This window comes from Bacillus sp. ISL-18 (assembly GCF_018613415.1).
Lineage (GTDB): Bacteria > Bacillota > Bacilli > Bacillales > Cytobacillaceae > Neobacillus.
This window is the reverse complement of the sequence record NZ_JAGGQG010000019.1, coordinates 1-115343: the sequence shown is the minus strand read 5'-3', so window position 1 is coordinate 115343 and position 115343 is coordinate 1. Positions and strand designations below refer to the sequence as shown.

121 protein-coding genes, 2 pseudogenes and 4 riboswitches (1 of these 127 running past the window's edge) are annotated in these 115343 nt (G+C 41.8%); of the genes and pseudogenes, 93 read left to right on the top strand and 30 right to left on the bottom strand.

The window, feature by feature from the left end; genetic code table 11:
• The 14 genes and pseudogenes from J7E81_RS23745 to J7E81_RS23680 form a co-directional block, all read left to right on the top strand.
• On the top strand, window positions 1-217 hold the 3' portion of the coding sequence (locus J7E81_RS23745) for an iron-sulfur cluster assembly accessory protein (RefSeq protein WP_215046164.1). 86 nt of this gene lie to the left of the window's left edge; the window shows 217 of its 303 coding nt (coding positions 87-303); the start codon falls outside the window, past its left edge; it ends in the stop codon at window positions 215-217.
• A gap of 152 nt (window positions 218-369) precedes the next feature.
• Window positions 370-1125 carry a Cof-type HAD-IIB family hydrolase gene (locus J7E81_RS23740; RefSeq protein WP_215046400.1) on the top strand — a complete coding sequence of 252 codons (756 nt, stop codon included), beginning with the start codon at window positions 370-372 and terminating at the stop codon, window positions 1123-1125.
• Between the two features lie 102 nt (window positions 1126-1227).
• Complete coding sequence (locus tag J7E81_RS23735) at window positions 1228-1428, top strand: cold-shock protein (RefSeq protein WP_215046162.1); 201 nt, start codon at window positions 1228-1230, stop codon at window positions 1426-1428.
• A gap of 286 nt (window positions 1429-1714) precedes the next feature.
• A complete protein-coding gene (gene katA, locus J7E81_RS23730) occupies window positions 1715-3175 on the top strand; it encodes a catalase KatA (protein WP_215046160.1) in 1461 nt (486 codons plus the stop codon).
• A gap of 129 nt (window positions 3176-3304) precedes the next feature.
• Window positions 3305-3664, top strand: a complete 360-nt coding sequence (locus J7E81_RS30980; RefSeq protein ID WP_215046399.1) for a CapA family protein — start codon at window positions 3305-3307, stop codon at window positions 3662-3664.
• Window positions 3665-3776: 112 nt separating this feature from the next.
• The gene (locus J7E81_RS23720; protein ID WP_215046158.1) at window positions 3777-4247 is read left to right on the top strand and encodes a GyrI-like domain-containing protein; all 471 of its coding nucleotides are present in this window, start codon (window positions 3777-3779) and stop codon (window positions 4245-4247) included.
• Window positions 4248-4368: 121 nt separating this feature from the next.
• Window positions 4369-4515, top strand: a riboswitch (FMN riboswitch).
• A 182-nt stretch (window positions 4516-4697) separates the two neighbouring features.
• Window positions 4698-5357 carry a riboflavin synthase gene (ribE, locus tag J7E81_RS23715; RefSeq protein ID WP_215046157.1) on the top strand — a complete coding sequence of 220 codons (660 nt, stop codon included), beginning with the start codon at window positions 4698-4700 and terminating at the stop codon, window positions 5355-5357.
• 27 nt (window positions 5358-5384) lie between these two features.
• A pseudogene (gene ribB, locus J7E81_RS23710) lies at window positions 5385-6011 on the top strand (3,4-dihydroxy-2-butanone-4-phosphate synthase); the annotation flags it as partial.
• Between the two features lie 31 nt (window positions 6012-6042).
• A complete protein-coding gene (ribH, locus tag J7E81_RS23705; RefSeq protein WP_215046153.1) occupies window positions 6043-6513 on the top strand; it encodes a 6,7-dimethyl-8-ribityllumazine synthase in 471 nt (156 codons plus the stop codon).
• Between the two features lie 124 nt (window positions 6514-6637).
• Window positions 6638-6825, top strand: a riboswitch (cobalamin riboswitch).
• Between the two features lie 127 nt (window positions 6826-6952).
• Complete coding sequence (locus J7E81_RS23700; RefSeq protein WP_215046151.1) at window positions 6953-8782, top strand: DUF4430 domain-containing protein; 1830 nt, start codon at window positions 6953-6955, stop codon at window positions 8780-8782.
• A 54-nt stretch (window positions 8783-8836) separates the two neighbouring features.
• The gene (locus J7E81_RS23695) at window positions 8837-9637 is read left to right on the top strand and encodes a DUF4430 domain-containing protein (RefSeq protein ID WP_215046142.1); all 801 of its coding nucleotides are present in this window, start codon (window positions 8837-8839) and stop codon (window positions 9635-9637) included.
• Window positions 9638-9658: 21 nt separating this feature from the next.
• Window positions 9659-10537 carry an energy-coupling factor transporter transmembrane component T gene (locus J7E81_RS23690; RefSeq protein ID WP_215046140.1) on the top strand — a complete coding sequence of 293 codons (879 nt, stop codon included), beginning with the start codon at window positions 9659-9661 and terminating at the stop codon, window positions 10535-10537.
• Complete coding sequence (locus J7E81_RS23685; RefSeq protein ID WP_215046138.1) at window positions 10519-12141, top strand: ABC transporter ATP-binding protein; 1623 nt, start codon at window positions 10519-10521, stop codon at window positions 12139-12141. Before J7E81_RS23690 ends, J7E81_RS23685 begins: the two co-directional genes overlap by 19 nt.
• On the top strand, window positions 12141-12833 hold the full coding sequence (locus J7E81_RS23680; protein ID WP_215046136.1) for an ECF transporter S component: 693 nt from the start codon (window positions 12141-12143) through the stop codon (window positions 12831-12833). The genes J7E81_RS23685 and J7E81_RS23680 overlap by 1 nt, the downstream gene beginning before the upstream one ends.
• Before the next feature lie 32 nt (window positions 12834-12865).
• Here J7E81_RS23680 and J7E81_RS23675 read toward each other — a convergent pair whose 3' ends face one another.
• Window positions 12866-14968 (bottom strand): transglycosylase domain-containing protein, encoded by a 2103-nt coding sequence (locus J7E81_RS23675; protein ID WP_215046134.1) that lies wholly within the window; start codon window positions 14966-14968, stop codon window positions 12866-12868.
• 168 nt (window positions 14969-15136) lie between these two features.
• Between J7E81_RS23675 and J7E81_RS23670 the strand changes: the two genes are divergently transcribed.
• Together J7E81_RS23670 and J7E81_RS23665 are read left to right on the top strand one after the other, a co-directional pair.
• Window positions 15137-15403: a phage holin gene (locus tag J7E81_RS23670; protein ID WP_251028836.1), complete on the top strand. Its 267-nt coding sequence runs from the start codon at window positions 15137-15139 to the stop codon at window positions 15401-15403.
• 130 nt (window positions 15404-15533) lie between these two features.
• The gene (locus tag J7E81_RS23665) at window positions 15534-16757 is read left to right on the top strand and encodes an MDR family MFS transporter (protein WP_215046130.1); all 1224 of its coding nucleotides are present in this window, start codon (window positions 15534-15536) and stop codon (window positions 16755-16757) included.
• 39 nt (window positions 16758-16796) lie between these two features.
• On the opposite strand, the gene J7E81_RS23660 is transcribed toward J7E81_RS23665, so the two are convergent.
• Window positions 16797-17741: an aldo/keto reductase family protein gene (locus J7E81_RS23660; protein ID WP_215046122.1), complete on the bottom strand. Its 945-nt coding sequence runs from the start codon at window positions 17739-17741 to the stop codon at window positions 16797-16799.
• A gap of 195 nt (window positions 17742-17936) precedes the next feature.
• On the opposite strand from J7E81_RS23660, the gene J7E81_RS23655 reads away from it, so the two are divergent.
• A complete protein-coding gene (locus J7E81_RS23655; RefSeq protein WP_215046120.1) occupies window positions 17937-18149 on the top strand; it encodes a hypothetical protein in 213 nt (70 codons plus the stop codon).
• A 30-nt stretch (window positions 18150-18179) separates the two neighbouring features.
• Here the strand turns inward: J7E81_RS23655 and J7E81_RS23650 are convergent, their stop codons facing one another.
• Entirely contained in the window at window positions 18180-18419 is a 240-nt protein-coding gene (locus tag J7E81_RS23650) for a YczF family membrane protein (RefSeq protein ID WP_215046119.1), read from the bottom strand.
• Window positions 18420-18576: 157 nt separating this feature from the next.
• Here J7E81_RS23650 and J7E81_RS23645 point away from each other — a divergent pair, with 157 nt between their 5' ends.
• Genes J7E81_RS23645 through J7E81_RS23635 form a run of 3 tightly spaced genes read left to right on the top strand, consistent with a single transcriptional unit; the run spans window position 18577 to window position 22533 of the window.
• Window positions 18577-20178, top strand: a complete 1602-nt coding sequence (locus tag J7E81_RS23645; protein WP_374104087.1) for a spore germination protein — start codon at window positions 18577-18579, stop codon at window positions 20176-20178.
• The gene (locus J7E81_RS23640; RefSeq protein WP_215046115.1) at window positions 20175-21386 is read left to right on the top strand and encodes a Ger(x)C family spore germination protein; all 1212 of its coding nucleotides are present in this window, start codon (window positions 20175-20177) and stop codon (window positions 21384-21386) included. The genes J7E81_RS23645 and J7E81_RS23640 overlap by 4 nt, the downstream gene beginning before the upstream one ends.
• A 22-nt stretch (window positions 21387-21408) precedes the next feature.
• A complete protein-coding gene (locus J7E81_RS23635) occupies window positions 21409-22533 on the top strand; it encodes a GerAB/ArcD/ProY family transporter (protein ID WP_215046113.1) in 1125 nt (374 codons plus the stop codon).
• A 28-nt stretch (window positions 22534-22561) separates the two neighbouring features.
• On the opposite strand, the gene J7E81_RS23630 is transcribed toward J7E81_RS23635, so the two are convergent.
• From J7E81_RS23630 to J7E81_RS23620, 3 genes are all read right to left on the bottom strand, one after another.
• Window positions 22562-24220 carry a PAS domain-containing sensor histidine kinase gene (locus J7E81_RS23630; protein WP_215046111.1) on the bottom strand — a complete coding sequence of 553 codons (1659 nt, stop codon included), beginning with the start codon at window positions 24218-24220 and terminating at the stop codon, window positions 22562-22564.
• 145 nt (window positions 24221-24365) lie between these two features.
• On the bottom strand, window positions 24366-24869 hold the full coding sequence (locus J7E81_RS23625; protein WP_215046109.1) for a GNAT family N-acetyltransferase: 504 nt from the start codon (window positions 24867-24869) through the stop codon (window positions 24366-24368).
• Between the two features lie 240 nt (window positions 24870-25109).
• Complete coding sequence (locus J7E81_RS23620; protein ID WP_098531610.1) at window positions 25110-25262, bottom strand: YpzG family protein; 153 nt, start codon at window positions 25260-25262, stop codon at window positions 25110-25112.
• A gap of 163 nt (window positions 25263-25425) precedes the next feature.
• Here J7E81_RS23620 and J7E81_RS23615 point away from each other — a divergent pair, with 163 nt between their 5' ends.
• From J7E81_RS23615 to J7E81_RS23495, 25 genes are all read left to right on the top strand, one after another.
• Window positions 25426-26193: an SDR family oxidoreductase gene (locus tag J7E81_RS23615; protein ID WP_215046107.1), complete on the top strand. Its 768-nt coding sequence runs from the start codon at window positions 25426-25428 to the stop codon at window positions 26191-26193.
• 235 nt (window positions 26194-26428) lie between these two features.
• A complete protein-coding gene (locus J7E81_RS23610) occupies window positions 26429-27607 on the top strand; it encodes an acyl-CoA dehydrogenase family protein (protein WP_215046105.1) in 1179 nt (392 codons plus the stop codon).
• Between the two features lie 49 nt (window positions 27608-27656).
• Window positions 27657-28421: a 3-oxoacyl-ACP reductase FabG gene (fabG, locus tag J7E81_RS23605; protein WP_215046103.1), complete on the top strand. Its 765-nt coding sequence runs from the start codon at window positions 27657-27659 to the stop codon at window positions 28419-28421.
• A 19-nt stretch (window positions 28422-28440) separates the two neighbouring features.
• On the top strand, window positions 28441-28890 hold the full coding sequence (locus J7E81_RS23600) for a MaoC family dehydratase N-terminal domain-containing protein (RefSeq protein WP_215046101.1): 450 nt from the start codon (window positions 28441-28443) through the stop codon (window positions 28888-28890).
• A complete protein-coding gene (locus J7E81_RS23595) occupies window positions 28887-29294 on the top strand; it encodes a MaoC/PaaZ C-terminal domain-containing protein (protein ID WP_215046099.1) in 408 nt (135 codons plus the stop codon). Before J7E81_RS23600 ends, J7E81_RS23595 begins: the two co-directional genes overlap by 4 nt.
• A 128-nt stretch (window positions 29295-29422) precedes the next feature.
• Window positions 29423-30190: a class II aldolase/adducin family protein gene (locus J7E81_RS23590; protein WP_215046097.1), complete on the top strand. Its 768-nt coding sequence runs from the start codon at window positions 29423-29425 to the stop codon at window positions 30188-30190.
• Between the two features lie 65 nt (window positions 30191-30255).
• A complete protein-coding gene (locus J7E81_RS23585) occupies window positions 30256-31167 on the top strand; it encodes a ketopantoate reductase family protein (RefSeq protein WP_215046095.1) in 912 nt (303 codons plus the stop codon).
• A gap of 114 nt (window positions 31168-31281) precedes the next feature.
• Window positions 31282-32430 (top strand): acyl-CoA dehydrogenase family protein, encoded by a 1149-nt coding sequence (locus J7E81_RS23580; protein ID WP_215046093.1) that lies wholly within the window; start codon window positions 31282-31284, stop codon window positions 32428-32430.
• Between the two features lie 23 nt (window positions 32431-32453).
• Window positions 32454-33635: a thiolase family protein gene (locus J7E81_RS23575; RefSeq protein ID WP_215046091.1), complete on the top strand. Its 1182-nt coding sequence runs from the start codon at window positions 32454-32456 to the stop codon at window positions 33633-33635.
• A gap of 112 nt (window positions 33636-33747) precedes the next feature.
• Window positions 33748-34953 carry an acyl-CoA dehydrogenase family protein gene (locus tag J7E81_RS23570; RefSeq protein WP_215046089.1) on the top strand — a complete coding sequence of 402 codons (1206 nt, stop codon included), beginning with the start codon at window positions 33748-33750 and terminating at the stop codon, window positions 34951-34953.
• 22 nt (window positions 34954-34975) lie between these two features.
• The gene (locus tag J7E81_RS23565) at window positions 34976-35749 is read left to right on the top strand and encodes an SDR family oxidoreductase (RefSeq protein WP_215046087.1); all 774 of its coding nucleotides are present in this window, start codon (window positions 34976-34978) and stop codon (window positions 35747-35749) included.
• Between the two features lie 203 nt (window positions 35750-35952).
• Window positions 35953-37125, top strand: a complete 1173-nt coding sequence (locus J7E81_RS23560; protein ID WP_215046085.1) for a thiolase family protein — start codon at window positions 35953-35955, stop codon at window positions 37123-37125.
• 87 nt (window positions 37126-37212) lie between these two features.
• Complete coding sequence (locus J7E81_RS23555) at window positions 37213-37797, top strand: TetR/AcrR family transcriptional regulator (protein WP_215046083.1); 585 nt, start codon at window positions 37213-37215, stop codon at window positions 37795-37797.
• A gap of 17 nt (window positions 37798-37814) precedes the next feature.
• Window positions 37815-39482, top strand: a complete 1668-nt coding sequence (locus J7E81_RS23550; RefSeq protein ID WP_215046081.1) for a long-chain fatty acid--CoA ligase — start codon at window positions 37815-37817, stop codon at window positions 39480-39482.
• 86 nt (window positions 39483-39568) lie between these two features.
• The gene (locus J7E81_RS23545; protein ID WP_215046079.1) at window positions 39569-40435 is read left to right on the top strand and encodes a branched-chain amino acid ABC transporter permease; all 867 of its coding nucleotides are present in this window, start codon (window positions 39569-39571) and stop codon (window positions 40433-40435) included.
• Window positions 40432-41451, top strand: a complete 1020-nt coding sequence (locus J7E81_RS23540) for a branched-chain amino acid ABC transporter permease (RefSeq protein WP_215046077.1) — start codon at window positions 40432-40434, stop codon at window positions 41449-41451. Before J7E81_RS23545 ends, J7E81_RS23540 begins: the two co-directional genes overlap by 4 nt.
• A 1-nt stretch (window position 41452) precedes the next feature.
• Complete coding sequence (locus J7E81_RS23535; protein WP_215046075.1) at window positions 41453-42220, top strand: ABC transporter ATP-binding protein; 768 nt, start codon at window positions 41453-41455, stop codon at window positions 42218-42220.
• Complete coding sequence (locus J7E81_RS23530) at window positions 42213-42920, top strand: ABC transporter ATP-binding protein (RefSeq protein ID WP_215046073.1); 708 nt, start codon at window positions 42213-42215, stop codon at window positions 42918-42920. The genes J7E81_RS23535 and J7E81_RS23530 overlap by 8 nt, the downstream gene beginning before the upstream one ends.
• 112 nt (window positions 42921-43032) lie before the next feature.
• Window positions 43033-44247 carry an ABC transporter substrate-binding protein gene (locus tag J7E81_RS23525; protein WP_215046071.1) on the top strand — a complete coding sequence of 405 codons (1215 nt, stop codon included), beginning with the start codon at window positions 43033-43035 and terminating at the stop codon, window positions 44245-44247.
• Between the two features lie 173 nt (window positions 44248-44420).
• Complete coding sequence (locus tag J7E81_RS23520; RefSeq protein ID WP_215046069.1) at window positions 44421-45365, top strand: MBL fold metallo-hydrolase; 945 nt, start codon at window positions 44421-44423, stop codon at window positions 45363-45365.
• A gap of 34 nt (window positions 45366-45399) precedes the next feature.
• Window positions 45400-46917, top strand: coding sequence for a long-chain-fatty-acid--CoA ligase (locus J7E81_RS23515; RefSeq protein WP_215046067.1), 1518 nt, complete (start codon window positions 45400-45402; stop codon window positions 46915-46917).
• Between the two features lie 25 nt (window positions 46918-46942).
• Window positions 46943-47836, top strand: a complete 894-nt coding sequence (locus tag J7E81_RS23510) for a R2-like ligand-binding oxidase (protein ID WP_215046065.1) — start codon at window positions 46943-46945, stop codon at window positions 47834-47836.
• A 282-nt stretch (window positions 47837-48118) separates the two neighbouring features.
• On the top strand, window positions 48119-49642 hold the full coding sequence (locus tag J7E81_RS23505; protein ID WP_215046063.1) for an aldehyde dehydrogenase family protein: 1524 nt from the start codon (window positions 48119-48121) through the stop codon (window positions 49640-49642).
• 19 nt (window positions 49643-49661) lie between these two features.
• Window positions 49662-50870, top strand: a complete 1209-nt coding sequence (locus tag J7E81_RS23500) for an iron-containing alcohol dehydrogenase (RefSeq protein WP_215046061.1) — start codon at window positions 49662-49664, stop codon at window positions 50868-50870.
• Window positions 50871-51029: 159 nt separating this feature from the next.
• Window positions 51030-51965, top strand: coding sequence for a manganese-dependent inorganic pyrophosphatase (locus J7E81_RS23495; protein WP_215046059.1), 936 nt, complete (start codon window positions 51030-51032; stop codon window positions 51963-51965).
• A gap of 250 nt (window positions 51966-52215) precedes the next feature.
• Here the strand turns inward: J7E81_RS23495 and J7E81_RS23490 are convergent, their stop codons facing one another.
• A complete protein-coding gene (locus J7E81_RS23490) occupies window positions 52216-52971 on the bottom strand; it encodes a hypothetical protein (RefSeq protein ID WP_215046057.1) in 756 nt (251 codons plus the stop codon).
• 124 nt (window positions 52972-53095) lie between these two features.
• Window positions 53096-53917 carry a Cof-type HAD-IIB family hydrolase gene (locus J7E81_RS23485; RefSeq protein ID WP_215046056.1) on the bottom strand — a complete coding sequence of 274 codons (822 nt, stop codon included), beginning with the start codon at window positions 53915-53917 and terminating at the stop codon, window positions 53096-53098.
• A gap of 403 nt (window positions 53918-54320) precedes the next feature.
• Here J7E81_RS23485 and J7E81_RS23480 point away from each other — a divergent pair, with 403 nt between their 5' ends.
• Complete coding sequence (locus J7E81_RS23480; RefSeq protein WP_215046054.1) at window positions 54321-55004, top strand: Dph6-related ATP pyrophosphatase; 684 nt, start codon at window positions 54321-54323, stop codon at window positions 55002-55004.
• Window positions 55005-55052: 48 nt separating this feature from the next.
• On the opposite strand, the gene J7E81_RS23475 is transcribed toward J7E81_RS23480, so the two are convergent.
• On the bottom strand, window positions 55053-55988 hold the full coding sequence (locus tag J7E81_RS23475) for an amidohydrolase family protein (RefSeq protein ID WP_215046052.1): 936 nt from the start codon (window positions 55986-55988) through the stop codon (window positions 55053-55055).
• A gap of 36 nt (window positions 55989-56024) precedes the next feature.
• A complete protein-coding gene (locus J7E81_RS23470) occupies window positions 56025-56804 on the bottom strand; it encodes an IclR family transcriptional regulator (RefSeq protein WP_308162269.1) in 780 nt (259 codons plus the stop codon).
• A gap of 245 nt (window positions 56805-57049) precedes the next feature.
• On the opposite strand from J7E81_RS23470, the gene J7E81_RS23465 reads away from it, so the two are divergent.
• The 6 genes from J7E81_RS23465 (at window position 57050) to J7E81_RS23440 (ending at window position 62120) form a co-directional block, all read left to right on the top strand.
• The gene (locus J7E81_RS23465) at window positions 57050-58513 is read left to right on the top strand and encodes an aldehyde dehydrogenase (protein WP_215046050.1); all 1464 of its coding nucleotides are present in this window, start codon (window positions 57050-57052) and stop codon (window positions 58511-58513) included.
• Window positions 58494-59306 carry a 2-keto-4-pentenoate hydratase gene (locus J7E81_RS23460; protein ID WP_374104084.1) on the top strand — a complete coding sequence of 271 codons (813 nt, stop codon included), beginning with the start codon at window positions 58494-58496 and terminating at the stop codon, window positions 59304-59306. The genes J7E81_RS23465 and J7E81_RS23460 overlap by 20 nt, the downstream gene beginning before the upstream one ends.
• Before the next feature lie 24 nt (window positions 59307-59330).
• A complete protein-coding gene (locus tag J7E81_RS23455; protein ID WP_215046047.1) occupies window positions 59331-60113 on the top strand; it encodes a 2-keto-4-pentenoate hydratase in 783 nt (260 codons plus the stop codon).
• A gap of 167 nt (window positions 60114-60280) precedes the next feature.
• Window positions 60281-60466 carry a 4-oxalocrotonate tautomerase gene (locus J7E81_RS23450; protein WP_215046045.1) on the top strand — a complete coding sequence of 62 codons (186 nt, stop codon included), beginning with the start codon at window positions 60281-60283 and terminating at the stop codon, window positions 60464-60466.
• A 97-nt stretch (window positions 60467-60563) separates the two neighbouring features.
• The gene (locus J7E81_RS23445) at window positions 60564-61412 is read left to right on the top strand and encodes a DODA-type extradiol aromatic ring-opening family dioxygenase (RefSeq protein ID WP_215046043.1); all 849 of its coding nucleotides are present in this window, start codon (window positions 60564-60566) and stop codon (window positions 61410-61412) included.
• A 126-nt stretch (window positions 61413-61538) separates the two neighbouring features.
• Entirely contained in the window at window positions 61539-62120 is a 582-nt protein-coding gene (locus J7E81_RS23440) for a DNA-3-methyladenine glycosylase I (protein ID WP_215046041.1), read from the top strand.
• A 49-nt stretch (window positions 62121-62169) separates the two neighbouring features.
• On the opposite strand, the gene J7E81_RS23435 is transcribed toward J7E81_RS23440, so the two are convergent.
• Window positions 62170-62331, bottom strand: a complete 162-nt coding sequence (locus tag J7E81_RS23435) for a hypothetical protein (protein ID WP_215046039.1) — start codon at window positions 62329-62331, stop codon at window positions 62170-62172.
• 246 nt (window positions 62332-62577) lie between these two features.
• Between J7E81_RS23435 and J7E81_RS23430 the strand changes: the two genes are divergently transcribed.
• The 4 genes from J7E81_RS23430 (at window position 62578) to copZ (ending at window position 64559) form a co-directional block, all read left to right on the top strand.
• On the top strand, window positions 62578-63228 hold the full coding sequence (locus tag J7E81_RS23430) for a TetR/AcrR family transcriptional regulator (protein WP_215046037.1): 651 nt from the start codon (window positions 62578-62580) through the stop codon (window positions 63226-63228).
• A 147-nt stretch (window positions 63229-63375) separates the two neighbouring features.
• Window positions 63376-63843: a CBS domain-containing protein gene (locus tag J7E81_RS23425; RefSeq protein ID WP_251028835.1), complete on the top strand. Its 468-nt coding sequence runs from the start codon at window positions 63376-63378 to the stop codon at window positions 63841-63843.
• Between the two features lie 150 nt (window positions 63844-63993).
• Entirely contained in the window at window positions 63994-64341 is a 348-nt protein-coding gene (locus tag J7E81_RS23420; protein ID WP_215046035.1) for a metal-sensitive transcriptional regulator, read from the top strand.
• Window positions 64342-64352: 11 nt separating this feature from the next.
• Window positions 64353-64559 carry a copper chaperone CopZ gene (gene copZ, locus J7E81_RS23415; RefSeq protein ID WP_215046033.1) on the top strand — a complete coding sequence of 69 codons (207 nt, stop codon included), beginning with the start codon at window positions 64353-64355 and terminating at the stop codon, window positions 64557-64559.
• A 78-nt stretch (window positions 64560-64637) separates the two neighbouring features.
• Here the strand turns inward: copZ and J7E81_RS23410 are convergent, their stop codons facing one another.
• The 3 genes and pseudogenes from J7E81_RS23410 to J7E81_RS23400 form a co-directional block, all read right to left on the bottom strand.
• Window positions 64638-65042: a VOC family protein gene (locus J7E81_RS23410; protein ID WP_215046032.1), complete on the bottom strand. Its 405-nt coding sequence runs from the start codon at window positions 65040-65042 to the stop codon at window positions 64638-64640.
• A gap of 164 nt (window positions 65043-65206) precedes the next feature.
• Window positions 65207-66481 carry an MFS transporter gene (locus J7E81_RS23405; protein WP_215046030.1) on the bottom strand — a complete coding sequence of 425 codons (1275 nt, stop codon included), beginning with the start codon at window positions 66479-66481 and terminating at the stop codon, window positions 65207-65209.
• Window positions 66478-67800, bottom strand: a pseudogene (locus J7E81_RS23400) (alkaline phosphatase family protein). Before J7E81_RS23400 ends, J7E81_RS23405 begins: the two are co-directional and overlap by 4 nt.
• Window positions 67801-67965: 165 nt before the next feature.
• On the opposite strand from J7E81_RS23400, the gene J7E81_RS23395 reads away from it, so the two are divergent.
• Complete coding sequence (locus J7E81_RS23395) at window positions 67966-68880, top strand: alpha/beta hydrolase (protein WP_215046028.1); 915 nt, start codon at window positions 67966-67968, stop codon at window positions 68878-68880.
• 23 nt (window positions 68881-68903) lie between these two features.
• On the opposite strand, the gene J7E81_RS23390 is transcribed toward J7E81_RS23395, so the two are convergent.
• The 3 genes from J7E81_RS23390 to J7E81_RS23380 all read right to left on the bottom strand — a co-directional run bounded on the left by J7E81_RS23390 (window position 68904) and on the right by J7E81_RS23380 (window position 70990).
• Window positions 68904-69143: a hypothetical protein gene (locus J7E81_RS23390; RefSeq protein ID WP_215046026.1), complete on the bottom strand. Its 240-nt coding sequence runs from the start codon at window positions 69141-69143 to the stop codon at window positions 68904-68906.
• 290 nt (window positions 69144-69433) lie between these two features.
• A complete protein-coding gene (locus J7E81_RS23385; RefSeq protein WP_215046024.1) occupies window positions 69434-70438 on the bottom strand; it encodes a metallophosphoesterase family protein in 1005 nt (334 codons plus the stop codon).
• Window positions 70439-70660: 222 nt separating this feature from the next.
• On the bottom strand, window positions 70661-70990 hold the full coding sequence (locus tag J7E81_RS23380) for a hypothetical protein (RefSeq protein WP_215046022.1): 330 nt from the start codon (window positions 70988-70990) through the stop codon (window positions 70661-70663).
• Window positions 70991-71180: 190 nt separating this feature from the next.
• Here J7E81_RS23380 and J7E81_RS23375 point away from each other — a divergent pair, with 190 nt between their 5' ends.
• Both J7E81_RS23375 and J7E81_RS23370 read left to right on the top strand, forming a co-directional pair.
• Window positions 71181-71675, top strand: coding sequence for a flavodoxin domain-containing protein (locus J7E81_RS23375; RefSeq protein ID WP_215046020.1), 495 nt, complete (start codon window positions 71181-71183; stop codon window positions 71673-71675).
• A gap of 139 nt (window positions 71676-71814) precedes the next feature.
• Entirely contained in the window at window positions 71815-72843 is a 1029-nt protein-coding gene (locus tag J7E81_RS23370) for an ATP-grasp domain-containing protein (RefSeq protein ID WP_215046018.1), read from the top strand.
• A 49-nt stretch (window positions 72844-72892) separates the two neighbouring features.
• Here the strand turns inward: J7E81_RS23370 and J7E81_RS23365 are convergent, their stop codons facing one another.
• A complete protein-coding gene (locus tag J7E81_RS23365; RefSeq protein WP_215046016.1) occupies window positions 72893-73267 on the bottom strand; it encodes a nucleotide excision repair endonuclease in 375 nt (124 codons plus the stop codon).
• 254 nt (window positions 73268-73521) lie between these two features.
• Here J7E81_RS23365 and J7E81_RS23360 point away from each other — a divergent pair, with 254 nt between their 5' ends.
• The 13 genes from J7E81_RS23360 to J7E81_RS23300 all read left to right on the top strand — a co-directional run bounded on the left by J7E81_RS23360 (window position 73522) and on the right by J7E81_RS23300 (window position 83199).
• Window positions 73522-74103: a TerD family protein gene (locus tag J7E81_RS23360; RefSeq protein ID WP_215046014.1), complete on the top strand. Its 582-nt coding sequence runs from the start codon at window positions 73522-73524 to the stop codon at window positions 74101-74103.
• A 183-nt stretch (window positions 74104-74286) separates the two neighbouring features.
• Window positions 74287-74676, top strand: coding sequence for a hypothetical protein (locus J7E81_RS23355; protein WP_215046012.1), 390 nt, complete (start codon window positions 74287-74289; stop codon window positions 74674-74676).
• Window positions 74677-74898: 222 nt separating this feature from the next.
• Complete coding sequence (locus tag J7E81_RS23350) at window positions 74899-75408, top strand: metallophosphoesterase family protein (RefSeq protein WP_215046010.1); 510 nt, start codon at window positions 74899-74901, stop codon at window positions 75406-75408.
• Window positions 75401-75640: a glutaredoxin family protein gene (locus J7E81_RS23345; RefSeq protein ID WP_215046008.1), complete on the top strand. Its 240-nt coding sequence runs from the start codon at window positions 75401-75403 to the stop codon at window positions 75638-75640. Before J7E81_RS23350 ends, J7E81_RS23345 begins: the two co-directional genes overlap by 8 nt.
• A 71-nt stretch (window positions 75641-75711) precedes the next feature.
• A riboswitch (TPP riboswitch) is annotated at window positions 75712-75822 on the top strand.
• A gap of 84 nt (window positions 75823-75906) precedes the next feature.
• Window positions 75907-76713, top strand: a complete 807-nt coding sequence (gene thiM / locus J7E81_RS23340; RefSeq protein WP_251028834.1) for a hydroxyethylthiazole kinase — start codon at window positions 75907-75909, stop codon at window positions 76711-76713.
• Window positions 76714-76727: 14 nt separating this feature from the next.
• Window positions 76728-77537, top strand: coding sequence for a bifunctional hydroxymethylpyrimidine kinase/phosphomethylpyrimidine kinase (gene thiD / locus J7E81_RS23335; RefSeq protein WP_215046004.1), 810 nt, complete (start codon window positions 76728-76730; stop codon window positions 77535-77537).
• The gene (gene thiE, locus J7E81_RS23330) at window positions 77534-78175 is read left to right on the top strand and encodes a thiamine phosphate synthase (RefSeq protein ID WP_215046002.1); all 642 of its coding nucleotides are present in this window, start codon (window positions 77534-77536) and stop codon (window positions 78173-78175) included. Before thiD ends, thiE begins: the two co-directional genes overlap by 4 nt.
• A 4-nt stretch (window positions 78176-78179) precedes the next feature.
• On the top strand, window positions 78180-78695 hold the full coding sequence (gene thiW, locus J7E81_RS23325) for an energy coupling factor transporter S component ThiW (protein ID WP_215046000.1): 516 nt from the start codon (window positions 78180-78182) through the stop codon (window positions 78693-78695).
• Window positions 78696-78707: 12 nt separating this feature from the next.
• Window positions 78708-79991 (top strand): acetylornithine deacetylase, encoded by a 1284-nt coding sequence (locus J7E81_RS23320; protein WP_285292044.1) that lies wholly within the window; start codon window positions 78708-78710, stop codon window positions 79989-79991.
• A 4-nt stretch (window positions 79992-79995) separates the two neighbouring features.
• On the top strand, window positions 79996-80667 hold the full coding sequence (gene tenA, locus J7E81_RS23315) for a thiaminase II (RefSeq protein ID WP_215045998.1): 672 nt from the start codon (window positions 79996-79998) through the stop codon (window positions 80665-80667).
• A gap of 7 nt (window positions 80668-80674) precedes the next feature.
• Window positions 80675-81412: an ABC transporter ATP-binding protein gene (locus J7E81_RS23310; RefSeq protein WP_215045996.1), complete on the top strand. Its 738-nt coding sequence runs from the start codon at window positions 80675-80677 to the stop codon at window positions 81410-81412.
• Window positions 81402-82172, top strand: a complete 771-nt coding sequence (locus tag J7E81_RS23305) for an ABC transporter permease (protein WP_215045994.1) — start codon at window positions 81402-81404, stop codon at window positions 82170-82172. The genes J7E81_RS23310 and J7E81_RS23305 overlap by 11 nt, the downstream gene beginning before the upstream one ends.
• A 19-nt stretch (window positions 82173-82191) precedes the next feature.
• Window positions 82192-83199 (top strand): ABC transporter substrate-binding protein, encoded by a 1008-nt coding sequence (locus J7E81_RS23300; RefSeq protein WP_215045993.1) that lies wholly within the window; start codon window positions 82192-82194, stop codon window positions 83197-83199.
• Window positions 83200-83266: 67 nt separating this feature from the next.
• Here J7E81_RS23300 and J7E81_RS23295 read toward each other — a convergent pair whose 3' ends face one another.
• Window positions 83267-83998: a protein-glutamine gamma-glutamyltransferase gene (locus J7E81_RS23295; protein WP_215045991.1), complete on the bottom strand. Its 732-nt coding sequence runs from the start codon at window positions 83996-83998 to the stop codon at window positions 83267-83269.
• 79 nt (window positions 83999-84077) lie between these two features.
• Window positions 84078-85529, bottom strand: coding sequence for an MFS transporter (locus J7E81_RS23290; protein WP_215045989.1), 1452 nt, complete (start codon window positions 85527-85529; stop codon window positions 84078-84080).
• A 133-nt stretch (window positions 85530-85662) separates the two neighbouring features.
• Here J7E81_RS23290 and J7E81_RS23285 point away from each other — a divergent pair, with 133 nt between their 5' ends.
• Complete coding sequence (locus tag J7E81_RS23285) at window positions 85663-86085, top strand: MarR family winged helix-turn-helix transcriptional regulator (RefSeq protein WP_215045987.1); 423 nt, start codon at window positions 85663-85665, stop codon at window positions 86083-86085.
• A 54-nt stretch (window positions 86086-86139) separates the two neighbouring features.
• Here the strand turns inward: J7E81_RS23285 and J7E81_RS23280 are convergent, their stop codons facing one another.
• Window positions 86140-87360, bottom strand: coding sequence for an MFS transporter (locus J7E81_RS23280; protein WP_215045985.1), 1221 nt, complete (start codon window positions 87358-87360; stop codon window positions 86140-86142).
• Between the two features lie 345 nt (window positions 87361-87705).
• Here J7E81_RS23280 and J7E81_RS23275 point away from each other — a divergent pair, with 345 nt between their 5' ends.
• From J7E81_RS23275 to J7E81_RS23265, 3 genes are all read left to right on the top strand, one after another.
• Window positions 87706-87906: a cold-shock protein gene (locus J7E81_RS23275; protein ID WP_215045983.1), complete on the top strand. Its 201-nt coding sequence runs from the start codon at window positions 87706-87708 to the stop codon at window positions 87904-87906.
• A gap of 100 nt (window positions 87907-88006) precedes the next feature.
• Window positions 88007-88855 (top strand): hypothetical protein, encoded by an 849-nt coding sequence (locus tag J7E81_RS23270; protein ID WP_251028833.1) that lies wholly within the window; start codon window positions 88007-88009, stop codon window positions 88853-88855.
• 126 nt (window positions 88856-88981) lie between these two features.
• Window positions 88982-90343 carry an MATE family efflux transporter gene (locus J7E81_RS23265; protein ID WP_215045981.1) on the top strand — a complete coding sequence of 454 codons (1362 nt, stop codon included), beginning with the start codon at window positions 88982-88984 and terminating at the stop codon, window positions 90341-90343.
• 142 nt (window positions 90344-90485) lie between these two features.
• Here the strand turns inward: J7E81_RS23265 and J7E81_RS23260 are convergent, their stop codons facing one another.
• Complete coding sequence (locus J7E81_RS23260) at window positions 90486-90683, bottom strand: hypothetical protein (RefSeq protein ID WP_215045979.1); 198 nt, start codon at window positions 90681-90683, stop codon at window positions 90486-90488.
• 346 nt (window positions 90684-91029) lie between these two features.
• Here J7E81_RS23260 and J7E81_RS23255 point away from each other — a divergent pair, with 346 nt between their 5' ends.
• On the top strand, window positions 91030-91728 hold the full coding sequence (locus J7E81_RS23255) for a sigma factor-like helix-turn-helix DNA-binding protein (protein ID WP_215045977.1): 699 nt from the start codon (window positions 91030-91032) through the stop codon (window positions 91726-91728).
• A 29-nt stretch (window positions 91729-91757) separates the two neighbouring features.
• Window positions 91758-92339 carry an ATP-dependent Clp endopeptidase proteolytic subunit ClpP gene (clpP, locus tag J7E81_RS23250; protein WP_215045975.1) on the top strand — a complete coding sequence of 194 codons (582 nt, stop codon included), beginning with the start codon at window positions 91758-91760 and terminating at the stop codon, window positions 92337-92339.
• A 54-nt stretch (window positions 92340-92393) separates the two neighbouring features.
• Here clpP and J7E81_RS23245 read toward each other — a convergent pair whose 3' ends face one another.
• Window positions 92394-93500 carry an AbrB family transcriptional regulator gene (locus J7E81_RS23245; protein ID WP_251028832.1) on the bottom strand — a complete coding sequence of 369 codons (1107 nt, stop codon included), beginning with the start codon at window positions 93498-93500 and terminating at the stop codon, window positions 92394-92396.
• A gap of 230 nt (window positions 93501-93730) precedes the next feature.
• Window positions 93731-94015 carry a DUF2642 domain-containing protein gene (locus tag J7E81_RS23240; protein ID WP_215045973.1) on the bottom strand — a complete coding sequence of 95 codons (285 nt, stop codon included), beginning with the start codon at window positions 94013-94015 and terminating at the stop codon, window positions 93731-93733.
• 182 nt (window positions 94016-94197) lie between these two features.
• Window positions 94198-94299, top strand: a riboswitch (SAM riboswitch).
• A gap of 98 nt (window positions 94300-94397) precedes the next feature.
• On the opposite strand from J7E81_RS23240, the gene J7E81_RS23235 reads away from it, so the two are divergent.
• The 9 genes from J7E81_RS23235 (at window position 94398) to cysI (ending at window position 103900) form a co-directional block, all read left to right on the top strand.
• The gene (locus J7E81_RS23235; protein WP_374104086.1) at window positions 94398-94526 is read left to right on the top strand and encodes a YezD family protein; all 129 of its coding nucleotides are present in this window, start codon (window positions 94398-94400) and stop codon (window positions 94524-94526) included.
• A 75-nt stretch (window positions 94527-94601) separates the two neighbouring features.
• A complete protein-coding gene (locus J7E81_RS23230; protein ID WP_215045969.1) occupies window positions 94602-95318 on the top strand; it encodes a phosphoadenylyl-sulfate reductase in 717 nt (238 codons plus the stop codon).
• A gap of 152 nt (window positions 95319-95470) precedes the next feature.
• Complete coding sequence (locus tag J7E81_RS23225) at window positions 95471-96538, top strand: sulfate permease (RefSeq protein ID WP_215045967.1); 1068 nt, start codon at window positions 95471-95473, stop codon at window positions 96536-96538.
• Between the two features lie 64 nt (window positions 96539-96602).
• Window positions 96603-97754, top strand: a complete 1152-nt coding sequence (gene sat / locus J7E81_RS23220; protein WP_215045965.1) for a sulfate adenylyltransferase — start codon at window positions 96603-96605, stop codon at window positions 97752-97754.
• Between the two features lie 15 nt (window positions 97755-97769).
• Window positions 97770-98369: an adenylyl-sulfate kinase gene (gene cysC, locus J7E81_RS23215; RefSeq protein ID WP_215045963.1), complete on the top strand. Its 600-nt coding sequence runs from the start codon at window positions 97770-97772 to the stop codon at window positions 98367-98369.
• Window positions 98370-98392: 23 nt separating this feature from the next.
• On the top strand, window positions 98393-99172 hold the full coding sequence (gene cobA / locus J7E81_RS23210) for a uroporphyrinogen-III C-methyltransferase (protein ID WP_215045961.1): 780 nt from the start codon (window positions 98393-98395) through the stop codon (window positions 99170-99172).
• An 18-nt stretch (window positions 99173-99190) separates the two neighbouring features.
• Complete coding sequence (locus tag J7E81_RS23205) at window positions 99191-99916, top strand: sirohydrochlorin chelatase (RefSeq protein ID WP_215045959.1); 726 nt, start codon at window positions 99191-99193, stop codon at window positions 99914-99916.
• Window positions 99917-100353: 437 nt separating this feature from the next.
• Complete coding sequence (locus J7E81_RS23200) at window positions 100354-102153, top strand: assimilatory sulfite reductase (NADPH) flavoprotein subunit (protein WP_215045957.1); 1800 nt, start codon at window positions 100354-100356, stop codon at window positions 102151-102153.
• 28 nt (window positions 102154-102181) lie between these two features.
• Complete coding sequence (cysI, locus tag J7E81_RS23195) at window positions 102182-103900, top strand: assimilatory sulfite reductase (NADPH) hemoprotein subunit (RefSeq protein ID WP_215045955.1); 1719 nt, start codon at window positions 102182-102184, stop codon at window positions 103898-103900.
• 68 nt (window positions 103901-103968) lie between these two features.
• On the opposite strand, the gene J7E81_RS23190 is transcribed toward cysI, so the two are convergent.
• Together J7E81_RS23190 and J7E81_RS23185 are read right to left on the bottom strand one after the other, a co-directional pair.
• Complete coding sequence (locus J7E81_RS23190; protein WP_215045953.1) at window positions 103969-104691, bottom strand: 4Fe-4S binding protein; 723 nt, start codon at window positions 104689-104691, stop codon at window positions 103969-103971.
• Between the two features lie 60 nt (window positions 104692-104751).
• Entirely contained in the window at window positions 104752-105228 is a 477-nt protein-coding gene (locus J7E81_RS23185; protein ID WP_215045951.1) for a hypothetical protein, read from the bottom strand.
• A gap of 430 nt (window positions 105229-105658) precedes the next feature.
• Here J7E81_RS23185 and J7E81_RS23180 point away from each other — a divergent pair, with 430 nt between their 5' ends.
• Window positions 105659-106366, top strand: coding sequence for a rhamnogalacturonan acetylesterase (locus tag J7E81_RS23180; protein ID WP_215046383.1), 708 nt, complete (start codon window positions 105659-105661; stop codon window positions 106364-106366).
• Window positions 106367-106421: 55 nt separating this feature from the next.
• On the opposite strand, the gene J7E81_RS23175 is transcribed toward J7E81_RS23180, so the two are convergent.
• Entirely contained in the window at window positions 106422-107417 is a 996-nt protein-coding gene (locus tag J7E81_RS23175) for an NADPH:quinone oxidoreductase family protein (protein WP_215045949.1), read from the bottom strand.
• A 352-nt stretch (window positions 107418-107769) separates the two neighbouring features.
• Between J7E81_RS23175 and J7E81_RS23170 the strand changes: the two genes are divergently transcribed.
• On the top strand, window positions 107770-108333 hold the full coding sequence (locus J7E81_RS23170; RefSeq protein WP_215045947.1) for a DUF2062 domain-containing protein: 564 nt from the start codon (window positions 107770-107772) through the stop codon (window positions 108331-108333).
• A gap of 59 nt (window positions 108334-108392) precedes the next feature.
• On the opposite strand, the gene J7E81_RS23165 is transcribed toward J7E81_RS23170, so the two are convergent.
• Window positions 108393-109211 (bottom strand): GDSL-type esterase/lipase family protein, encoded by an 819-nt coding sequence (locus J7E81_RS23165; protein ID WP_215045945.1) that lies wholly within the window; start codon window positions 109209-109211, stop codon window positions 108393-108395.
• 298 nt (window positions 109212-109509) lie between these two features.
• Between J7E81_RS23165 and J7E81_RS23160 the strand changes: the two genes are divergently transcribed.
• Window positions 109510-109839, top strand: a complete 330-nt coding sequence (locus tag J7E81_RS23160) for a YuzD family protein (RefSeq protein ID WP_215045943.1) — start codon at window positions 109510-109512, stop codon at window positions 109837-109839.
• A gap of 86 nt (window positions 109840-109925) precedes the next feature.
• On the opposite strand, the gene J7E81_RS23155 is transcribed toward J7E81_RS23160, so the two are convergent.
• Window positions 109926-110993, bottom strand: coding sequence for an NAD(P)/FAD-dependent oxidoreductase (locus J7E81_RS23155; RefSeq protein WP_215045941.1), 1068 nt, complete (start codon window positions 110991-110993; stop codon window positions 109926-109928).
• Window positions 110994-111215: 222 nt separating this feature from the next.
• Here J7E81_RS23155 and J7E81_RS23150 point away from each other — a divergent pair, with 222 nt between their 5' ends.
• Together J7E81_RS23150 and J7E81_RS23145 are read left to right on the top strand one after the other, a co-directional pair.
• Window positions 111216-111455, top strand: a complete 240-nt coding sequence (locus tag J7E81_RS23150; protein WP_215045939.1) for a YuzB family protein — start codon at window positions 111216-111218, stop codon at window positions 111453-111455.
• A 127-nt stretch (window positions 111456-111582) separates the two neighbouring features.
• Complete coding sequence (locus J7E81_RS23145; protein WP_215045938.1) at window positions 111583-111948, top strand: HesB/IscA family protein; 366 nt, start codon at window positions 111583-111585, stop codon at window positions 111946-111948.
• 39 nt (window positions 111949-111987) lie between these two features.
• On the opposite strand, the gene J7E81_RS23140 is transcribed toward J7E81_RS23145, so the two are convergent.
• On the bottom strand, window positions 111988-112986 hold the full coding sequence (locus tag J7E81_RS23140) for an NAD(P)/FAD-dependent oxidoreductase (RefSeq protein WP_215045936.1): 999 nt from the start codon (window positions 112984-112986) through the stop codon (window positions 111988-111990).
• 469 nt (window positions 112987-113455) lie between these two features.
• Between J7E81_RS23140 and J7E81_RS23135 the strand changes: the two genes are divergently transcribed.
• Window positions 113456-114673 carry an NAD(P)/FAD-dependent oxidoreductase gene (locus J7E81_RS23135; protein ID WP_215045934.1) on the top strand — a complete coding sequence of 406 codons (1218 nt, stop codon included), beginning with the start codon at window positions 113456-113458 and terminating at the stop codon, window positions 114671-114673.
• Window positions 114674-115343: the final 670 nt, after the last annotated feature.

Here is a 115343-nt window from a genome sequence, read left to right as displayed (position 1 = left end):
TTTTGTGACAAGTGTGCACGGAGATCATGCCCATTATGATTTGAAGCTTGATACTCCAACTGAAAATGACGAAGTAGTCAAATCGGATAAGGATATAGATTTCATCCTCGATAAAAATGATGAATACCTAGACGATATCTGGATCCAATTTTTCCATGTTCCAAATGAAGAGTGGCTGATTACGAACCCATCAAAAGGACATCATCACCATCATTAAGTTTATTTATAATCCAATTCCTGCTGGGACAGCAGGAATTTTTTTGTAACGATAATTATATTATGTAAACTGATGAGGGATCATTTTTGAAATCAAGCTAGTAATAGTGGTATCTTATATAAGAACATGGGAGAAGGGAGTTTATGACAGTAATGGAAAACTTCAAAAGCGATGTTGAGATTAAATTAGTTGCGCTCGATATGGATGGGACCTTATTAAACAACAAAGGTTGTATTTCACAAGCCAATCGTCAAGCCATTAAATACGCAAAAGATAAAGGGGTTATCGTTGTTTTAAGTACCGGACGTTCATTGTTAACCTGTCGTGAACATGCAGATGACTTAGAGCTCAGCTCTTATTTGGTAACTGTAAATGGCAGTGAGATTTGGGATGAAAATCGGGAATTAGTCGAGAGAAACCTCGTAAAACCTGAGCATATCCAGTGGATGTGGGATCTTTCACATCAGCATAAAGCCAAGTTCTGGGCTATTAATACAGTGCGGACCTTGCATAATGAATTACCAGAGGATCTTCACAATTTTGAATGGTTGAAGTTTGGTTTTTCGATTGATGATGACGCAACAAGGGAATTAGTATTAAATGAACTCACCGCAAAGGGGGAATTTGAATTAACTAATTCGACTTTAAAAAACATAGAAGTCAATGCGGCCGGAATAAACAAGGCCCGTGGGCTGGCGGTTGTCTGCGAGAGGTTAGGAATTGACATGAAAAATGTGATGGCGGTTGGCGACAGCCGGAATGATTTAATGATGATTAAGGAGGCAGGTCTTGGGGTAGCAATGGGAAATGCCCAAGAAGTGGTGAAGGAAGAAGCCGACTGGATTACGTCCTCAAATGAAGAAGATGGGGTCGCTAAAGCGATACAAAAATGGGTTCTAGATAATTAAAATTTTACTGGTATAAAGAGTTATCACCTTGGTAAAACTAGTTGTGCAAGTTTATTTTGCAAAATTTATGATATGGCTACATGCTAGGAGGCTACAACGAAAATGGAACATGGTAAAGTAAAATGGTTTAACAGTGAAAAAGGATTTGGATTCATTGAGCGTGAAGGCGGAGAGGATGTATTTGTTCATTTCTCAGCTATTCAAGGAGATGGGTACAAAACTTTAGATGAAGGTCAAGAGGTTACATTTGAAATCGAAAATGGCCAACGTGGACCGCAAGCAGTCAACGTTCAAAAACAATAGACCTATCAGCAAAACAGACTCTCTCCCATGAGGGTCTGTTTTTTTTCTCCAATTAACTTCCTACATGAATGTTTTCATCATCTAACCTAAACAAATAAAATTTTTGGACGTTATTTCTTATTTTTGGGAATAACGTCCTTCTTTTTTTAATACGAATGTAATAGTGAGTACAAGTTAGACTTAATATTATTTATTAGATTATAATAATTATTATTTAGTATTGATTTCTACTGAATTTATATTATAATCTAGTAAAAGTTTTAAAAAAAGTTTACGAGGTGATTGAATGAGTAAGACAAACAAGCAGTTAACAACAGGAACAGGTGCCCCTGTAGGAGATAATCAAAATTCCATGACAGCTGGTTCACGAGGGCCAACCTTAATTCAAGATGTTCACTTACTGGAGAAATTAGCTCATTTTAACCGTGAACGGGTCCCTGAGCGCGTGGTTCATGCTAAGGGTGCCGGTGCACATGGTTATTTTGAAGTGACAAGGGATATGTCGAAATTTACAAAAGCAAAATTGTTTAATGGGGTCGGCAAACGCACGCCAATGTTTATCCGCTTCTCTACGGTTGCTGGTGAACTGGGTTCAGCTGACACGGTCCGTGACCCGCGTGGTTTTGCCGTAAAGTTTTACACAGAGGAAGGGAACTATGACTTGGTAGGAAATAATACACCTATCTTCTTTATTCGTGATGCGATCAAGTTTCCTGACTTCATTCATACGCAAAAAAGAGATCCAAAAACGCATTTGAAAAATCCGAATGCGGTTTGGGATTTCTGGTCACTATCGCCTGAATCCTTACACCAAGTAACATATCTAATGGGTGACCGTGGTCTTCCGGCAACATTGCGTCATATGAATGGTTACGGCAGCCATACATTTAAATGGGTAAATGAGAATGGTGAAGCGGTCTGGGTGAAATACCACTTTAAGAGTGAACAAGGTGTTAAAAATATGTCTGCGGACGTGGCGGCAAAATTAGCTGGAGAAAATCCGGATTATCATACGGAGGATTTATTTAATGCTATTGAGAATGGTGACTTTCCAGCATGGAGGCTTCATGTTCAAATTATGCCATTTGAAGATGCCAATACGTATCGATTTGATCCATTTGATGTCACAAAAGTCTGGTCTCATAAAGATTATCCTTTAATTGAGGTCGGCAGAATGGTTCTAAACCGCAACCCGGAGAACTATTTTGCCGAGGTTGAGCAGGCAACCTTCTCGCCTGGAACAATGGTACCCGGAGTAGAGGCTTCACCTGATAAAATGCTTCAAGGCCGATTATTTGCCTACTCTGATGCTCATCGTTACCGTGTAGGTCCTAACCATAACCTCCTGCCTATCAACCGTCCAAAGGCAGAAGTGAATAACTATCAGCGTGATGGTGCGATGCGGTTCGACAATAATGGCGGCGGCTCCGTTTATTATGAGCCTAACAGTTATGGCGGTCCTAAAGAAGCTGCCCAACATCGTCAAACTGCATTTGAGGTGACAGGTGCTGCAGCACAAGTTGCCTACGACCATGATGACCATTATACGCAAACTGGTGATCTATACCGCTTAATGTCTGAAGAGGAAAGAACTCGATTAGTCGATACAATTGTCGGGGCGATGAAACCGGTCGAGCGAGAGGATATCAAATTGCTTCAAATTCAGCATTTCTATAAAGCAGATCCAGAATATGGCGAGCGAATTGCCAAAGGATTGGGATTGGCTATACCGCAGGAAGTAAAGTAAATCGAATGCAGGCTGTTCTTTAGGGGAACAGCCTGTTTTTTATTTTTTCAACAAATTCTGACAGCATTTTTACGTCCTCCTGATTACAATAGTTCTCAGATAGGAGGAAATTGCTTTCATGTCTAAGCAATATACCTTTCGATCAAACCCAAGTGCCCAGACGGGGTAATTGGCAGTCATCCCCATGTGCTCCAAGGATTTGAATACTACAAAGGGAAGCCAATTGCCTATTCGCTAGGAAACTTTTTATTCCCCAATTATATAAAAGGGAACGCAGCTCAAACAGGAATTCTTCATGTTGATATTGATAATGAAGAAATGAAGATGTCCTATGTTCCATATAAGATATCATACGACCAAATTGTAAACCAAAGTGATCAAGAAAAACGAACAGTTTGGAAGGAACTTCAAGGATTGTCCTATGCGGGATTAACAATCGAAAATGGAGATATATCTGAAAAAACAATTGTAGGAAAAACAAATCTATAAAAAAGAATTTTTGTAGAAAAATTTTTTGTGAAGGTCGAATGATTTAAGAAGGAATTCATGGATATTATTCGAATTATAGAAATAGGATGAGTAAAAAAAGGGGGTCTTCAAAGTGAGTATTAAGGTGATAGAGAAAGAAGAACTAAAAGTAGTTGGTATACCTTGGACAGGTACCTTCTCTGAAGCAAAATCAATCCCAAATCTTTTTCTTAAAATGGAGGATCGGAAAGAGGAAGTCTCATGCCTGACCAATGAACCGGTGGTGATTGCACCGTTTCATAGCAGGGAGACAGAGTTAACTTATTATGTTACAAAACCTGTTGGGGAAATTGAGAATGTACCGGATGGTATGGTGGGATTCTCCATTCCGAGAAAAAACTATGTGTGTACAACCCATAAAGGAAGCTTGAATGAGGTAGCAAATACATATCGACAGCTGATCACTTGGATGAAAGAATATGGTTATGAACAGGATCACCATGCCTTAGGGTTAGAAATTTTTAAAGAAGAACATAAGCAGCAAAATAGCTCTGGGGACTTGTATTTTGAGATCTGTTTACCGGTTAAAACCTATAAGTTATAGTGATGAAGGAGTTTTTAAACAAGGTTACTAAAATCAAGTGTGTCATGACTTTAATTTTTAAATCGGAGCATTTCCCTTTACTATTTCCATTTAGTATAATAACATAACAAACAAAGCTAAATATTTCCTTCGGGGTCAGGTGAAATTCCTAACCGGCGGTGATGAAGCGATTGCTTCTTAGTCCGTGACCCGTTTAACCATAAGTTAAACGGTGGATCTGGTGAAACTCCAGGGCCGACAGTTAAAGTCTGGATGGGAGAAGGATAAAATGGTGGGTAATGGATAGAGCAGAAAATAGGCCTATCAATACCCTTTATTTCCTATTGTCATTTTTAAGACCCTAAAGAAATTCGTTTCTTTAGGGTCTTTTTTATACTCTGAAGGAGTTTAGATTTTATAGTCGTGTTAAAAGATAGTAGAAAACGGCAAGCAAAAGTAAGGAGAAGAATAATGTTTACTGGAATCATTGAGGAAATAGGTAAAGTGGCAAAGATCCAGCGAGCGGCAAATTCGTATGTATTAACAATAGAAGCGGAAAAGATACTACAGGATATACATCTTGGTGACAGCATCTCTGTAAATGGTGTTTGCCTGACGGTTACTTCTTTTTCTAATAGGCAGTTTACAGTGGATGTCATGCCGGAAACAGTCAAAGCAACCAGCCTAAATCATGTCCAAAGTGGTACAAGGGTCAATCTTGAGAGAGCAATGGCAGCTGGCGGCCGATTTGGAGGGCATTTTGTCTCGGGTCATATCGATGGTACTGGAATGATCAAAAGAAAACAAGCCCTGGAAAATGCAGTTTATTATGAAATTGAGGCTGATCCTGAAGTGCTGAGATATGTGATTGTACGCGGATCTGTCGCGGTAGACGGGACAAGCTTAACGGTATTTGAAGTGTCAGACACAAGTTTTACCCTTTCGCTGATTCCACATACTTTATCCGAATCTGTAATTGGCTTAAAGGGCTCAGGTGATATCGTCAATTTAGAATGCGATATGATTGGCAAATATGTCGGCAATTTTATCAATAACATTGGCAATCAGTCAAAGGAGCAGAAAAAAACTGGGCTTACTCAAAGCTTCTTAGAAGAAAACGGATTTTATTAATGATTGAAAAAGAAAAGGAGTGATAAGATGTTCGATTCAATAGAGGAAGCCCTAACGGATTTAAAAGAAGGAAAAGTCATTATCGTTTGTGATGATGAAGACAGGGAAAATGAAGGGGATTTTATTGCCTTGGCTGAAAAAGCAACACCAGCTGTTATTAACCTTATGGTTACGCATGGCAGAGGGTTAGTCTGTGTACCTATAGAGGAAGAATTAGCGAAGAAACTGGAGTTACAGCCAATGGTTGAACACAATACAGACTATCATGGAACGGCTTTTACTGTCAGTATTGATCATAAATTTTCAACGACCGGAATATCGGCTTATGAACGTTCGGCCACGGTGTTAAGTTTACTCGACCCAGATGCAAAAGCGGAGGATTTTAAAAGGCCTGGACATATGTTTCCGCTTATGGCGAAAAAAGGCGGTGTCTTAGTGAGAAACGGACATACAGAAGCTGCCGTCGACCTAGCCAGATTATGTGGAGCCAAACCTGCCGGAGTAATTTGTGAAATCATGAATGAAGATGGCACAATGGCACGGGTACCACAGCTTCGCAAATTAGCTGATCAATTGAATCTAAAAATGATTACCATTGAAGCATTGATTGAGTATCGAACCAAAAAAGAAAGCCCGTCAAAAACGAAGGCTGAAAAATAAATAACGAATCTTGGAGGAAATCAACATGACAAATATTTTTGAAGGTAATTTAGTAGGGACTGGGTTAAAAGTTGGAATTGTAGTCGGGAGATTTAATGAGTTTATTACTGGTAAATTATTAGATGGGGCGCAGGATGCGTTAAAACGTCATGGTGTAAGCGAATCTGACGTAGATATCGCTTGGGTTCCGGGCGCATTTGAACTACCGCTGATTGCTCAAAAAATGGCATTCAGTAAAAAGTATGATGCGGTTATCACCCTTGGAACGGTAATCCGCGGTGCCACACCACATTTTGATTATGTTTGTAACGAAGCGGCTAAGGGAATAAATGCAACTGCATTAGCAAGCGGGATTCCTGTCATATTTGGCGTTCTTACTACAGATTCAATCGAGCAGGCAATTGAACGTGCCGGAACGAAAGCTGGAAATAAGGGTTGGGATTCGGCAGTATCAGCCATTGAAATGGCGAATTTGTGCAGAAATATTGAACAGTAATGCTCGGGCAGTAAAGGATAAGAACAGGCTGAATAAGGCCTGTTCTTATTTTAAACTATTAATGATTTTAAGATAGGTGTATACAAAGGAAGCCATATGTCGATATAATAGTCCTATCATAAAAAAATAGCACGGTAAAATAGGTGCTTAAGTCTTTACTAGACTCTAAGCTTAATAGGGAAGTTGGTTTAAAGCCAACGCGGTCCCGCCACTGTAAATGGGAGCAGCCTGCAGATGTCACTGTCGAAAGATGGGAAGACGCAGGAAGTGATGATCATGAGCCAGGAAACCTGCCTGTTTTCGACACCAACAGCCTGCGCGGATAGGAGAGTGTTAAGAATAGAAACGTACTGTGGTTTCTAGCTTAACGTACATAACACTCCTCCTATATAGGGGGATTTTTTTATGTCTATTTTCTAGTGAAAGGGATGCAAGTAGAATGTTAAAAAGAAAGAATCTATGGATGGCTTTGCTGTTAGTCATGATGGTACTGACAAGCGGCTTCCAAACATCAGTACTAGCGGCAGAGGGAAACCAAGGAAGTGTAACAGTATTGGGGCTGGACTCGAAAGCTGTAGTGCCAGAAAAAACACTCCAATATAGGGAGAAAGAAACAGCTGCTGAGGCACTGATTGATGCGGTTGGTAAAGAAAATCTTGAATACACAGATAGCAGTTTTGGACCGATGCTAACTGGAATTAATGGAGTAAAAGCAGGGGATAAACAATTTTGGGCCTTTTTTATTAATGGTATTTCTGCTCAGGTTGGACCGGATTCTTATCTAGTTCAAAATGGTGATAAAATAACATTTAGGTTAACTAATTATTCAAACCCGGATGCCAAAACAGTATCTCTTCAAGTGGTCGATGGAAATAAAAAAGTCATTTCAAGTCCATATCTTACAGATATAGAAGTGATTGGGAATCCTAATGCTTTTCAGTTATTACAAGTAGCGTTAGGAAATGATCAGGTTGGGTCTGAGGAAACACAGTATGGAAAGATGATAACCACAATAAAAGGTATTAAAGCCGAAGGATCTAACTTCTGGGGATTCTATGTGGATGGAAAAATGGCTCCTGTTGGTGCAGAAAGTTACCAGCTTCAGAATGGAAACCAAATCAGTTTTCAACTTGAATCCTATACACCTGCTCCAGGAGATGGAGGTAATGGAGAAACAACAACACCAACAACACCAGCAACACCGGAAACACCGGCCACCCCAACCACTGGAACTATTTCAGCTCAAGATTTACAAACAGCTGTAAACTCTACGAGTGCTTATGTGCTGAAAAACGAAGTGGGCGAATGGCAGGTCATTGCCTTAAAGCAAGCGGGAAAAGCCATTCCGAAGGACTATCTTGCTGGAGTAAAGGCAATAGTGAAAGAAAAACAAGGAAAGTTTTCAAGAATTACCGATACCGAACGATATGCATTAGGGATTTTAGCTGCGGGTGGTAATCCTACCAATGTAGAAGGATATAATCTAATCGAAGCAATCTATAATGGAAATGTGACAAAACAAGGCTTAAATGGGGTTGCCTATGCATTAGTTGCCTTAGACAGCGCGGATTTCACAATACCGAATTCGGCCCTATGGACAAAAGAAAAACTAATCAGTTATTTAACAGATAGACAAAACAGTGATGGCGGCTGGGCATGGGACGAAAGTTCAACAAGTGATATTGATACAACAGCAATGATTGTAACTGCTCTAGCACCATTCAAGAACCAGGCTGATGTGAAGGACAAGGTTGAGGCAGCCGTCAAGTACCTGTCTACTCAGTACGAAGCATCCAAAATTGATAATAGTTCAACAGCTGCCCAAGTGATTATCGCATTATCGGCACTAGGTATGGATGCCAATAGCGGTGCTTTTTCGAAAGACAATAACGGGCTTGTACAATATATGCTCTCATTCCAAAATAAAGATGGCGGTTTTGACTGGCAGGGCGGAGATGTGAGTGATCCTTTTACAACCTCACAAGCGGTTCAAGCATTAGTTGCTTATAAACTGTTTACAGATGGAAAAGGTTCTTTATTCCATCTGACCCTTTCTGCGGATAACCCAGCCGTCGAGACCCCGGCAGTTGTCACTCCGCCGCAAACGGAACAGCCTGCTCCGACAGCTACCGTTGTGAAAACCAACAGTCAGACAGGACACGCACTTCCAAATACAGCGACGAATATGTATAACCTTTTGGCTTTGGGACTTTTACTCATCATCGCGGGTAGCATTTTTTATATCAAACAAAGAAAACAAAACGTATAAAAATCAATAATCCCCTCTTAGAATGGTAAGAGGGGATTGATTGGAGGTAACACAATGAAAAGAAGGTTTAACTTTGCCGTTCTTTTTGCCTTTTTAGTAGTCATCCTTAGTTTAACCGGATGCGGTTCAAGTACCGCCAGTAACCAGGAAACGCAGAAAGAAACAAAAACGGTTGCAGTAACCGCAAAAGCAGACAATAAAACTGAGCAAGACTCAAAGCAACAGAATGCTGTTGACCAAACGAAATCTTCAGCTGCTCCGGCAGTAAAAGAGGAAAAACAGCAGGCAGCTTCAAAACCGGCTCCGCAAACGGAAAGCCGACAAAGTGCACAGCCGGTTCAAAAAAGTTCTGCTCAGGCTGAGCCAACTACTCCAGCTACAACTAGTAAAAAAAGTATAACATCTACAGCAAAGCCGGCTGGAACAACGGCAAGCACTACGACTACTCCAGCTGCAAAGGCAACAACCAGCACAGCAGCAAAAACAACAACTACACCCCAGACAACCACTACCGCTCCAGTAGTGAAGCCGGCAGTACCCGCACCAAAACCGGTGACGACAGTTACGTTATCAATTGTTGGACCAAAAGACAAAGGGACCATTCTTGCTCCTACTAAGGTAAAAATAAATGATGGTAATACAATTTTTGACGTTTTAAAACGAACAAATATTGATATAGATTCCAGCGGCAGCGGTGCAACAGCTTATATAGAGGGTATTAATAACATATATGAATTTGATTATGGAGCAAAAAGCGGTTGGGTTTTTAAGTTAAATGGTGCTAGTATCACCAAGAGTATCGGAGTCATAAAAGTAAAAGCTGGTGATCGGATTGAATGCTACTATACCGAATAATACCTTTAGGAAGAACAAGCGATGAGACTACGGTTTGATCGCTTTCATCCGTTGGTACCTTTTCTTTTTTATGCTGGGGCGGTTTCCTTGGTTATATTAATGCTGCATCCCCTTTTTTTAGTCATCTCGATTGCAGTTGTTTTTTTGATTAATATCCTCCATGATCGCCTAAACGGATTACGGCGCTGGTCGTTCTTCATTCTTACCACCTTCGTGCTTATGGTGATGATGAATCCTCTGTTCAATGAGCGGGGGCGGCATTTGATAGTTGAAATCAATCAACACCGTGTCACGGTTGAAGCGGTTGTCTATGGTGGAATGAACGCCCTCTCGATTATTGGGATACTCGCCATATTCGTGTCCTATAATGTCATCATGACACCGAACAAACTTTTATATTTATTTGCCAAAATTTTACCGCAATTTGCTGTCCTTCTCATGTTAACTCTAAGATTTATTCCGTTAATGAGAAGAAGGCTGGAAGAGATTGCGGTGGTTCAAAGAAGTAAAGGTCTCTCAGTAACGCATGGCAGCTGGAGGGAGAGAGCCAAGCTTGGTATGCTCTATGTTCAAACGTTATTAACCTTTTCGTTAGAAGAAGCAATTCAGACTGCTGACTCAATGAAAGCGCGGGGTTACGGGCGCGGACCACGTTCCTCCTATGAATATTTTAAAATGAACCAAGCAGATGGGATTGCAATAATCTATCTACTTGGTCTGCTTTCCTTTATCTTAGTTGAACGAGTTTCAGGATATGGTTTTCTTACAATCTACCCCCTGATGGAAACTTGGCATCTTTCGTTGATGGATACAGCAGTACTCATTTCTTACACATTATTTTTAAGTTTCCCATTATTAGTTGAGACAGGTGGAATGTTCCGATGGCGCTTATCGAATTAACAGATGTCAGTTTTACCTATCCAGACAGTAAGGAACCTGCCATTCGGAATCTTTCTCTAAACATCGATAAGGGGCAATTTGTTGTCCTTTTTGGGGCATCAGGTTCTGGAAAAAGCACGCTGTTACGGTTATTAAAAAAAGAAATCCAGCCGCATGGTACGCTGTCCGGGAGGATTTCCATTAATGGTCAGGCTGTCTCAGAGACATCAGGGCTAAGCCAGGATGTTGGTTTTGTGTTTCAAGATCCGGAAAACCAGTTAGTTGCGGATGATGTTTTACATGAAATTGTCTTTGGTTTGGAAAATATCGGCCTAGATCCAAACGAAATGAGAAACCGAGTGGCGGAAATGGTTCATTTTTTCGGGGCGGAATCCTTGCTGAATCGAAAATCACAAGAGCTTTCCGGAGGGAAAAAGCAGCAAATAAACGTAGCTTCTGTCTTATTAATGCAACCAAGTATTTTACTATTGGATGAACCTACTGCCCAGCTTGATCCTGTCAGTGCAAGGGAATTTATCGATTTACTTAAAAGATTGAACGAGGAATTTGGAATGACCATTATTATGGCGGAGCACAGGCTTGAAGAAGTTTTTACCCTGTCCGACAAAATCGTCATGATGGAAAACGGTCAAGTGAAAATTTCAGGGGAGCCAAGACGTGTCCTTCATGAGCTGTGGAATACAGAGTATAAGGCTTATATTCCGAAGATTCCTGCCCTATTTTTAAGTATGGACGGGCAAGGCAGTCTCCCGTTAACCGTAAAAGAGGGCAGGGACTGGGTGCAAAAACAAAAGGTAGTGCCTAATATATCAAGAGCCTTTAGGGTCTCTCCCAAACCGACAGAACGGATCAAGCTAAAAAATATTTCCTTTCATTATGAAAAAAAAGGGGACTATATTTTAGATGAACTTAACCTGAGCGTAAGACATGGCGAGTTTTATGCCCTGCTGGGAGGAAATGGTTCAGGGAAATCTACCTTGCTAAAGTTGATGGCAGGCTTGTTAAAACCTGATAACGGCACTGTATTTTTTGATGAGAAACCTTTGAAAAAATATAAACGGGTCGAAATTGCGGCGAAGATTGGCTATTTACCGCAAAATCCTAAACTTTATTTCATGCAGGACACCGTTGAAAAAGAGCTCCAGATGACGTTAACACAGTGGGACGCATCAAAAGCTACCGATGCACAACAGTTGTTCGACCAATTAGGGATTGCCCATTTGCTGTCAAGTCATCCCTATGATCTTAGCGGCGGAGAACTACAAAAGGCTGCCTTGGCATGTATTCTAGTCAGGAAGCCTGAGGTTCTTTTATTGGACGAACCGACCAAAGGATTGGACCCGATTTCAAAAAAGAATTTGGCAAAAATCCTTTTGTCTCTTCATGCAACCGGAATGACAATCCTGATGTCCACTCATGATGTTGAGTTTGCAGCACAGTATACGACAAAATGCGGTATGATGTTTCAAGGAAAGATCACTTCTGAAGATGTACCGGAGAAGTTTTTCAAAGGTAACTTCTTTTATACGACGATGATCCAAAGGGTATTTCGCGGGCTGTCTGAGAAGGAAATTCCAATGACTCTTAAGGGGGTCACGCAGTAATGCGTAAAAATAGGGCCTTAATTAGCGGCTTCCTTTTTATCATGATGTTTGTGTTATTAGGACTAAATTATATCTGGGAAGCTTCCTATTTATGGTTAAGCTTTGGCTTAGTTATAGTAGCGATAATTCTTTTTCTAGTTCGTTTTGAGACAAAAAAGGTAGAACCACGGGAGTTGGTGCTGTTAGCAGTCCTTGCTGCGATTGCAGCGGTAGGGAGGATTCCATTCGCTAGTCTGCCAAGTGTTCAGCCCACGACCTTCGTCATTATCATGTCTGGGTATGTGTTTGGCGCGGAAAGCGGTTTTGTCATTGGGGCTGTAGCTGCACTCGCTTCGAATATGATTATGGGGCAGGGGCCATGGACGCCATGGCAGATGGTCTCATGGGGCTTAGTGGGTCTAACAGCTGGTCTGTTAAGAAATACTGCGTTCATGAAAAGAAGATGGGGGCAGATCCTCTTTGGTGTGATCTGGGGTTACCTGTTTGGCTGGATAATGAATTTGTGGGGATTTATTGCATTGATTCAGTCCAGCGGTGCGCAGTCCTGGAAAGCGTTTGTTGTGTATATGGCAGGTAGTGCCATCTTTGATACCTTTCATGCCATCTCCAATGTCTTTTTTTTAGTCGTGTTTGGCGGGATCTGGGTGAAGATATTAAGTCGTTTTAAACGGAAGTATGGATTACTAGAATAAAAAAAACTCCAGTTTTTGCTGGAGTTTTTTCGTTATTTACTGAGCCCTTTTGCTTTATCGATTAAGGCATTGATCCCTTCCCCAATCGTATATAAGGCCTTTTGAAGACCATTTTTCAACTCAGGTGCATGCTCTTTTATGGTTGAGCCAATTTTCTTTGCATTATCATTCAATTCTGCCCCAATGGCCTTCGCTTGATCATTGATGCTCTTTTTAACTGCCGATTCACCTGCCAGCTGGTCATTGATCGAGCTCACTTCAAAACTCTCATGTGGGAGATGGGTGATAGATTCCCGCATAATCTCTTTAAAGATCGGTACGACATTGGATGAACTTGCACTTGGCAGATAGTGCTGTCTGTCCGTTTGATCATAGCCAATCCAAATTGCCCCGACAAGGTTCGGTGTATATCCCACCATCCACTGATCCTTCGTCCCGTTTACCCCGTTGAAAGGCAGCTGGGTCGAGCCTGTCTTACCGGCAATCTGGACACCTTGGATATGGGCTTTTCTTCCCGTCCCCGTCTCAACTACATTCAATAACATCGAAGTCATGTCATTTGCAACCTTTTTAGTGGTTACTTTAGTAGTCTTTTCCTGGCGCTCGGCGATCACATTTCCTGTCGGACCGACAATTTTCGTAATTAAGTGACTGTCCTCCCGCTTGCCCTCATTAGCAAACACTGAAAAGGCATTGGCCATTTGCAGCGGAGATACACCTTTACTCATACCTCCCAATGCAACCGCAAGATTTTCGTCTTCTTTTTCTACAGGAATACCAAACCGCTTTAAGGAATCCAAGCCCTTGTTCAAGCCAATTTTATTTAATAGCCACACGGCGGGAACATTTAATGATTCCTCCAGGGCCTTGTACATGGGAACTTCGCCAGAGAATGTCTTGGAAAAATTCTCTGGTTTATAGTTTCCAAATGTGATTGGTTTGTCCTCAAGCTCGGAAGAATATTGATAGCCATTTTCTAAGGCAGGAGTATAGACTGCCAAAGGCTTAATGGAGGACCCTGGCTGAGCTTGTAATTGGGTGGCCCTGTTAAAACCACGGAAAACGTGCTCACCGCGGCCGCCGACGAGGGCGCGCACACCGCCAGAGGCAGGATCCATTAGAACCGAACCACTCTGGACCAATTTCCCGCCCATTCCGCTGGGGAACAGATAATTTTTGCTATAAACATTTTCAAGTCCAGCTTGCAGATTTTGATCCATCTCCGTATAAATCCGATAGCCTCTTGTTAGAATTTCATCCTGGGTTAACCCGTATTTAGAGATGGCCTCATTTAAAACAGCATCGACATAATATGGGTATTTCCGTTCTATCGTGCTGCCGCCGCCATCGTGCAGCTTAATCTTTTCATTCTTTGCTGTATTGTACTGAGCGGCCGTAATCATGCCTTGTTCTTTCATCTTTGCTAAGACAACATTTCGGCGCTTCATCGCTAAATCATAGTTATTATAAGGATTAAGATAGTTCGGCGAGTGTAAGAGGCCTGCCATCATCGCTGCTTCGCTGATAGTCACATCCTTAATATCTTTATTGAAATATTTTTTCGAGGCATTGCTGATCCCCCAAGCACCGCCGCCAAAATAAACCTGATTTAAATACATTTGTAGAATTTCATCTTTCGTATAAACCTTTTCGATTTTTACAGCTAAAAACAGTTCTTCTGCCTTTCGTTTATAGGTCCTTTCAGGGGAAAGCAGGGCATTTTTTGCTAGCTGCTGGGTTAAGGTACTGCCGCCGGCGGTAACCCTTCCAGCAAATATGTTCCCGAAAAGGGCACGGGCGATTCCTTTTATATCAAAGCCGCCATGCTCATAGAAGCGTTCATCCTCAATCGCCACCACCGCGTTAGGGACATATTTGGGTACTTCACTAATCGTAATACCCTTCGTTCGATTGGTTGCCACATTGCTGGCCACTTCGCCATCTTTATCATAGATAACCGTTGGCTGGCTTAAGCCTTGTTTTAATTGATCAACGTTTGCCCGCGATGCCAGCCAGCCAAAATAGGCAATCGTAATTAAGAAGACAACTAGAAGCAGTAATAATAAAATTTGGGTAAGATGTGTCTTTCTCCAGAAACGGACCATCATTCCCCAAAGGGGCTGTAATTTTTCCATTTTATCTCCTAACTTTCAAAAAGGAATTTTCGATTTCTTTATTATAGAATTTCTCAACTAAAAAGACCAATATTTAGACATATTGCACGAAACACGTGATAACCGTGGACAACCTTTCCATTTCGTCAGCATATAGTAGTAGAAAAAGATATGGAAGGGGTGGGGATATTGATTAACTGGAAAGTCCGATTTAAAAATCGGAATTGGGTCATTGCATTTATTTCTCAAGTTATGATTATAGCAGAAATGGTCATTGCCGGCTTGAACTCGATGGGACTCATTCATTTTCAATTAACTGATGCAGTACAAAACTCGATTTTAACGTTTGTTAATGCAGTGTTTGTGTTGTTGTCTATGGTTGGTATTATCCAAGATCCTACAACTAAAGGAGTAAGAGACAGCGATCAAGCGTTACAATACAAAGAGCCTAAATAATCTGGATTGACAGTCAGTATCTATATGGTACTGGCTTCGTTGTTGTAAAAAGTGTAAAAAATAGTCTTTACATCGCTTCCACAAATTGGTTTACTAGAAAATGAACCTTTAAGATTGTGAGGCTTACATAATGGTTAAAGTAAAAAACTATATTGGTCAGTTTCATCCTATTGTATGGGTATTATTAATTGGTACGGTCTTATCAAGGGGATCGGCCTTTATGACCTTACCGTTTCTTTCCATCTATTTATCAAGAACGATGGATCTTTCGCCAATTATCATTGGGCTAACGGTGGGGATGAGTCCTTTAATGGGGACAGTCGGGGGATTTATCGGCGGACATTTGTCGGACCGGTTTGGCCGCAAACCAGTGATGCTGATCTCACTATTTGCTGTCGCGTTTGTTTATTATGGATTTACAATTGCGACGGGACAAGGTTGGTTTATTCTGCTAAACGCCATAAATGGACTGAGCAACTCGTTTTTCGAACCGACTTCTCAAGCATTGATGGCGGATTTAACGGATAAGGAGCGGAGGATGAAGGTTTATTCTTTACGGTATACGGCCATGAACATCGGTGCTTCAGTTGGCCCTTTAATCGGTGCTTATTTAGCGACTACCTCTGCAAAGCTATCGTTTGCGATTACAGGAACGACTTATTTACTTTATGCAATCGTTTTGGTGTACTTTTTAAATAAACTAGTTATACAAAACCACCAAGGTCAACACGTTAAGAAGAACGTTTCCTTTGGCGATGCTTTTAGAATTATTCGAACGGATAAAGCCTTAAGATATCTTATTATTGGAATTACCCTCATTAATATGGGCTACGCGCAGATTGATTCTAATTTGCCGCAAGTGTTAGAAGGGAAATTTGAAAATGGAGTTCTTATTTTTTCGAGTCTATTATCGATTAATGCTATTATGGTCGTGTTCCTGCAAATGCCGATTAGTCATCTAGCCGAAAAATTTAGATTAATGCAAGTTATGTTTGTTGGATCGTTTTTTATAGGAGCAGGGTTAATCGGTTTTAGTTTTGTGAATGGCTGGGTCACAGCAATCCTTGCTATGGTTCTAGTAACATTGGGTGAAATCTTAATTTTTCCCTCTAATAGTTTAATGATCGATCAACTGGCACCGGAGCATCTAAGGGGAACCTACTTCGGAGCAGGGCAATTTCGAAAAATAGGGAACTTTCTCGGACCCATTTTTGGCGGTTTTCTTCTCAGTCATTTCCAGGGGCAAATCATGTTTTTAGCCATCGCAATTATTACACTTTTCAGTATCGTCTTCTTTTTAAGAGGTAACAGGTTATTCCTAAAAATGAAATCAATCGATAGTAAAGCTATTTAAAAAAATGCCTCCATAGAACCTGGGAGGCATTTCTTACGATTATCTTAGGATATCTTCAATTCTTGCTACTGTTTCGGAACTTAGTTTAACACCAGAGGCTTTGACGTTTTCCTCCATTTGCTCAGGACGGCTTGCACCCACTAATGCACTTGCAACATTACTTTGCCGTAAAATCCAGGCTAGTGCAAGATTAGCTAAGGAAAGCTCATTGTCGGCGGCTACCTCTTTTAAAAGTTCGACACGATTAAGATTCTCGTCTGTCAACAATCCAAACAGACCCTTATAATTTTCTTGGGCTGCCCGGCTGCCTGCAGGGGCTTTTTCCCCTTTTTTATATTTTCCAGTCAATACTCCTTGAGCAAGCGGAGACCATACGACTTGGCCGATTCCATGCTTTTCGGAAACAGGGATAACCTCTTTTTCAATATACCGTTGCAGCATGCTATATTGTGGTTGATTTACGACAATCCGGTCAAGTAATTTTTTATCTGCAAGATGAACGGCCTCGGTAATTTGCTCGGCGGTCCACTCACTAACACCTACATATAATACCTTTCCCTGACGGACAAGGTCATCTAATGCCCGCAGGGTTTCTTCGAGCGGGGTTTCTGGATCATAACGGTGGCAATAATAAATATCCACATAATCAGTGTTTAAACGTTTCAAGCTGGCGTGACATTGTTCGATGACATGCTTTCGTGAAAGACCACGGTCATTTGGTCCATCACCCATTGGCCAGAAAACCTTGGTTGCCAGTACATAGGAATCACGAACATATTTTTTTAGCGCTTTACCCACAACAATCTCCGCTTCCCCGCGCATATAAACATTGGCCGTATCGAAAAAGTTAATTCCTAAGTCATATGCCTTGTCAATCGAGGCGGCGGCGTTTTGCTCCTCGACATATCCCCCATATGTAAGCCAGCTTCCCAAACTAATTTCACTTACTTTCAAGCCTGTGTTACCCAAACGACGGTATTCCATAACATCCACTCCTCCCAAAAATTTCGATGCACAAAATAAAAATACTATCTAAATGACCAAATTGTCTACAAATTGGAAAAACTTTGATAAGATAAACTATAGAGCTTGATAGGAAAAAATTAACAGAATGAATCATGCACCTTTGAATAAGTGGCAAATGAACAAATTATGAACCGATAGAAAAGGGGCCTGGATATGTCAGTCTGGTTAATCATGACAGCGGCATTCTTCCTGTTTGTCGTTTTAGAGGAATCGATTTATTATAGTTGGAATCGGTATGTGTATGGAAAAAACGTCGAGATGGGAGGGAAATGGAAAAATCGCTGGCTGGTTGTGTTACGACTCTTTAAACGAGACAAACCAATTGTGATCGAAACAAGTAATCAGGAAAAGAGCTCCAACTCATAATGGAGTTCTTTTCTTTTTGTAAAAAACTTGTCAGTTTGTTTCTGATTCACGCTGTTTTCTCATCTTTTTAAGAAAAGATTGAACCAATCGAATGCCAAAGAACAGGGCAAATAAAAACACAATCACGAATTCCGCGGGTTCCATTACTCTGAAAGGGTTTAAGGCCTTCCAGATAAGCAATCTAGGCTCGGTCCCCATGATGAAATCTAGGAGAATAATCAAGCCGAGCATCCCGCCGGCTAAGATAAAAACAACCATTATGGCTTTCATTTTGTTCACCCTCATTCATGTTACCGATAGTATTCAGATTTATAAAACTCCTTATACTGTGTTTCCTGAAGTATTTTTGCTTGAATGGATATTGGTGTGTTTTTTGGGGAAAATAGCCATTATCAATCTCTAGGAAATGGGGTGGAGGCTTGTGTCAATCCTGTCACAAATATTGAAAAAGAAACAACAGAATCGACAGAATGATAATTATCGGCAAAAACAAGATCCACTTAAGCCAGAGGAATTGCCCATCCTGCGTGATATGAAAGAAAATTTAGAAAGAATAAAAGGGGAATTAGGAAATAGTTCAGACGTTACCATTCGCAATATCACTGTCAGCAGTTATAAGGCTGCATTGGTTTATATTGATGGACTGGTAGATACCGTAAGCATTAGTGATTTTCTAATAGAGCCCTTTATGGAGAAAACGGTCATTCCAGAAAATCAGGATATATTTCAATATATCGTCGATAAAGCTGTTGCCATGGGAAGTGTACAATCGATTGATAATTGGAATCAGGTATATGATTCTTTGCTATCTGGAAATACTGTCATTTTTATAAATGGCTGCACGAAAGCGATTAGTGCGGAAACAAAGGGTTGGGAAAAGCGTTCCATCACGGAACCTACTACACAGCTATCGATCCGCGGCCCAAAGGATTCATTTACAGAAACCCTAAGAACCAATACAGCGTTAATCAGAAGGCGGATTAAAAGCCCTAATTTATGGTTAGAAGCGATGAAAATAGGGACCGTTACCCAAACGGATATTGCGATTATGTATATAAAGGGAATTAGTAACGATAAAATTGTGAAGGAAGTTAAAGAAAGATTACAACGAATTGATATAGACTCGATTCTTTCATCAGGATATATTGAGCAATTAATTGAAGACCAAGCATGGACAACATTCCCAACAACTTTTCATACGGAAAGACCGGATGTGGTCTCATCACAGCTGCTTGAAGGCAGAGTTGCCATTGTAATTGATGGGTCACCATTTGTCCTTACAGCACCAGCCTTATTTGTACAATTTTTTCAGGCGCCAGATGATTATTATTCCCGGTTTGATATCTCAACAGGGATTAGACTACTTAGGATTATTGCTTTCTTAATTGCCCTGGTAGGACCAGCCACCTATATTGCTGCTACCACGTTTCACCAAGAAATGATTCCAACCACAATGGCCATTGCGATCGCAGCTCAACGTGAAAATGTTCCTTTTCCAGCCTTTGTTGAAGCTCTAATTATGGAAATTACCTTTGAAATCTTACGGGAGGCTGGTTTAAGACTTCCACGTGCCGTTGGCCAGGCTGTTTCGATTGTGGGTGCGTTAGTTATTGGGCAGGCCGCGGTACAAGCTGGATTTGTTTCACCTGTTATGGTTATCGTCGTTTCGGTCACAGCCATCGCTAACTTCTCCACCCCTATATTTGCCATGGCCATTGCTGCGAGATTACTTCGCTTTGTCTTAATGGGACTGGCGACGATGTTAGGTTTTTATGGGATGATGCTCGGTCTCATGTTCATGGCGATTCATTTATGCTCACTACGCTCGTTTGGGATCCCTTACATGATGCCGCTCGCGCCTTTTAACTTAAAGAATCAACAAGATGCCTTTGTACGCTTTCCACTATGGGCAATGAAAAATAGACCACCATTTATTGCGAAAGGAAATATAATTAGGACGGGAAAGGATCAAAAGCCAGGTCCTCCTAGTCCTGATGATGGAAATAGTAATCAAGGTGAAAAGTCATGAAAAAAAGTCTAATCATCGTAACGATCATGCTAATGCTTTTGCCTCTGCTTAGTGCATGCTGGAATCAGAAGGAACTAACTGATTTGGCGTTTGTCATGGCAATGGGAATTGATAAGGGAAAAGATAAGAAATTTAAGGTATCTTTTCAACTTGTCAATCCCGGTAACGTAACAACCGGACAAAATGGAGGCGGTGGAGGTCAAGGACTCCCAATTGCTGTTTATCGAAGTACCGGGGACACGATCACAGAGGCTGCTAGAAACGCTACCAGAAAAGTTTCACGGCGCCTTTATTATGCACACACCAATATTGTTGTGATCAGTGAAGAGATTGCCAAAAAAGAATTGCTTTATATTATAGATGCACTAGATCGAGATCCCGAATTTCGAACCACGACTGAGATGGTTGTCGCAAGAGACTGTACTGCAGAAGAAATTGTCACAACCCTTACCATTCTCGACAGGCTGCCGGTAAACAAGATTACTAAACAGATTAAAGCATCAGAAGCGATGCTCGGTGAAAATGCATCGGTAAATATTGATGAATTTCTTACCGGTTTAATAAGTAAGGGAAAACAGCCTTTTTTAAATGGATACAGCCTAGTCGGCATTAAATCAAAAGCCAGAAAAAAAGAAAATCTGGAAAAAACGACAACCGATGCGTTTCTGTCTTCAAATGGGTTAGCGATTTTTCATGATGGGAAATTACGGGGCTGGGTTAATCGTGATAAAGCTCGTGGAATTATCTGGGTTCAGGATAAACTCAAAAGTACGGATATAAGTATCGCGTGGAAAAAGAAGAAAAAGGCACTTGTTGTGGCACCGATCCGCTCAAAAACAAAGGTTTCGGTTCAGTTTATTCATCAAAAGCCGCAAATAAATATTAAAATTGATAGTGAGGGCTGGATTAGTGAAGCCAACACAGACATCGATTTAACGAACCCCGAAATTATAGGTCAAATAGATACACTGGTTGAAAAGGAAATAAGCAGGCAAATTCTAGATTCGGTTAAAGCCGCACAAAAATTAAAATGTGATATTTTTGGATTCGGAGATAAAGTGCATATTGCAAATCCTACTGTATGGGAGCAGCTCGCAAAGAATTGGGATGAAGAATTTGCCGCTTTAAAGGTCAATGTGAAAACCGACTTTTATATTCGCCGTGAAGGAATTCGAACGAAGTCGTTTTGGTCCTCAATGAACGAATAATCTATGGCATGGGGGGGTGTGTATGGAAAACGCAAAAATTAATGCCTATCAACTATTTGTCGTGATTGTTCTTTTTGAGATGGGGAGTGCAATCCTCGTAGGTCTTGGGGCCGAGGCCAAGCAGGATGCCTGGATCGCGATTTTATTAGGACTAGGAGGAGGGTTAGCAGTCTTTCTTATTTATTATCAATTGTATAAATATTATCAAGACATCCCCCTTACAAGTTATGTACAAAAAATTGCAGGTAAATGGATTGGTCGAATGATAGGGGTTTCGTATATCATCTATTTCCTCTATTGTGCTGCCAGGGTCCTTCGAGACTTTGGTGAATTACTAACCTCTACCATATACACCGCGACCCCTCTAATTGTCATTAATTGTTTAATGATTTTTACGATCATTTATGGGATCCATAAAGGATTTGAAGTAATAGTAAGGGTGGGCGAGCTGTTTTTTATTGTGATTTATATGATGGCGTTTGTAGGGTTCGGATTAATCATGTTTTCAGGATTAATTCATTTGGAAAATCTTCGACCTGTCTTAGAGAATGGCTGGAAACCCGTTCTGAGCACTTTTCTAACGGAAACCATTAACTTTCCGTTTGGGGAGATGGTGGTCTTCACGATGTTACTTCCTTATTTAAATGATTCTAAAAAAGCAAAATGGGTATGTCTGGGCGGCATGATTCTCGCTGGCATAAATATTACTATTACTGCGGTCATTAATGTGGCTGCATTGGGTTCATCTTTATTTACACGAGCTAATTTTCCGCTATTATCCACAATCAGCAGGATCCAATTGGCCAACTTTATTGAACGGCTGGATGTCCTTTTTATGCTATATCTGGTCATTGGCGGTTTCTTTAAAATATCCATCTTTTTCTATGCAGCTGTTGCAGGGGCCTCTGATATTTTTGGATTTAAAAATTATACAAAGTTAAGCTTTCCAATGGGGGCACTTGTTTTATTTGCATCAATTACGATTGCATCCAATTATGCTGAACATATCAAAGAGGGGCTTGAAGTGGTCCCTGTCTATCTACATTGGCCATTTCAAATTTTGATTCCTTCATTTTTGTTAATGATTGCCTTTTTTCGAAACAGGAAACAGAAGGCGGAAAAATCAAAAAAACTGCCTATGGAATAATGAGACCAGATGGCAGTTTTTTTGATTTTTATCTATTCCTACTGACCGCATTTGCCATTCTCTGCTTAATAGGCAGGGAGATATCAACGGATGTTCCTTGATTCTTTTGACTATTAAAACGAATGGTTCCATTGTGAGTTTGAACAATTTTAAAGCTGACGGTTAATCCAAGACCAGTTCCTTTTTCCTTCGAAGAATAGAACGGCTCACCGAGCTTTGCTAACCGTTCCTTAGAAATACCTGAGCCATTATCCTTTACCGTAATCATCACATGTTCACCTTGTGCAGGATGAAGGGCAATTTCAACCGATCCCCCTTTGCTAGAAGCCTCGATTGCATTTTTAATAATATTAATAAACAATTGTTTAAGCTGATTAGGTTCACATTCAATAAAGACTTCCTTTTCCGGAAAAGAAGAGACGATTTGCACATTATAGTAAATGGCTTCCGTATTTAATAGCGAGAGAACATCACTTAAAAGTTTATGAATGTCGGCTGTAGAAAATTTAAGATGCTGCGGCTTGGCTAAAAGTAATAGTTCGCCGACAATATGATTAATCCGATCTAATTCATCAAGCATGATTCGATAATAGAACTGGTGTTTTTCGTCTTCCATTTGCAAAAGCTGGACAAATCCCTTTAAAGAGGTAAGCGGATTACGAATCTCATGTGCCACACTAGCTGATAGCTCTCCTACGACGGAAAGCTTTTCTGTTCTCCTAAGCCGTTCCTCCGTTTTTCTCAGAGTCGTGACATCACGGCCATAGCCGATTATGCCGGATATTTTTCCATTTACAATAATCGGGACTGAAGTGCATTGCAAGGTAATAGGATTCCCATTCCGATGGGGGATCTTAATTTCATACATAATCGGTTTTACTTCTTCAACAACGGATTGAATAAAGGCTGGCAGGAATTTTTTATATTTTTTAGGTAAAAAAGTTGTTACGGATTGACCAAGCCATTCTTCCCGTTTAAATCCTGTAATCAAGTCAAAATAAGGGTTTAAATTGGTAATGGTTCCTTCTAAATCAAGCATATAGACAATATCCGGGCTATATTCAAATAAAGATTTATATTGCTGTTGGCTTTCTGCTAAACGTTTGGCCATTTCTTTTTTTTCAGTAATATCTCGCCCAATAACTACTAACCCTTGTCTGCTGCTATCAGGATTGAATAACGGGACCTTTATGGTATCAAACGTTCTAGATGTCCCGTCAGGCATTTGCAGAACCTCTTCAATTCGGGTAATATTTCCATTCATCCATGCATGCTCATCCGATTCTTCACAATATCGGAGCGCATCTCCATGATATTCGGAATACTCAGCAAGCTCGGAGTCCTTTTTTCCACGATAGTCGACATCTTCAAGACCGAACAATTGCAGACCAAATTCATTTGATTCAATCCATCTGCCTTCACCATCCTTAAAGTTAACAAAGTCAACCATTGAATTGATAAGGGTGGAAAGTTTCTTTTGATCTTCTTTGGAATCAGTTAATTCCTGTTGTTTACTGTAGGAAAAATAAATAAATGCCCCTGTCACAACGATATATAGGATTTCTTTTGACCTCTCAACAATCCAAATATGTGGTGATGGGACAAATTCTTCAATTAGATAGTTTGATCCATAAATCCAGATTACACTACTTATAATATACAGGAAAACCAGCTTTTTTTTATCCATGTCCTTCTCCAGTTCTTTCTAGGAACTAGTTTCCCAGAATAATAGAAAACATTCTACTATATAGTACTAGAAAATGTTGATTTTTGGAATAATAAAAAGCAATCTGCTATTTTATGGAAGCTTTAGCCGTTTTCATTGCGTAATTTTAGGAGACTCTTTTCCCTAGAATCAGTAGATCTCTTTCGATTCCATCCAGTTCTGCCACATTCGGAAGGTGAGCCCATTTTTCAAATCCAAAGCTTGTAAACAGCTTGATGCTTGGCTGATTATGTCCGAAAATGAACCCAAGTAAGGTCTTAATCCCAAGCGTAGGACAAGCATCTAGTGCTTTTTGGATCAGGTACTTGCCGAGCTTTTTCCCGCGAAAGTCATGGTGAATATAAATACTTACCTCGGCGGTCGCGTTATAGGCAGGTCTGCCATAAAAAGATTGAAAGCTGACCCAGGCACAAATTTCTCCATTTGTTTCGACCACCCATAAGGGACGAAACTCGGCTGAGTGTTCGTTGAACCACGGCATTCTGCTTTCAACCGAAACCGGTTCTAAATCGGCTGTAACCATTCGTCCTGAAATGGTGGAGTTATAGATCTCAATGATGGTTGACATGTCATTTTGTTCTGCATCTCTAATTACGAATTCTTCATACATAAGAAAGTTTCACTCCGTTTTAATTAAGATAGTTTTTATAATATCCCGGTATACCTTTTATTACAAGAAGAATTCGCAAGAAAGGCGCAAGCTCCTTGGTGAGCAGTGTATGTCCTGCAGTTGGACAATTCTTAATCGTTAATTTTCCAAAGAAAGACCCTTTCCAAAAAGGAAAAGGGTCTTTTCTTTAACGAGCGCCTGATGGGCAGCCGTTGGTCGTTTCGATACTAAGACGCTCACTTACCAGCGATGGGCCTTAGCATTGCTCCTTAAGATGATCTGATTTTGCGACACTCTTGTTTGACCATTCACCTGTGCTTTGGTGTGTTTAGGTCTCGTAAAAGTGTAGTGAAAAAGCTCCGATTGGGAATCTAATTGATCTCTGTAGCTCATCAACTATCACCTCATCATAGGATTTGAAACGGATATTCCAAAGAATATCATCCTTATCATTTGTAAAAAGGAAGGAAAATAGTCAATAATCTTAAATGAATCAAAAAATAACTAAACGTTAAAATAAAAAGGCAGTCAAAAACAAGAAAAGGATGATTTTTAAATGAAAATGTCTGGAAATACGATTTTAATTACCGGCGGGGCATCAGGTATTGGGTTAGCATTTGCCGAGCGTTTTTTGGAAAGAGGCAATCAAGTCATTATTGTCGGCCGCCGCGAAGAAAAATTACGGGAGGTTAAGGAGAGATTTCCAAATATACATACGAAGGTTTGCGATGTATCAAAGCAAGACGAGAGAATAAGTTTATTTGAATGGGTAACGAAAGAGTTTCCTCAAGTAAATGTACTGGTTAATAATGCCGGTATTCAGCAGAGAGTCAACCTTTTGAATCCACAAGAGAATTGGGACTATTACCGGAATGAAATTTCGATAAATGTCGACGGTCCGATTCATTTAACCATGCTGTTTACACCGCACCTTCAAAAACAAGCGCAGGCAGCCATCTTAAATGTAACCTCTGGATTAGCGGTTATGACCGGTGTGTGGGTGCCCGTTTATAGTGCAACCAAAGCAGCGCTTCATTCATTTACCACATCACTGCGACATCAGCTCGCCGAAACAAACATCGAGGTCATTGAAATCCTACCTCCTGCTGTCAACACTGATTTAGGAGGAGCGGGTTTACATACATTTGGTGCTCCTTTAACCGATTTTGCCGACACGATTTTTGCCGGACTTGAAAAAGGTGAAATTGAAATTGGTTATGGCGGCACAAAAGAGAGACTTCATGCGACAAGAGAAGAAATTATGCAAGGAATTAAAGGAGCATGGCAGAACTTTTTAAAAAATAACCCTGGCTTTCGCAGCTAAAGGACTGGACCGATAAGAAAAGCGGTTCCGTTAATCTTAATAAAGTATAAATTCTCTGGCGTTCATTTGCGGAGGATTTTTTTTTCTAAAAAGCCAATTAATACTTGTATTATCTGAAAGTTGCGAATAAAATTAAAGGTGACATACTAACCGGTAGGTATGTATCTGCTTGTTCCTGCATACTCTTTTATAGAAGAAAAAACTAGATTTCAAGAATAAGAATGGAGTGAAAAAAATGCATTTACGCCTAACGGATGAACAAAAAATGGTGCAAAAGACAATTAGAAGATTTGTAGAAAAAGAACTCATTCCACTTGAAAACGATGTATTGAGAAATGAACGAGAAGGCAGGCCAAGTCTATCTCCCGGCAAATTAAAAGAGCTGCAGTTAAAGGCTAAGGAAGCTGGTTTTTGGGGAATTAATACGCCAGAGGAATATGGCGGTGCTGATCTTGGACAAATGATGATGGCCATCGTTTTAATGGAAGTATCAAAAACCTTTGTTCCATTTTCATTTGGCGGCTCTGCAGATAATATTCTTTATTATGGAAATGAAGAACAAAAACAAAAGTATTTACTTCCAACCATTAATGGCGAGAAAAAATCCTGCTTTGCCATGACTGAGCCAGGTGCAGGCTCTGATACAAGGAATATAAAAATGACAGCTGTGAAAGACGGAAATGACTGGGTTTTAAATGGTGAAAAAACGTTTATTACCGGTGGGAATGAAGCTGATTTTGTCATGGTTATTGCAATTACCGATAAACAAAGGCATCAAGAAACACAAGGCCGTGAAGGTGTGACGTGCTTTATTGCCGACCGTGAGATGGGCTGGAAATCCGAGTATATACATACGATGGGGGAATGGGGTCCAGCCGGCTTAGTTTTTGATAATGTTCGTGTTCCAGAGGAAAATATCCTCGGCGAATTACACAAGGGGTACAACCTCGGACTGGAATGGATTGGCTTTGCCAGATGGATTGTAGGGGCAAGAGCTGTTGGATCTGCTGAACGGTTATTGCAAATGGCAATTGATTATTCGCGGGAACGGGTTACTTTTGGAAAGCCGATTGCTGAACGACAAGCCATCCAATGGCAAATTGCCGATTCTGCAGTTGAAATCGAAGCGGCCAGATGGCTTGTATTAAACGCGGCGTTTACGCTCGATCAAGGTGAAGATAATCGTCATCTTGCCTCGATGGCTAAACTTTATGGCTCTAATATGGGCAATCGAGTAGTCGACCGTGTTCTGCAAATTCATGGCGGGATGGGATATACAAAGGAATTGCCAATTGAACGCTGGTACCGTGAAGCAAGACTATGGAGAATATACGACGGAACGGATGAGATCCAGCGCATGATTATCGCCCGCAATTTAATAAAAGGTCATGTGAAGGTGGGCCAATACGTTTAGAAAAAGTGTAAGCGTTATCTACTATATTTACTAATCAGGAGGAAGAGAAATGGCTGGAAGATTTACAGGAAGAGTAGCCTTTGTAACAGGTGGAAGCCAGGGGATTGGCAAAGGAATTGTGGAGCTTTTCGCCAAAGAGGGAGCAAAAGTAGCGTTAATTGATTTAAATGAAGAGGCATTAAATGCCACTACCAGTGAATTAAGAGAAAAAGGCTATGAAGTCTATTCAAAAGTAGCAAATGTAGTGGATGCTAACCAAGTAGAAGATGCTTTTAAAGAGGTTTATGAGACGTTTGGATCGGTTGATATATTAGTCAATAATGCCGGGGTCATCCGAGACAATCTATTATTTAAAATGTCGGATTCCGATTGGCAAACCGTCATGGATGTACATTTAAAAGGCTCATTTAATGCCGCAAGAGCCGCACAAAAATATATGGTCGAGCAAAAATATGGACGAATTATCAATATTTCGTCTACTTCCGCGCTGGGCAATCGCGGCCAGGCCAATTATGCTGCGGCAAAAGCCGGCTTGCAAGGCTTTACTAAAACACTGGCAATTGAATTAGGAAGGTACGGCATCACCGCTAACTCTGTAGCACCAGGTTTTATTGAAACAGAAATGACCAAAGAAACGGCGGCCCGAATAGGGATTACCTTTAATCAGTTAATCCAGGCTAGTGTCGCTCAGATTCCAGTGGGCAGAAGCGGAAAACCGGCTGATATTGCTAATGCCGTTGCCTTCTTTGCGGATGAAAAATCCTCGTTTGTCAATGGCCAGGTCATTTATGTGGCCGGCGGGCCAAAATGCTAATAAGGTGAGGTGAAGATCATTGTTTAACGACCAAATCGGTAAACAATCAAACAAGGTGAAAAATACGGTGGAAAGAGGAGCCGTCAAGAAATTTGCCGAAGCCATCGGCGACCTTCATCCAATCTATTTTGATGAAGATACAGGCAGACTTTCAAGATACAAAAACAACCTTGCCCCGCCAACCTTTCCACGGATTTTTGATTATGGTGTGATTGCAGGGCTAAATCTTCCGAACAAAGGTTTAATCCATGGGGAACAAACCTTTCATTACAACCGGCCTTTAGTAGTCGGTGAAGAAGTTTACTGCTATTCCAAAGTAAAAAATTACTTCGAGAAAAAAGGGAACTTTGGTCAGATGGGATTCTTGGTAGTAGAAAGCTTCGGGGAAGATGAAGCCGGAAATATTATTTTCAGTTCTACCTCTACCATTGTCATCTCGGAAGCAGTGAGGAAGGTGTTGGTTAAATGAGTACGTTAACCCAATTGCAAGTGGGCGAGTCTCTTCCGGAAGTACAGCTTGAACCTGTCTCACGGATGGATCTCATAAAATATTCAGGTGCCTCTGGGGATTTTAACCCTATTCATACCATTGATGATGAAGCGAAAAAAGCAGGACTGCCAGGAATTATTGCCCATGGGATGTGGACAATGGGCAATTTGGCAAAACTGTTTACTGCTTCTTATGAGGAAGGGTTTGCTCAAGATTACTCGATTCGTTTTAAAGGGATGGTATTTTTAAATGATGTGGTGACCCTGAAAGCAACATTGAAGGAAAAACAGGATCAAAATCTGCGTTTTAACGTTCAGGCGGTGAATCAGCAGGGAAATGTAGTCTTAAAAGGTGAGGTAGTCTATCACCAATATGGTCATTAACAATTGAGATATGCCCGGCGTGTAGGAAGATTCCGTTCTTCATGCTGGGTTTATTTCTTTCAGTATGGGAGATACCACTGCAATGAAGTTCGATATAAAAACGATAAACATTAAAGAAGGGTGATGCCATGTTCACGAAATTAAAAACCAGCTATAATCCGCCCATTTTTTCTTCATTTGAGGAGGAAAGGCGCCATTTAAATCAAAAATTAGCTGCAGCCTTTCGCTTGTTTTCTAAGTTTGGTTTTGATGAAGGAGTGGCAGGTCATATCACTGTACGTGATCCAGAGCTGAAGGACCACTTCTGGGTGAACCCGTTTGGCGTTCACTTCAGTCAAATTTCTGCCTCCGATTTAATTCTTTGTAACCATGACGGGATGGTCGTGGAAGGGAAGTATCCAGTTAACCGAGCTGCCTTTGCCATCCATTCTCAAGTTCACGCTGCACGTCCTGATGTGATCGCAGCAGCTCATTCACATTCTGTTTATGGAAAATCATGGTCTGCCCTTGGCCGCCTCCTTGACCCCATCACCCAAGATGCTTGTGCGTTTTATCAAGATCATTCCCTGTATGATGATTTTACTGGTGTTGTTTTAGAAATTGAGGAAGGAAAACGGATAGGTAAAGCTCTCGGGAACAATAAAGCATGTATCCTAAGAAATCATGGCTTGTTGACAGTTGGAAAGTCTGTGGACGAAGCAGCTTGGTGGTTTATTACGATGGAGCGTTCGTGTCAGGCACAGCTTCTGGCTGAAGCAGCAGGGAAGCCTATTTTAATCGATGTTGAAAATGCACGAGCAACCTATGAAACCGTGGGAGTTTCAAATGCGGGCTGGTTTCAATTCCAGCCATTATGGAATCGGATTGTGAAAGAACAGCCGGACCTTTTGGAGTAATTGAGCAATCTGGAAGGATGAAGGATTCCTCTTATCAGATTCATACATAACCGGGAGGAAAGGGAATGAAAATTGGTGTCGCAGGTACCGGGGCAGTTGGCGGTTATTTTGGTGCCTTATTGAAAAAGGCAGGAAATGAGGTCACGTTTCTAGCACGGGGAAAGAGGCTGGAAAGAATGCGGGCAGAAGGTCTTACAGTTGAAAGTGAGGCAGGGACGTTCACAGTAAATGGGACGTTCACAGAATATTACGAGTCATTTCAAGATATTGACCTGCTCTTATTTTGTGTGAAATCGACCGATACAACCGAGGTGGCAGATAGATTTGCACCATTTCTAAAAGAATCATGTCTAGTAATGACGCTTCAAAACGGTGTAGATAATGAAGAAGTACTCAGAAAAATTTTTGGCAAAGAACGGATTTTATCTTCGGCGACATATATACAAGCAATTTTGACGGAAACTGGTGTGGTGAGACAAATTGGCGTCCCGCCAAGACTAGTTATTGGAGCTTTAGACACTCGTCTATCAGAAAAAGTCATCGAACTTTCAACATTATTTAATACTGCATATATCCTTACTAATCCTTCTAGCAATATCCTAATGGTTAAGTGGAAAAAGTTACTTTGGAATGTCACGTTTAATCCGTTAACCGCTTTGATTGAGGCAAAGGTCGCCGCGATATTTGATGATCAAGGCTTGCATGAGACTGCTTTAAAGATTTGTAATGAAGCGATCGCTGTTGGCAGAGCCACAGGCATCGAAATAGAGGAGAATTTTTACGAAACCATTTTTGCTCAAGGAAGTCTAGCCAGAGAACACCACCCCTCCATGCTCCAAGATAAGCTTAACGGAAAAACATTGGAGCTCGAATCCATCTGTGGGTATATCGTAAACAAAGGAGAAGAATATAAGATTGCCACTCCTGTTCTTAAAACAATCTATCATCTTTTAAGTTACCAGACTAGAAAAGAGTAGGAACAAACCGTTTCTAATGCTGAAATAAATAGTTTGAAAATACCATACGAGCATCCCTGATGGAACAAGAAGACGGCTCCGTTAGAAAATGTAATGTAAATCGGAGGTGTAGAGATGAACTTTGAACTAGATGAAGACATACTCTTTTTAAAAAAGAATGTAAGAGATTTTATTCAAACAGAGGTTGAAGCTGTTGCCAGCCAAATTGAAGAAGAGAACAATATTCCGGAGCGGATTATTCATCTTTCGAAGGCAATGGGGCTCTTTGGACTTAGCATTCCAGAAGAATATGGCGGTCTGGGGATTGGTATGGTAGGAAAGTGTGCCTTATATGAGGAAATAGGGCAAACACATAACGGCTATACTACTTTAATTGGTGCTCACACCGGAATCGGGTCTGTTGGGATTGTTGAAATGGGGAATGAACAGCAAAAGCGAAAATATCTACCTGAAATGGCAAGCGGGGATAAAATCGGTGCATTTGCCTTAACGGAGCCGGATGCCGGTTCAAATGCCGCCAATTTAAAAACAACAGCTGTAAAAAAAGGGGATAAATACATTTTAAACGGTCTGAAGCATTATATTACCAATGCAACAGAAGCGAGTGTTTTTACCGTTATGGCTGTAACTGACCCGGACAAAGGAGCTAAAGGGATTACCTCGTTTATTATCGAAAAAGATTTCTCAGGCTTTCAAGTAGGTGCTGTCGAGAAAAAAATGGGCTTAAAGGGATCACATTCCGCAGAATTAATCTTTGAAGGCTGTGAAGTTCCCGTGGAAAATGTGCTGGGAGTAGAAGGACAAGGATACGTGAATGCATTAAAGATTTTAGCGAACGGCCGCGCAGGATTGGCCTCTCGTAATCTCGGATCCTCTCAAAAGCTCTTGGATATGTCAACAAGATATGCGAAAGAACGGATTCAGTTTGGTAAGCCGATCATAACCAATCAAGCTGTAAGTCATATGCTGGCTGAAATGGCAGTTGAAATTGAGGCATTACGTTCATTCACCTACCGTGTAGCATGGATGGTTGACCAAGGTATGAAGGTTATTAAGGAAGCGGCCATGCTTAAGCTTTATGGGTCAGAGGTTTACAACAGAGTAGCTGACAAGGCGGTTCAAATTCACGGAGGATTAGGCTATATTGCAGACTATCCAATTGAACGCTTTTATCGGGACGCTAGAATTACAAGAATCTATGAGGGTACTTCGGAGATTCAGAAGAATATTATTGCGGCACAGCTCGAACAAGAGTACTGCTAATCTTGTAAATTAGGGGGATGTGTATGAAGGATATTGTCATTTTAAGTGCCGTTCGTACCCCGGTCGGGAGGTATGGCGGTGCGTTAAAAGATATGAACTCCAGCTCACTTGCTTCCATTGTCATCAAAGAAGCTGTTACCAGGGCCGGACTTACTCCTGACCAGGTAGATGAGGTGATATTAGGCGAGGTCAGGCAATCAACAGAATCTTCTAACGTAGCAAGGGTGGCTTCCTTAAGGGCTGGGGTTCGAGAATCTGCGCCGGCCTTTACCATCAACCGATTATGTGCGTCGGGAATGCAGGCCGTTGCCTCAGCCGCACAACAGATTATCTGTGGGCAGGCAGAAATCGTTGTTGCTGGTGGAACAGAGAGCATGAGCAATGCTCCTATTTATCTAAGAAACGCCCGCTTTGGCGGCGATTCTGCCAAACTCGTAGACTCAAACACAGAAGCGGGGCAGCAGCCGCGTGAAATTTACGGGTATGAGCTCGGGATGGGGGTAACGGCTGAAAATGTGGCCGAAAGATTCGCGATTTCTAGAAGAAATCAGGATGCATTTGCCTTTGAAAGTCAGCAACGAGCAGCGAGAGCCCTTCAAGAAAATCGGTTTGAAGATGAGATTGTTCCTGTTGTGGTGAAAGGGAAAAAAAGTTCGTTTTCTTTTACGATTGATGAACATCCACGGCCAGGAACAACCCTGGATGCACTAAGTAAACTTCGACCTGTCTTTAAAGAAAACGGCACCGTCACCGCAGGGAATGCATGTGGGCGAAATGACGGGGCAGCTGCACTTGTGCTGACATCAGCATTTCATGCCGAAAAACTTGGTTTGAAACCCCTTGCGAGAATCGTTGATTGGGCAGCCGTTGGGGTGTCGCCTTCTGTAATGGGAATTGGCCCTGTACCAGCGGTCAGGAGGCTGTTGGAACGCACTAAATATAATTTAGATGATATTGATTTGATCGAGTTAAATGAAGCCTTTGCTTCGCAGGCTCTGGCTGTGATCCGTTCATTGAATCTGGATATAGACAAGGTAAATGTGAACGGCGGTGCTATCGCATTAGGACATCCACTGGGAGCGACTGGTGCTAAGATTCTTACCACCTTACTTAACGAATTAAACCGGCGGCAGCAAAAAAGAGGAATTGCCACTCTATGTGTCGGAGGCGGCCAAGGCATGGCCATGATGATTGAGTTAATTTAAATAGATTAAGTGAGGAAATTGTCGGAAGGTTGCCTGTTGAGTATTCTGAAAATTTACATTATGATGAGGTTAACAACATACTGACTGGTAGGTATGTGGAGGAGGGATATAGATGAATTTTAGTTATTCCGAAAAGGTCCAAGCGCTTCAAAATAAGCTGACAGAATTTATGGATGAGTATATATACCCAAATGAAAAGCTCTATCACGAGCAAATCGATAAAAATGATCCGTTTTCGAAAATACCACCGATCATGGAGGAACTTAAGGAAAAGGCGAAACAACAGGGATTATGGAATTTATTTTTACCAGAAAGTGAATATGGAGCCGGCCTTACAAACTTGGAATACGCCCCGCTTTGTGAAATTATGGGACGTTCGGCGATTGCCCCGGAAGTGTTCAATTGTGCCGCACCTGACACCGGTAATATGGAGGTCCTTGTCCGTTATGGGACCGAAGCTCATAAAGAACAATGGCTTAAGCCGCTTTTAGCCGGAGAAATCCGTTCCTGTTTTTCGATGACGGAACCTGACGTTGCTTCATCTGATGCGACCAATATTCAAGCAAGCATTGTACGTGATGGGGATGAATATGTCATTAACGGAACGAAATGGTGGTCATCAGGTGCAGGAGATCCCCGATGTAAGATCGCGATTGTCATGGGGAAAAATGATCCGTCGGCACCGGCCCATGAGCAGCAATCGATGATTCTAGTTCCTTTAAATGCTCCAGGAGTAACGATTAAAAGAATTTTACCAGTGTTTGGATATGCCCACGCTCCGCATGGTCATGCCGAAATCGAATACAAAAATGTCCGGGTACCTGCTTCTAATATGCTTTGGGGAGAAGGAAAGGGCTTTGCGATTGCCCAAGGCCGTCTTGGACCAGGGAGAATCCACCATTGTATGAGAACCATTGGCGCAGCTGAAAGAGCGCTCGAGGAATTGTGTAAGCGCGTACAAAGTCGGATTGCTTTCGGAAAAAGACTCGCTGATCAGGGTGTTATCCAGGAATGGATTGCTGAGGCGAGAATTGAAATTGAACAGGCTAGATTGCTAACACTGAAAGCAGCGTACATGATGGATACGGTTGGAAATAAAGAGGCTAAAGCAGAGATTGCGATGATTAAAGTGATTGCCCCTAATATGGCGCTGAAAATTATTGACCATGCGATTCAAGCATTTGGCGCTGCGGGAGTAAGTGAGGATACACCGCTTGCTGCAAGCTGGGCGAATATCCGTACGCTAAGACTTGCTGATGGTCCTGATGAAGTCCATAAGCGGGCGATTGCCAGATATGAATTAAAGAAATATCGATGATATTTAATTAGGAGGATAAACGATGCATGTAAAACAACTGTTTGATTTAACAGGAAAAGTGGCCATTGTAACAGGCGGCGGCAGGGGACTTGGCCAGCAGATTGCCGAAGGATTTGCAGAGGCAGGGGCACATGTCGTGGTCTGTTCTCGTAAGCTGGAGGCGTGTGAGGAAGTTAGTGAAGGGTTAAAAAAGCTTGGCGTTGAAAGCCTTGCTTTGAAATGTGATGTCTCAAACCCAGAGGATGTCCGGAATGTCGTCGAACGGACAGTTGAAAAGTTTGGCCGGATTGACATTCTCGTTAATAACAGCGGGGCTTCGTGGGGGTCACCTGTTGAGGAGATGCCGCTTGAGGCATGGCAAAAAGTAATGAATGTAAATGTGACGGGCACGTTCTTAATGTCCCAGGCGGTTGGGAAAGTTATGCTCGAAAAGAACTATGGAAAAATCATAAATATTGCCTCTGTTGCCGGGTTAAAAGGCAGTAATCCAAAGGTGATGAATGCGATAGGCTATAACGCCAGTAAAGGGGCAGTAATTACGTTTACGAAAGATTTGGCGGTGAAATGGGGATCAAAAGGAATTTATGTGAATGCGATTGCACCTGGTTTCTTCCCAACGAAGATGTCGAAAGGGCTCTTGGATTCAGGCGGGGAGGCGATTCTCGAGGGGACACCATTACGAAAGTTTGGCTCTGATACAGATATGAAGGGGGTCGCCTTGTTTTTAGCATCCCCTGCTTCGGATTTTGTGACCGGAGATGTTTTAGTGGTGGATGGCGGAGCGCATGCAATGTAATTGGTGGACCTGATGAGAGAACTTGCGCTTCGACCGAACCAATTTGCGAAAGAGGCACCAATTTGTGAGAGATGATTTTATTTTAAAAAATACTTAATTGAGCGGAATAGAGAAAAAAGGTCTTCGGAGGTCGCTTAGAAGTTACTATAAAAAAACATTCTGGCGGAAGTCAAAACAATTTATTGTAGGGGGAGAACGGTTAAATGAAAAGAGATGCAGTCATCGTTTCAGCGGTCCGGACTGCTATTGGCAGACAAGGAAGCGCCTTAGCAAGTGTGCCTGCCCATATACTTGGGGCAGAAGTGATCAAGGAAGCAGTAAAAAGAGCAAATATAAATCCCGAAATTATTGATGATGTTATTTTTGGCAACGTTCTCTCCGGCGGAGGGAATATTGCTAGATTAACAGCCTTACAGACAGGGCTATCCATCGATTTACCGGGACTAACCGTTGATAGACAGTGCGGCTCAGGAATCAACGCAATCAATCTTGCTGCACAAGCTATCCGTGCGGGAGACGGGGATGTGTATATTGCCGGGGGAACTGAAAGCATGAGCAGGGCGCCGTATCTAATGGACCGCCCTGAAAAACCATTTAGTCCGATGCCGCCGAGCTTTCGCAAATCGCAGCTCTCACCAAAAGAAGTTGGCGACCCGCCAATGGGCATTACCGCTGAAAACCTGGTTGAAAAATACGGAATTACCAGAGAAGAACAAGATCAATTTGCCTATCAAAGCCAACAGCGGATGGCTCGAGCCATAGCTGAGGGTCGCTTTAATGAACAAATAGTTCCCATTACTATCCCGGTTAAAAAGAGCGAGCAGCCGATTGTTTTTAATACAGACGAACATCCAAGGCCGAAAACAACCTTAGATGCCTTAGCAGCACTCCCGTCCGCATTTAAAAAAGGCGGAACAGTGACAGCAGGCAATAGCTCAGGCTTAAATGATGCCGCATCAGCCCTTGTTATCATGTCGAGGGAAAAGGCCGAAGAGTTAAAACTAACACCGCTGGCAGTTATCCGCGACTATGCAGTTGCTGGAGTTGACCCGAATATTATGGGAATTGGACCTGTACCTGCCGTTAAAAAGGTGCTGAAAATATCCGGCCTCCCTTTAGCAGAGATGGATGTAATTGAAATTAACGAAGCCTTCGCCGCTCAAGTTCTAGCCTGTAACCGAGAACTAGAAATGGATCTAGAAAAGGTTAATGTTAACGGCGGAGCAATTGCCCATGGACACCCGCTCGGGGCAACCGGTGCAATCCTCGTTACCAAAGCAGTCTATGAATTACAGAGGTCCGGTGGTCGATTTGCCCTGATAACAGCTTGTATCGGCGGCGGTCAGGGAATCGCCACCATCATTGAACGCGAATAGCTATTCTATCCAAAAGGCACCTAATTAGCGCTTTGCAGGAGGACACGGTGGTGTTCCTCCCGGCGCATAGCCGAAAGGAACAATCCTATGAAGCATAAATTAATAGAAACAGGGATCCAGTTGTTTGATCAAAATGGATTTAAATCAACATCTGTGCAGGATATTGTTCAATTGCTGGGAGTGACGAAGGGGACCTTTTACTATTATTTTGACAGTAAAGAAGAGCTGCTTAAGGATATCCATCTTATTTATATCGAAGGACTTGTACAGGAGCAGGAAGAAATCATACAAAACCATAAGACCACTTGTACTCAAAAACTATATGAAATTGTTCGGCTGTTGATACGAAATATAAGAACCAAGCGGCAGAGTGCCCGTATTTTTACAAGAGAAATGCGGCATTTAAGTGATAAATATATTAATGAAATAAAGGAAAAAAGAACTGAATTTCGCAAAAATACCCAAAAGTTAATCGAGGATGCCATCCAGCAGAGTGAATTCAAGCAAGGATTACATCCCGATATTATCACAATGGGGATACTCGGGATTACGAATTGGAGTTATTACTGGTTTAACCCCGATGGAGAGGTTTCTGAAGAACAAGTTGTCGAGATATTCGTCAATATGATTCTTAACGGCATTTATAAAAATGGCAGCGTTTACAATAACTAAAAATAAGGAGATATGTCATGGTAACTCTTCATTATGAATTCTGGCCTAAAATCACTAAATCTTTAATAGTTCCCTCCACTTCTCTGTATGACAACCTCAAAGTAAGTGCAAACCGTTATCCGGATCAGGATGCTATTTTTTACTATGGCAACAAAATAACATATGAGCAGTTGGATGCAGAGGTAAATGCGCTCGCAGGATACCTAGAGCACAAGCTTGGAGTGCGTCCGGGTGATAAGGTCTTGCTCTTTATGCAGAACTCACCGCAGTTTGTGATTGGTTATTATGCGATTCTCAGAGCCAATGCTGTTGTCGTACCGATTAATCCTATGCTGGTTGCTGATGAACTAGAATTTTATGTGCGCGATTGTGAAATCCATACAGCACTAGCCGGCCAAGAATTAATCGACAGTGTCGGCCCACTGTTCGGGAAAACTTCCTTAGAAAATTTGGTCATCGCAGCCTATTCCGATTATGCAGGTGATGGGTTTGAAGAAATGCTGCCAAAGGAAGTGGAGGCACCTAGAATCAATTTTACGAAGCCAGGACACTTTCTATGGAATCAGGCAATTGCTGCCGACCTAACCCCATCTGAACGTACAGCCAAGGGAGACGACATTGCCTGCATGCCATACACTTCCGGAACCACGGGATTGCCAAAAGGCTGTATGCATACAAACCGGACAGTTAATGCCAACACGGTGGGGGCATATCACTGGTCTTCAACCACTCCTAATGCCGTGCATTTAATGACACTGCCGCTCTTCCACGTAACCGGTATGGTTCATAGTATGCACATGCCAATTTTTAGCGGCAGTACAATGGTCATTTTAACCAGATGGAACCGCAATGCAGCCGTGGAATTGATTAAAAATTTAGGCTGTACCCATTGGGTGACAATTGCCACAATGATCGTCGACTTTCTGGCCAATCCTAACCTGAAGAAGGAGGATATTGCTACATTAACCTCTATTTCAGGTGGGGGCGCAGCTTTACCGGAGGCGGTTGGTGAAAAATTGTTTAATCTATCAGGATTACGGTTTGTCGAAGGATATGGCCTATCTGAAACTATTGCCCAGACCCATTTTAATCCTCCTGATCGGCCAAAAATGCAATGTCTTGGGATTCCATCCTTTGATGTGGATGCCAGAGTCATAGAACCAGCCACTGGGAAAGAACTTGGTGTAGGAGAAGTCGGTGAAATCATAGTGAACGGGCCACAGGTAATGGTCGGTTATTATAACCGCGATGACGAAAATAGAAACTCGTTTATTGATATAGAAGGGAAAATGTTTTTTAGAACAGGCGATATTGGCCGTTATGACGAAGAGGGATATTTCTTCATTGTGGACCGGGTAAAAAGAATGATAAATGCCTCGGGTTTCAAAGTTTGGCCAACAGAAGTAGAATCCTACCTGTATAAACATCCGGCGATTCAACAGGCGTGTGTTGTGGGTGTCCCTGATCCAAGAAGAGGCGAAACCGTCAAAGCGTTTGTTATTTTAAATGAGGGATTTGAAGGGGAAATTAACGAGGATGAAATCATTGAATGGGCAAAGCAGCATATGGCCGCTTATAAATACCCTAGGAAGATTGAATTTAGAAAGCAATTCCCAATGACATCAAGCGGTAAGATTTTATGGCGCACCCTTCAGGAAGAGGAGAAGGTAAAAGCGCAAAATTAACGTAAATAGTTTCCTCATCATGTGGGGAGCAGGCCGCATTAGGAAGGCTCCTCACAAGCCGTTTAATAATACAAAGGGGGAGAGCTATGGAGATTTTTATTCAGCAGTTGTTTAATGGATTAACGATTGGAAGTGTTTATGCACTCGTAGCACTTGGTTTAACGTTAGTTTATGGAATTTTGCATATTCCAAATTTTGCTCATGGAGCATTATACATGATGGGAGGATACATAACCCTGATGATGATGACAAAATTCGGTCTCCATTATTGGATCGCCATTTTCATCTCAATCATTTTGGTTGGCCTTATCGGTGTATTAATGGAACGATTAGTTTTTCATCCCCTTCGGGAGGCCCCGCCCATCCATGATAAAATAGCTGCCATTGGAATTCTATTATTTTTGGAAGCTTTTGCTCAGTATTATTGGGGTGCTGAATACCAAAGTATGTCCACACCCTACGGGCAGGTTTTACACATTCTTGGATTAACGATTACAATGCAGCGAATCCTCATTGTAGTGGCTGCGCTGGTGGTCATGCTTCTACTATATCTGTTCTTAAAAAAGACCTTTATTGGTTCGACAATAATTGCCATGTCACAAAACCGAGAAGGAGCCAATCTTGTTGGCATCAACACCACCAAAGTGGCAATGCTCACCTTTATGATTTCAGGTGGTTTAGCGGCGATTGCTGCCTCTCTCTCAGCCCCTATTAACCTAGTATTTCCGGGAATGGGTCAACTGGTTATTCTAAAAGCCTTTGTAATTATCATCCTTGGGGGGATGGGAAGTATTCCGGGAGCAATTGTGGGCGGTTATATATTAGGCTTTAGTGAAAGCCTAGGGGCGACCTATATTTCCAACGACTATAAGGACATTATTGCGTTCGTAATCCTTGTCATTATATTAACAGTTAAGCCAACCGGTCTGTTTTCGAAGGGGGGCCATTCATGATAAAAGCATTGACGAAAAGAAATATTATTATTGCATGCATTCTCCTTACCTTCATTTTTCCACTACTAACGGACAACAATTATTTGATCCACATCATGACCACATCCTTCATCTGGATGATAGGTGTATATGGTTTAAACCTGTTGGCGGGTTATACCGGATATCTATCATTGGCACATGCTGGTTTCTTTGCGATTGGCGCATATTCATTAGGCATCTTAACGGTTAAAGCTGGAATGAATTTCTGGCTGGCGTTTCTATTATCACTGTTGATTACAAGTTTAATAGGACTGTTCGTCGGATTAATCGCATTAAGGACAAAGGAACATTTTTTTGCCATCTATACACTCTGCCTCGGATATATTATCTATCTTGTAATTGATAAATGGGAAAGTTTAACGGAAGGAGTTCGAGGGCTGATTGGAATACCGGCACCTGCGGGTATCGGGCCGATTACCTTTGAAACCGAGGTTTCCTATTATTATCTTGTCCTGTTTTTTCTGCTCCTGGTTGTTCTCATCATGTACCGAATTATTCATTCCTTATCTGGAAGAACCTATATCGCCATAAGAAATAGCGAAGAATTGGCCCAGACGATCGGGATATCAACGATGAAAAACAAATTGACGGTATTTGTTTTATCCACCTTGTTTGCTGGTCTTTCAGGAGCCCTTTATGCTTCATTTGTCCGGTTCATCGGGCCGGATATAGGCTCCATTTCTATTACCTTCGATTTACTTACCTACTTATTAGTAGGCGGAATCGGAACGTTGAGTGGTCCGATTATTGGAACACTGATCATTGTATGGCTCTCACAATACCTGCAGGATTTCCAAGAGAACAGGATGCTTATCTTTGGTCCTGTGTTAACATTGCTGATTATTTTTTATCCACGCGGACTTGTCGGGGCAGTCTCAACCTGGAATACAAATCGGAAGGCAAAGAAAGAACGGGCAAGGGGAAAATCATATCTCCAGACGGAGCTCCTTCCTGAAAAGCAAGTTAAGGAGGGATAGGATGAATTTTTTGGAAACAAGGAATTTAACCAAACGGTTCGGTGGTTTAGTCGCGGTAAATAATGTTGATTTTACAATCGAACAAGGGAAAATTAATGCCATCATCGGTCCCAATGGTGCAGGTAAGTCCACTTTTTTCAATTTAATTAGTGGATTTCATCGCCCAAGTTCAGGCCAGGTTATTTATAAGGGGCAGGATATTTCTAGTTTGCCTTCCAATAAAATAGCGGAGTTGGGTGTGGCCAGGACATTTCAAACTACCAATCTATTTGAAAAATCAACAGTACTGGATAATGTTATTGTCGGCCACCGCCTACGGACTAAATCCAACTTAATAGACGCCATTTTACGTACCACGCGTTTAAAGAGGGAGGAGGCCCAATGCCGTGAAAAAGCTATGGAAGTACTAGAATTTGTTGAATTAAAAAATGCAGCGAATAAATTGGTCGGTAATTTAACACAAGAGGAGAAAAAACGGACAGCATTTGCGCTAGCCTTAGCAACCAACCCGGATATTGTTTTTCTCGATGAACCGGCGGCAGGAGTCAACCCTGATGAAACAGAAGGGCTGGCCGAGCTAATGAAAAAAATGGCTGGTAAGGGGATTACGGTTTGCCTGATTGAACACAAGATGCAAATGATTATGAAGATTGCCGATAAAATTATGGTACTTAACTACGGAGAGAAAATTGCAGAAGGCAGACCGGAAGAAATCCGCAGTAATGAAACGGTGATTAAAGCATATTTAGGGGGAAGCGCCATTGCTTAGTTTAAAAAATATCTTTGTTAAATATGGCAGCTTTACAGCCATTCATGATGTGAATATAGAAGTCAAGGCTGGGGAAATCGTTGTACTGCTCGGTGCCAATGGTGCCGGAAAAAGCACAGTATTTCGGGCGATCAGCGGTCTTAACAAGCCCGCTAAGGGGGAAATTGTTTTTAACGCTAGAAAAATAAACAGGCGCTCTGCAGATCAAATTGTCCAGCTTGGAATCGGTCAATGTCCGGAAGGAAGGAAATTGTTTTCGGCCATGTCGGTGCAGGAAAATCTGAAAATGGGTGCTTTTGTACACCGCCGTAAAAGAGAGGAATTGAAACAGTCACTTGAACATGTATATGAACTATTTCCCATTTTAAAGGAAAAAAGAAATGATGCAGCTGGTTCGCTTAGCGGCGGCCAGCAGCAGATGCTCGCTATTGGGAGAACGCTGATGTCAAAACCTAAGCTGATGCTCCTTGATGAGCCATCGGTGGGGCTTGCTCCTTTGATTGTCGAGCAGATGTTTGAGGTGATTCAGCGGATTAATCAGGAGGGAACTACCATTCTCTTGGCTGAACAAAACGCGAATGCCGCCTTAAAAATTGCCGATAAAGGGTATGTTTTTGAAAGCGGTACAATTGTACTAAATGGCACATCTGAGGAATTGTTCGCCAATGATGAGGTAAGAAAAGCTTACATTGGTGCCTAAGGATTTTGGGGATTACTATTTCACAATAAACACTACCTAGTAAAGGGGGGGATGAAGAAATTACATTTTTTAACTGTTTTTCAAGTTTGAAAAAGTAGAAGGGGGAAAATGAATGAAAAGAATGAACTCTCTTTTAATGAGGACAGTAATCTTTTTCGTGATTTTCAGTTTGGCAGCTTGCAGCAGCAAAGATGAGCAAACAGCTAACACCAAACTATCTAGTACTGGCAGCAGTAAAACAGAAGCTGCAGGAACGGTAAACATTGGTTATACGGGGCCGCTAAGTGGACCCGCAGCCTTCTATGGAAAGCGCACTTTAAATGGGGTGAAAATGGCGGCTGATGAGATTAACAACGAAGGCGGATTTGAAGTCGGCGGAAAAAAATACAAATTAAATATCGTTTCATTGGATGATAAATATTTACCAAATGAAGCCGGTGCCAACGCCAAGAGACTTATTCAGGAAAATAAAACACCGATTATTTTCACCCCGCACTCTGGCGGAGTATTTGCTCTCCAGGTTTTTAATCAACAAGATAAATTTTTAATAGGAGCATACACAAGTGAGCCAAAGGTGTCAGAGGTTGGCAACAATCTGACAGTTCGCATTCCACCTCGGTATGATGGCTATTTAAAACCATTTACAGACTACTCCATGAAAAAGTTTGGAAAGAAGATTGCCTTTCTTCCAACCTCCTCCCAATACGGAAAAGATTGGTCTACTAAACTGAAGGCCTACTGGGAAAAAAAAGGCGGAAAAGTCGTTTACAATAGTTCGATTGATTTTGCTAAGGAAACAGATTTCTTTACAACCGTTACGAATGCCTTAAAGGGAAAGCCGGATGTGTTATTTATTGGTGGTGCCTCTGAACCAACCGCCAAAGTAGCGAAGCAGGCAAGGGAACTTGGATTTAAAGGCGGTTTCATTGTAATGGACCAGGCAAAATTTGATGAAATGAAGGCAGTAACTGGTTCTTATGATCTCTTAAACGGCTCAATTGGTGTTATGCCGTTAGTAGAATCAACAAATAGTGAGGCGATTCCTGATTTCGTGAAAAAATATAAGGAAGAATTTGGTGAGAACCCAGGTTCCGAAGCTGGACTCAATTATATTGCAACGTATATCTTTGTCGAGGCAATGAAAGCTGCCGGTTCGGTAGATGACGCTGAAAAGATTCAAGCGCATATGCAGGATGGCGTAAGTAATATACCCGAGAATGTAAGAATCTATCAATTTAGTAAATTTTCCGGCGGCGGTTTTGATGGTGATTTAGAGGTTGCCGCAATTGAAGATGGAAAAATTGTCCCTATTAAGGTGCCAAAATAGTAGCTGGGCTTTTACAACAATTAGTTGGTATCTCTCCCCCTCTAGTAGTCTACGAGGGGGGAGATTATATCGCCGGGAGCTGATTTGACCTAATCATAATAGTAGTTCAATAAACATATATAATTTTGTTAGCAGATAGGGCCTATAGTGATTACAGAAGGGAGGAGCTTCTTTTGTTAGAAATTATTCCCCTAGTATTGGAAACCGACTTCGCCGAAGGAACAGTCAATGCCTTTTTAGCTATTGGCGATACCATCACCTTAATAGATACAGGGAATCCCGGCAAAGAGTCCTTTCAACAACTAAAGACAAAACTACATAAACACAGCGTTACCTTTAATGATTTAGACCAGATCATCCTTACCCACATTCATATTGATCATGCGGGAGGCATACCCTACATTCAAGAGGAAACGGATATCCCCATTTTTGTCCATGAACAGGCTAAAGGATCGATCAATACAGGTATCGATAAGTTTAATAGAGACCAGCAGTTTTTTCAGCGGTTTTTGCTATCATGCGGGGCCGATCCTACTAAGCACATCATTCAACGCCGTTATAACGAGGAAACCTGGAGAAATGTAATGTATGTTAATGATGGTGACACAGTAATAATAGGAGGCAAAGGTTTCGAAGTGATTCACGTTCCGGGACACAGTCAATCGGACATCTTAATTTGGAACCGTGAAACAGGGGATGCCTTTGCAGGTGACCATTTAATAAGAGCTTTTTCGGTTAACGCCTTTATTGAACCGGCGCAATCAGTCGGTGAAGAACGACCTAAACCGTTACTACAATACCGAAACTCGCTTGAAAAAATCAGCCGGCTTCCACTGAAAACCATTTACCCTGGTCATGGCGAGCCCTTTACTAATCATATTGATTTAATTCAAACAAGACTGCAGGAGCAGGAAAAACGCTGCGAACAGATTTTAGCTATTCTCGCTAAAACTAGAAAAAGTATTTTTGAAATATGTACAGTGATGTACCCTCGGTTAAAGGGGAAGACGATCTTTTTAGGTTTGTCGCAAATTCAAGGGCATTTAGATTTGTTGGAAGTGAGACATAAGGTCAGCTCAGTACAAAATGAATTGATCACAGAGTATTTTGCTATTTAGAGAGATTCATCATTCTACTAAGGGAGATGATTCCGTGAAGCTTAAGGATCTGCTTGAGACCAACATATCGGAATTTGGAGAGTATCCATTCTTATTTTTCAAAGAGAGAATCTATACCAATCTAGAAACCAGACGATATGCAGACCAGTTTGCTGCCGGCCTGCGGAGAATGGGGATTGCAAAAGGTGACCGAGTCATGATTTGTATGCCAAACTGCCCGGAAGTCCTCTTTGCCTATCAGGGTGTAACGAGAGCGGGGGCCATTATCGTACCTGTGATGTTTACCCTTCATCCAAAAGAACTTCATTATATTTCCAGAAACTCTGAAGCAAAAGCAATCATAACCTCATCCTATGTCCTTCAAAATGTTGAAAAATCATTAGAAGCTTTGCCTGAAAGACCGGCGGTCATTATAACCGATCTCCCATCAAACGAGAATCTAACAAACTTTTACGATTGTATGAACCAAGTCGAGTCCGATTTAGTGGATGACGGTAACGTTGACGATACAGCTGTTATCTTATACACGTCAGGGACAACGGGAAATCCGAAAGGAGTCTTGTTAACCCATAAAAATTTATTTTCCAATGCTCTAAATTCAGCGAAGCACAATGATACAGAGAGAGGCACCACCTTGGGCGTCCTGCCGCTTGCCCACGTTTATGGATTAACTGTTTCTAACGTATGTTACCTCACAGGCAGTGCGATTGTTGTTTTTTCTAGCTTTGATGTCAAAGAGGTTTTTAAAGCGATTGAGACCTATCGCGTAAGGACCTTTTCAGCTGTGCCTGCGATGATTCATGCGATGTTTTCCTTCCCGAATGCGGATGACTATGATACTTCAAGTCTGGAATCAGTAGGATCGGGATCGGCACCGCTGCCAGTTGCTCTTTTGAATGCCTTCCAACAAAAGTTCGGTGCCAAGGTGCTTGAGGGCTATGGACTGTCAGAAGCCGCACCGGTTGTTACCGCCCACAGTAAACGAATAGAGGTTAAACCAGGTTCTGTCGGTGTGCCAATCCCAGGGGTCGCTATCAAAATTATCGATGAAAATGGGGTGGAGGTTTCTGCCGGCGAAGTCGGAGAATTAGTCGTCCGTGGTGATAATGTTACACCTGGTTACTATCAAAATCAGGAAGAAACCGACCGAGTGTTAAATGATTCATGGTTATTTACGGGGGACATGGCCCGGGTTGATGATGAAGGCTACGTGTATATAGTTGACCGAAAAAAAGATCTGATTATTCGCGGCGGTTTTAATGTCTATCCTCGTGATGTCGAAGAAATCTTAAATGGACATCCAGCTGTGTTTGAAGCCGCTGTTGTCGGAGTTCCTGATGAACGAATGGGGGAGGAACTGGTCGCCTGTGTTGTAAAGCAGCCTGGAAACGAGGTTACGGAAGAGGAGTTAATTCGCTTTTGTCAGGACCACCTGGCAAAAAACAAAACACCGCGGAGAGTTATTTTCCTAGAGGCACTGCCGCGGAATGGGGTCGGTAAAATTTTAAAGACCCATCTGCGCAAAACGGCAACAGATATTGTGATTCGTTAAAACCAGACTGAGGGGAGATATTACGATGGAAAAAAGAACGATTTTAACGACAAGCACAAGGGGATTGCTGGAAGAATCATTCCCATATCGTCTTTATCAAAAAGCAAAACGGTTAGGAACATGGAATCCGGCAGATATCGATTTTACTCAGGATCAAAAGGATTGGAAGTCGATGACAGTTGAACAGCAAGAGGACATCCTCCGCTTAATTTCTCAATTTCAAGCGGGTGAGGAGGCTGTTACATTAGATTTACTGCCACTAATGATGGCGATCGCCAAAGAAGGCCGGCTGGAGGAAGAAATGTTTTTAACGACCTTTTTGTACGAGGAAGCAAAACACACAGAGTTCTTCCGTTTGGTCTTGAATGCAATTGGCGAGAGGGGAGATTTGTCCCATTTTCATACGGAAACCTATCAAAAGATTTTCTATGAAATCCTGCCCGCAGCAATGGGCCGCCTTGTGACCGATCAATCCCCAGAGGCGATTGCTGAAGCATCTGTGGTGTATAACATGTTTGTCGAAGGTGTCTTAGCGGAAACTGGCTACTTTTCCTTTTATGCGGCTCTTGAAACGGCGGGGATTATGCCAGGGCTTTTAGAAGGGATTGGAAATTTAAAGAAGGATGAGTCGCGCCATATTGGCTATGGCACATTCCTGCTGCAGCGTTTGATTTGTGAACACCCGCATCTATTTGATTTTGTTGCCGCCAAGATGGGGGAACTTACCCCCTTAGCGATTCGGCTCAATCAGGAGGGCATTGCAGGAAGGGAGGTAAGTGCATTCGGAGGCAATCCTGATGACGTGATGAATTTTACGCTCAAACAGTTATCTGTTCGAATGGAAATTTTAGCGAGAGCAAGAGGCAAAAAGATCGAAGAGATTTATAGATATACAGATAGTGAGTTAGGAGTGTTGTAGGAAGAATGAAATGATGAGGTAATTGTGCCCTTGTTAGGAGGGAAAAGCTAGTTGACGGTCACAAATAGAAATAATTGTGCCCGTTTTAGGAAGAAAAAACTGTAGACGGTCACAAAAAGAAATAATTGTGACCGTTGGTAAAAGGTAGAGGGCATCGACGGTCAAAAAAAATAATTATTGTGCCCATTTTGTGGTCACAGGGGGAGCTACGGTCAAAAAAACTTCAATTGTGCCTAAAGGACTCGTCATTAAAATCTAAGTATAGAAGAGGAAGAAGAAATAATGACAGTAAATGTAGACGTACAAACTTTTCCCCACTTTATCAATGGAAAGTGGGAGCAAGCGAGCAGGGGGGAGACCTTTGATGTGTTCAATCCCGCAACCGGGGAGCTTGTGGCGAAAGTAGCAAAAGGGACCGAAAAGGATGTGGACATTGCCGTCAAAGCTGCCCGCGCCGCTTTTGACAAGGGTGACTGGAAAACGATGAATCCAAAGGAACGTGCCAAAGTACTTTATGCCATTTCTTATAAAATCGCCGAGCATGCCCAAGAACTAGCCTATTTAGAAGCAATCAGTTCAGGCGGGACAGTAAGGCGGATTGGCAATAGCGATATTTTACAAATGGTCGACTTGTTTCAGACACTCGCCAACTTTACGCTGGAATATTCCTTCTCAGAAACGCTTCCGGTTCCGCCATTCCCGGGACCTGCACATAACTTCATTTGGCGTGAACCAATCGGTGTATGTGCGGCAATTACTCCATGGAACCTCCCAATGGTCATCGCAACATGGAAAATAGCGCCTGCACTCGCAATGGGTAATACGATCGTCATCAAGCCAGCCAGTTACACCCCACTTTCTACATTAAAATTAGCTGAGATTATTTCAGAAGTGGTCCCGCCAGGTGTCATCAATGTTGTAACCGGAGGAGGTGCAGAAGTAGGAGAAGCCTTAGTCAACCATCCGCTGGTCGATAAGGTGGCTTTTACTGGCTCAACAGAGGTTGGCAGAAGAATTATGGGGCTTGCCGCCGGCACGATTAAAAACACAACCTTGGAGCTTGGCGGAAAATCGCCCAATATCCTCTTGGAGGACGCGGATCTGAATATTGCGCTGCCAGGGAGCCTTTTCGGTGTATTCCTTCATTCCGGTCAGCTGTGTGAGTCTGGAACACGTTTATTTGTACCCGATAAACTCCATGATCAAGTGGCAGCCGGACTTGTTGCCCTTGCCGGCAAACTAAAACTAGGCAATCCTCTAGACCCGGCAACAGATGTCGGACCAGTGATTTCAAAAAAACAAAAAGAAACAATTCTCTCTTATATTGAGTCTGGTAAGCAAGAAGGGGCAACACTTGTCTGCGGCGGGAAGGAAGTGATTGTCCCTGGCTGTGAGCAAGGTCACTTTATCGAACCGACGATTTTTACCAATGTCACAAATGATATGAAAATTGCTCAGGAGGAGATATTTGGGCCAGTCCTTTGTGTGATTCGTTATTCTTACCTAGATGAAGCGATTCAAATGGCCAATGATACGATTTATGGATTAGCCGCCGGTGTCTGGACACGTGATGTGAATAAAGCCTATGAGGTTGCTAGGAAACTTCAAGCGGGTGTTGTCTGGATTAACGACTGGCATATGCTCCGCAGTGATGCACCGTTTGGCGGTTATAAGCAAAGCGGCATCGGCCGGGAGATGGGCAAGCATTCACTTGATGCCTATACACAAGTAAAGCATGTTCATACCTCCATGTCGCCTGAATTGGATCGACGCAACTGGTATGGAATTCTGTTTGGCCAAAACTAATGAAGAGGTGAAAAGGATTATGAAAACAACTCTATCACAGTTTATGTTACGTACTGGTATTTACAGCGGATCAAATTCCCGGGCAATGGTGCCAAGTTTATTTGCCGGTCTTGGAGCCAAGCGTGTTCTCCTCTTAAGTGACCGCGGTTTGGAAAAGGCAGGAATAGTTGAAAAAGTGGCATCCATTTTTGAATTGACTGGTCATGGTTCTGGCCCGCAGCTTGTCGGAACGTATTTGGACATAGCACAGGACGCTGAAAGCCGCTGTATCAATGATGCCGTCCGTTATGCCAAGGAAGTGGGCGCAGATAGTTTACTAGCTGTAGGCGGCGGAAGTGTACTAGATACGGTAAAAGGGGTCAAATATGCGCTTCATAAAGGCTTGTTGGATATAAAAGAGGCAATCCCAGGCGGCTTTTTATATGAGCAATTTCCGAAAGCAAATTTTATTCCGATCCCGCATATTGCGATCCCGACAACAGCGGGAACTGGATCGGAAGTTTCTCCGATTGCCGTTATTTTTAATGAAGACATTCAAATGAAGACAAACATTATTAATCCGTTTATCAATGCGGATATTGCCATATTGGATCCTGATTTGACAGTTGGCCTTCCGCCGCTGATTACGGCCTTTACCGGATTTGATGCGTTAACACATGCGATTGAAGCACTAGCATCTCCAACAGCGACTGGTCTAACGGATGCCTATGCCCTGCATGCCATCCGTCTCATTGAAAAAAATCTTCCTGTGGCTGTAGGTGATGGCGGCAATTTAGATGCTCGAATGGATTTATTGCAGGCAAGTCTAATGGGAATTACTGCGTTTAGCTTTGCGCTTAATGCGATACCTGTTCATAATATGGCCCATGCCTATGGTGCCTTGTTCCGCATCCCACATGGCTTAGCCAATGCCGTCTTTTTACCGGTGGTGATGGAGCTTGTTCCGCAATTATATTTGCCAAAGGCTGCTGAATTGGCCCAGGCAATGGATGTCAATGTAAAGGAGGATACCCCTCAAACAGCGCTTGCTAAAGTGATTGATAAAATAAGATGGCTGCAGCAAAGCGTCGGATTGCCAGCAGACTTTAAGCAGTACAATATTAGTGAAGAGGCCTTAACCGCAACGATTCCGGCTGTCATGAAGGATCCTGCTGCCCTTAGCTTCCCAATGCCGCCTGAATTAATTTCTGCGATTGGACAGAGGGTTGTCCCTGTAACAGTAAAATAAGGATTGAAAAGAAACAAAGGTACTCTGCTTAGCATACCTTTGTTTCTTTTTGTATTTTTTGCTTTGTATCCATATACATCTTGATATATAATTTGCAATAGGGTCCTTTTTAGTATTGGATTGATTTACATAAAATTTTTAATGAGTAGGAGTAGTAAAATGGAAAAAGTCCTTATTTTCGGTCATAAAAACCCAGACACCGATACAATCTGTTCGGCAATTGCCTATGCAGATTTGAAAAAACAATTAGGCGTAGACGCCGAACCAGTTCGTCTTGGTCAAATCAATGGCGAAACACAATTTGCACTTACAACTTTTAACGCTGAAGTTCCTCGTTTAGTGGAAGCTGTTGCGTCTGAAGTGAATTCTGTTATCTTAGTAGACCACAACGAACGCCAGCAAAGTGCTAATGATATTGCAGATGTACGTGTGTTAGAGGTTATTGACCACCACCGTATCGCTAACTTTGAAACAAGCGATCCTTTATACTACCGCTGCGAGCCTGTTGGCTGTACAGCAACTATTTTAAACAAAATGTACAAAGAAAACGGTAAAGAAATTAAGAAAGAAATCGCTGGTCTTATGTTGTCTGCGATCATTTCCGACTCTTTATTGTTCAAATCACCAACTTGTACGCCGGAAGATGTTGCAGCAGCGAAGGAATTAGCGGCAATTGCTGGTGTCGAGGCTGAAACGTATGGTTTGGAAATGTTAAAAGCAGGGGCGGACGTTCGTGATAAATCGATTGCTGACCTTCTAAGCCTTGATGCTAAAGAATTCGAGATGGGTTCAAGCAAAGTTGAAATCGCGCAAGTGAACGTAGTGGACACTGCTGATGTCCTAGAACGTCAAGCTGAATTAGAAGCGGCCATTTCCAACATTGTTGCAGAAAAGAACTTAGACTTATTCTTGTTTGTTGTGACAGATATCTTAACAAATGATTCTGTTGGTTTAGCGATTGGAAGCAAAGCGGCTGCGGTTGAAAAAGCCTACAATGTTACATTAGAAAATAATGCAGCAACCTTAAAGGGCGTTGTATCACGTAAAAAACAAATTGTTCCTGTATTAACTGATATCTTTAATCAAGGTATCTAATAGAGTGCAAAACTAAAACCGATCATGCTTAGCATGGCCGGTTTTTTTGTGTTCTAGGAAATTATAGATTTACTACTTGTGGATAACCTTTTACAGGGTTAGATACGTCCAGCTCCAGCGCCTAGCCCCTCGATGGTGTACAGCCAATCCGTCCAAAAGGTTAAAGAACAACCTTTCAGCCGGCTCGTCTTATGCTTGTCGGGGCTAACCAAGGCGCTTGCGCTTTTGTTCTTGTGGTTCGAAGGTTAACTTATTCAACATCCTGCGTTTCTTCTTTCTTTTGATTCATTAAGAAAAATGTCAGCGGTTGTTCGGAGCCGGTCATTAATTTGTAGACATAAGATGAGGTAAGTTTATAGCCGTCCTCTATTTTTCCTGCCAAGTAATTAGTCCGTTCAAATAGAATGGAACGAATATGGTTTACTTGACGGGCTAGTTTATCTAATAATGCATCCTGCTGGTCAAGCCGCTCTAACATTCCCTCATGGATCTCTTCTTGTTTCGTTAGCTTTTGGGCAGCTTGTTTTTGCATCTCAAGTTGTTCTTGCATTTGTTGGGCAAGCTGCAGCTGAGTGTCTTCATTCTTATCTAAACGTTCTGCAATACTGTCACAAGTCTTACTAATTTGACTGATTTGACCAGACAGGGATTCCCTTACTTGTGTTTCCTTTTCAATAATAGCCTCTAAATGGACATTCTTTTCATGTAGAGAATGTAAATTGGTGACCATTTCGTTTTCAAATTTCTGCTGTCTATACGTACTATTCTTTAAATCGCTTAGCTGATAATCTACCTGTTTCCATTGGGTATTCTGAGCATCTGTTTGCTCCTTGTAACGTATCTGGAGTTCCGATAATGCCTGGTTCAGAGCCGTATTTGCCTTTTGCTGCTCCTTTATTAGTTCAGTTAGGAAATCTTGCCTTGCTTCCACTTGGTTTGATTCCTTCAATTGATTGCTATTTTTGAATAAATTCGGATGTTCCTTCTTATTAATGAATAGTCCCATACCTCTCTCCGCCTTTTATTTGTTAGATTGTGATAGTTTATGCAAAGAGATTGAATCTGGGGACATGATTGGGCTAGGGAACATAATAAAACAAAAAACGCTTGGAATATCCAAGCGTTTGGAATCAAACAATGACGGGCGTATTTAAAACAAATTTCTCTACAACCTTTGCTACACCATCATTCATATTAGAGTCAGTTACATAATTTGCTTTATCCTTAATATCTTGCGGGGCATTCCCCATGGCAACACCAAGTCCAGCGAACTCAATCATCGCTAAATCGTTGTAGCTGTCGCCGATGGCAATGACTTCTTCGCGCGTAATACCAAGTTGTCCGATTAACTGATTTAGGCTGGTTCCTTTTGTAACTCCTTTTTCCGTAAATTCCAAAAAGAACGGTTTCGAACGCATCACACTTAGTTCCTCCGCCAATTCTTGCTGAAGCATTTTCTCTACTTCGACAAGTTTATTAGGATCATCGACCATTAACACTTTTACAACCGGTTCATTGACCGACTCAACAAAACTGTCGACCTCCAAAACATCCAAGCCGGTAATTTCAGCTTCTATATTGGTATATTGATTTCCTGCCTCGGTAACAATCAAATCGCCAACATAAGTGTGAATAAACACATCTTCACGGCGGCTTAGTTCATATAATTGGTGCGCGGTCTCGGGGGACAAGGTGCTGCTAAAAAGCTCTTCACCAGTTTGACAGTTCGTTATTTTGGCACCATTGAAGGAAAGAATGAAGCTGCCATAATCTTTCAGGTTAAGTTCATCGGCAATAGCATACATGGCTGAGGTTGGACGCCCTGAAGCTAATACAACCTTTACACCACCCTTTTGAGCATCCATTAACGCCTGTTTCGTGCGAGGGGAAATGGTGTGGTCGTCTTGAAGTAAAGTATCATCTAAATCTAGTACAATCATTTTATATAACATTTTGATGTGTCCTTTCTATACTTTGTTCTTAACCCATCTTACTATAAATCTAGGAAAAAAACTTAATACAAATGAATCCAATTAAGAATTTTTCTAATAAACTATAGTAAATTCGAAACCTAACGAAGGTGAAAAACATTGTTTTTATTTAAGATGTTTAAAAATAAGTGTGTCATTTGTCATCGAAAAGTCAGTCCATTAAGGAAGTATCTTAACGATAAAGGGGAAGAGGTGAAGGTTTGTATTCCTTGCTCAGAATACGCTGAAAGAAGGGCTTTTCGGAAGGTAAAGTGGTAGCTTGTATATTCAATAGTTGTTCTATAAACATAATGGATAAGTTTCTATATTTTATTGCACAAGAGAGATGAAAAGTCTGTTAACATACCATTAGGAGGGGAGTAGAATGAAAAAAACAGCCGTTTCCTTTAGTGGTAAGGATTCAACGTTGGCTTTACATGAACTATTGAATTCAACCGAATATGAGGTCAAACTATTATTTTCAACGGTCACCGATGGATTTAATCGGACGAGTATTCATGGGGTACGAGAGAAATTGCTAGAGGCCCAAGCAGAGTCTATCGGTCTTCCATTGAAAAAAATCAGAATCCCTGAACAGTGTTCAAATGAAGAATATGGAGCAATAATGCTGAAAGAAATGGATGCCATGAAGGAATTGGGCATTGATCACATCGCATTTGGCGACTTATTTCTTGAAGATGTGCGCAAGTATCGGGAGGAAATGTTAAAGCCTGTAGGGATCACACCGGTATTCCCTTTATGGGGTTTAAACACTTCGGAATTGATTCATCGCTTTCTTTCCCTAGGCTATCGGACGATTACGACTTGTGTAGATTTGACTCGATTGTCTGAGGGTTTTTCAGGCAAGGAAATCACTCAACCATTTTTGGAGGACCTTCCAGTGGAGGTAGACCCTTGCGGGGAAAACGGGGAATACCATTCCTTTGTTTTTGATGGTCCCATATTTAAAGAGCCTATTCGTTTTAAATTGGGCGAGAAAAAGTTTACCAACGACATCTATACTGGTCAAATAAGATTCTGTTATACCGATTTAATTCCAAGCAAATGAAGCAGGGGGCTCCCTGCTTCATTTTTAACTAAACTACCTTTTTAAGTATTAATCGAGTAATGAACGAACGGCCAATTCATGGTTTCCTGTGGGTGGCCAAACAGATAGGTCAAATGGATAATCAGAACCGGGGACAACACGATTCTCACCAACCGTTTTGATTAGGAAATCCAGGCTATCTTGGTTCCATAACACCGTATCATACCAAAAGCGTTTCAAGTATTCCGATGGTTTGGCCTTTAACTGGGATGAAACTTGCGGCCATTGGTCAAATCCCTTGTCCAGCCTGCCAATCTGGTAAGGAAGCAAACCGCCGCCATGAGCAAATAATATTTTTACTTTAGGAAACTGATCAATCAAACCACTTAACAAGAGGTCCGTTGAACAAACCGTCGTTTCCCAAGGAACGCCAATTAAATTAGGCATCATTCTTCTCTTTAATCGAGGGTCTTCGCATAATAAAGGATGGATAAATACAATCGCTTTTAGACGATTAGCTTCTTCAAAGAAGGGCTTGAAAAATTCATCGGTTAACATTTGATTTTCAAGTCCAGGTCCGATAATGACTCCCTTAAGTCCCAAATTCATGGCATCTTGTAAGACCTTGGCTGCTTTAATAGGGTTGGTAAGTGGAACGGTTCCTAACGCTGAGAGTCTATTTGGCGACGTTTTGGTCCACTCGGCTAATGAACGATTATAAACATTGGATAGATCAAGCGTGATGTCTTCAGGAAAATCATACATAAAAAGCTGGGGAATAGGCGATAAAACGGAATGAGCAACACCTGCTTTTGCCTGCTCGTCTAGGTATAATTCGCCATCCGTAAACGATTTCTTCAATTCGAAGCCCCATTTTTCGTTAACGACTAAGAAATCATCTTTACTTTCTTCTTTTTTTATCCATTTTGCATTTACTGTTTTTTGGTGATCCTTCAACCAAGTTAAAACGTCCGATGGGATAAAATGAGTGTGAAAATCATACAACCGAAACAGCCCCTTTTAACTATTTTAAATAATTGATTAGTAACCTCGATAACCCATTCTTTGTGAAACCTCTTTTGCTGCACTCATGACCTTTTTTGCTAAACCTTGTATTTTATGCTGCTGTATTCGTTGGGTTGGCCCGACGACTGATAGTGCCGCAATGACCTTTCCTCTGTAATCAAAAATAGGGGCGGCGATGGAGGTTACCCCTTCCAAAATTTCTTCTGTACTACTGGCATAACCGTTTTCTTTCACTTGTTTTAAATAAGTCCGAAGCTTTTGCGGGTTAGTGAGGGTATTCTTGGTGAATTTTTTCAAGCCTTTCGCAATGACCTGATTAGCTACTTCTTCGGGAGAATGAGCAAGCAGGACCTTACCTGAACTCGTGCAGTAAGGAGGATTTCGCTTACCGATATGGGTTAGGAAACGGACAGGATGATTACATTCAACCTTTTGGAGATAGATCACGTCTAACTGATCCAAAACTGAAATATGTGCAGTTTCCCCGATATTTTCCACTAATCGATTTAAGACAGGCTGTGATTCCCTGTAGATATCCATCTGACTGCTGACTATCCCACTTAACGATAAAATGGAAAGACCTAACCGATATTTTTTTGTTTCTGGATCTTTGAAAACAAACCCTTCACTTGCAAGCGTTGTCATTGTTCGGCTGACTGTGCTTTTGTTAAGACCGAGCGCGGCAGATAGATCACTGATCTTTTTTTCGGGTTCATCCATGGTAAAAGATTGTAAGATCCGAAGGGCATTTTTTACAGAAGAAAGGTGACTTTCCTTCTCGATATTTACGTCCACATGAAATCCCTCTTTCTGATGTGTTTCACTATGTTAAACAAGGTTGCTCTATGTGGGCAATATACCAGAAAAAGCGGAAAATGAAAATAGTATTTTTAACTATTAAGAATTTTTACAAAAATTTATAAAAATATTTATGTTGTTGCATATAGCGCAACAGTGGCGTTGTATGTGAAATTCGGAAGCGTTACCATAATGTTAAGAAAATATTAAAATATCAATTATTTTGTAGGAGGAGTTTCGACATGGAAGTAGAAACTAGAGTAAGAGCCATTAATTGTTTGCACTTTATCAACGGCCAATTTGTCGAATCACAGAATCACAAGACGTTTGAAAATATCAACCCAGCAACTGAAGAAGTGTTAGGAACCGTTGCTGAAGGGGGAAAAGAGGAAGTTAATTTTGCAGTAGCGGCAGCCCGTCGAGCGTTAAATGGTAAATGGAAGACCATGCCGATTGTCGAACGCTCAAAAATTATCCGCAGGATTGGCGATTTAATTCTTGAAAGACAGGAAGAGTTGGCACATCTTGAATCCATGGATACGGGTAAGCCATTTTCATTAGCAAATAGTGTGGATATTCCGCGTGCTGCCTTTAATTTTCACTTTTTCGCTGATTATATGATTTCTGTTAACACTGATTCCAATATGCAGGATGATATCGCTCTTCATTATTCCTATCGCCGCCCAGTCGGTGTGGTTGGGATTATTAAACCGTGGAACCTGCCGTTACTACTGTTGACATGGAAGTTAGCGCCATGTTTAGCCATGGGGAATACAGCTGTTATTAAACCAGCCGAGTGGACACCAATGACCGCAACTGTATTAATGGAAATTTGTAAAGAAGCAGGCGTTCCAGATGGTGTGGTAAACCTTGTCCATGGTTTTGGACCAAATTCCTCGGGTGCGGCGATTTCGGAACATCCGGATGTGGATGCGATTTCCTTTATTGGTGAGCCAAGAACGGGTACAGCGATCATGAAATCAGCAGCCGATTCCTTGAAAAAGCTTTCCTTCGAACTAGGCGGGAAAAATCCAAACATTATCTTTGCTGACTCTGATTTGGATGAAGTGATCGAAACCACGATTAAATCCAGCTTTGTGAACCAAGGAGAAGTTTGCTTGTGCGGTTCACGAATTTATGTGGAACGTCCAGTTTACGAAGAATTTTTAACAAGATTTGCTGAACGGGTTAGAACTTTAAAAGTCGGCCACCCGCTTGAAGCAGATACGAATGTAGGTGCGCTAGTCAGCAAAGAACATTATGACCGCGTGAACAGCTATATTGATATTGCCCGCGAAGACGGAGCCACCATCCTAACCGGCGGAAAACGTCCGGATGGATATGAAAAAGGTTACTACTTAGAACCGACTATTTTAGTAGGGCTTGATCGAAATTCACGCTGTGTTCGTGAAGAAATCTTTGGACCAGTGGTTACCGTTATGCCATTTGATATGGAAGAAGAAGTGGTGATGCAGGCAAATGATACCCATTATGGATTAAGTGCAACGATCTGGACAAACGATTTAAGAAGAGCGCATCGGGTCGCACATCAGCTCGAGGCAGGGATTATTTGGGTAAATACTTGGTTCTTACGCGATTTACGAACACCTTTTGGCGGTATGAAGCATAGTGGAATCGGCAGAACGGGCGGCATGCATAGTATCGATTTTTACTCCGAACTTTCCAATGTCACGATCAAACTATAAGAAGGGAAGGAATACGTTGACTAATAAAGTATTACAATTTGCAGAACAGTTAGCTGAGGCAGAAATGACGAAAGTGGGGATTGCTCCGTTAACATCAGTTGATCCCGAGCTTACAGTCGAAGAAGCTTATTATATCCAGCTTGAAAATATTAATAAAAAAATAGCAGAAGGACAAAAAATCGTTGGCAAGAAGATCGGCTTAACGTCTTTAGCAATGCAAAACCTGCTTGGAGTGGATGAGCCGGATTATGGGCATTTGCTAGATAGTATGGTAGTGGAAAATGGCGGAACGATTTCAATAGAATCGGTCCTTCTGCCAAAAGTAGAAGCCGAGATTGCTTTTATTTTGAAAAAAGATTTACGTGGACCCAATGTGACCACTCTTGATGTTCTTCAAGCCACTGAGTATATCGTACCGGCACTTGAAATCGTCGATAGCAGAGTTCAAGATTGGAAGATTAAGCTGCAGGATACGGTTGCTGACAATGGCTCATCTTGTCTTTACGTGCTAGGTGGAAAACCTACTAAAATAGAAGATATTGATCTTGAATTAATCGGCATGGTCTTAACGAAAAATGGTGAACTCGTCAATACTGGCGTCGGTGCAGCAGCGTTAGGAAATCCAGCTACGTGTGTCGCCTGGTTAGCCAACAAACTATCAGAATTTGATATCCCGCTTCGAGCGGGAGAAGTGATACTTTCAGGAGCGCTGTCGGCTGCAGAGGTAGCTGAAAAGGGAGATTCCTTTACGGCAAGGTTTGCTCATCTCGGCCAGGTCAGTGTGCACTTTTAATATGGAGAATAGGAGGGGAACAATGTGAGTCAAATTAAGGAAATCGCTAATTATCTTGTTGCCGCCGAGCTTGAAAAAAGGGAGGTTGTAAAGGTAACGACCAACCTAAAGCCGGATTTAACTGTAGAGGAAGCTTATCAAGTTCAGGAAGAAATTGTCCAAATGAAACTGCAAGAAGGCAGAAGAATCGTTGGTCCCAAGATGGGTTTAACTAGTTTTGCCAAAATGAAACAAATGGGAATAGAAGATCCCATCTATGGATATGTGTTTGATTATATGTTGATTGAAAATGGCGGAAAACTGCTATTACATGAGATGATCCATCCAAAGGTGGAAGCGGAAATCGCCTTTGTAATAGGGGAAGATATCGAAGGTCCAGGGGTAACCGGTGCACAGGTTCTCGCCAAAACGGAATATGTGCTTCCGGCTCTAGAAATCATCGACAGCCGTTATGAAAATTTCAATTTCACTTTACCAGATGTGATTGCGGATAATGCCTCAACCTCAAGAGTGGTATTTGGAACAACCTTAAAGAAACCAGAGCAATTTGAATTGGATTTACTTGGCTCAACTTTGTCCATTAATGGAGAAATAAAAGAACTTGGGGCAGGTGCAGCGGTTTTAGGACATCCGGCACATTCCGTCGCGATGCTGGCCAATATGCTTGCCAGAAAAGGTGAAAAGGTCCGTAAGGGTGACGTGATTTTAACAGGCGGGATTACCAGTGCAGTTATGCTGAAATATGGTGATGTCGTCAGCGGGAAATTTGATGGGCTTGGTGAAGTAACCTTTACCGTGACTGATTAAGTCGAAGTACTTTTTAAAAATAAGGCTGTGTTAAAGGTTACTGTTGATTTTTTGCCTGTTGATTGTAGCGGAAGGCGGCGGAGACTCCTGCGGGAGTACGGGGCNNGCCGCCTGGAGCGGAAATCAACCTTCAAGATTAACCCAGCCTAAAATAAAGGATGAGTAGCATGCCACTAATTAATGTTCAAATTATGGAAGGAAGACCTCCCGAAAAAGTAACAGAACTAATTAAAAATCTTACCCATACGGTTGAGGAAACCTTGAATGCACCAAAGGAAAGCATTAGGGTCATTGTAACAGAAGTACCAAAAACCCATTGGGGGATTGCAGGCATACCTGCGTCAGAAAGATAAGAATTGATAAATGGGAGCATGGGGAAGATCATTGCTCCCCACAATTTATCTGTTATGTAAGCGTTACCTTAGTTATCAAATTTTGTAGGAGGGTATTATGACAATTGAATTTAGTATGGTAGCTCCCCATGTTCCCAGTATGTGTCATGAAGACCAAGTACCGGATTTTCAAATGGATATGGCCTCATCCATGAAAGAAGTCGCTAAACAAATAAAAGAAATAAATCCAGATGTGATTGTGTTAGTATCATGTCACTGGCCTTCGACGTTTTTCCATTATGTAGATTGTACACCGGTTCATAAAGGGATATTAACAGCATTCGAAGCCCCAGACCTAATTAAAGACCTCCCTTACAACTACCCAGGTGATGAAGAATTAGCAAACAAGCTCGTAAAAGCCGGTGAAGATGCAGGGCTCCAGGTCCAGGGAGTAAATGATCCATATTATCTGTGGGATTACGGAAGTGTGGTTCCATTGCGGTACCTTAATCCAGATGCGGATATACCCGTTATCAATTTATCAGTTACATTGGCAGCCAGTATCGAAGAGACCTATCAGTGGGGGCGGCAAATTGCAAAGGTTTTACAAGAAACAAGTAAAAGGGTTGTCTTTATTTCAAGTGGTGCCTTGTCACATAATTTAGTAAGAGGCAGACATAATAAACCAACCATCACAGAGCATGCAATGGATAAGCAATTTCTTGAATTTGTGATGAACAAGGATTATCAATCCGCATATGATATGCTGCCAGAATATGCAAGGTTAGCAAGAGTCGAATCAGGCGGGCGTCATCTTGCTATGCTGCTTAGCTTGCTTGATGATGAATGTAAGCCTACTTTCTATGCAGACGGTCAGTCTTCAGGCAGCTGGAATGTGCTGATTACCTTTCGTAAAGTCACAGCTCCAGAAATCAATTTATTAATAGAGGATGAATTAGTAAAATAAGATGATTTTAAGCCGGAAACCTGCTCTTAGGTGTCCGGCTTTTTGTATGTAAGCATACCTTTTTGGGGGGAAGTATGTCATACTTATAGGACCGTTTACAATGAAATTTATTTAGGAGTACATGCAATGAATGATAAAGAAATAAGATGCAGCTGGGTTAATCAGGACCCACTCTATATAGACTATCATGACCACGAATGGGGAGTACCCGTATATGATGACCGCCTGCTGTTTGAATATTTAAATCTTGAAGGAGCTCAAGCAGGATTAAGCTGGTATACGATTTTAAAAAAACGGAACAACTATCGTCAAGCCTTTGATTATTTTGATCCCAAAAAGATTATCCACTATGATGAAAATAAAGTGGCTGAATTATTACAAAATGAAGGAATTGTTAGAAACAAACTGAAAATAAATGCAGTTATTACGAATGCAAAAGCTTTCTTTAAGGTCGTCGATGAATTTGGGTCTTTTCAGGCCTATATCTGGTCCTTTGTAGACGAAAAGCCAATCCAAAATCATTTCAAGGAAATAAGCGAGGTTCCGGCAACAACGGAAATAAGCGACCACTTAAGTAAAGATTTAAAGAAGCGGGGCTTTAAATTTGTGGGTTCAACCATCTGTTATGCTTTCATGCAAGCAGTGGGGATGGTGAATGACCATGTTACAACATGTAAGTGTTACCAGCGCTTGAACTCAGAGAATTAATAGAAAAAAGAAGGCCCATCACAAATGTGACGGGTCTTCTTAAAGGTTATTATTTTGTTGGTTTTTCCATCATAAAATCAGAAGCGGGAATTGGAATGATTTTTCCGCCAATTTGAACATGAACGGTATCGTTGAAAATGGCTTTGACTATTCCTTTTAATGAAATAGTGGAATTAACAGATAGTTTTTTAGATTCAGATTGGTTTGCCAAATGAACCAACACCTTCCAATTATTTTAAGATGTTTTTTTAAAAATAAAATTAGATACTTTAAATTATTCGCATAGAAGACTTAAATTCCTGCTCCGCAAAATAACTTTTCTCAAAAATAATTAATGATCAACATGGATAACCTGAACTGTAGTTCAAGTATCACATATTTCGCTATTTCTGTCAATTTAAACATGAACTATGGTTCAAATTTGCGAAAAGTGGTATGATAATATCGAGGTGAGAACATGTCAGATGATGAAAAGCTGGTAGGCGAATTTCCATTTTTACCAAAACAGGAACGGGCTCAAGCTAAAAGAAATGCGTTAATCGAAAGTGGCTATGCCTTGTTTCAAGAAAAGGGTTATGAGCAGACTACGGCAAAAGAAATTGCCGCGCATGCAGGGGTTGCAACCGGAACCTTCTATCGATATTTTACCGATAAACGGCAGCTGTTGATGTCGCTGCTTGAGGACAAGATTGAGACCTTTCTTCCACCGGAAATAAGCTGGCTTTCAAGCGACCCAGTGGCAGCACTGGCGTCTTCTTTAGAAAATCATTATGACCGAATCCATGAGTCCGGACTTCGTCATGTTCTGCCAGAGCTGTTATCAAAGGATTCAGAGCTCGCAGCTGTTCTGGACAATGCTAGAAAAAGAATTCATGCTAGGATTTCTAATGGATTAAAAAAAGCGGGAGAAAAAAGGTTAATTTGGGATGATTTGGATGTAGACACCCTTTCTTGGGCGATTATGATCATGGTCGAGAACGGACTTGATAAAATAAGCCAGTCTGAGAAACCGTCTGCTTATCAAGATATTGCGAAGCTGATTTGCCGAATGGTTTTCCCACCTAGAGTTTTAGAGCAGCTTTCCACAAATGATCGAGGAGCCGAATAAATAATAAGTTTTCATGAATCCTTAAAAATTTGAAAATACTATCTTGAAAGATGGAATTTATTATATTCAAGTTAACCTGACAATAGCACAAAAAATAAAGGAAAAAACATAATTTATTTTTGAGATGATCCCAAGAAAGCGGTGACCATGATGAAAGTTAGAGATTTTATGGTGAGAGACGTAATTACAGTTCGACCAGAAAATACAGTTAAAGATGTCATGTCTGTATTTGTAGAAAAGAAAATCGGCGGGGTTCCAATTACAAATAAAGATGGTACCTTATGCGGCATCGTAACAGATGGCGATATTATCCGTGCTATTAAGCCCATAGACCGGCGGATTCATGATTATTTCAGTTTTATTACTTATATAGCCGTAGAGGATAAACAAGTTCATTTAAGTGAGATTATCAATCGGGAGATTATTAAGTTTGCGAAAACAAATGGGATTATGTCAGTTCAGCCTGAAGATGATATGGAAAAAGTGGTTGACATCTTGTCGAAGCATCATTTTAAAAAATTGCCTGTCGTAAATGGTGCGAATCGTGTCGTAGGTGTCATCAGCCGCGGTGATGTCATTCGCAATATTCAACAAAGAATTGTAGAAGGCAAATAAGTGTACTGTTCAAAGATAGGCTTGGATGAAATAAATTAAGCCTATCTTTTCTTTTTTTGTTGATTGGTGGGAAGCGGGTATAGGACAAATATCCTCGTCGCGATACGGTACGGTGGTATGATATAATTAGACCAAAAAGGAGGCGTTTAAATGTCTCATGAAAAAGAACTTGAGCAGGAGTCTACGATCGAAACATGCTGCGAACATGAGGGAAGCCATCGACGGAGTCATCATCCAGATAAGGTGAAAAGTAATTTAGTTACTAGGCTGAATCGAATTGAAGGGCAGATCCGCGGGATTAAAGGCCTCATTGAAAAAGATACCTATTGTGATGATGTGATTAACCAGATCGCTGCCACGCAATCAGCGTTAAATAGTGTGGCAAAACTATTGCTTGAAGGGCATATGAAAAGCTGTGTCGTCGAGAGAATCCAAGAGGGCGATATGGAGGTCCTCGATGAGGTCCTTGTGACCATACAAAAATTAATGAAAAAGTGAGGGCGCTAATAATGGAACAAGTTACCTTAAAGGTGAGTGGAATGTCTTGTGGACATTGTGTGAAAGCGGTCGAAGGCAGTGTCGGTGAACTGCAGGGTGTAAAAAAGGTGGCAGTTGACCTAGCAGAAGGCTTAGTGGCTGTAGAGTTTGATGGGAAACTCGTTTCACTTGAAAAAATTAAAGAAACCATTGATGACCAAGGTTACGATGTAAAATAAGAGAGTGCACCCAGGTTTAAGCCCTGGGTGCTAATTTTTCATTAACTTTGAAAATTTGTCCTAGGCGCTTGTGCTTTCCTAGTTAACGGTAAACATCCAAGTTACCCCATATTTGTCCTGTACAGAACCATGCAATTTAGAAAAGAAGGTTGGCTGCAGATCCATATAAACAGAGCCGCCATCTTTGAGAACTTCCCATGCTTGGTGTGCACGTTCCTCGGAATCAAGCTCTACACTAATTGACACTTTTGCACCATTTCCAAGATCCCTATTTCCGTCCGAACCATAAATAAATCCTGATTCTGTTAATTTCAATTGGGCATGTAAAACAAGGTCTTTATCGCTTTCCGCTACAGGGAAGGCAGGATTTGGCGGCATGTCACCATATTTTTGGATTGAAACCATTTCGCCATCAAAGGCTTTTTGATACATTTTAAAAGCCTCATCACATTGTCTGTTAAACATTAAATACGGTGCAATCATATAAAATTCTCCTTTTTTCCTTGCTGTTTGTAATTAGGTATATCCTTTTAGCAGCAAGGTTGTTATAGTATCATTATAACCGAACGCTAGTTCTGTAATCAATATAAATAAAAAAACAGTGCTCGTTCACATGTGAAAGAGCACTGTTTTTGTGTAACTCTAATTTATTGTGAAAGGGTATTAGGTTCTATAATCGTGTCTTTTTCGGGTACCCTGATCAAAATCAAGCCGCCGATGATAAACAATACAATCAAGCTGAAAACACCGCTATTGGTGTTTCCGGTTAGTTGGGCCGTGAATCCGACTAAAAAGGGACCTAAGATGGCAGCAAACTTATAAAAAATACTATAGAATCCAAAGAATTCGTTGGCACTTTCTTTCGGGACCAGCTTAGCAAAATAGGAACGGCTTAATGCTTGAATACCTCCCTGTGAGGAAGCGACCAGCATGGCGAGAATCCAGAAATCCAAGGTAGTTTTTAAAAAATAGGCATAGATACAAATAATCACATATACAAAAATCCCCACTAACAGCATCGTCTTTCCCTTATAACGATCGGCAAGCTTCCCATAAAAATAAGCAAAGGGAGCCGCAACCACTTGAGTGGCAAATAAGATGATTAAGAGATTGGTTGAGGTGATTCCCAAATCAGATCCATAGGCTGTAGACATTGTAATAATGGTATTGACGCCATCAATGTAGAAAAAATAGGCGAATAGGAATAAAAAGAGCGGCCGATATAATCTTATTTTTTTAAAGGTTAAAAATAACTGGCGAAACCCATTTCTTATAGGATTTGCGACGCGTTCCTTATAATAAACCTGCTTGACGTTTTTTAGCATGGGAATCGTAAACAATCCCCACCACAAAGCAGTGATGGCAAATGCTGCTTGACTAGCAACTGTCACGGAGATTGGAAGGATCCCTTGCTGCGATAATAGGATTAGTGCGATTCCCAATATAAACGGGATGGTACTGCCGATATACCCCATGGCATAGCCCTTAGAGGAAACTTGATTCATTCGTTCTTCGGTCGTTACATCGACAAGGAAGGCATCATAGAAAATGTTGGTTCCGCCAAAACCGATGACCGTCACCATATAACAGATTAAGAGAGTCAGCCATTGGCTGCTTGGTACAACTGCGAGTAAGAGGGTGAAAATAATCCCGAGCGCAAAGAAAAAGGTGAAGAAACGTTTTTTGAAGCCTTTGAAATCGGCAATGCTTCCTAAAATAGGAGCACAAAGTGAGATTAACAGGGTTGCAATCGAATTGGCATAGCCCCAGTAAGCCGTGGATGTTGACGCTGCAAGTCCTGCTTCTTTGGCCGCTGCCTTGAAATATAATGGAAAAATGGCAGTTGTTATCAGGATGGAATAGGCAGAGTTTGCCCAATCATAGAATACCCAGCTCTTTTCTTGCTTTGACATTCGACTCATGTTATTTTCCCCTTTAAAGTTAACAACTCTTCAATTACGTTTCCATCAGTATGGCCCAGGCTGACACCCAGAAGCCTTGCGAATGTTGGTCCTTCATCAATGAGACGGATTGCAGGCAGGGTGACCTGTTGAATTCCTTTCCCGGCCGCCATTAAAATGGTTCCATAATTTTCTTTTTCGGGTGAATAGCCATGGCACGCCATCGTATATTTCTTATTGGTCTTTGTATCCTCTTTCGTAATCGATTTGATAAATTCCCCGCTGTAATCTTCTAGAAAATAAAATCCAGGTCTAGCTTCAATCATAAACGCACATTTGCCATCTGCACCTCTTGCGGCAGCTTCCTCTCCTGTCATGAATTTTTCTATTCCGAAGTCTGGTTCCTCCACTAACAATTCAAGGAGATGGTGAACCGTTTGAAAGGTTGACTGATCTTCAGGAGTGTTTAGATAAATATATGCGGATCCATCACAACTTTTACAATAGGCCTTCCAATTTATTAGTTTGCCAGTTGCGTTGCTGGTGATTAAGTTTTGTTGATGGAAAAGGACATTGAGGTTAATCGCCTTCTGCTCGTCTAGTGCGCTGTGATCCCCTAAAGCGATAATCGTGGATTGTTCAAAGATGTTGGCTTCTTTTAAAGCTTCTAGTAATCTCCCAAGCCGGTAATTATGCCGATGAAGGGATTGAATCGCTTCTTTTGATGAAAATCCATGTTCATGGCGCTGGGTATCTAAATCGGTAAAGTGGACCATTAATAGGTTAGGTTTTTTTGTTTTAATCGTATCCACAGCTGCCTCTAGCACAAAATCATCTAACTCCGGCTGATGAAGACCTTTACGGATGTAACCATAGCGTTTGTTCATCTCCCATTGAAATTGGGGTGTCCCGTTGAGTAAAGAAACAAGGATTTGATTCTGCCATAGGCGATTGGCAAAGATTACCGGCATGTTGTAGTCGATGTCCGCTTTTGCTGTGACGGGCCATAGAAAGGCGGCCGTGGTCATATTGGCTTTTTTTACTTCGTCATAAAGGGTTGTTCCCTTGATACATTTCCGTTACCAGTTCCAATCTGGGGAGGTTTTACCAGGCTGCAGAAGGGTATTATTGATAACACCGTGCCGGTTCGGGTAGTTTCCGGTAACAATTGTTGCATGACAGGGATAGGTGACGGAAGGGTAAATCGATTCAACCTGTTCTACTAGTGCGCCTATTGTTAAGATGGTTTGAAAGTGAGGCAGCTCGTGCAAGATGGGAAGGTCTAAAGCTGAAAGACAGTCAAAGGAAATAAGGATTAAATGATCGGTAAGCCGGTTCATTGAACACCTCCTGTTAGCCTAATTGTACTATAGACAGGACCAATTGTTACAGAATATTTACAAGAGTTTGGAATATTAGGTGAAATTGCGAAATGATTACCGCATCGATATTCTTTTTTAGTATAATAAAATTAGTAATTATGGGTATAAAGGTGGATTGGAATCATGCCAAGTTTACAAAGTTATTTTTTTGAAAAAGCAATTAAGCTCTCGGTAAAACGGGCTGCCAAAAAAGGGGTATCGCAAAGGGGTATAGAGGAACAGCGGCAAATGCTCGATACCGCTGCAAGTAAGATGGGCAAACTTCCGAAAAATTGTGAAGTCATTCCTTTGCATATCGAAGGGTTGTATGCAGAGTGGTTGACGACGGGGCCTGCCCTGCCGGATAAAGTAATTCTTTATCTTCACGGTGGTGGTTATGCCCTTTGCTCAGCGAACACGCATCGGCCGCTTGCTGCACGGATTGGAGCAGCAGCTGGTGTGAAAGTGCTGTTTCCTGAGTACCGTCTGGCACCTGAACATCCTTTTCCGGCGGCAATTGAAGATGCGGTCAACGTATACCACTGGTTGTTGAAGCAAGGATATGCTGGCAAGGACATTATTTTCGCAGGCGATTCGGCAGGCGGCGGCTTGTGTCTAGCTACTGCACTCGTCTTAAGGGATCAAAATGAGCCGCTTCCGGCTGGGATTGTTTGTCTGTCGCCATGGGTAGATTTAACAAGCAGTGGAGAGAGTTATCAGAAAAATGGCGATGTGGATCCCTATTTAAGTGTAAGGGCTGTAAAGGAAGCATCCCGAATGTATGCGGGATCGGAATCTCTCGACCATCCGCTGATTTCACCTGTGTTTGCAGACCTAACCGGACTGCCGCCAATGTTGATTCAATCAGGGACGCATGAAATTCTCCAAAGTGATGCCTTATCGCTTGCCGCTAAAGCAAAGGCTGCAGGTGTAAATGTATCGTTAAAGGTTTGGGATGGTATGTGGCATGTTTGGCAGATTAGTGGTGACTTCTTGCCTGAAGCGAAAAGAGCCACCAGGGAAATCGGTCAATTTATTAGACGAATCATGAAAACGTGAAGGCCAAAGTGACGGCCTTCACGTTATTTTTTAAAGAGAGAGTTTTCGATTTGTTCGCCTTTGATGGATACCAGGCCGAGATTATTGGAGGTTGCAATAATGGAGCCTTTGTCAATGAATTGATAACGGAGGTGATCCTTCCATAGGTATGGTGTGATGTCTGCCGCAGGATTGGTGTGGGTGATGGTGTAATCAGGGGTACATGTTCGGTAAATTTCGTTTCTTTTCCGGCTGTAGGCATTGATGGCGATGACTATTTTCATTAATAGGCCCCAGACCCCGATGAAGCTCATATTTTTAAAAGGGCTGCTTGTGAATTGATAGATCGGGAGTGTTTTTTTATTGGCAAAAGTGACAGTTGCTTTAACAGCTGAACCGTAGTGAACATCTCCTGATAAAATGATGAGCTGCAGGGGGGCCCAATTGGAGGTATGCCTCAGAAATTATGTAAATCCCTTTCCATTGTATTTCCATGCTTCAAAATCAAACGAGGTTTACACCTTTACACCGAGCACTTGAACAGGATAGACATAGTCATGTAAAAAGGATTCGATCAGGCCATGCCATAAACGGGTGTGGCCGAAACAACGATTAATGGGCTTTCCTTTTTCCAGCTGCTGTTTTCGAGTTTGGCGGTAATGAGCGACCATCCCGTTTCGTTTACCAGCTTCTGGCAGCCTTCGCTTTCTTTGATGATTTGACCAAATTTAAGCGGTTTTGGGGCCGTATCATATTCCCTCATCGTCCGCGTGTCAAGAAAGACGGCTTTTGGGTGGGTGGGGGCAATGTAATGCCAAGAAGTGAATTCACAAAGCAACTCCAGCCAATTTTCGTAAGATTTACGATGGGTGACCCCTTTGCGAAGTCGTTTGAGATAGGTTGTCATAGTGGTTATAAAATCAAGATTAAAGGCGTCTGGCTCATTTCCCCAGCCTTGGAAAAGCCAATAGGCACAAAGGCCGTTTGCCGCTACATGTTTCCCAAGCGGGGCATGGTTGACCGTCATTTTCCATTCGGCCGATAGATTCCAATCATCGGTAATATCATGGTCATCAAAAATCATATAGGTAGGAATATTTGCCAGCAATTTTCTGACACGAGTTAGCGACTCTTGGAAGTAAATCAGTGCTTCTTGCTGCTCTAGGTAGCCGTCCTTCAGTTTTTGCCGTTCGAGTTTGTGTTCCTTCTGATAAAGGTCGGTGTTTGGAAACGAAAAATGGATCAACTGTTGTTCTTCGGCTTCCTCAAAAGAGGGAAGTAATTGCTGTTTCTGCAGGGCGGCCCAAAGCTCGGGGTTCCAAGACAAAAGGTACATCGCTGCAAATTCACCGAGCTCCATTAAATGATTTTGCGCCTGGGAGCTTGTAAATTGAGCGATACGTTCCATTATAAATTGTCTCCCATTCATTTGGGTAAGAGCAGTAAAGTAGGGAAGCTGACCCAGGCGGGCATCCAGATTACTTAGCGGTTCTTTATGACCGATTAGTTCCCGGCTGATGGTTGAAATCGCTAAAATAAGCGGGTCGGCAACGTTATCGGCATAGATTTGATCGCCCATAAGGAAAAGGGCATCAGGACGGGAGGAGGTATTTTCATAGTCTTTTTCTAAAATGTGATCAGCGAGAGCGAGTGTATCCTGACCATCACCATGCAGCTTGCGGCAAGAACCATAGAAGATATGACTTTGGCTGTCTCCGCTTCTTATGAGAAAGGCAGGGTATTTCAGATTTCCGTATAAAATAGAGTGTTGGTGATCAGGGGATAGGTAGTGAAGACTTTGTTAATCGTCCGTTCGGGTGCCGCTGGCACGGACAAAGTGGAGGTTATAGCCAATAAGGGTTTCTGTCGGAAAGCAGCCATGTGTGGGGGTAACGTTAATTAAATGGATGTAAAGCTGTTTTCCCGCACTTATCGAAGTGGTTTCAGTTTTTGTCTCCATCGGATGATACTCGAATGAATTGGGGTTACTATTACTAATTGTCTCAACCTCATAAAGAGCAGCCTCAATCTCCGTCCGCCTGCTCGTTGCCATCCAAATAAAAACCTGCCCACGCTCCACCCGCCGCACAATCGGTCCAGCCAAAACAAACGGAAACTCAATCAAGCCCAACCTTAATCACCTCCAATGGTGACAGGCACCATTTCTAATTATTTCACTGTGGTTATAGTTTGTAAGAATATTGCCAATTTTTTTGCAGGCGTTTGGTTAAAAAGGAATTATAATGAAATTAGTTTATTCGCATCTTGGTTACAGAGTGTCATCGCGGCTGTTTTCTTTACTAAGAAGGAGGGATAATCGCATGAAAAGTTTAATTGCTTATTGCTCGTCCCATGGGACTACAGAAAAAGTGGTTGGAATATTAAGCGAACACCTTGCAGGTGAAGTGGTATCGGTCGATTTAAAAAGGGATAAAACCCTTATTGACTTAAATGATTATGATACCGTTATCATAGGCGGTTCCATTCATGCTGGTATGATTCAACGGCGAATCAAAAAATTTATTCTGACCCATCACAATGACCTATTGGAAAAGGAACTTGGTCTATTTCTCGTTTGCATGCGAGAGGGTGAATTGGCTATTGAGCAATTTAACAATGCCTATCCGCAGGACTTACGGAAGAATTCGGTGGCGTTAGGTTTGTTTGGCGGTGAATTTCTCGTTTCGGAAATGAATTTTTTTGAGAGACAAGTCGTAAAAAAGGTGGATGGGATTACAGTTGATCAGTCAAAGTTAGACATGGACGCCATCATGGAATTCGCTTCAAGGTTTAATGATTTAAAAATGAAGGTTTAGGGTGTCGGCTTTATAGGGAAAACGGGGCTAAACGTTCTTGCCATTTGCGGGAGCGCTTTTTTTTTGAAAAAAAGGATTATAAAAACTAACCTCTTTGTCCATAATGGAAAAGTCAATTTTAATGTAAGAGAGGTTCACTATGAAAATTTGGTTTAATCGATGGTTTACGACTGTTTCGCATTATATGGATATGATTCGCGACAACGAGGATCATCGGAAATTTACGATTTATGGAACAAGCCCTAATAAAGATGCCCTATATTTACAAAACTGTGATAAAGCTTTTGTCGAACCGGATGTTTCCGGGGATGAGTATATAGAGTTCTGTCTTGATTTTTGCCAAACGCACGGAATCGATATTTTTATTCCCCGCAAAGAAAATGTGCTCATTTCGAAGCGATTATCTGAATTTGCGGAGTTAGGGGTAAAGGTCCTCGTTTGTCCGGATGCAGCCCTAATGGAAACGATGGATAACAAGGCTGCCGCTTATCAAACCTTAACAAACGGGGTACCGATTTTTTCGATCCCAGACTATGAAGTCGTGAATAACGTAGCTGATTTTAAGTTGGCTTATACATCGCTTAAGGAAAAGGGGCACACGGTTTGCTTTAAACCAGTAATTGGGGAAGGGGCAATGGGCTTTCGGGTCATTAAGGAAGAACGGGAGTCCATCCATCATCTTTTCCATAGCGGGGGCGGCTATCGAATCTCCTACGATCATGCCTGTGAGGTTTTAAGGCAGCAAGAGACATTTCCTGACTTAATGTTGCTGGAATATTTAGATGGCAGGGAATATAGTATTGATTGCTTAGCCTCACAAGACAGGTTGTATGCGGCTATCCCACGGATGAAAGGGGATGGGCGTGTACGGGAACTGGTAGAAAGTGTCGATCTTATTGATATAGCTCACCGGTTTCACCAAGAGTACCGATTACCATTTGTCTTTAATATTCAGGTGAAATACAGTAAAGGGGTGCCAAAGCTGCTGGAAATCAATCCACGGATGAGCGGCGGACTTCATTTCAGCTGTCTTTCCGGAATCAATATTCCCTATATGGCAATTAAGGTTTTACTAGGGGAGGAAGTCGGCCCAGTCAAGCCTCGATTTGGTATCAGAGCAAGTCATATTGAAAAAGAAATGATTTTAAAGTACGGTGATATAAGTTAACAGAAAGAGCAGGTTTTTCCATTAGAAAGGAATAACCTGCTCTTCTTTTTTATTTATAGAAAACTTTTTCAATATTGTATTTAGCATGAAGGGTATTAATGATATAGGTTTCGTAGATTTCACGATCCATTGGTTCTTCGACCACTAATACGGCTATCTTATATACTTCATCGCGATGATTCTTGATTGGGGAAACAGTATCCTCAAAATGGCGTTTGATCCGAGGCCGCAGCTTTCTAGCTTTTCCTACAAAAAGCAAGTCATCATTGGCATCAAAAAAGAGGATGATGCCACCCTTGTCCCGCGGGATTTTATTATAATCAGTGAAACCGTAAACACTGCTTAAAGGGGCTTCGACTTTTTCGCCGAGTTGTCTGCTTTTTGTAACAACGACATCTGGATTTGGTATTTCAATTTTTATCATAAAATGATTCGCTCCCTGCTTAAATATAAACGGCTAAATGTTTAGCCAAGAGTCCATTATAGCATATCCTGCCAATTTAGGTTGGACTTTCTTAATTTAACCATTTTTATCAATTTAAAACCGAAGAATTTGTTGTAATGGTAAATGTGTTTAAAGTAGTAAAACTAAATTAATTTTTGTAGAATAAAGGAAGGTATTGGAACTTTTAAAAAGATCCGATCATCCTATAGAATACAATTGGAAAGGGTGTTAGTATGGCAATTTCATTATCTAAAGGTCAAAAGGTCGATTTAACTAAGACGAATCCTGGTTTATCGAAGGTTATTGTGGGGTTAGGCTGGGACACCAACCGTTATGATGGCGGAAACGATTTCGATTTGGATGCTAGTATCTTCCTTTTAAATGCTAATGGTAAGTGTTCTTCTGAAAAGGATTTTGTATTCTATAATCAGCTTGAAGGCGGAAATGGCTCAGTTGTACATACAGGCGATAATCGTACCGGCGCAGGAGACGGCGACGATGAGCAGGTGAAAGTAGATTTAGCGGCTGTTCCGGCTCAAGTGGAACGCATTTCGTTTGTTATTACGATTCATGATGCGGAAGCAAGAGGACAAAATTTTGGACAGGTAGCGAATGCTTTTTGCCGTGTGGTTAATGAAGAAACGAATCAAGAGATTATTCGTTATGATTTAGGAGAGGATTTCTCTATCGAAACGGCAATTATCGTAGGCGAATTATACCGCCACAACGGGGAATGGAAATTCTCAGCAGTCGGTTCCGGCTACCAAGGCGGCCTTGCACGGATCGCAACCGATTTTGGCCTTAACGTCGGCTAACGAAAAGTAAAATAGGATCAAACAAAAGGACAAGAAGAAGAACATTCCTTCTTGTCCTTTTTTACGTCCAATAAGCCTTATATAGTGGAAATGGTGACAGGCACCATGAGTTATTGGTCATTTCTTTCTGGAATGTGGTATGGTAAGAAAGTTAATGAATCAGCTTGTTGAGGTGACTGTAAGATGAAGTATTTACTTAAGACACAACTTATTGCCATAATAGTAGCCTTATCGTGGATTATTTACTTGGTTGTTTTAGCTTTCCTTGACCAGCCAGACCGCGCTCTCCGGTACATAAATAACTTTGTATTTGGATTGGCGATTTTATTAGCCATTCTATATTTTGTTTTAGCGAAGTATCTGCTACGGAGAAATTGGTCTTCCCTTTTATTAGTGCTAATCTCTTATTTTCTTCTATATAAGCCGATCTTTCAGGGACTATTATTGAAAATAACGAGTGAAAGCTATGGAAGTATCATCAAATTCCTTTCGATTTCAACAGGGACAGTCCATGTTCTTGCCGTTATTATTGGAATGGGTTTTGGTATCCTCTTCACCAGACCGGAGCGTTAAGTCTAAAAGAGCAAACGATAAATACTAAGGCCGAATTTTGCCCATTTTATTTGCATTTGGCATTGTATACTATAACAGCCCCCTTTCGACATTCTTATGCGAGAAATGTCTGTTTCTGCGCTTTCCCGAGGAATAAAATGCATCAATCTCTAGAATTCAACATAATGGACCTGTTGTTATATAATAGATAGACTAAACTACATGTTGAACGGGGGATAAACGATGAAGGTTGTCATTATTTCCGATACCCATCTGCCTAAACGCGCCAAAGGACTTCCCGCCAAATTAACGGCGGAATTAACTGATACGGATTTAATTATTCATGCGGGTGATTGGCAAACAATCGATGTGTTTCATGAGCTTCAAACCTATGCCAAAGTCGAAGGGGTCTTCGGCAATGTCGACGATGATACCACCAAGGAACATTTCCCCGAAAAAAGAATCTTAGAGTTGGGCGGATTTAAGATCGGGATTACCCATGGTCACGGCAAGGGGAAAACGACCGAAAAGCGGGCCATCCAAGCATTTGCTGAGGATGAAGTCGATTGTATTATTTTTGGCCATTCTCATATTCCTGTGAAAAAAGTTGAAAATGGGATACTTCTTTTTAACCCCGGCTCCCCTACAGATAAACGGCGTCAGAAGCTGTTTTCCTTTGGGATTTTTCAGATTGGTGATACGATAGAAGCAGAGCATATCTTTTTTTCAAATAAAGGAGAAACAAATGAGTAAAACAGTGATCGTCTATACGACCAACGATTGTATTGAATGTACGATGGTCAAACGGGTCCTAACGGAAGAAGGAATTCCTTTTGAGGCAAGGGACATTTCGAAAAATCCTGCTTTTCAAAAAGAAGTGGAAAAATACGGCTTTCTTGGCGTTCCAGTCACAGTGCTCAATGAACGAGCCGTCAAGGGATTTACCAATGAGTTAAAAGAAATCATCGAATTAGCGAAGAGTTAGTCTTTGTTGAGAAACAATTTCTTTACATAGGAGAATATTAGCGTTAATATGAGTGAGTAAATGAAAAGTAGAAGATCTACTAGGGGTGCCCTGTGTATCAGGCTGAGAGAAAACAATTTAGTTTTTAACCCTTTGGACCTGATCTGGGTAATACCAGCGTAGGAAAGTAGTCGAGTGAGATAGTTTTTGTTTCGCATTCAAAACTAACCGGGTCCATTTTATGGAGCTGGTTTTTCTATGTTTAAAAAAGAAAAGGGGAGAGTATGTTGGAAAAAAACTTTGTGGTTGAAACAGTAAATAGAGTAAGAGAGGTTAGCCCGCTTGTACATAATATCACCAATGTGGTTGTGACAAATTTTACAGCGAACGGTCTGCTTGCCTTGGGTGCGTCGCCAGTCATGGCCTATGCCAAGGAAGAGGTTGCTGATATGGCTAAGATTGCCAGTGCACTCGTGTTGAATATTGGCACGTTAAATGCCGAGAACGTTACGAGCATGATTATTGCTGGCAAAGCGGCAAACGAGCACGGGGTTCCAGTTATTTTCGACCCGGTGGGGGCAGGGGCAACTCCATACCGAACGGAAACTGCCCACAAAATAATGAAGAACGTCAAGATTTCAGTGGTGCGCGGTAATGCCGCTGAAATTGCGAATGTAATAGGCGAAAAATGGGAAATTAAAGGTGTTGATGCAGGAGCAGGAAATGGAAACACAGTCGAGCTTGCGATCAAGGCTGCGCAAACAACGGGCAGTGTCGTGGTGATCACCGGAAAAGAGGATATCGTTTCCGACGGTGAAACCACATATGTTGTTTCCGGCGGCCATCCCATTTTAACGAAAGTTACGGGCACGGGCTGTTTATTAACCTCAGTCATTGGTGCCTTTACGGGAGTGGAAAAGGATGTTCTCCGTGCAGCTGCGGCAGCTTTAGCCTATTACGGGATTGCTGCAGAAAATGCGGCAAAGAAGACAGCGGAAGCGGGACCTGGAAGTTTCCAAATTGAATTTTTGAATCAATTAGCACTAGTTTCCGAAGATGATATTATTTCAAATGTTTCGATTAGAAAATGTTAGGGGAGGTTTGTAAGATGAAAAGAGCATTAACAATCGCAGGTTCAGACAGCGGCGGCGGAGCAGGAATTCAAGCGGATTTAAAGACATTTCAAGAATTAGCTGTTTTTGGCATGTCGGCAATCACCGCTGTGACTGCGCAAAATACGCTTGGAGTTCATGGAGTTTATCCGATGACGCCAGAAGCGGTAGTCCAACAGATTCAGGCGATTGGCGAAGATATCGGCACGAATGCTGTGAAAACAGGGATGCTGTTTAGCTCGGATATTATCGAAGCTGTTTCTGAGCAAGTACGGAAATATAGATGGGAGAACCTTGTGGTTGACCCTGTGATGATTGCCAAAGGCGGTGCGTCTTTACTGCAGCAGGAAGCGATATTTGCCATGAAAACTTATTTATTGCCGCTCGCCAAAGTGGTTACCCCGAATATACCGGAGGCAGAGGTTCTAACGGGGATGAATATTAGAAGTGCAGATGATAAGAAGGAAGCTGCCATGAAGTTGTCCGAATTAGGAGTTCAAGCAGTTGTGATTAAAGGCGGTCATGATGAAGATGAGTCAGCATCCACCGACTTACTTTATGATGGTTATGAATTTTATACTTTCACCAATAAACGGATTCTAACGAAAAACACACATGGAACCGGGTGCACTTTTTCAGCAGCGTTAACGGCGGAACTGGCCAAAGGGGCATCTGTTTATGATGCTGTGTTAACAGCGAAGGCGTTTATCCAGGCGGCCATTGAGGACGGCATTGATATCGGTCATGGGCATGGGCCGACCAACCATGGGGCGTTTCGGAAAAGAAGGGAGCTGGAAAATCGATGAAAAACCTAAGAGATGCTTTAAAGGTTTATTTTATCATGGGCAGCCCTAACTGCCTCAAAGAGCCGGTCGAGGTTTTAACAGAAGCAATCGCTGGCGGCGTTACCATTTTTCAATTTCGTGAAAAAGGGAAGGATGCATTAACTGGGGCAGAAAAATACGAACTGGCTAGACGGTTACAAAGGATCTGCAAAGAACATGAAATCCCCTTCATCGTGAATGATGACATTGAGCTGGCAATCGAGCTGGATGCAGACGGTGTACATATCGGGCAAGAAGATGAGCCAGTAAAGGTGGTACGCACGAGAATTGGCGACAGTAAAATCCTTGGCGTTTCTGTCCATAGCCTGGAAGAAGCCGAGATAGCACTCAACGATGGTGCTGATTATTTTGGAATTGGCCCCATCTACCCTACTAACTCAAAGGATGACGCCAAGCCGGTCAGAGGAACAGAGTTAATCGAAATTCTCCGACAACAAAACTATACTATTCCAATGGTTGGAATAGGCGGGATTACTAGTGAAAATGCATCGGCAGTCGTAAAGGCCGGAGCAGATGGCGTGTCGGTTATAACGGCCATCAGTCATGCAGATTCACCACTCGAAGCAGCAAAGTCATTAAAAAATAGTGTGGAGGGCTGATAACATGAATAAAACGTATAAGCTGACACTAACGGCGATGATGGTCGCGATCGGTACGATTACTAGTAATCTCGTAGCCATACCAATCGGGTTTACAAAGGTATTTCCCATGCAGCATTTTTTAAACGTCTTGTCTGCTGTCTTACTAGGGCCCTATTATGCCGTTGCCCAGGCCTTTTTGGTCTCATTGATCCGCAATTTAATGGGAACAGGTTCTATTTTTGCCTTTCCTGGCAGTATGGTCGGAGCATTCCTGGCGTCCCTGTTATTTTTAAAAACAAAAAAGATGTACCTTGCCTTTGCTGGTGAAGTAATCGGAACAGGGATTCTTGGTGCGCTTTTATCGTATCCGATTGCCACGTTAATCCTGGGACAAAAAGCAACACTTTTTGGATTTATTCCGTTATTTATCTTCAGCTCATTTGCAGGTGCACTGCTTGGATTTGTGGTCTTAGTCGTATTTTTAAGAAAGAAAGTATTAGTAATGAATGAAAATAAATCTCCAGCTATAAAAAACTAGGGTGTGTGGAAATTGAACGAGGAATTGATGGCAAAAATCACGGGTGAAATCGAGGCGAGAAAAGGGGAATTACTTGATCTGTTGACAGAGCTTGTTTCCTTTCCGACAGTCAGCCCACCTGCCCGTAATACCGATAGTGTTCAAGAATTTATTAAAGGATATTTAGAAACGTTAGGATTTACGACAGATAAGTGGGATGTGTACCCCGGGGACCCAAATGTAGTCGGAATTTTGCCGGGTGCCTCTCCGAACCAGTTTAATAGCTTAATTGTAAATGGTCATGTCGATGTGGCCGAGGTTGGCGACACAAAAGAATGGAGCTCCTCCCCATTTGAAGCTTATCAAAAGGATGGCTATATAGTTGGCCGGGGCGTAGCCGATATGAAAGGCGGAATTGCCGCATCACTCTTTGCCATAAAACTATTAAAGGAACTGGGTGTCTCATTACAAGGCGACCTTCAATTCCAATCGGTCATTGGCGAAGAAGTCGGTGAAGCAGGGACCCAAGCATGTGTCGAGCGGGGGTATAGTGCAGACTATGCCGTTGTGGTCGATACCAGTGACTTACATATTCAAGGGCAAGGCGGCGTCATTACCGGCTGGATCACCATTCAAAGCAAAGATACCTATCATGATGGAATCCGCCGGAAAATGATTCATGCCGGCGGCGGTGTGAAAGGAGGCAGTGCGATTGAGAAAATGATGAAGGTTATCGCGGGCCTTCAAGATCTTGAACGCCATTGGGCTGTAACCAAAAGCTATGAAGGTTTCCCGCCTGGTACGAATACCATAAATCCTGCGGTGATTGAGGGAGGCCGGCATGCAGCATTTGTAGCCGATCGCTGTTCATTATGGGTTACGGTACATTTTTATCCAAATGAAGATTACGAAGATGTAATCCAAGAAATAGAACAGCATATTTTGGCAGTTGCAGCCGCTGATCCCTGGCTTAGAGACAATCCTCCCGAGTTTGTTTGGGGAGGAAAATCGATGATCGTTGACCGCGGTGAAATATTTCCTTCATTAGAATTAGACATAGAGCACCCAGGTACAAAACTTTTAACCAGCTCTTTTGAAAAAATGGTACACCAACAACCGATGGTCGGAATGTCCACAACTGTAACCGATGCAGGCTGGCTCGGGCGTGCCGGAATTCCGACTGCCATCTTTGGACCTGGAAAGTTAGAGGATGCGCATGCCGTGAATGAAAAGCTGGAAATCCAGCAGCTGCTGGATTTTACGAAAGTATTAGCTGTTTTTATCGCTGAGTGGTGTAACAGCAAGAAGGAGGAGTAACCGCATGAAATTTTCTCAGCGGCTTTTTGAAAAAGTAAAGGGGATTTGGGAGAAAACCCACCAGCATCCCTTTGTGGTTGGAATGGGGAACGGCGACCTTCCGGTTGAATCCTTTATTCGTTACATGAAGCAAGACTATGTATTTTTAATTGATTATTCCAAGCTGTTTGCTTTTGGAGCAGTTAAAGCAAGAGATTTGGAAACTATGGCAGCTTTCGCCAAGCTCCTTGATGAGACATTGCACGGAGAGATGGACTTGCACCGCCAATATGCTGAAAAGTTTGGGATTACCCATCAGCAGCTAGAAGAGACGAAACCTGCCCCGATCAATTTAGCCTACACTCGATACATGTTAAACGTGGCGCAAAATGGTTCTCTTGAGGAATTAATCTCAGCATTATTGCCATGTATGTGGAGCTATTGGGAGATCGGCAAGATGTTAGCAAAAGAATATCAAGGTGCTAGCGGTCACTATCAGTATGGTGAGTGGGTTAAAATGTACTCTTCTGATGAATTTGGCCGTCTAGCGGAGTGGCTGATCGATTTATTAGACCAATTGACTAGAGGAAAACCGGAAAGGGAGTTAGTCATCTTAGAAGAACATTTCTTAACCACTTCCCGGTTTGAATATATGTTTTGGGATATGGTCTATCAGGGGGGCGAATGGCCTGTCTAGTACAACGATGTTAAAAATAAAGGAACTTTCCTACACCTTTGACGGTTCAAAACCGATTTTTAAACAGATATCACTTGAGGTACAAACAGGAGAATTTGTTTCAATAATCGGGGCAAGTGGTTCGGGGAAAAGTACCCTTTTTAAGCTGGTTACCGGGTTACTTGAACCAGATCAGGGAGAAATCCTGATTAACAGGAGTCACGGGTCCGGCAAGAGATTAGGAAGTGTTGGCTATATGCCGCAAAAGGACCTGCTTTTGCCGTGGAGAACGGTTTTAGATAACGTTCTACTGCCGCTCGAGGTAACAAAGGAAAAGAAGAAAAGCAAATTACTAGAAGTGCGCGAGTGGCTCGTTCGCTTTGGCCTGGCTGACTATGAAAATTCTTACCCCAATGAGCTGTCAGGCGGAATGCGGCAGCGGGCTGCGTTTTTAAGAACGCTTATGACAGGGAAAGACTTGCTATTGTTAGACGAACCGTTTGGTGCCCTGGATTCTATGACGAAACGGAATATGCACAGCTGGTTACTGGGGCTGTGGGGCGAATTGCAAAAAACGGTCCTTTTTATCACCCATGATCTAGAGGAAGCTTTATTGCTGAGCGATCGAATTTATATCCTCCAACAGGACGGGATTGAAGAATGGAAAGTGAACTTAACGAGACCAAGAAGTTCCGAACTAATCTACCAAACTGATTTTATTAGGATGAGAAAAGAACTGGAGTGGCTGATTCAACATGAAAACTAGTGTAAAAAAATGGACGAGTGATTATGGATTATTTATCTTCGTTGTCATTCTTCTTGTCAGTATATGGGAAATGGTCGTCAAACGCGGGATTATTCCAGCCTTTATTTTGCCGGCTCCATCCGCGGTCTGGAACTCATTAATCGACAACCGTGAGCTCCTGTTTGCAGAACATCTGCCTGCAACCCTAAATGAAGTTCTCATAGGCTTTGCCATTTCGGTGAGCTGCGGCACCTTACTTGGGGTCGGCATGCACTTTTTTCGTCCATTAGAGAAGGTCCTTTATCCGTTCTTGGTTATTTCACAAACGATTCCGTTGATTGCGATTTCGCCGATTTTTATCATGTGGTTTGGCTATTCGATCTGGAGCAAGATTGCTGTCACGATTTTAACGGCGTTCTTTCCAATTGTGGTTAGCACGTATGATGGCCTGAAATCAGGCGAGAACGAATATCGTGAATTATTGTTAACGATGGGGGCGAGCCGCTGGACCATTTTTAAAAAGATACAGGTGCCAATGGCCTTGCCTGCGTTTTTATCAGGTTTAAAAATGTCGGTAGTATATTGTGTGGTTGGGGCGACGATTGGCGAATGGCTCGGTGCCAGTGAGGGCCTCGGGTACTTCAGCCGGCGTATGTCGGGCAGCTTACAGGCAGACGCTGTGTTTGCGGCGATTTTCCTGTTATCATTACTAGGAATTGTCTTGTTTTTATTGATAAGTTTACTAGAAAAGCAAGTTTTGAAAAATAAAGTTCGCATCTAAGAGAGGAAGATAAAAACAAATGAAGAAAAGTGCAATCATTTTGCTAAGTTTATTTTTACTGCTATTAAGTGCTTGCGGAAAAAGCAATCAAACCTCACCCTCCGAGAAAACATCAGGCGGTGACAAAAAGCTTGAAAAAGTGACCTTAATGTTAGATTGGTACCCAAACGCGGTCCACTCGTTTCTTTATGCAGCACAGGAAAAGGGCTATTTTAAAGAGCAGGGCTTGGATGTTAAGATTGAAATGCCAGCCGATACCAATGATCCGTTGAAGCTTGTGGCTGCCGGCCAAATCGACATGGCACTCAGCTACCAGCCGCAGGTATTGGTGGCGCGCGGGGAAGAGATTCCCGTTCAATCGTTTGGTGCCATTGTCCGTCATCCGCTCAATCAATTAATGGTGCCAGCTGATAGTTCAATCAAATCACCTAAGGATTTAGCAGGGAAAACAATCGGCTATCCATCGATTCCACTTGACGAGGCGATTGTACAATCCATGGTTAAGGCTGACGGGGGAGATGCTTCGCAGGTAAAAATGGTCGATGTGGGCTGGGACTTGATTCCGGCAATGGCAACGAAGAAAACCAATGCCCTCATTGGCGGCTATATCAACCATGAAAAGTTATTGCTGGATAAAGAAGGGCATCCAATGCGGACCTTGAATCCTGCTGACTATGGCGTTCCTGATTACTATGAATTAGTATTGGTCGGAAGTGAAAAGGAACTAAAAGCAAAACCGGAAGTATTTAAGAAGTTTATGACTGCAATTGGGAAGGGACAAAAATATGTTCAGGACCATCCCGCAGAGGGCTTATCGGTGCTGCTAAAGCATGAAGATCAATCATCACCACTAGAGAAGGACATTGAAACGAAGAGTTTACAAATTCTCTTGCCGCTCATGGACGCAAAAGACAAATCATTCGGCTACCAAGATCCGCATACATGGAACCAAGTCGCCGACTGGTTAAAAGAAAACAAAGTAATCAAATCCAATGTAAAAGCGAAAGACGCATTTATCAACTTTTAACAGATCAAGGTGACAGGCACCGCCCGTGGACAATGTCCACGGGTGGTGCCTGTCACCAATTTCACTATTATCCGTATGAAAATGATCGATAATATGGACGTGTAATCATATTCATGAGGTAAGCTGAATACGTTGGATTCGGTTTTCTTTTTTTGTTTAGGAAGTTGATAATGGTGCTGGCATTTTGCATGCCGACGCCGTGTCCATAGTACTTGTCATCACCAAAATAGACAACATTTTCGGCGCGCCAATGAGGCTGTTTCGGATCAAAATCGGGATTGTTAAAATGTAAGACATCACCGGGGAGAAAATCGTCCGAATACAGCTGAAAAATCGGAAGATCCTCATCGAATTGCCAATCCATTAAGTATAGCCGTGCAAATAACAAATCAAATCGCTCCCGTCCGATCGAATGCAGCGTAGCAAGATATAAAACGATTGCAATGGCGGTAGAGCATTCAGTCGCATAGAGCTGCCCGTTTTTGAGGATGTCTAAGATCGCTGTTGAAGGGCTAACATTCGGCTTTAACAAGAACCCCCCATTCCCTAATCGATCCCAATACGTTTTATTACAAAAGGCGTACGTGAAAGTCGTAAACTTTATCCCGCTTTTGTTAAGTTCTTGTGCAGCTTTCAAAGTGTTGGTACGAAAAAACAGTTCAAATTCTAATTGATGGATGGTTTGATAATCGTAGATAGAATGATAACCCGCCATTAGTTTAATGATATTTTTTTCTTCTGGTTTGGTAATGCCCTTAAGGTCTCCCGGCTCAACAACCTGATGATTGATTCTAATCATAGGAACCTCCCGATATCAAAAATCATCTCACCTTCTAAAATATGAATCTTTTTAAAATATATTTGTCAGTTGATAAAATTTACTGTTGTCTCACGGCAACTTTGGCTTTAAACAAACGCATTCCTGTTAACAATGCAGCAACGAAGCAGATGCTGGCTGAGCCCATCAGGACGATGTGCATTCCGTCGATAAAAATATCGGGCTGGTTCGGGATCAACCCTGTTATCCGGTACCCTGCTTTTGCACTCATCACGCTGAACAAAGTGGTGGTAGCAACCGCGATGCCGACCACCATGCCAATATTCCGGATTAAGGAATTAATACTCCCGGCAATTCCAAGCTGTGACCGTGGAACGGAAGACATCACTAACGAATTGTTTGGAGACTGAAAAAGCCCATTTCCTAAACCTAATATTGCAACCAGGGAACCAACGAATAGAATTGAACTGCTTGCGTGTAAGGTAGAAAGACCAACTTGGGCAATCACCATAATGACCAGTCCGATAAACGTTAACAGTTCCGAACCAATTTTATCTGATAATGCTCCGCTTAATGGGGCCACAATTGACATGGTAATCGGAAACAGCATTAATAGTAATCCAGCACTGAGCGGCGGCAAGTGCAGGATGTTTTGTGTATAAAAAGGCGAGATAATATTAAAGCAAAAGGTCGACACAAAAACGAGACAGCCACACAAAATGCTCAACGAAAATGAGGCATTTTTGAATAAAGAAAATTGTAACATCGGCTGCTCAGTACGGGACTCAGTCCATAAAAAGAAGATAAAGGTAACTACAGCTAGAATAAGAGCCCCAAGAATCCGGATATCCTGATAGCCGAACTGCTGTCCCAGCAGAAGACCTGAAAACAGCGAGATAATAAAGACGGAAAATAAAATGCTGCCGAGCACATCCAGCTTTGCTTTTACAAAGGTAAGGTCGGCGGGCAATATTCTCCATCCAAATGAAATAGCAAGCAGCCCGATTGGGATATTCACCCAAAAGATATATTCCCACCCAAATGCTGAAACAAGTAAGCCTCCCAGGCTGGGTCCGGCAATACTTCCTAACGAAACAAAGGTGCCAATCAGGCCGAGTGCCTTGCCGCGTTCGGTTGGCGGAAAAATTTCTGTTACAATCCCTTGGCTGTTTGCCATGGTCATAGAAGCCCCGACTGCCTGAATTATCCGAAATAGGAGCAGGAATGGCAATGTGGTGCTAAATCCGCATAAAAGCGAGCCGACTAAAAAAATGATCATCCCCGTTTTAAAGATTCTTATTTTTCCATATTGATCACCCAACTTTCCAAATAACAAGATAAACGCACAAATCGCAATTAAATAGATGGAAACCACCCATTGTATTTTTGCAATTGGCAAATTCATTGTTTTAGAAATGACAGGCAGGGCAATATTGACGATGCTGCTGTCGAGTGTGGACATAAATACAAAAAGATTGAGGATCACTAAAATAATCCATCTCTTCCGTTGAATTCGTTCATCCTCTTGGTACGTTTTAACTTTGGGATTCACGGGAACTCACCTCATCATTTAATTTTAGTTGCTTGTGCAACTATCTGTGTATAGAGTGTAACTGGATATAGTTGCACTTGCAACTAAAATAAGATAATCTTGATATTATTGACACATTTAATGAGGGATGAACATGGAAAGAAAACCGATCGGCAAGCTGATTTCACAGCTAAATCGACAGCACCAAAAATTCCTGACAAAAGAACTTAAACCGTTCTACATCGGCGGCGGGGGACAACATAGTTTTCTAATTGAAATTTTAAGATGTCCCGGAGTCAATCAAGATAAATTAACGACAGAACTAAAATTTGATAAGGCGACCACAGCTAGGGCCGTTAAACAATTGGAAGAAGCCGGCTACATCGAACGTGTTTTAGATGTGGAAGACCGTCGTTCCTATCAATTATATCCAACCCAAAAAGGACTGGAATTTTATCCAATCCTGATCCAACTATTAGATCGCTCCCACCAGCGATTAACCCAGCACTTAACCACACAAGAAACGGACCAATTATTTACTTTACTCCGCAAAATGAACCCCATCGATGACAAGTAGCACTGTCCATTCCAGAAGGACAGTGTCCACGTTTGGTGCCTGACACCATTATTACTATATAGATGACATGATTTTGGTTGCTTTTTTGGTTCGCATAATTTTTATATACATGAGGAAAAAGACAAACGCGCTGATAAACCGTAAGAGTGTACAAATTTCCATTGATATTCTCATGTTGGAGATTTCTAAGAACCAAATCCCGATTTGCGGAGCAATAAAAGCGACGAAGGATAAGAGGACATTATAGGTAGTAATACAATACGTTCTCTTTTCCTCTGGCGATTGCTCCAATAATAGATTAAACAATAAAAGCGTGGTACCGGAAACAAAGAATCCGGATGTCATCGAAACAAAGGTAATATAATATACATTGGTCGAGATGATGTTTAAAACGGGAGCTGTTGCCATCCCTACTGCTACCCAAACCAACACAAGCGTGTTAGATTTATGCTCAGCCCATTTTTTCCATAAGGGGAACGAGAAAATCTGCACTAGCTGATTGGCAACCGAAAAAATACTGATCCATAGAATGGTAGCATGAACATAACGGACATTATAGATATTGAATAAACCCCATGCCATTTGCCAAGTAAAATTAAAGCAAAGAGCAGTAATCAGGAACCACTTGTATCCTGGGTCCTTAAAAATCGACCAATCCATCGATGATTTTTTTTGCGCCAGCTTCACTTGTGGTTTTTCTCGATGCTTCATTAAAAAAAGTACTTCTAGTATGCCAAAAACGAAAGCGATGATGAATAAAATTTGATAGGCCCACGCATGATGGGTCTGACTTTTCATCACAACCCCGATAATTAAAGTAGTGATCATGCCCACAACTGTTAAGAGACGGTTCCGGTCACTGAAAAAGGCTCCACGCCGTTTTTCTTTGATCATCCCGCTAATTAATGTCTGCCAGCCAATGTTCGAGATCGTACCCGGAACATTCATAAGGGCTACAATAATCAAAAAAGACCATGCTTGGTAGGAAGAATGAATAAAAATGACTCCTGCCAGCAGTAAAAACATGATTCTCGCCCAAAGGACTGACATGGCAACCGTTTTCTTTTGCAATTCCAATCGGTTCAATAAAATAGCGGCTGGAACGGTCATAATCAGCGCGACCAAGGGCGGGAGGGAACTGATTAACCCCACTTGATAATTGGTGGCCCCTAAAATAGAGATTGCAAAGATAGGAAAATAGTTGCTTGCCAGATTCACTGCAATGGTAGACACCATTCCATGATAAATACTGATCTTTTCGTTATAAGTCCTCATGTGCCATCACCAATTTCTTTTTAAATTCTTAGTAATTATACAATCAAATACCATAATCTAATAGAGAAAATTTAGATGTTTATAAAAAATTTAGTAACGCTAAATATTTCGTGAAAAGGCTTGCAGAATATGGTCAAAAGGACATATTTGGATGGCGGACTTTTCTACCAAAAAAAACAAAAATTGCAAATGAGTTTGCTTTCTTCCGTTCTATCTGCTATATTTAAGTAGAATTATTTTTGTGAGTCGGAAAGAACGTTAAAGTGATAACTGCTTTTTGTCTTGAAGATTTGAGCAAGGATAGTAACAAATTGTGTGCAAAGCACACAGCAGGAGGAACCACACATGGAACAAGGTAAAGTAAAATGGTTTAATGCAGAAAAAGGTTTTGGATTTATCGAGCGGGAAGCTGGAGACGACGTATTCGTTCACTTCTCTGCAATCCAAGGCGAAGGCTTCAAATCTTTAGACGAAGGTCAAGCAGTATCTTTTGACGTTGAACAAGGTCAACGTGGACCACAAGCTTCTAACGTTCGTAAATTATAATTTTAAGCCATATATAAAAAGACTCTCATTGGAGAGTCTTTTTTTTATGCTGATTTCCTCCTGTTGTGGTAAATTATTCTTTTCTGAAATAAATGGTATAATGAAAGAACATACATATGTAATGGAGGGATTTGTCGTTATGGCCATTCTGCGTACACAAATCGAACAGTCTGATTTAACTAAATATATTCCGCCAAAAGGAGACTATGAACCATTCCGCGATGACGATCATTTTAAAGAAAAACTCAAGGAATGGGGATTGCCGGCAGCAAAAAAGGAATTTTGGTATAAAGAAGGCAACTATCAGCGTCTTGTAACCATTAAAGGTTATGAAACCTATGGCAATACTGGAGAATTTAACACCTTAGTAATTGAATTCCAAGATGGAAATTTGACCTGTATCCACCCGGCATTTTTAAAAGAAATGCAGCAATCCAGTTTTGGCAAAGAGAGTTTAATTAATCTTGACGAAAAAGATCCTTCAAATGAGGGTGCAGAGCCAAAATCAGAAGAGGCAGCCCAGGAAACTGAAACGGTACCACCCCAAGACACTCCCAAAAAAGAAAAGGCCGCGAAAACTGCTAAGGAACCCAAGCCCAAAAAGGAGAAAGCACCAAAAATCGAACTGCCTGCTGATAAAGTCCATTTTACAGCTGCTGTGAAACAGTTTGCCCTTGTCTACAATCCTTTTAATGAAGAAAATGATGAAGTGGTCGTATTGGAAAACGTGCAAATTGTTCAGGAGACTCCCATTGATTTGGGACTAGCTTGGTGCAGCCATAGTAAGACCTTGAAAAAATTCGAATTGGCAGCAGGGGATTTACTAGAATTCGATGGAAAAGTGGCTGCCAAGAAAATGGGGAAAGGCAAGGATGCCCCCGAGGATTTTGTGGTCGATGCTAAAGTGTTGTATAAAATTAATAATCCATCCAAAATTGTTAAGAAATAGGACTTGTCATCAGGTCCTATTTTTTTAGCTTGTAAACAGATAGTTTAAACTTTATGAGGAAAATTAATCCATAGTAGGGTATAATGAAATTTCGGATTTTTATTTTTTTATAGGAGCCTTCATACCATGAATCAAACGTTTACACTTAAAGAAAAGACAAAACAAATCTTTGTTTTGTTAGTACCGATCTTAATTACGCAACTTGGCATGTTTTCCATGGTCTTTTTCAATACAATCATGTCAGGAAGATATAGTAGTTCTGATTTAGCAGGAGTGGCCATTGGCACTTCAATCTGGAGTCCAGTCTTTAATGGCATTAGCGGGATCTTTCTGGCCGTGTCCCCGATTGCCGCCCAGCGATTTGGACAAAAAAAGCATGACGAAGTAGCGACGGTCGTCAAACATGGAATATTACTTTCCGTTATCATTGCTGTTATCATTATCGTTCTTGGATATTTTTTTCTAAGCCCGATCCTTGATCTCATGAAGCTTTCACCTAGAGTTCAAGAAACCGCTTTTGATTATTTGGTGGGACTAAGTTATGGATTGCTGCCACTATTTATTTTTAATGTGCTAAGGTCGTTTATTTATGCCTTAGGTAAAACGCGTGTCATTATGGTGATTATGCTGTTATCATTACCGATCAATCTGGTATTGAACTATGTCCTTATTTTTGGAAAGTTTGGGTTTCCAGAGCTTGGCGGAGTAGGGGCAGGTTATGCCACGGCCATCACTGATTGGATCTTTTTAGGAATGACTATATTTATCGTAAAAAAACAGGATCCGTTTTCTTCCTTTCAAATCTTTTCAAAGGTAAAAGAGTTTTCCTGGGAACAGTGTAAGGAAATTCTACAGATCGGTGTGCCAATGGGGCTGTCCGTTTTCTTCGAGACCACCGTGTTTGCGATTGTGACGATCCTGTTAAGCAAGTTTAATGTAACGACCATCGCCGCATACCAGTCGGCTTTAAATGTGGTCTCGTTCATTTACATGATTCCGATTAGTATTTCAACAGCGTTAACCGTGCTTGTCGGCTATGAAGTCGGGGCTAAAAGATATAAAGATGCCAAACAGTACAGTTGGTTAGGCGTTGGGATTGCGGTGTTAATTGCGATTGGGACGGGATTGGTCGTCGTGGCATTTCGTTATCAGGTGGCCGGACTTTACTCGACTGAAGCGGCCGTTATTAACTTAACAGCGAACTTTTTAATTTTTGCCTTGTTTTTCCAAATCTGCGATGCAATCCAGGCAACGGCACAAGCGGCATTAAGGGGCTATAAAGACGTAAATATTGCTTTTATCATGACACTAGTTGCCTACTGGCTCATCTGCCTGCCAGCGGGCTACCTACTAGCCAATTTCACCGGCCTAGGTGCAAGAGGATACTGGATCGGACTCACCATCGGCCTGCTCGCCGCAGGAATCGCCCTATCCATCAGACTCATCCATATCCAAAAGAATAGATACAGCGCCGCAGCAACACAATAGAGGTGTCAGGCACCAATAACTGAAAGGGTGTCAGGCACCATTAACAATCTTTCTACGATTCTATTATGGGGAAGGTTATAAATGGTGCCTGACACCAGTTCAAAAAGAAGACGCCATTCCTGTTAGGGAATGGCGTCTGTTGTTAATATAGTTTTTTTAGGCCGAACCATTTGGAGAATAAACTTTGTTTTTTATCCTTTATGATCAGTTCATCCATAACTAATTTTTCACGATTGTTGTGGATCCATTTCTGTAATTCTTGTTTGTCTTTACAAAGAGTATAATATGTTTCCCCACCTTTTCCAAGTGCGTTGACAACATATCGACTTGTGTTCTCCATAATGCCCACCTTTAACATGTATTGTTTAAATTGGATTATATCAGGCTGACCAAAATAATCCATGGTTATTTATCATCAAAATAAACCCCATTTTTTTCAATCGAAGCTACAACCATTGTAGGATGTCTTTCCGTGTAATTCAAGCCTTATTAACTTAATAGTTTAGAATTTACATATTTTTTACATGCTAAATAATAATATTATGTAAACAGATAATATAAATCCATCAGTTTATGTGATCCTGCTCAAACTAACATATAATAAAATAAAATAATTTATTTAACCCGTATCTTTTGTTCCTTCTTAAAACGTTTATAAAGCAGAGAGTGCAAAAGGAGTGAAACACATGTCAGTAAAGCTTAACCCAACCAGGACCATGGGTTCAATGGAGGAAGAGAACCACTGGGCTGAAATCTATCCTAAATTACAACGTTATTGCCGGTTTTTAGCCCAGAACAAATGGGATGGAGATGACATCGCACAGGAGACCTATCTGAAGGCGCTGAAATATCATCAGCATCAAATGAGTACGGGTTTGCTAAACAAAATTGCCTATCATCATTGGATCGATCAGCTTCGAAAAAGAAAACAGGAAAGGCCTGAGGCTGAACTAGATATCTCCAGCTACGAATTAACGAAACAACTCGATGAAGTAACGAATGCAGTTGAAATGCTAATCAATAAATTTACGCCTAAACAGGCCGTTATCTATTTGCTAAAAGAGGCATTTCAATATCAGCTAAAGGAAATTGCTGAGATTCTAGACTCAACCGAAACGGCTGTAAAGGCCAGTCTTCATCGCGGAAAAAATCGGCTGGCAAAAGCAATAGAGGAAGATGAACCTTTTTCAGTCGATTTATTTTGGAGTGAAAAAGAAAAAGAGGCGCTGACGGGAATTTTTTATGAAGCCTTAAAAGAACAGGATCCATCTGTATTAATAGAGGCCATTCCTTCGATAACGGCAATCAGTACCGTCACAAGTTTCTATTCAATGTCATCTTCTAAAAATCAATCTCCTTCAAGCACTCTCTGTATGGCTGCTTAGCCTAATAAACGCTTCAAGGAGGATAAACAATGAGTACGATACCATATGTAATTGAACAATCCAATCGCGGTGAGCGTTCTTACGATATTTATTCCCGACTATTAAAGGACAGAATTATCATCATAGGAGAGGAAATCACGGATCATACCGCCAACAGCGTAGTCGCGCAGTTATTATTTTTAGCGGCAGATGATCCGGAAAGGGAGATTTCGCTCTATATAAACAGCCCAGGCGGCTCGACTACTGCAGGATTTGCTATCTATGATACCATGCAAATTATTAAGCCTGATGTTCGGACGATCTGCACAGGTATGGCTGCTTCCTTTGGCGCCATGTTACTATTAGCTGGAACAAAAGGGAAGCGGTGCGCACTCCCGAATAGTGAAATTATGATTCATCAGCCATTGGGGGGAGCGAGAGGGCAGGCAACCGAAATCGAAATTTCGGCCCGGCGCATCCTTAAACTTAGAGAACACATTAATCAAATCATAGCAGACCGAACAGGCCAGCCAGTTGAGAAAGTGGCCAAAGATACGGACCGGGATTATTTTATGAGTGCAGAAGAAGCGAAAGCATACGGGATTATTGATGAAATCCTTTCCCCAAAATAATAGCAAAAAAGCAATGCGGTGCACTTCAATCGCATTGCTTTTTTTATGAGAGACTTATGCGGGTCTCTTTATTTTTTTAGACCCCACTTTAAAAAACAGCCGCAGCATCGGCGGGACGACAAAATAGATGAAAAAGAGCCGGAATAGTTGATAGCCCGTGACCATCGATAAATCAGCATTGACTTCATGAGCGAGGATGGCCATCTGATCCATCCCTCCCGGTGCCAGGCTCAAAAGGCTTGTCGACGGTGTAATATGGTAAAAATAAATGAGCAGCAGCCCTAAGCCGACAGACCCGACAATCATCAACAGACCGCTTAAAAACGCAAGGCTAATGACCTTCGCTTTATGCTCTAGTTTTTCGGGTTTCAATAATAACCCAATATAGGAGCCAATCATAAACTGCGAAATGTCCAAAACAGATGGCGGCAAGACAGGGCCATGCAGACCCGAAATACCGGCAATCGCAGTGCCAAGGATCGGTCCCAATAAATTAGGAGTAGGAAATTTAAGTTTCCGCGCCAGGAAAGCACACACTACACAGATCATCGCTAAGATAATAAAATTAGGAAATACCGGACCTGATACTTGTGTGGCATGATTTACTACATCCACTGCCGCACCGCTTCCTGGATGATGAAACAATGGACCCAGGATTAGAAAGGGAACGACGAAGATAATCATCATCAAACGTGCCACTTGCAGGAACGTCACCGTCGTTATATCAATTCCTTTCATTTCTTCCGCAAAAATAATCATCTGCGAAAGTCCGCCTGGTATACTTCCGGTCAAGACAGTTGGATAGTCAACACCGGTTAATTTAGAAACGATCCAGGCAATTCCGGCACAAAAGAGGACAAGCAAAGTCGTCATCAGCAACATCGAAGGAAGTTTGGCGATAATTTGTAAGAGCGCGTCTTTTGTAAAGGATAAGCCAATCGAATACCCGACAACAATTAAGCCTGTATCACGAATCGCAACCGGCCAGTAAAACGTAATTTTTCCAAACCTTGCGCCGATTAAGACAGCTGCCATTGGCCCAAGCAGCCATGGAATCGGGGTATGAAGGAATGAGAACACTACTCCCCCAATGAAAGCTGTTACCAGAGTAACAGTAAAACGAAGTATTTTATTGTCTAGATTCATTAGTGAATGATTCAAAAAAAACCCTTCTTGTCTATTAGTTTTTAACCGTGTGCTTCTTGTGAGGGAGTCAGATCCCCATTCATTTCATTATTTTAGCACGATGATGTGTAAAAGGGTAATGAGAAACATTATGGAGGTAAGGGCCCTTCCTTATGTATATAGCTTTCGGAAAATCCATCGGTAACGGGATGATTTTGTTGCAAAAAAAGAGAAAGCATAGGATTGCTTTCTCTTGGGAAGCAGTCTTAATGACTACTGCTGCTTTCATGATGTTCTGATGACTCCTCGACTTCCCCAGGTCCAAACCCAAATGGTCCTCTAGGTATAAAATTTTCTACTCGGAAAATCGCTACGATCGTTTCGATTCTAATCGCCAAAACTCGGTTTCGGCCCCTTCCTCTCGATTCCAATACAATCACATCTCTGCCAACCTCAAGAAGCCTGCCAGTAAAATTCCCTTGCAGAGTAACGACTTCTACTTCCTTTTTTAACAATTCATGGGCAATTTGATGAAAATTCAATTCCGTCACATTCCTCATCCTCCTTCACATTACAGTAAATGCAAACAATCAAAAAAGGGCATTGGTTTAAAGAAATTTTTTTGCTAAAAGTTCACCCTAAAAAGATGGCAATGAAGAATTTTTTAAATTTTATATTTTTTTATTTACATAAATCCTATTGGTATGGTAGGATTAATCACATCAATCAATTATTCTTATCTAGAGAGGCTTAGGGACTGGCCCGTTGAAGCCCGGCAACCTGCCAAGCAAGGTGCCAATTCCAGCAAAATGTTTTTCATTTTGGTAGATAAGGTGTTTACTGGACTTTCGTGAGCGCCTTTCCTAAAGTGGGAAAGGCGTTTTTTGTAAAAAGGAGGCGAATAAGCTGAACGCTATTGAAAGACAAGAACTTATCACGCATTTAGAGAATATGCTGGTTTCTTTACAATTTGGCTCGATTACACTAGTGGTTCAGGATGGCAAGATTGTACAAATAGAAAAAAATGAAAAGGTTCGGCTTAAACAAAATAAAAACTGCTGACCAGGCATCTGGAGGCTGTCTCAACGTCAGCCGCCCAGGAAGACGTTTTTTTATGAAGAAAAGGAGGCATATAGCATGACCGCTGCAATTACCTATCAAAATTGGCAACAAATTTCCGACACATTTCCTTTCGAGGATGAAACAAAAGGGGCACTTTCTGTTTTAAAGTGGGCATACAACACGTACGCCGATCAAGACATCGTCTACGCATCCAGTTTCGGAGCAGAAGCAATTGTGTTAATTGACCTGATTCAGCAAGTAAAGCCAGATGCCCATATCGTGTTCTTAGACACCGGGCTGCATTTTCCTGAAACTTACGAGGTCATCGACAAAATCGAAGCCCGTTTCCCAACATTAAGAATTGAGCGGAAACAACCGAAGGTAAGTCTAGATGAACAAGCCGCAGAATATGGCTCAGCGCTGTGGCTAAGGGATGCCAATCAGTGCTGTAATATTCGCAAGGTGATTCCTTTGAGGGAAACATTAACCGCTAAACAAGCGTGGATCTCAGGACTTCGCCGTGAACAGTCACCAACCAGAGCCAACACAGAATTCCTTAATAAAGATGATAAATTCGAGAATATTAAAATTTGCCCATTGATTCATTGGACATGGGATGAAGTTTGGGAGTACATCAGAAGTAAGGATCTTCCATACAACACCTTGCATGATCAGAACTATCCAAGCATCGGCTGTTTCCCTTGTACAAAGCCGGTTGGGGATGGCGGCGATTCACGTGCAGGACGCTGGTCGGGCAGCGGTAAGACAGAATGCGGCTTACATACCCGATAAGCTAAAGCCTCCACCACAGTGGAAATCCCCACTTGGTTGTTTGGCCAATCTGGCATGACGGGCGGTCCCCGCCGCTTCGGTCTCTTAATCTATCATACCTTTAGAGTAAAGGTGGATCGTCCGTAATGCGGGATTAAAGGAGGGTATTGTATTTGCTCACAATCATTGCAGTGACGATTGGTTTATTTTTTGCTATTAATATAGGTGCAAGCGGGGCAGCCGCTTCCATGGGGATTGCCTACGGGGCTGGCGTAATCAAAAAGCCGCTCGCATTGCTGCTCTGCAGTATCACCGTATTCTTTGGCGCATGGCTTGGTGGCGGAGAAGTGGTTAAAACGTTAGGCAGCGGAATTGTACCTAGCAGTACGTTTACAATCCCTATCGCCTTAATTGTGTTAACTTCAGCAGCATTGTCACTGTTTCTAGCAAACCTATTTGGAATTCCGCTTTCGACGAGCGAAGTTGCGGTGGGAGCTGTCATTGGGGCCGGGATTGTCTACCAATCTGTGTTAATCAGTAAACTCGTTTGGATTTTGTTATTCTGGCTGCTTACCCCATTTGTTGCCTTTATTATTGCGATTAGTGTCACGTTTCTATTAAAAAATAAACTTCTTAAAAAATGGATGGAAGCACCGAAGGCAGTGCCATATCTGTCCGTGCTAGTCGTTTTTATGGGCCTGTTTGAAGCCTTCTCGGCAGGAATGAATAATGTAGCCAATGCGGTTGGTCCGTTAGTCGGAGCTAAAATCATTTCGACGGAGAACGGGATTTTCTGGGGCGGGTTGTTTGTAGCCGGCGGGGCATTGCTCCTTGGTTATCGTGTCCTTGAAACCAACGGGAAGAAAATCACGAAACTGCGCTTAGAAGAGGGCTGCGTTATCTCTGGAACAGGCGCAACGATAGTGACGATCGCTTCTGTTTTTGGGATTCCAGTACCGCTGACACAAATTACGACCTCCTCGATTATTGGAATAGGCTTTGCTAAAAACGGCAAATCTGTTTTGAAAAAAGATATTGTTGTACAGCTGCTTACAGTTTGGATTGTATCGCCAGTTTTATCCATGGTATTATCATATACAATGATTCAAATGTTGATTGAACATAACTTTTATCCCATCATCGCAATGGCAGGTGTGTTAATTTCCGTCTTTGGTGTCATGTCATTAATGAAAAGACAGAAACCAGGTATGGCGGTACACCAGGAGATTGTGAAAGATTAAATTTGTTAGTTTCATATTTTATTTGATAAATTATTTTTTTGAAAAAGAAAGGACTTGATTAACCGTGTCATTTTTACCAGCACCTCATGGAGGAAAACTAATTCAAGCATTTGACCCAACTTATGATTTAACAAACATCGAAAAAGAGATTGAAATTGATGCGATTGCATTGAGTGATCTTGAGTTGATTGGTGTTGGCCTTTTTAGCCCGCTTACAGGGTTCCTTGGGAAAGCAGACTATGAAAATGTTGTTTCTAACATGCGTTTAGCTGACAATACGATCTGGTCGATTCCAGTTACATTGCCTGTTTCCTATGAAACTGCTGCAACACTTAAAGTAGGAGAAGAAATCAAGTTAGTTCACCAAGGCGATGTTTATGGGGTTATCACAGTATCTGAATGGTATGAGCCAGATTTAGATAAAGAAGCCATCGAAGTTTACAAAACTGACGAAGTCGCTCACCCAGGCGTGAAACGTCTTTATGAAAGAGGACCTGTTTATGTAGCAGGTGATATTGTTCTGGTTAAAAAATCAGATAAAGGCGTATTCGCTGATGTATGGCATGAGCCAAAAGAAACTCGTGCAATGTTTGAAGAAAAAGGCTGGAAAACAATTGTTGGTTTCCAAACTAGAAACCCAATCCACCGTGCTCATGAATATATCCAAAAAGCAGCATTAGAAACGGTTGATGGACTATTCGTTAGCCCGCTTGTAGGGGAAACAAAATCAGACGATATTTCCGCAGAAGTACGTTTAAAAAGCTATCGTGTATTACTAGATAATTACTATCCAGCTGAACGTGTACAGCTTGGTGTGTATCCTGCAGCAATGCGCTATGCTGGACCTAGAGAAGCCATTTTCCATGCGATTGCCCGCAAAAACTTTGGCTGCACACACTTTATCGTTGGCCGTGACCATGCTGGTGTAGGCAACTACTACGGAACATACGATGCACAGCATATCTTCAGTAATTTTGAAGAAGGCGAGCTTGGCATTAAACCAATGTTCTTTGAACACAGCTTCTATTGCACAAAGTGCGAAGGCATGGCATCTGATAAAACTTGCCCGCACAGCAAAGAAGACCGCGTGATCCTTTCTGGAACAAAAGTTAGAGAAATGCTTCGTGCCGGAGTTCTTCCTCCTGCTACATTTAGCCGTAAAGAAGTAGTAGAAGTATTAATCGAAGGTATGAAAGAAGAAGCCGCAACGGTCTAAGGGGGAAATACAACAATGTCTAAAGCAACGAATATCACATGGCACTCTGCAACAGTTACAAAAGCAGACCGCCGTTCTCAAAATGGTCATGGAAGCTGTGTTCTTTGGTTTACTGGCCTTTCCGGTTCTGGTAAATCAACGATTGCTAATGCCGTTTCAAGTGAATTATATCGTCAGGGAATTAATGAATATGTTCTAGATGGTGATAATATCCGCCATGGGTTAAACAAGGATCTGGGCTTTTCAGATTATGATCGGACAGAAAATATCCGCCGAATTGGGGAAGTAGCCAAACTTTTTGTGGATAGTGGAGCAATCGTAACGACTGCGTTTATTTCTCCATTCCGTTCCGACCGCGACCAGGTCCGCGAGTTGTTTGAAGAGGGTGAGTTTATTGAAGTATACATTGACTGCCCGCTTGAACAATGTGAAGCACGTGATCCTAAGAAGCTTTATGAAAAAGCACGCCGCGGTGAAATTAAAGATTTTACTGGAATTGATTCTCCATATGAAGCACCTGAGCGTCCTGAAATTACAATTCGATCTGATAAATTAACGGTAACTGAAGCCGTTGCCCAAATTTTTCAATACCTGCAAGAAAAGAACATTATCTAGTCTTTCGGAAAGGATGAGCAGCCATGGCTGGCAAGGTTTATTTAGTAGGTGCGGGTCCTGGGGATCCAGATTTACTGACGGTCAAAGGATTACGATGCCTGCAGGAAGCCGATGTCATCCTCTATGATCGGCTCGTTAATCCTGAATTACTTAAGTTAGCAAAAGAAGGGGCGCAGTTGGTTTACTGCGGTAAACTCCCCAATTATCATACGATGAAGCAGGAAACGATTAGCCACTTTTTAGTAAAGTATGCTAAAAAAGGGTATAAGGTGGTTCGCTTAAAAGGCGGAGATCCTTTTGTATTCGGCCGTGGCGGCGAGGAGGCGGAAGAATGTGTGAAACACGATGTTCCGTTTGAAGTGGTTCCCGGGGTTACTTCCGGGATTGCCGCTGCTGCTTATGCCGGGATTCCAGTTACCCATCGAAGTTTGAGCAAAAGTTTTGCTTTTATTACCGGTCATCAGGCTGCTGGCAATGTGGCGGCTGAACACCAATGGTATCATCTGGCGAATGGGGTGGATACACTTTGTATTTATATGGGGGTATCCCATCTGCCGAACATTGTCGAGCAGCTCATCGAGGCCGGTAAATCTCCTGAGACTCCAATTGCCCTTGTGCATTGGGGGACACTGGCTGATCAGCAAACGGTGGCAGGAACGCTTGAAACCATCGAGGAACTTGTGAAAAAAGCGGCAATCTCGAATCCAAGCATGATTGTGATTGGCGAGGTTGTAAAGCTGCATCATCGGTTAAACTGGTATCAAGAAGAAATTGTTCCTAAACTTCCGCTTGTGCATGGGTAGTGTTTGGAGGGGATGAAGATGAAAGCAGTATTATACATTGGTCATGGCACACGCTCGAAAAAAGGAGCAGATGAGGCAAGAGCCTTCATTGCGAGAGTAAGCGAGCGGGTGGATGTGCCGATTCAAGAGATCAGTTTTTTAGAGTTAACAGAGCCTTCGATTCAAGAAGGGTTTAGGCGCTGTGTGGAGAGAGGGGCAGCAGAAGTAACGGTTGTTCCGCTATTTCTACTAGCGGCCGGGCATATCAAACAAGATATCCCGTCTGTACTTGAGGAGTTACGCTCGACTTATCCTGATGTTTCGATTAAGGTTAAGGATCCTTTCGGTGTTCAAGGGCAAATTCTCGATGCTGTCGCTGAACTCGTTCGAGAGACCGCCGGGACAGTGGAGCTTACGGATCGAGTGCTAATTGTCGGAAGAGGGAGCAGTGACCCAGCCACAATGGCCGATTTCGGCTTGATTGAGGATGGCGTGAAGGAACGGCTTGGTATCACAGGTGTTTCGGTCTGTTATTTGGCGGCGGCGGAGCCCCGGTTTCCGGAAGGGCTAGCTGCGGTTATGGATGATGCTGAGGGTAAGGTGATTGTGATTCCTTATTTGTTATTCTCAGGGCTTCTGATTGCGGAAGTAACGTCGGAGGTTCGTAAGTGGACGAAGCTGGGCTGGGAAATCTATCATACTGGTATCCTTTCCGAGCATCGGGTGATTGAGGATATTGTGGTGGAACGGGCTACCGAAGAATAAGAGCAGTTCATAACTGTCAAAGCCATGAAAAAAGAGCAGCTCCGACGGATAAGAAGTGTTCATAACTGTCGAAGCCATGAAAAAAGAGCAGCTCCGACAGATAAGAGTGGTTCATAACTGTCAAAGCTATGAAGAAAGAGCAGCTCCGACAGATAAGAGTGGTTCATAACTGTCGAAGCTATGAAGAAAGAGCAGCTCCGACAGATAAGAGTGGTTCATAACTGTCGAAGCCGTGAAAAAGAACAGCCCCGACAGATAAGAGTAGTTCATAATGCTGAACCGGATAAAAGTCCCAATCAAAGTAATTTTGAAAAAAAGAGAAATTTTTAGAATAATAGTTGTCTGAATCATAAAAAAATGGCATGCTAGATTCTAAGAGAATTTTCTCAATAATATTGCAAAATAATTATTTTTTAATTCCATGTGAGGTGGTATTGTTGCAACTTCAGGTATTGAACAGCCCGTTTACAGAGGAGCAGGTGGAGCTTCTTAACAGACTCCTGCCAACTTTGTCCGAAACACAAAAGGTTTGGCTCAGCGGCTATCTTGCCGGCTCCCAATTGGGAACCGCACCAGCCCAACTGGCGCAGCTTCCAACCGAAAATTCAAAAATATCAAAAGAGGTAACGATTCTTTACGGTTCTCAAACAGGGAACTCTAAAGGTCTAGCAAAAAAATCAGCACAGTCGCTTGAAGCAAACGGATACCAAGTAACCGTCAGCGCGATGAGCGATTTTAAACCAAACAATCTAAAGAAACTGCAAAATCTTCTAATCATTGCGAGTACACATGGAGAAGGGGATCCGCCTGATAACGCGATTAGCTTCCATGAGTTCTTATATAGTAAAAGAGCACCAAAACTAGAAGACTTACATTTCTCAGTTTTAGCTCTTGGCGACAGCTCTTACGAATTTTTCTGCCAAACAGGAAAAGACTTTGATGCTCGTCTAGAAGAACTAGGCGGTACACGTCTATACCCACGCTTTGACTGCGATGTTGATTTTGACGAACCTGCTGCTGAATGGCTTGAAGGCGTTCTAGCCAGCTTAGGCGAGGCCGCAGGAGCAACTCAAGCACCAGCTCAAACGGCAGTAAACCAAGCAATCGAATCGGTTTACTCGAGAACAAACCCGTTTAAAGCAGAAGTTCTTGAAAATATCAACCTTAACGGCAGAGGCTCAAATAAAGAAACCCATCACCTTGAGATTTCGCTTGAAGGTTCTGGCCTAACATTCGAGCCAGGAGATGCCCTTGGAATTTATCCAGACAACGATCCAGAGTTAGTGGATCTATTAATCAAGGAATTAAATATGAACCCTGATGAAAAGGTAACCGTGAAACAGGGAGACGTTCGTACTTTACGAGATGCGCTTGTTTCTTATTATGAAATTAGCGTTCTAACAAAGCCATTTCTTCAAAAAGCAGCAGACCTGACTGGTAATGCAGCGTTACAGGATCTCCTTGCCCCAGGTAAAGAAGAAGAAGTAAAAGCCTATATTCATGGACGCGATTTAATCGATTTAATTCGCGACTACGCTCCTTGGAACGTAACTGCGCAGGAGTTTGTTTCCATATTACGAAAAATACCAGGTCGTCTTTATTCCATTGCCTCTAGCTTAGCGGCAAACCCTGATGAAGTTCATTTGACGATCGGAGCAGTACGCTATGATGCACATGGACGCAGTCGGAATGGCGTATGTTCAACGTTAGTGGCGGACCGGATAAACCCTGGGGATATTCTTAATGTGTATGTCCAGCAAAACGAAAACTTTAAATTGCCACAAAACGCAGAAACCCCAATCATTATGATTGGCCCTGGTACAGGTGTTGCGCCATTCCGCTCCTTTATGCAGGAACGTGAAGAAACGGGTGCAGAAGGAAAAGCATGGATGTTCTTCGGTGACCAACATTACGTGACGGACTTCCTTTACCAAGTTGAATGGCAAAAGTGGCTTAAAAACGGAACCTTAACAAAAATGGATGTTGCGTTTTCACGAGACACTGACCAAAAGGTATATGTACAGCACCGTATGCTTGAGCACAGCCAGGAGTTATTCCAATGGCTTCAAGAAGGTGCCACAGTTTACATCTGTGGTGATGAGAAGCACATGGCACATGATGTTCACCAAACACTCATCGATATTATTGAAAAAGAAGGCAGCATGAGCCGAGAGCAAGCAGAAGCTTACCTTGCCGACATGCAGCAACAAAAACGTTACCAGCGGGATGTATATTGATTTAAAGGGGAAGGAGTTTTATTTCAACATGGTTAATCAACTATTAAAAGCACCAGATGGACCACCTAGTGATGTTGAGGATATAAAAGTACGAAGCAACTATCTGCGCGGTACACTGAAAGAAGTAATGCTGGACCAAATGAGTGCCGGTATTCCAGACGACGATAACCGTCTAATGAAGCACCACGGCAGTTATTTGCAGGACGACCGCGACCTTCGCAATGAACGTGCTAAGCAAAAACTTGAACCAGCTTATCAATTCATGCTTCGTGTCCGCCTTCCTGGGGGAGTAGCCGCACCGAACCAATGGCTTGTTATGGATGAACTTGCTGACAAATATGGTAACGGCACACTGAAGCTGACCACACGTGAGACTTGGCAAATGCACGGAATTCTTAAATGGAATATGAAAAGCACCATTCAGGAAATTAATGGTGCCCTTATGGATACGATCGCAGCCTGCGGTGATGTAAACCGTAACGTAATGTGTGCTTCGAATCCTTATCAATCTGAGATTCATGCGGAAGTGTATGAATGGTCTAAAAAATTAAGTGAAGATCTTCTTCCAAAAACAAGAGCTTATTATGAAGTGTGGCTGGATGAAGAAAAAGTGGCCGGCACGCCTGAATTCGAAGAAGTAGAACCAATGTATGGTCCGACTTACCTGCCACGTAAGTTTAAAATTGGTATCGCTGTTCCGCCTTCCAATGATATCGATGTCTTTTCACAAGATCTTGCTTTCATTGCGATTGTCGAAGAGGGCAAACTAATCGGTTTTAACGTGGGGATTGGCGGAGGAATGGGTATGACACACGGTGATACCGCGACCTATCCTCAGTTGGCAAAAATAATCGGCTTCGTTAAACCGCACCAACTTTATGAAGTAGCGGAAAAAACGATTACGATCCAGCGCGATTACGGAAATCGTTCCGTTCGTAAAAATGCCCGCTTTAAGTATACAGTTGACAGACTTGGTTTGGAAAACGTCAAGGCTGAGCTTGAGAACCGCTTAGGATGGAGCCTCGATGAAGCAAAGCCCTTCCAATTTGACTCGAATGGCGACCGCTATGGATGGGTTAAAGGGGTTCATGGTAAATGGAATTTTACCTTATTTATCGAAAACGGCCGTGTGGCGGACTACCCAGATTATCAATTAAAGACGGGCTTGCGTGAAATTGCCAAAGTCCATACGGGCGATTTCCACTTAACCGGTAATCAGAACGTAATTATTGCCAATGTTTCTAGCCAGAAAAAGAAGAAAATCAATGATTTGATTGAAAAATATGGTTTAACAGATGGCAAGCATTATTCTGCTTTACGCCGCAGTTCAATGGCTTGTGTTGCTCTACCGACATGTGGATTAGCGATGGCAGAAGCAGAGCGTTATTTACCATCTCTAATCACAAAAATTGAAGAGATCGTTGATGAATCAGGTTTACGTGATAAGGAAATTACCATCAGGATGACAGGCTGTCCGAATGGTTGTGCCAGACACGCACTTGGGGAAATTGGCTTTATCGGTAAAGCGGTAGGTAAATACAATATGTATCTTGGCGCAGCACATGATGGCAGCCGGTTAAGCAAAATGTATCGTGAAAATATCGGTGAAGAAGAGATTCTGAAAGAGTTGCGCGTGATTCTTCCACGCTATGCGAAAGAAAGATTGGAAGGCGAGCACTTTGGTGATTTCGTCATCCGTGCTGAAATCGTGAAAGCAACCACTGACGGTACCAATTTCCACGAATAAATTGGATACAGGTCGAGAGGCAGCTTATTTAAAAATGGCTTAGTTCATATGAACTAAGCCATTTTTAATTATTTTACCATATAAGTAATTGCTTTTTTAGGACAGTGATCAATGCATGACCCGCATAAAATACACTCATTGTCATCCATGGCTTCTTTTTTAACTTTGTCTGATACATTAAGACTCATAGGGCAGGACTTATTGCACAAATGACAGTTTATACATGCAGCCTTATCTGCCTGTAACCTGACTCGTTTAATATGAAACAGATTCCCAATTTTAGTTCCTAGTACCATAAACGGCGCCATCCAGCAAAAATAGTGGCAAAAGATCCTTTTCCCAAACACAACAGCTGGAATGAAAATGAGCAAAACTACCCCATAATAAATGATATAATCATATACATTTGCTATCGATATTCCATGAGTAGTTTGATAGAAAAAATTTATGGATATTTCGTGCTTTCTAGCTATAAAACAAAATATAATACTGCTTACCCATATCAACCAAATGACATATTTTATATTATTTTTCCATCCATGGCTGGTTTTTTTATCATTAATAATCGCAGCACATTCCTGAATTCCTCCTGCAGGACAGAGGTATCCACAAAATAATCTTCCTAAAAAAACTGAACTTACGAGCAATGCGAGAAAAACAATGAAGCTTCCGGTCATAATCCCGTCTCTTGCACCTAAAATAATTAATTGTGGTGAAAGATAATAGATGGTTATCGGGAAAAGCAACATAGAGACGATTAATAGTAATTTTCTACTTTTTTGCCTTTTCATCCTTGTTCCCCCTTAACATAACTAATGCGTTGCGAAGGATTCACAAATCTAAAGAAGCCTTTATTTAACCATAGTTGTTTTTAAATGCTGAATGTGGATCCCGATATGTCCAATCCCAATAATGACAGCTGTTGCAATTAACCAAATCACTTTTCCATAAATGCCTAAGAGCAAAAAGGCCATCACAGGGAGACTTGCACCAGGCACGGGAATTCCATAAAAACTTCGGTAAAAATTTTTTTCCGTATGCTCACCAATAAAATATCTAAGCCAACTAATCTCATATAGAATCATTAAAGCAACTGATGCTAGTAACCAAAAACTCCATGCTGAAAATGGAGCAGGGTTAAAATCGCTAAAAATTAGGATGCTGCACGTACAGCATATTTGTCCAACACGTTCAAAAAATAATAATAGTTTGTTTTCTTCTGCAGGGTTATAATCAATTGGCTTTTGCCTACTCCATATAGTGTTGGGAACCCATAACATCAATAAATAGATCAGACCTACATAGGAAAAACCTAAATGACCGACCATATTACCCCCCCTAAAAAGATTCAACATATCCCATATCTTAGGTCTCATTACCTATTCACTCCTTATTTTACCATCCGTCAAATGAATATAAGTGGCCGGAAAAAGAGAACATTGTGAATTTTTCTGCAGCGCTACTACCCTTTATTTAGGTACAGACCAACCATTTGAAAGTTCTGTACATTTGCCTTTTTGACTATCCCCAAAAAATAAAATTGCTGTACAGAAACCACTAAAGGTGTAAAAATAAAATATGATTTGAATCTATGGTTATGGTTATATAAATACTAAGACATCGATGGATTTTACATAGGGGGTATGGAAATTGCGTAAAGGTATTATATGGAGGCTGGCATTATTTTCTTTGATCATACTATTAGGGGTTGCCGCCTATACGATTGTTCAAAAATCAGAAGAGCAACCAAAGCGTGCTATGGCCCAGCAAAACGGCAAGCCAGTCACAATCTATCTTGCCGGGGATTCCACTGTTTCCAATTATCCAAAATCACTATACCCGCGGGCAGGCTGGGGGGAAGTGCTGCCATCTATGCTAGATTCAAAAGTGACGATTCGGAATTATGCAAAGCGTGGGAGAAGCACGAAAAGTTTTATTTATGAAGGAAGATTAAAATTGATTTTGAATCACATCCAAAAGGGTGATTATCTCTTCATTCAGTTTGGACATAATGATGAGAAATTCAGCTTTAAGAGACTTTATACGAATCCAAACACAACCTATAAGACTTACTTGAAAAAATATATTGAGGGAGCCAGGAGTAAAGGGGCAATCCCAATTCTCGTGACACCTGTTCAAAGGTTTAGGTTTTCAAGCGATGGCAAGGCAATGGAAACACACGGCCGATATCCAGCAGCGATGAAAGCTCTGGCTAGGGAAGAAAATGTCCCTGTTATTGATTTAGCGGCAAAGAGTAAAAAATTATATCAACAGCTAGGACCCGCTAAAACGAAAAAATTATTTTTATGGTTAAAAGCAGGCGAGTACCCAAACTACCCGGATGGAGTAAATGACAGTACACATTTTCAAGTCTATGGAGCACGGCAAATTGCCCAATTGCTTGTTGAGGGAATAACTGAGCAAAACCTGCCGCTAAAAATACATGTCTTACCAAAATACCGTTAGTAAATGCCAAAAGAAAGACTGCCTCTAAGGACAGTCTTTCTTAATTATTCCGGACTTAGCTTAGTTTTACAATCGTTCTTCCTCTTGCCTGCGCTTTTAGGAGTGTAGGAAGGACTTCAGGCAGTTGTTCAAGTGTGACTTCGTCTTGGATGAGTTCTTCCAAATTGGCTGGTTTGAAATCGGAGGCGAGCCGATCCCAGATTTTTAAGCGAGCTTCCATCGGACAATAAACAGAGTCAATCCCTAGTAAATTAACGCCTCTAAGAATGAATGGAAACACGGAGGCTGGCAATTTTGTTCCGGCTGTTAAGCCGCTAGCCGCAACGGAACCGCCGTATTGAATTTGGCTTAATAATGAAGCGAGTGGTTCTCCACCCACCGGATCCACAGCGGCAAACCATTTTTGCTTGCCTAAGGCTCTAATTTTCCCATCATAAACTTCTTCCCGCGGGAGGACCACTGCTGCACCGAGCTTTTTCAAGTAGTCATGCTCGGATTCTTTACCCGTACTTGCTTCCACTTGGTAGCCACGCTTAGCAAGAATGGAAACAGCAAAACTTCCGACCCCGCCCGTTGCACCGGTAACGAGAACCTTACCTTTTTCTGGTGTAACGTTATTCTCTTCTAATCGCTGGACTGAGAGCGCAGCAGTAAAACCGGCTGTACCTATGACCATTGCTTCTTTTAAAGTTAGGCCATTAGGGAGTGGAACAATCCATTTAGCAGGAACTCGGGCATACTCACTGTATCCTCCAAAATGGGAGACACCGATTTCATAGCTCGTGGCAATGACTTGATCGCCTTCTTGGAAACGAGCGTCACTAGACGAAACGACCACACCTGCTAAATCGATACCCGGAATGAATGGATAGCGTGTGACAATATTGCCAGTCGGAATACTGGCCAAACTATCTTTATAATTGACGCTCGAATAGTGGACTTTGATCAGAACTTCTCCCTCAGGAAGATCAGCTATTGTTCGTTTTTGTACTTCAACAGAAAACTGCTCGTCCTGCTTATCAACAATCAAGGCTTTAAACGTTTGCGACATGGTTTGAACTCCTCACAATAATTAGACATAAGATTATCATACAATAAATAGTATCATTTTACCTTTATGGTACACGCACGAATTGTGAAAATACTAGGAAATCGTCTGTGAGGATAAAAGTCCTAAGAAAGGAACAAAATGAAGTTCTTAGCATATCATATGGAAAACGGATGAGCCCGCTTTAGAAATTCATGTAACCTTAATTTTTAATAAAAAATCTACTCGTTAAATTAAATTTATATTAATATTCAAAAAACCAGCAATATCCTGTATAGTACTTCTGGTTTATTTAGTTCTTTTGGAATATAATTAACTTATAATCTTTTATTGTATTCGGTCGGGAGGTTAACTTATGAGCATAAAACATAAAAAGTATAATTTCTTTCAACGTCTAGGACGTGCTTTTAAGTTAAACTTTTTAAAACTTCTCCGTTCTCCTGGAGGGGCAAAAAAAGTATCATTGGGTTTTGCAATTGGATTCGGACTTGAGATGTTAGTCATTTCGTCTGCTTCCCTCATATATATATTATTCGTACCGATTGTCCGCTTGGCGAAAGGATCGCTCCCAGCTTCGATAATCGGTAATGTAATTGGAAAACTGACCTTGCTGCCCGTCATTTTATTGCCTTTTGCCAGAAAATTAGGGAAAATAATTCTTCCAATGAAGGTGAAAATTGGACACAATGGCTCTTTTTCATTCCAAAAGCTGTTGCATGGTGACTTCCACAGCCTAGTAAGCCTCATTCACGGTGGATTTCACGCTTTGATTGGAATGACCATTTTTGGAATTATCCTTAGCGTTATTTCATACTTCGTCGTTCATTATTTTTATGAAAAAGAACGAGCAAATCGTTTAAAAAGAAGGCGCTCTAAAAGTGAGATTCGGATTAAAAGAGTGAATAAAAATTTTATTTGACCTGTAAACGTTCGCATGAATGTACAAAAAAAACGAAGGAGTGATGCTCCTTCGTTTTTTTATGCGGCTGTTTTTCGATATTGATGTTTGAATTGATAAATCATCTGTTCGGAAATGGCGGTATAACCCGCTAAATTGGGATGGACACCATCGGCAGATAAATTTTGTAAATGCTCGCCGTTAATTACCTTTGTTGTTTCAATTACCATCGAAGAGGGCAGGCGGTTTGCTACTTCATAAATATGGACATTCCATTTTGGCAGCAGTTTATCAGCAAGTGCGTACATTTGGTTGTCCTGAGGTAATGGATTATATAATTCTAATAAAACAACCGTAGCATGAGGATTTAGTTTGGTAACTCGAGCCGTAATGGCGGTTAAATTCTTGGTAAAGGTGGCTTGCAGCTCGTCATAGGTTTGAAAGACAGATTGGAGATTTAGTCCTTTGGCTGCATGAATGATATCATTTCCGCCCACGTTGATCGTAATAATGTCAGCCTGTTTAATTGCGTCATCAAATTGCCCGGTCTGGACAAGCTGGTTTAATTCGCTGCTCGTAATCCCGTTAATTCCTTGGTTGTTAAACTCTATTTTTTTATTGGCCTGTTCGCCCAATGAATTCGAAAATTGCGAAACCAGATCTTTACTTTGTTCGGCTCCAACGCCACGGATCACCGAGTCACCGATGGCTAGATGATACAAGGTGGCAGCTTTTTTATTTTTAAAATAAGTAAGATAGGAAACTTGGTTGTCTGCCTGACTGGCTTTTACCGTATGTTTTTTCATTTGATATAGTTGATAGTGTGGATAATAGATCCAGAATGCTGAACCGAGTCCGATAATTAATACGAAACTGATTAGGTATTTTAAAAACTTCATTTTATTCACTCCCTGATATTCCATTATAGCAAGGAAAACAACAGAAATATGTAGGAGTTGATTTCCATTCAAACTGACACTTTTAAGGCAGTGTTAATTGTTGATTTCCGCTCCAGGCGGCTTCGCTTTCCGCGGGCGTGCCGGGGAGCCTCCTCGGCGCACTTGCGCCTGTGGGGTCTCCCCTGACCCGTACTCCCGCAGGAGTCTTCGCCGCCTTCCGCTCCAATCAACATGCTAAAAATAACAATAACCTTTAACACTGCCAACATAAAAAGAAAACTGACAGGGAATGATTTTGATGGGTAAAAATGAATTGGAAATTGTTCTATATGGGGCTGAAACATTATGCCCGAGCTGTGTAAATTTACCTTCTTCAAGAGAGACTTTTGAATGGCTTGAAGCCGCGATTGCCAGGAAATTTCCCGATCAGCCGTTTAAGATGACTTATGTGGATATTTTTCAGCCAGAGGGTGACCAAGGCAAAATAGCGTTTGCTCAGCGGATCATTGAAGAAGATTTGTTTTATCCGGTTGTAGTCATTAAGGAAAAAATTGTTGGTGAAGGAAACCCACGCTTAAAAACGATTTTTGCAGAACTCGAAAAGTATGGATATAAAGCAAACGTATAAAAAGAAGCATTCCGGCGGGGATGCTTCTTTTTATACGTACCTCTCCAGCAATTAGTATATTTGCTAGTCGGGCGCTTTTCTTATGATCAGCCATTATGAAATTTATACATCCATAAAATTCCTGATTTTATGATCCGGGCGACACGGCCAGTGATAGCTCTGTCGGCCATAACACCAAAGCCTTGTTTTTTTCCAAGTGAGCCAAGGACACCTTTTAATTTAATCGTCGGAAATGCTGCTGGCAATGGTTCACCATTCCAGCGCTTTTTTAATACTTCCACAACCTGTTCCGCCTGACCTTCGGCTAATTGGGCACTGGGTGCGTGCGGGGCACTGGCACAGTCACCGACAATAAACACATGTTCATCGTTTGGCAAGTGATGGTGAGGTGTTACGATTAATCTGCCTAAGCGGTCTTTTTCTCCGTCCATTTGACGGACGATCTGATTCGCTTGAATACCAGCCGTCCAAACGATCACATCACAATCAATCGGCTTATCGTGGTTATACAAGCGTCCTTCTTCTACTTTTGTAATATTGGATTGGTTAATAATCTCGACATTATTGCGGACAAACCAGTTTTCTACATATTTACTTAATCTCTCGGGGAAGGAAGATAAAATATGCTTCCCTCTATCAAACAACTTTATCTGAAGATCTTCACGGCTTTCGCTTAACTCACTTGCTAATTCAACACCGCTTAAGCCAGCTCCAACGATAGCAACTACAGATCCAGGGCCAAGATTGTTTAAGACGGAGTAGGTGCGCCGGGCTTTTTCAATCGATTGGATACTATAGGTAAATTCCGCAGCTCCAGGGACATCGTGGTATTTATCTTCACAGCCCAGACCGATGACTAAATCATCATAGACAATCGGATCAGCATTCTTCATGATGACTTGATTATTTTTAGTGTCGATCCCCGTTATTTCTCCATACTTAATTTGTAAACGTGGGTGTTCAGGAAAAGCAACCCGCACTTCTTTATCAGAAATCGTTCCAGCAGCTAATGCATAGTATTCTGTTTTTAAACAATGATATGGAACACGGTCTATCAGTGTAATCGAAACATCGGAGGGCAAATGGTTTGGCAGAAGTTCACTCAAAATTTTCATTCCACCATAGCCGCCACCAAGAATCACAAGGTTTTTCATCGTTTATTACCCCTTTGTTTATCAGGCATTATAATCTTATCAATTAGTCAGTAAGAATAAATAATAGTAGAATAATATTTCTACTTAACCAAATTCGAGTATATCTAATTTGTGGTGAAATAACAACATTTTCACACGATTCTTGACAAGATGGCAGGAACGTGGTATTTGACGGTTTTTGTTAAATAGAGTAGGATAAGTAGGTGTGGAGAGGTGAAAACGTTGATTAAGCCGATCATTGAATTTTGTATTAGTAATTTGGCTAATGGTGCTCAACAGGCACTTGAAAAGCTACAAAGAGATCCGAACCTGGATATTATCGAATACGGATGTCTGGGATACTGCGGAAAATGTGCCTCCTCACTATACGCTCTTGTAAACGGAGAGGCTGTGACCGGAGATACTCCTGAGGATCTGGTGGATAATATTTATCAATACTTAGAGGAAAATCCCATGTTTTAAATGAAGGAGCTTTTTGCTCCTTTTTATATAATGCGGAAGTCTAATAAATTTGTGCTTTTAGTTGGTTGAGACTTCATTTATAAGTGTATATACTAAATTAAAAGCCAGAGGAGAAGGAGGAATTCTCATGAGTAAAGAAGTTGTGATCCTGACTGAAGCGGCATCATTACACATAAAAGAGATGATGAAGCATAATGAAGAGGAAGGTGCCTTTTTACGAGTAAGTGTAAAGGGCGGTGGTTGCAGCGGCCTATCTTATGGAATGGGCTTTGACCATAAAGTGAACGATGATGACCTTCAGTTCGACCAGTATGGCATTCAGGTTCTAGTTGATAAAGAAAGTTCACTCATTTTACAAGGTACAAAAATTGATTATAAAGAATCAATGATGGGCGGAGGCTTCACGATTGATAATCCAAACGCCATTGCTTCTTGTGGGTGCGGATCATCGTTCCGTACGGCAACAGCAGCAGGAACACCTGAGGAATGTTAATAAACAATAAGAAAAGGCGTCTTCAAAAGACGCCTTTTCTTATTGTTTAAACATAGAGGAACTATGAAGCGGCTGAATTCTTGCTTTTGGATCAATGAAAGATTTTGCGTTGTTGATGGCTGTTGGTGCTTCGCCAAACCCACAGGCGATTAGTTTCGCTTTTCCAGGATACGTACAAATATCTCCCGCTGCGTAAATGCCGGGTATATTGGTTTCCATTTTGGAATTCACAACAACGGAGTTCTTTTCAATTTCAAGTCCCCATTCTTTAATTGGTCCAAGTGAGGAAACGAATCCATAATTACATATAACCGCATCAACCTCAATGGTTTCGGTTTCTGGACCGCTAACTGTCTTTAGGACCACTTGTTTAATTCCGTTGTCGTCACCAATCAACTCTGCTGGTACATACGGAGTTTTTACAGCAACCTTGGAGTGAAGGAGATTCTCAACACTGTGTTCATGAGCTCGGAACTTATCACGACGGTGAACGAGGGTTACCTGTTTAGCAATAGGCTCCAGCATTAACGCCCAGTCGACAGCAGAATCCCCGCCGCCAAATACTACAACGTTTTGTCCTGCGAACTGATGTAAGTCCTCAATAAAGTAATAGAGGTTTTTCTTTTCATATTGCCCTGCACTTTTAAGCTCTAAACGACGCGGCTGAAAGGCCCCGTTTCCAGCTGTTATAATAATCGATTTACTGTAGTGAACTTCTTTATTGGTGGTTAATTTAAAGACACTGTCCTCTTGCTTTTCTAACTTCTCAACAGACTGCTCTAAGACTACGGTTGGTTCGAATTTAGCCATCTGTTCTTTCAAATTATTTATTAATTCTTGTGCGCGGATCTTCGGAAAACCTGCCACATCATAAATATATTTTTCCGGATATAGGGCCGACAACTGACCGCCAAGCTGTGGCAAGCTCTCAATAATTTTTACAGACGCTTGTCTCATACCGCCATAAAAGGCCGTAAATAGACCGGTAGGACCGCCGCCAATTATCGTAATATCAAATACTTTTTGATCTTCTTGCACTTAGGATCCCCCCAACGAGTAGTAACAAACTCCATTCCCTATCCATCACAAATAACGGCTTCCTCACCCTTTAGTTTCCGAATATCTAGATAAAGTAAATTAATGGGTGAATAATTTAGCTAAAATATTTATTTAAATGCTTGAAAATAGAGAGAAACTAGCATAAGATGTATTGTGAATATATTGTTAAGAAATTGTGACAGAATAAGTACAGTTATGTGAATGAGCTCTATTCATACTATTCATTTTTGTTCCTTAAAATTCCTCATTCGCTTTCTAAGTACTTATGGTTATTTCTTTTTCTTTATTCCTATTCGTGAATTACATCACATAATTTTTTTCGCTATGTATCGTGAAATATCTCACATACAGCAAATTTCAGCTAAGTAAAATAAAATTGGACATAGCAGTGGAAGATAAGAAAAAGAGCAATAATAAAAAAATATACTAAAAGGTGGAAGTGATCACTTTGAGACAGCCTAAAATTGTGATTCTTGGTGCAGGTTACGGCGGACTTCTGACGACAGTTCGTTTGCAGAAGATACTCGGCGTAAATGAAGCCGATATTGTATTAGTAAATAAAAATGACTATCATTATGAAACAACATGGTTACATGAGGCCTCTGCTGGTACGCTTCATCATGATAAAGTCCGTTATGATATTCGTGATGTCATCGACCGCAGTAAGGTTAGCTTTGTACAGGATACTGTGGTTGAGATTAATAAAGACGAAAAGAAAGTCGTACTAGAAAAAGGCGAAGTAGATTATGACTATCTTGTTATTGCCCTTGGCGGTGAACCGGAAACATTCGGTATCAAAGGCTTGAAAGAATATGCATTTGGAATTACCAATGTCAATTCTGCCCGTCAATTACGTGAGCATATTGAATATCAATTTGCTACGTACAATATGGAAGAAGAAAAGAATGATAACCGCTTATCCATCGTTGTAGGTGGTGCTGGTTTTACTGGTATTGAATTCCTTGGTGAGTTAACAAACCGGATTCCAGAATTGTGCCATGAATACGATGTCGATTTTCACAAGGTAAAGATTTATTGTGTAGAAGCAGCTCCAACGGTATTGCCTGGCTTCGATCCTGAACTAGTAAATTACGCCGTTTCTACATTAGAACGTAAGGGTGTAGAGTTTTTAATTGGCACGGCAATTAAGGAAGCTGTTCCTGGCGGTATTCTTGTCGCAAAAGGCGATGAAGAGCCATATGAAATTAAGGCTGAAACGGTTGTTTGGGCTGCCGGGGTTCGTGGTAACTCTGTTATCGAAAAATCAGGCTTTGAAGCAATGAGAGGCCGTGTTAAGGTCCAGCCAGATTTGCGCGTTCCTGGATTTGATCATGTCTTCATTATTGGTGACAGCTCTCTAGTTATTAACGAAGAAATCAATCGTCCATATCCGCCAACCGCACAAATTGCGATGCAGCAAGCAGAATTGACTGCTAAGAATATTGCTGCTTTAATTCGTAATAAGTCAGAATTAGAAAGCTTTACGTTCGATAATAAAGGGACTGTCTGCTCTCTTGGTGAAGACGATGCGATTGGTGTAGTTTTTGGCAAAAAACTTACCGGCGGAAAAGCTTCTTTTATGAAAAAAGTGGTTGATAACCGTGCCCTTTACATGATCGGCGGAGCAGGTATGGTATTGAAAAAAGGTAAATTTAATCTATTTTAAACAAAAAAAGCGGAAGCGCCTTGAAGGGTGTTAAAGCTTCTATCATTTTTTACAAAAAGGACAGAGAAACTCTGTTCTTTTTTGCTATGATAAAAAGGAGAGATTCTGAGGCAGGGGACCTTTGGACAAGGGAAGGTCCGAAACCCGTAGTCCTGTCCGAAAGCTGCTCACCTTTGGACAAGGGAAGGTCCGAAACCCGTAGTCCTGTCCGAAAGCTGCTCACCTTTGGACAAGGGAAGGCCCAAAAACCTTAGTCTTGTTCGAAGTCGGCTCATCTTCGGACAAGGGAAGGTCCAAAACCCGTAGACCTGTCCGAAAGCTGTTCACCTTTGGACAAGGGAAGGCCCAAAAACCTTAGTCTTGTCCGAAGTCGGCTCATCTTCGGACAAGGGGAGCTTCCAAACCCGTAGTTCTGTCTGAAGTCGGCTCACCTTTGGACAAGGGAAGGTCCCAAACTAGTAGACCTGTCCGAAGTCGGCTCACCTTTGGACAAGGGGAGGTCCGAAACCCGTAGTCCTGTCTAAAGTCGGCTCATCTTCGGACAAGGGGAGGTCCGAAACCTGTAGTCCTGTCTGAAGTCGGCTCATCTTCGGACAAGGGAAGGTTCAAAACCCGTAGACCTGTCTGAAGTCGGCTCACCTTTGGACAAGGGAAGGTCCAAAACCCGTAG

Excerpts from the sequence above, each read along its gene's own strand:
- J7E81_RS23740 (WP_215046400.1), top strand. The coding sequence starts at position 370 with ATGGAAAACTTCAAAAGCGATGTTGAGATTAAATTAGTTGCGCTCGAT.
- J7E81_RS23735 (WP_215046162.1), top strand. The coding sequence starts at position 1,228 with ATGGAACATGGTAAAGTAAAATGGTTTAACAGTGAAAAAGGATTTGGA.
- katA (WP_215046160.1), top strand. The coding sequence starts at position 1,715 with ATGAGTAAGACAAACAAGCAGTTAACAACAGGAACAGGTGCCCCTGTA.
- ribE (WP_215046157.1), top strand. The coding sequence starts at position 4,698 with ATGTTTACTGGAATCATTGAGGAAATAGGTAAAGTGGCAAAGATCCAG.
- ribH (WP_215046153.1), top strand. The coding sequence starts at position 6,043 with ATGACAAATATTTTTGAAGGTAATTTAGTAGGGACTGGGTTAAAAGTT.
- J7E81_RS23700 (WP_215046151.1), top strand. The coding sequence starts at position 6,953 with ATGTTAAAAAGAAAGAATCTATGGATGGCTTTGCTGTTAGTCATGATG.
- J7E81_RS23695 (WP_215046142.1), top strand. The coding sequence starts at position 8,837 with ATGAAAAGAAGGTTTAACTTTGCCGTTCTTTTTGCCTTTTTAGTAGTC.
- J7E81_RS23690 (WP_215046140.1), top strand. The coding sequence starts at position 9,659 with ATGAGACTACGGTTTGATCGCTTTCATCCGTTGGTACCTTTTCTTTTT.
- J7E81_RS23685 (WP_215046138.1), top strand. The coding sequence starts at position 10,519 with ATGGCGCTTATCGAATTAACAGATGTCAGTTTTACCTATCCAGACAGT.
- J7E81_RS23680 (WP_215046136.1), top strand. The coding sequence starts at position 12,141 with ATGCGTAAAAATAGGGCCTTAATTAGCGGCTTCCTTTTTATCATGATG.
- J7E81_RS23675 (WP_215046134.1), bottom strand. The coding sequence starts at position 14,968 with ATGGAAAAATTACAGCCCCTTTGGGGAATGATGGTCCGTTTCTGGAGA.
- J7E81_RS23665 (WP_215046130.1), top strand. The coding sequence starts at position 15,534 with ATGGTTAAAGTAAAAAACTATATTGGTCAGTTTCATCCTATTGTATGG.
- J7E81_RS23660 (WP_215046122.1), bottom strand. The coding sequence starts at position 17,741 with ATGGAATACCGTCGTTTGGGTAACACAGGCTTGAAAGTAAGTGAAATT.
- J7E81_RS23655 (WP_215046120.1), top strand. The coding sequence starts at position 17,937 with ATGTCAGTCTGGTTAATCATGACAGCGGCATTCTTCCTGTTTGTCGTT.
- J7E81_RS23650 (WP_215046119.1), bottom strand. The coding sequence starts at position 18,419 with ATGAAAGCCATAATGGTTGTTTTTATCTTAGCCGGCGGGATGCTCGGC.
- J7E81_RS23640 (WP_215046115.1), top strand. The coding sequence starts at position 20,175 with ATGAAAAAAAGTCTAATCATCGTAACGATCATGCTAATGCTTTTGCCT.
- J7E81_RS23635 (WP_215046113.1), top strand. The coding sequence starts at position 21,409 with ATGGAAAACGCAAAAATTAATGCCTATCAACTATTTGTCGTGATTGTT.
- J7E81_RS23630 (WP_215046111.1), bottom strand. The coding sequence starts at position 24,220 with ATGGATAAAAAAAAGCTGGTTTTCCTGTATATTATAAGTAGTGTAATC.
- J7E81_RS23625 (WP_215046109.1), bottom strand. The coding sequence starts at position 24,869 with ATGTATGAAGAATTCGTAATTAGAGATGCAGAACAAAATGACATGTCA.
- J7E81_RS23620 (WP_098531610.1), bottom strand. The coding sequence starts at position 25,262 with ATGAGCTACAGAGATCAATTAGATTCCCAATCGGAGCTTTTTCACTAC.
- J7E81_RS23615 (WP_215046107.1), top strand. The coding sequence starts at position 25,426 with ATGAAAATGTCTGGAAATACGATTTTAATTACCGGCGGGGCATCAGGT.
- J7E81_RS23610 (WP_215046105.1), top strand. The coding sequence starts at position 26,429 with ATGCATTTACGCCTAACGGATGAACAAAAAATGGTGCAAAAGACAATT.
- fabG (WP_215046103.1), top strand. The coding sequence starts at position 27,657 with ATGGCTGGAAGATTTACAGGAAGAGTAGCCTTTGTAACAGGTGGAAGC.
- J7E81_RS23595 (WP_215046099.1), top strand. The coding sequence starts at position 28,887 with ATGAGTACGTTAACCCAATTGCAAGTGGGCGAGTCTCTTCCGGAAGTA.
- J7E81_RS23590 (WP_215046097.1), top strand. The coding sequence starts at position 29,423 with ATGTTCACGAAATTAAAAACCAGCTATAATCCGCCCATTTTTTCTTCA.
- J7E81_RS23585 (WP_215046095.1), top strand. The coding sequence starts at position 30,256 with ATGAAAATTGGTGTCGCAGGTACCGGGGCAGTTGGCGGTTATTTTGGT.
- J7E81_RS23580 (WP_215046093.1), top strand. The coding sequence starts at position 31,282 with ATGAACTTTGAACTAGATGAAGACATACTCTTTTTAAAAAAGAATGTA.
- J7E81_RS23575 (WP_215046091.1), top strand. The coding sequence starts at position 32,454 with ATGAAGGATATTGTCATTTTAAGTGCCGTTCGTACCCCGGTCGGGAGG.
- J7E81_RS23570 (WP_215046089.1), top strand. The coding sequence starts at position 33,748 with ATGAATTTTAGTTATTCCGAAAAGGTCCAAGCGCTTCAAAATAAGCTG.
- J7E81_RS23565 (WP_215046087.1), top strand. The coding sequence starts at position 34,976 with ATGCATGTAAAACAACTGTTTGATTTAACAGGAAAAGTGGCCATTGTA.
- J7E81_RS23560 (WP_215046085.1), top strand. The coding sequence starts at position 35,953 with ATGAAAAGAGATGCAGTCATCGTTTCAGCGGTCCGGACTGCTATTGGC.
- J7E81_RS23555 (WP_215046083.1), top strand. The coding sequence starts at position 37,213 with ATGAAGCATAAATTAATAGAAACAGGGATCCAGTTGTTTGATCAAAAT.
- J7E81_RS23550 (WP_215046081.1), top strand. The coding sequence starts at position 37,815 with ATGGTAACTCTTCATTATGAATTCTGGCCTAAAATCACTAAATCTTTA.
- J7E81_RS23545 (WP_215046079.1), top strand. The coding sequence starts at position 39,569 with ATGGAGATTTTTATTCAGCAGTTGTTTAATGGATTAACGATTGGAAGT.
- J7E81_RS23540 (WP_215046077.1), top strand. The coding sequence starts at position 40,432 with ATGATAAAAGCATTGACGAAAAGAAATATTATTATTGCATGCATTCTC.
- J7E81_RS23535 (WP_215046075.1), top strand. The coding sequence starts at position 41,453 with ATGAATTTTTTGGAAACAAGGAATTTAACCAAACGGTTCGGTGGTTTA.
- J7E81_RS23525 (WP_215046071.1), top strand. The coding sequence starts at position 43,033 with ATGAAAAGAATGAACTCTCTTTTAATGAGGACAGTAATCTTTTTCGTG.
- J7E81_RS23510 (WP_215046065.1), top strand. The coding sequence starts at position 46,943 with ATGGAAAAAAGAACGATTTTAACGACAAGCACAAGGGGATTGCTGGAA.
- J7E81_RS23505 (WP_215046063.1), top strand. The coding sequence starts at position 48,119 with ATGACAGTAAATGTAGACGTACAAACTTTTCCCCACTTTATCAATGGA.
- J7E81_RS23500 (WP_215046061.1), top strand. The coding sequence starts at position 49,662 with ATGAAAACAACTCTATCACAGTTTATGTTACGTACTGGTATTTACAGC.
- J7E81_RS23495 (WP_215046059.1), top strand. The coding sequence starts at position 51,030 with ATGGAAAAAGTCCTTATTTTCGGTCATAAAAACCCAGACACCGATACA.
- J7E81_RS23490 (WP_215046057.1), bottom strand. The coding sequence starts at position 52,971 with ATGGGACTATTCATTAATAAGAAGGAACATCCGAATTTATTCAAAAAT.
- J7E81_RS23485 (WP_215046056.1), bottom strand. The coding sequence starts at position 53,917 with ATGTTATATAAAATGATTGTACTAGATTTAGATGATACTTTACTTCAA.
- J7E81_RS23480 (WP_215046054.1), top strand. The coding sequence starts at position 54,321 with ATGAAAAAAACAGCCGTTTCCTTTAGTGGTAAGGATTCAACGTTGGCT.
- J7E81_RS23465 (WP_215046050.1), top strand. The coding sequence starts at position 57,050 with ATGGAAGTAGAAACTAGAGTAAGAGCCATTAATTGTTTGCACTTTATC.
- J7E81_RS23460 (WP_374104084.1), top strand. The coding sequence starts at position 58,494 with ATGTCACGATCAAACTATAAGAAGGGAAGGAATACGTTGACTAATAAA.
- J7E81_RS23450 (WP_215046045.1), top strand. The coding sequence starts at position 60,281 with ATGCCACTAATTAATGTTCAAATTATGGAAGGAAGACCTCCCGAAAAA.
- J7E81_RS23445 (WP_215046043.1), top strand. The coding sequence starts at position 60,564 with ATGACAATTGAATTTAGTATGGTAGCTCCCCATGTTCCCAGTATGTGT.
- J7E81_RS23440 (WP_215046041.1), top strand. The coding sequence starts at position 61,539 with ATGAATGATAAAGAAATAAGATGCAGCTGGGTTAATCAGGACCCACTC.
- J7E81_RS23430 (WP_215046037.1), top strand. The coding sequence starts at position 62,578 with ATGTCAGATGATGAAAAGCTGGTAGGCGAATTTCCATTTTTACCAAAA.
- J7E81_RS23425 (WP_251028835.1), top strand. The coding sequence starts at position 63,376 with ATGATGAAAGTTAGAGATTTTATGGTGAGAGACGTAATTACAGTTCGA.
- J7E81_RS23420 (WP_215046035.1), top strand. The coding sequence starts at position 63,994 with ATGTCTCATGAAAAAGAACTTGAGCAGGAGTCTACGATCGAAACATGC.
- copZ (WP_215046033.1), top strand. The coding sequence starts at position 64,353 with ATGGAACAAGTTACCTTAAAGGTGAGTGGAATGTCTTGTGGACATTGT.
- J7E81_RS23410 (WP_215046032.1), bottom strand. The coding sequence starts at position 65,042 with ATGATTGCACCGTATTTAATGTTTAACAGACAATGTGATGAGGCTTTT.
- J7E81_RS23405 (WP_215046030.1), bottom strand. The coding sequence starts at position 66,481 with ATGAGTCGAATGTCAAAGCAAGAAAAGAGCTGGGTATTCTATGATTGG.
- J7E81_RS23395 (WP_215046028.1), top strand. The coding sequence starts at position 67,966 with ATGCCAAGTTTACAAAGTTATTTTTTTGAAAAAGCAATTAAGCTCTCG.
- J7E81_RS23390 (WP_215046026.1), bottom strand. The coding sequence starts at position 69,143 with ATGAAAATAGTCATCGCCATCAATGCCTACAGCCGGAAAAGAAACGAA.
- J7E81_RS23385 (WP_215046024.1), bottom strand. The coding sequence starts at position 70,438 with ATGGGCGATCAAATCTATGCCGATAACGTTGCCGACCCGCTTATTTTA.
- J7E81_RS23375 (WP_215046020.1), top strand. The coding sequence starts at position 71,181 with ATGAAAAGTTTAATTGCTTATTGCTCGTCCCATGGGACTACAGAAAAA.
- J7E81_RS23370 (WP_215046018.1), top strand. The coding sequence starts at position 71,815 with ATGAAAATTTGGTTTAATCGATGGTTTACGACTGTTTCGCATTATATG.
- J7E81_RS23365 (WP_215046016.1), bottom strand. The coding sequence starts at position 73,267 with ATGATAAAAATTGAAATACCAAATCCAGATGTCGTTGTTACAAAAAGC.
- J7E81_RS23360 (WP_215046014.1), top strand. The coding sequence starts at position 73,522 with ATGGCAATTTCATTATCTAAAGGTCAAAAGGTCGATTTAACTAAGACG.
- J7E81_RS23355 (WP_215046012.1), top strand. The coding sequence starts at position 74,287 with ATGAAGTATTTACTTAAGACACAACTTATTGCCATAATAGTAGCCTTA.
- J7E81_RS23350 (WP_215046010.1), top strand. The coding sequence starts at position 74,899 with ATGAAGGTTGTCATTATTTCCGATACCCATCTGCCTAAACGCGCCAAA.
- J7E81_RS23345 (WP_215046008.1), top strand. The coding sequence starts at position 75,401 with ATGAGTAAAACAGTGATCGTCTATACGACCAACGATTGTATTGAATGT.
- thiD (WP_215046004.1), top strand. The coding sequence starts at position 76,728 with ATGAAAAGAGCATTAACAATCGCAGGTTCAGACAGCGGCGGCGGAGCA.
- thiE (WP_215046002.1), top strand. The coding sequence starts at position 77,534 with ATGAAAAACCTAAGAGATGCTTTAAAGGTTTATTTTATCATGGGCAGC.
- thiW (WP_215046000.1), top strand. The coding sequence starts at position 78,180 with ATGAATAAAACGTATAAGCTGACACTAACGGCGATGATGGTCGCGATC.
- tenA (WP_215045998.1), top strand. The coding sequence starts at position 79,996 with ATGAAATTTTCTCAGCGGCTTTTTGAAAAAGTAAAGGGGATTTGGGAG.
- J7E81_RS23310 (WP_215045996.1), top strand. The coding sequence starts at position 80,675 with ATGTTAAAAATAAAGGAACTTTCCTACACCTTTGACGGTTCAAAACCG.
- J7E81_RS23305 (WP_215045994.1), top strand. The coding sequence starts at position 81,402 with ATGAAAACTAGTGTAAAAAAATGGACGAGTGATTATGGATTATTTATC.
- J7E81_RS23300 (WP_215045993.1), top strand. The coding sequence starts at position 82,192 with ATGAAGAAAAGTGCAATCATTTTGCTAAGTTTATTTTTACTGCTATTA.
- J7E81_RS23295 (WP_215045991.1), bottom strand. The coding sequence starts at position 83,998 with ATGATTAGAATCAATCATCAGGTTGTTGAGCCGGGAGACCTTAAGGGC.
- J7E81_RS23285 (WP_215045987.1), top strand. The coding sequence starts at position 85,663 with ATGGAAAGAAAACCGATCGGCAAGCTGATTTCACAGCTAAATCGACAG.
- J7E81_RS23280 (WP_215045985.1), bottom strand. The coding sequence starts at position 87,360 with ATGAGGACTTATAACGAAAAGATCAGTATTTATCATGGAATGGTGTCT.
- J7E81_RS23275 (WP_215045983.1), top strand. The coding sequence starts at position 87,706 with ATGGAACAAGGTAAAGTAAAATGGTTTAATGCAGAAAAAGGTTTTGGA.
- J7E81_RS23270 (WP_251028833.1), top strand. The coding sequence starts at position 88,007 with ATGAAAGAACATACATATGTAATGGAGGGATTTGTCGTTATGGCCATT.
- J7E81_RS23265 (WP_215045981.1), top strand. The coding sequence starts at position 88,982 with ATGAATCAAACGTTTACACTTAAAGAAAAGACAAAACAAATCTTTGTT.
- J7E81_RS23260 (WP_215045979.1), bottom strand. The coding sequence starts at position 90,683 with ATGGAGAACACAAGTCGATATGTTGTCAACGCACTTGGAAAAGGTGGG.
- J7E81_RS23255 (WP_215045977.1), top strand. The coding sequence starts at position 91,030 with ATGTCAGTAAAGCTTAACCCAACCAGGACCATGGGTTCAATGGAGGAA.
- clpP (WP_215045975.1), top strand. The coding sequence starts at position 91,758 with ATGAGTACGATACCATATGTAATTGAACAATCCAATCGCGGTGAGCGT.
- J7E81_RS23230 (WP_215045969.1), top strand. The coding sequence starts at position 94,602 with ATGACCGCTGCAATTACCTATCAAAATTGGCAACAAATTTCCGACACA.
- cysC (WP_215045963.1), top strand. The coding sequence starts at position 97,770 with ATGTCTAAAGCAACGAATATCACATGGCACTCTGCAACAGTTACAAAA.
- cobA (WP_215045961.1), top strand. The coding sequence starts at position 98,393 with ATGGCTGGCAAGGTTTATTTAGTAGGTGCGGGTCCTGGGGATCCAGAT.
- J7E81_RS23205 (WP_215045959.1), top strand. The coding sequence starts at position 99,191 with ATGAAAGCAGTATTATACATTGGTCATGGCACACGCTCGAAAAAAGGA.
- cysI (WP_215045955.1), top strand. The coding sequence starts at position 102,182 with ATGGTTAATCAACTATTAAAAGCACCAGATGGACCACCTAGTGATGTT.
- J7E81_RS23190 (WP_215045953.1), bottom strand. The coding sequence starts at position 104,691 with ATGAAAAGGCAAAAAAGTAGAAAATTACTATTAATCGTCTCTATGTTG.
- J7E81_RS23185 (WP_215045951.1), bottom strand. The coding sequence starts at position 105,228 with ATGGTCGGTCATTTAGGTTTTTCCTATGTAGGTCTGATCTATTTATTG.
- J7E81_RS23180 (WP_215046383.1), top strand. The coding sequence starts at position 105,659 with ATGGCCCAGCAAAACGGCAAGCCAGTCACAATCTATCTTGCCGGGGAT.
- J7E81_RS23175 (WP_215045949.1), bottom strand. The coding sequence starts at position 107,417 with ATGTCGCAAACGTTTAAAGCCTTGATTGTTGATAAGCAGGACGAGCAG.
- J7E81_RS23170 (WP_215045947.1), top strand. The coding sequence starts at position 107,770 with ATGAGCATAAAACATAAAAAGTATAATTTCTTTCAACGTCTAGGACGT.
- J7E81_RS23165 (WP_215045945.1), bottom strand. The coding sequence starts at position 109,211 with ATGAAGTTTTTAAAATACCTAATCAGTTTCGTATTAATTATCGGACTC.
- J7E81_RS23160 (WP_215045943.1), top strand. The coding sequence starts at position 109,510 with ATGGGTAAAAATGAATTGGAAATTGTTCTATATGGGGCTGAAACATTA.
- J7E81_RS23155 (WP_215045941.1), bottom strand. The coding sequence starts at position 110,993 with ATGAAAAACCTTGTGATTCTTGGTGGCGGCTATGGTGGAATGAAAATT.
- J7E81_RS23145 (WP_215045938.1), top strand. The coding sequence starts at position 111,583 with ATGAGTAAAGAAGTTGTGATCCTGACTGAAGCGGCATCATTACACATA.